Origin of the sequence: Ruegeria sp. HKCCD7221 (assembly GCF_013031225.1) — a bacterium.
Taxonomy (GTDB): Bacteria; Pseudomonadota; Alphaproteobacteria; order Rhodobacterales; family Rhodobacteraceae; genus Ruegeria.
The window spans coordinates 342,132-436,420 of sequence record NZ_WPZE01000003.1 but is presented as its reverse complement, the minus strand read 5'-3'; the positions used below and the strand labels follow the sequence as shown (position 1 = coordinate 436,420).

The 94,289-nt window shown below is 54.7% G+C and carries 75 protein-coding genes and 2 pseudogenes (1 of these 77 only partly in view); 23 read left to right on the top strand and 54 right to left on the bottom strand.

The window, feature by feature from the left end:
• The first annotated feature begins 240 nt into the window (after positions 1-240).
• Positions 241-2,985, top strand: coding sequence for an AsmA family protein (locus GOX73_RS11105; protein WP_171127064.1), 2,745 nt, complete (start codon positions 241-243; stop codon positions 2,983-2,985).
• 10 nt (positions 2,986-2,995) lie between these two features.
• Here GOX73_RS11105 and GOX73_RS11100 read toward each other — a convergent pair whose 3' ends face one another.
• Positions 2,996-3,496, bottom strand: a complete 501-nt coding sequence (locus tag GOX73_RS11100) for a hypothetical protein (RefSeq protein WP_171123293.1) — start codon at positions 3,494-3,496, stop codon at positions 2,996-2,998.
• A 686-nt stretch (positions 3,497-4,182) separates the two neighbouring features.
• Positions 4,183-4,311: an HNH endonuclease gene (locus tag GOX73_RS21045; protein WP_170601827.1), complete on the bottom strand. Its 129-nt coding sequence runs from the start codon at positions 4,309-4,311 to the stop codon at positions 4,183-4,185.
• A 217-nt stretch (positions 4,312-4,528) separates the two neighbouring features.
• On the opposite strand from GOX73_RS21045, the gene GOX73_RS21040 reads away from it, so the two are divergent.
• The 3 genes from GOX73_RS21040 to GOX73_RS11080 all read left to right on the top strand — a co-directional run bounded on the left by GOX73_RS21040 (position 4,529) and on the right by GOX73_RS11080 (position 8,271).
• Complete coding sequence (locus GOX73_RS21040) at positions 4,529-4,981, top strand: PACE efflux transporter (protein ID WP_170601829.1); 453 nt, start codon at positions 4,529-4,531, stop codon at positions 4,979-4,981.
• A gap of 406 nt (positions 4,982-5,387) precedes the next feature.
• Positions 5,388-7,013, top strand: coding sequence for a sensor histidine kinase (locus tag GOX73_RS11085; protein ID WP_171125936.1), 1,626 nt, complete (start codon positions 5,388-5,390; stop codon positions 7,011-7,013).
• Positions 7,006-8,271, top strand: a complete 1,266-nt coding sequence (locus GOX73_RS11080) for a response regulator (RefSeq protein WP_170560081.1) — start codon at positions 7,006-7,008, stop codon at positions 8,269-8,271. Before GOX73_RS11085 ends, GOX73_RS11080 begins: the two co-directional genes overlap by 8 nt.
• Positions 8,272-8,977: 706 nt before the next feature.
• Here the strand turns inward: GOX73_RS11080 and GOX73_RS11075 are convergent.
• From GOX73_RS11075 to GOX73_RS11040, 8 genes are read right to left on the bottom strand one after another with little or no spacing between them, the layout of a single operon-like run.
• Positions 8,978-10,282, bottom strand: a complete 1,305-nt coding sequence (locus tag GOX73_RS11075) for an aminotransferase class III-fold pyridoxal phosphate-dependent enzyme (RefSeq protein WP_234899391.1) — start codon at positions 10,280-10,282, stop codon at positions 8,978-8,980.
• A 52-nt stretch (positions 10,283-10,334) separates the two neighbouring features.
• The gene (locus GOX73_RS11070; protein WP_171125939.1) at positions 10,335-11,897 is read right to left on the bottom strand and encodes a trimethylamine methyltransferase family protein; all 1,563 of its coding nucleotides are present in this window, start codon (positions 11,895-11,897) and stop codon (positions 10,335-10,337) included.
• Positions 11,890-13,122: an aromatic ring-hydroxylating dioxygenase subunit alpha gene (locus GOX73_RS11065; RefSeq protein ID WP_171125941.1), complete on the bottom strand. Its 1,233-nt coding sequence runs from the start codon at positions 13,120-13,122 to the stop codon at positions 11,890-11,892. Before GOX73_RS11065 ends, GOX73_RS11070 begins: the two co-directional genes overlap by 8 nt.
• Positions 13,119-15,182 (bottom strand): FAD-dependent oxidoreductase, encoded by a 2,064-nt coding sequence (locus GOX73_RS11060; RefSeq protein ID WP_171125943.1) that lies wholly within the window; start codon positions 15,180-15,182, stop codon positions 13,119-13,121. Before GOX73_RS11060 ends, GOX73_RS11065 begins: the two co-directional genes overlap by 4 nt.
• 60 nt (positions 15,183-15,242) lie before the next feature.
• Positions 15,243-16,304, bottom strand: coding sequence for an extracellular solute-binding protein (locus GOX73_RS11055; RefSeq protein WP_234899375.1), 1,062 nt, complete (start codon positions 16,302-16,304; stop codon positions 15,243-15,245).
• Between the two features lie 19 nt (positions 16,305-16,323).
• A complete protein-coding gene (locus GOX73_RS11050) occupies positions 16,324-17,421 on the bottom strand; it encodes an ABC transporter ATP-binding protein (protein WP_171125944.1) in 1,098 nt (365 codons plus the stop codon).
• Positions 17,418-18,206 (bottom strand): ABC transporter permease, encoded by a 789-nt coding sequence (locus GOX73_RS11045; protein ID WP_170752062.1) that lies wholly within the window; start codon positions 18,204-18,206, stop codon positions 17,418-17,420. Before GOX73_RS11045 ends, GOX73_RS11050 begins: the two co-directional genes overlap by 4 nt.
• On the bottom strand, positions 18,203-19,072 hold the full coding sequence (locus tag GOX73_RS11040) for an ABC transporter permease (RefSeq protein ID WP_171125946.1): 870 nt from the start codon (positions 19,070-19,072) through the stop codon (positions 18,203-18,205). Before GOX73_RS11040 ends, GOX73_RS11045 begins: the two co-directional genes overlap by 4 nt.
• Positions 19,073-19,160: 88 nt before the next feature.
• Here GOX73_RS11040 and GOX73_RS11035 point away from each other — a divergent pair, with 88 nt between their 5' ends.
• A complete protein-coding gene (locus GOX73_RS11035; protein ID WP_254428729.1) occupies positions 19,161-19,835 on the top strand; it encodes a TetR family transcriptional regulator C-terminal domain-containing protein in 675 nt (224 codons plus the stop codon).
• A 762-nt stretch (positions 19,836-20,597) separates the two neighbouring features.
• Here the strand turns inward: GOX73_RS11035 and GOX73_RS11030 are convergent.
• The 3 genes from GOX73_RS11030 to gntH all read right to left on the bottom strand — a co-directional run bounded on the left by GOX73_RS11030 (position 20,598) and on the right by gntH (position 24,263).
• Entirely contained in the window at positions 20,598-21,257 is a 660-nt protein-coding gene (locus GOX73_RS11030; protein WP_171125948.1) for an HNH endonuclease, read from the bottom strand.
• Entirely contained in the window at positions 21,250-22,707 is a 1,458-nt protein-coding gene (locus GOX73_RS11025) for a hypothetical protein (RefSeq protein ID WP_171134893.1), read from the bottom strand. The genes GOX73_RS11030 and GOX73_RS11025 overlap by 8 nt, the downstream gene beginning before the upstream one ends.
• Before the next feature lie 362 nt (positions 22,708-23,069).
• A complete protein-coding gene (gene gntH / locus GOX73_RS11020) occupies positions 23,070-24,263 on the bottom strand; it encodes a guanitoxin biosynthesis MBL fold metallo-hydrolase GntH (RefSeq protein WP_171125953.1) in 1,194 nt (397 codons plus the stop codon).
• A gap of 124 nt (positions 24,264-24,387) precedes the next feature.
• Here gntH and GOX73_RS11015 point away from each other — a divergent pair, with 124 nt between their 5' ends.
• From GOX73_RS11015 to arcC, 6 genes are all read left to right on the top strand, one after another.
• Positions 24,388-24,957, top strand: a complete 570-nt coding sequence (locus GOX73_RS11015) for a TetR/AcrR family transcriptional regulator (RefSeq protein ID WP_170773681.1) — start codon at positions 24,388-24,390, stop codon at positions 24,955-24,957.
• Positions 24,958-25,284: 327 nt separating this feature from the next.
• A complete protein-coding gene (locus tag GOX73_RS11010) occupies positions 25,285-26,772 on the top strand; it encodes a YfcC family protein (RefSeq protein WP_170654237.1) in 1,488 nt (495 codons plus the stop codon).
• 9 nt (positions 26,773-26,781) lie between these two features.
• Entirely contained in the window at positions 26,782-28,161 is a 1,380-nt protein-coding gene (locus tag GOX73_RS11005) for an amino acid permease (RefSeq protein ID WP_171125955.1), read from the top strand.
• The gene (locus GOX73_RS11000) at positions 28,158-29,384 is read left to right on the top strand and encodes an arginine deiminase (RefSeq protein WP_170654233.1); all 1,227 of its coding nucleotides are present in this window, start codon (positions 28,158-28,160) and stop codon (positions 29,382-29,384) included. Before GOX73_RS11005 ends, GOX73_RS11000 begins: the two co-directional genes overlap by 4 nt.
• Before the next feature lie 56 nt (positions 29,385-29,440).
• Entirely contained in the window at positions 29,441-30,439 is a 999-nt protein-coding gene (gene argF / locus GOX73_RS10995; RefSeq protein WP_170654231.1) for an ornithine carbamoyltransferase, read from the top strand.
• A 3-nt stretch (positions 30,440-30,442) separates the two neighbouring features.
• Positions 30,443-31,381, top strand: coding sequence for a carbamate kinase (arcC, locus tag GOX73_RS10990; protein WP_171125957.1), 939 nt, complete (start codon positions 30,443-30,445; stop codon positions 31,379-31,381).
• Positions 31,382-31,627: 246 nt separating this feature from the next.
• Here arcC and GOX73_RS10985 read toward each other — a convergent pair whose 3' ends face one another.
• Positions 31,628-34,366: a cation-translocating P-type ATPase gene (locus tag GOX73_RS10985; protein ID WP_171134892.1), complete on the bottom strand. Its 2,739-nt coding sequence runs from the start codon at positions 34,364-34,366 to the stop codon at positions 31,628-31,630.
• A 617-nt stretch (positions 34,367-34,983) separates the two neighbouring features.
• Between GOX73_RS10985 and GOX73_RS10980 the strand changes: the two genes are divergently transcribed.
• A complete protein-coding gene (locus GOX73_RS10980; RefSeq protein ID WP_171125961.1) occupies positions 34,984-35,589 on the top strand; it encodes a histidine phosphatase family protein in 606 nt (201 codons plus the stop codon).
• Between the two features lie 146 nt (positions 35,590-35,735).
• On the opposite strand, the gene GOX73_RS10975 is transcribed toward GOX73_RS10980, so the two are convergent.
• The 6 genes from GOX73_RS10975 to ugpB form a co-directional block, all read right to left on the bottom strand.
• The gene (locus tag GOX73_RS10975; RefSeq protein WP_171123589.1) at positions 35,736-36,185 is read right to left on the bottom strand and encodes an NUDIX hydrolase; all 450 of its coding nucleotides are present in this window, start codon (positions 36,183-36,185) and stop codon (positions 35,736-35,738) included.
• 105 nt (positions 36,186-36,290) lie between these two features.
• A complete protein-coding gene (locus tag GOX73_RS10970; protein ID WP_171125963.1) occupies positions 36,291-37,238 on the bottom strand; it encodes a glycerophosphodiester phosphodiesterase family protein in 948 nt (315 codons plus the stop codon).
• Positions 37,238-38,293 carry a sn-glycerol-3-phosphate ABC transporter ATP-binding protein UgpC gene (gene ugpC, locus GOX73_RS10965; RefSeq protein ID WP_171125965.1) on the bottom strand — a complete coding sequence of 352 codons (1,056 nt, stop codon included), beginning with the start codon at positions 38,291-38,293 and terminating at the stop codon, positions 37,238-37,240. The genes GOX73_RS10970 and ugpC overlap by 1 nt, the downstream gene beginning before the upstream one ends.
• A 3-nt stretch (positions 38,294-38,296) precedes the next feature.
• Positions 38,297-39,133, bottom strand: a complete 837-nt coding sequence (gene ugpE / locus GOX73_RS10960; RefSeq protein WP_171123913.1) for a sn-glycerol-3-phosphate ABC transporter permease UgpE — start codon at positions 39,131-39,133, stop codon at positions 38,297-38,299.
• A 20-nt stretch (positions 39,134-39,153) separates the two neighbouring features.
• Positions 39,154-40,035: a sn-glycerol-3-phosphate ABC transporter permease UgpA gene (ugpA, locus tag GOX73_RS10955; protein WP_155150415.1), complete on the bottom strand. Its 882-nt coding sequence runs from the start codon at positions 40,033-40,035 to the stop codon at positions 39,154-39,156.
• A 61-nt stretch (positions 40,036-40,096) separates the two neighbouring features.
• The gene (ugpB, locus tag GOX73_RS10950; RefSeq protein WP_171123596.1) at positions 40,097-41,407 is read right to left on the bottom strand and encodes a sn-glycerol-3-phosphate ABC transporter substrate-binding protein UgpB; all 1,311 of its coding nucleotides are present in this window, start codon (positions 41,405-41,407) and stop codon (positions 40,097-40,099) included.
• Between the two features lie 179 nt (positions 41,408-41,586).
• Between ugpB and GOX73_RS10945 the strand changes: the two genes are divergently transcribed.
• The gene (locus tag GOX73_RS10945; RefSeq protein WP_171123598.1) at positions 41,587-42,501 is read left to right on the top strand and encodes a LysR substrate-binding domain-containing protein; all 915 of its coding nucleotides are present in this window, start codon (positions 41,587-41,589) and stop codon (positions 42,499-42,501) included.
• A 486-nt stretch (positions 42,502-42,987) separates the two neighbouring features.
• Here the strand turns inward: GOX73_RS10945 and GOX73_RS10940 are convergent, their stop codons facing one another.
• The 5 genes from GOX73_RS10940 to GOX73_RS10920 form a co-directional block, all read right to left on the bottom strand.
• Positions 42,988-43,800, bottom strand: coding sequence for a hypothetical protein (locus GOX73_RS10940; protein WP_170668992.1), 813 nt, complete (start codon positions 43,798-43,800; stop codon positions 42,988-42,990).
• Positions 43,801-44,160: 360 nt separating this feature from the next.
• Entirely contained in the window at positions 44,161-45,021 is an 861-nt protein-coding gene (locus GOX73_RS10935) for a hypothetical protein (protein ID WP_171126931.1), read from the bottom strand.
• Between the two features lie 106 nt (positions 45,022-45,127).
• Positions 45,128-46,993, bottom strand: a complete 1,866-nt coding sequence (locus GOX73_RS10930; protein WP_171126930.1) for an acyl-CoA synthetase — start codon at positions 46,991-46,993, stop codon at positions 45,128-45,130.
• Between the two features lie 410 nt (positions 46,994-47,403).
• Positions 47,404-48,366: an ion transporter gene (locus GOX73_RS10925; RefSeq protein WP_171125974.1), complete on the bottom strand. Its 963-nt coding sequence runs from the start codon at positions 48,364-48,366 to the stop codon at positions 47,404-47,406.
• A gap of 4 nt (positions 48,367-48,370) precedes the next feature.
• Complete coding sequence (locus GOX73_RS10920; protein ID WP_254429170.1) at positions 48,371-49,540, bottom strand: low temperature requirement protein A; 1,170 nt, start codon at positions 49,538-49,540, stop codon at positions 48,371-48,373.
• A gap of 716 nt (positions 49,541-50,256) precedes the next feature.
• On the opposite strand from GOX73_RS10920, the gene GOX73_RS21035 reads away from it, so the two are divergent.
• Positions 50,257-50,535: a DUF6538 domain-containing protein gene (locus tag GOX73_RS21035; protein WP_371808590.1), complete on the top strand. Its 279-nt coding sequence runs from the start codon at positions 50,257-50,259 to the stop codon at positions 50,533-50,535.
• Between the two features lie 269 nt (positions 50,536-50,804).
• On the opposite strand, the gene GOX73_RS10915 is transcribed toward GOX73_RS21035, so the two are convergent.
• The 12 genes from GOX73_RS10915 to GOX73_RS10860 form a co-directional block, all read right to left on the bottom strand.
• Positions 50,805-52,586 (bottom strand): thiamine pyrophosphate-binding protein, encoded by a 1,782-nt coding sequence (locus GOX73_RS10915; protein ID WP_171125978.1) that lies wholly within the window; start codon positions 52,584-52,586, stop codon positions 50,805-50,807.
• Complete coding sequence (locus tag GOX73_RS10910) at positions 52,586-53,995, bottom strand: aldehyde dehydrogenase family protein (RefSeq protein WP_171125980.1); 1,410 nt, start codon at positions 53,993-53,995, stop codon at positions 52,586-52,588. Before GOX73_RS10910 ends, GOX73_RS10915 begins: the two co-directional genes overlap by 1 nt.
• On the bottom strand, positions 53,976-54,905 hold the full coding sequence (locus GOX73_RS10905) for a sugar phosphate isomerase/epimerase (protein WP_217351004.1): 930 nt from the start codon (positions 54,903-54,905) through the stop codon (positions 53,976-53,978). Before GOX73_RS10905 ends, GOX73_RS10910 begins: the two co-directional genes overlap by 20 nt.
• A gap of 139 nt (positions 54,906-55,044) precedes the next feature.
• The gene (locus GOX73_RS10900) at positions 55,045-56,235 is read right to left on the bottom strand and encodes a Gfo/Idh/MocA family protein (protein WP_171125982.1); all 1,191 of its coding nucleotides are present in this window, start codon (positions 56,233-56,235) and stop codon (positions 55,045-55,047) included.
• A complete protein-coding gene (locus GOX73_RS10895; RefSeq protein ID WP_171125984.1) occupies positions 56,228-56,902 on the bottom strand; it encodes a hypothetical protein in 675 nt (224 codons plus the stop codon). Before GOX73_RS10895 ends, GOX73_RS10900 begins: the two co-directional genes overlap by 8 nt.
• The gene (locus tag GOX73_RS10890) at positions 56,892-58,082 is read right to left on the bottom strand and encodes a Gfo/Idh/MocA family protein (RefSeq protein ID WP_171125986.1); all 1,191 of its coding nucleotides are present in this window, start codon (positions 58,080-58,082) and stop codon (positions 56,892-56,894) included. Before GOX73_RS10890 ends, GOX73_RS10895 begins: the two co-directional genes overlap by 11 nt.
• On the bottom strand, positions 58,069-58,896 hold the full coding sequence (locus GOX73_RS10885; RefSeq protein WP_170353336.1) for a citryl-CoA lyase: 828 nt from the start codon (positions 58,894-58,896) through the stop codon (positions 58,069-58,071). Before GOX73_RS10885 ends, GOX73_RS10890 begins: the two co-directional genes overlap by 14 nt.
• Positions 58,893-60,818 carry a bifunctional sugar phosphate isomerase/epimerase/4-hydroxyphenylpyruvate dioxygenase family protein gene (locus GOX73_RS10880; protein ID WP_371808589.1) on the bottom strand — a complete coding sequence of 642 codons (1,926 nt, stop codon included), beginning with the start codon at positions 60,816-60,818 and terminating at the stop codon, positions 58,893-58,895. Before GOX73_RS10880 ends, GOX73_RS10885 begins: the two co-directional genes overlap by 4 nt.
• On the bottom strand, positions 60,785-62,080 hold the full coding sequence (locus tag GOX73_RS10875; protein WP_170328647.1) for a TRAP transporter large permease: 1,296 nt from the start codon (positions 62,078-62,080) through the stop codon (positions 60,785-60,787). Before GOX73_RS10875 ends, GOX73_RS10880 begins: the two co-directional genes overlap by 34 nt.
• A complete protein-coding gene (locus GOX73_RS10870; RefSeq protein ID WP_171125991.1) occupies positions 62,077-62,652 on the bottom strand; it encodes a TRAP transporter small permease in 576 nt (191 codons plus the stop codon). The genes GOX73_RS10875 and GOX73_RS10870 overlap by 4 nt, the downstream gene beginning before the upstream one ends.
• 30 nt (positions 62,653-62,682) lie before the next feature.
• Positions 62,683-63,693 (bottom strand): TRAP transporter substrate-binding protein DctP, encoded by a 1,011-nt coding sequence (gene dctP / locus GOX73_RS10865; protein ID WP_170429695.1) that lies wholly within the window; start codon positions 63,691-63,693, stop codon positions 62,683-62,685.
• Between the two features lie 100 nt (positions 63,694-63,793).
• Positions 63,794-64,876, bottom strand: coding sequence for a Gfo/Idh/MocA family protein (locus GOX73_RS10860; RefSeq protein ID WP_171125993.1), 1,083 nt, complete (start codon positions 64,874-64,876; stop codon positions 63,794-63,796).
• A 208-nt stretch (positions 64,877-65,084) separates the two neighbouring features.
• Between GOX73_RS10860 and GOX73_RS10855 the strand changes: the two genes are divergently transcribed.
• Positions 65,085-65,738, top strand: a complete 654-nt coding sequence (locus tag GOX73_RS10855) for a GntR family transcriptional regulator (RefSeq protein WP_171125995.1) — start codon at positions 65,085-65,087, stop codon at positions 65,736-65,738.
• A 264-nt stretch (positions 65,739-66,002) separates the two neighbouring features.
• Positions 66,003-66,950, top strand: coding sequence for a DMT family transporter (locus tag GOX73_RS10850; RefSeq protein WP_254429169.1), 948 nt, complete (start codon positions 66,003-66,005; stop codon positions 66,948-66,950).
• Between the two features lie 707 nt (positions 66,951-67,657).
• On the opposite strand, the gene GOX73_RS10845 is transcribed toward GOX73_RS10850, so the two are convergent.
• The gene (locus GOX73_RS10845) at positions 67,658-69,268 is read right to left on the bottom strand and encodes a hypothetical protein (RefSeq protein WP_171125997.1); all 1,611 of its coding nucleotides are present in this window, start codon (positions 69,266-69,268) and stop codon (positions 67,658-67,660) included.
• 236 nt (positions 69,269-69,504) lie between these two features.
• On the opposite strand from GOX73_RS10845, the pseudogene GOX73_RS10840 reads away from it, so the two are divergent.
• Both GOX73_RS10840 and GOX73_RS10835 read left to right on the top strand, forming a co-directional pair.
• Positions 69,505-70,125: pseudogene (locus GOX73_RS10840) on the top strand (IS3 family transposase); the annotation flags it as partial.
• A 203-nt stretch (positions 70,126-70,328) separates the two neighbouring features.
• Positions 70,329-72,128 carry an LTA synthase family protein gene (locus tag GOX73_RS10835; protein WP_171125999.1) on the top strand — a complete coding sequence of 600 codons (1,800 nt, stop codon included), beginning with the start codon at positions 70,329-70,331 and terminating at the stop codon, positions 72,126-72,128.
• A 1,008-nt stretch (positions 72,129-73,136) separates the two neighbouring features.
• Here GOX73_RS10835 and GOX73_RS10830 read toward each other — a convergent pair.
• Positions 73,137-73,799: pseudogene (locus GOX73_RS10830) on the bottom strand (substrate binding domain-containing protein).
• A gap of 420 nt (positions 73,800-74,219) precedes the next feature.
• Here GOX73_RS10830 and GOX73_RS10820 point away from each other — a divergent pair.
• The gene (locus GOX73_RS10820; protein WP_371808588.1) at positions 74,220-76,211 is read left to right on the top strand and encodes a DEAD/DEAH box helicase; all 1,992 of its coding nucleotides are present in this window, start codon (positions 74,220-74,222) and stop codon (positions 76,209-76,211) included.
• Between the two features lie 191 nt (positions 76,212-76,402).
• Here GOX73_RS10820 and GOX73_RS10815 read toward each other — a convergent pair whose 3' ends face one another.
• The 8 genes from GOX73_RS10815 to GOX73_RS10780 all read right to left on the bottom strand — a co-directional run bounded on the left by GOX73_RS10815 (position 76,403) and on the right by GOX73_RS10780 (position 84,607).
• A complete protein-coding gene (locus GOX73_RS10815) occupies positions 76,403-76,558 on the bottom strand; it encodes an SMP-30/gluconolactonase/LRE family protein (protein ID WP_254429168.1) in 156 nt (51 codons plus the stop codon).
• Positions 76,559-76,921: 363 nt separating this feature from the next.
• Entirely contained in the window at positions 76,922-78,052 is a 1,131-nt protein-coding gene (locus tag GOX73_RS10810; protein ID WP_254429167.1) for a Gfo/Idh/MocA family protein, read from the bottom strand.
• Positions 78,049-79,110: a sugar phosphate isomerase/epimerase gene (locus tag GOX73_RS10805; RefSeq protein ID WP_171126007.1), complete on the bottom strand. Its 1,062-nt coding sequence runs from the start codon at positions 79,108-79,110 to the stop codon at positions 78,049-78,051. Before GOX73_RS10805 ends, GOX73_RS10810 begins: the two co-directional genes overlap by 4 nt.
• A gap of 62 nt (positions 79,111-79,172) precedes the next feature.
• Positions 79,173-80,297, bottom strand: a complete 1,125-nt coding sequence (locus tag GOX73_RS10800) for a substrate-binding domain-containing protein (protein ID WP_171126008.1) — start codon at positions 80,295-80,297, stop codon at positions 79,173-79,175.
• A 32-nt stretch (positions 80,298-80,329) separates the two neighbouring features.
• Positions 80,330-81,283: an ABC transporter permease gene (locus GOX73_RS10795; protein ID WP_171126010.1), complete on the bottom strand. Its 954-nt coding sequence runs from the start codon at positions 81,281-81,283 to the stop codon at positions 80,330-80,332.
• Positions 81,280-82,245 (bottom strand): ABC transporter permease, encoded by a 966-nt coding sequence (locus tag GOX73_RS10790; protein WP_171126012.1) that lies wholly within the window; start codon positions 82,243-82,245, stop codon positions 81,280-81,282. Before GOX73_RS10790 ends, GOX73_RS10795 begins: the two co-directional genes overlap by 4 nt.
• A complete protein-coding gene (locus GOX73_RS10785) occupies positions 82,242-83,762 on the bottom strand; it encodes a sugar ABC transporter ATP-binding protein (RefSeq protein ID WP_171134890.1) in 1,521 nt (506 codons plus the stop codon). The genes GOX73_RS10790 and GOX73_RS10785 overlap by 4 nt, the downstream gene beginning before the upstream one ends.
• Positions 83,759-84,607: a sugar phosphate isomerase/epimerase gene (locus tag GOX73_RS10780; protein ID WP_171126016.1), complete on the bottom strand. Its 849-nt coding sequence runs from the start codon at positions 84,605-84,607 to the stop codon at positions 83,759-83,761. Before GOX73_RS10780 ends, GOX73_RS10785 begins: the two co-directional genes overlap by 4 nt.
• A gap of 109 nt (positions 84,608-84,716) precedes the next feature.
• On the opposite strand from GOX73_RS10780, the gene GOX73_RS10775 reads away from it, so the two are divergent.
• Positions 84,717-85,730 (top strand): LacI family DNA-binding transcriptional regulator, encoded by a 1,014-nt coding sequence (locus GOX73_RS10775; protein WP_171126018.1) that lies wholly within the window; start codon positions 84,717-84,719, stop codon positions 85,728-85,730.
• A 3-nt stretch (positions 85,731-85,733) separates the two neighbouring features.
• On the opposite strand, the gene GOX73_RS10770 is transcribed toward GOX73_RS10775, so the two are convergent.
• The 3 genes from GOX73_RS10770 to GOX73_RS10760 form a co-directional block, all read right to left on the bottom strand.
• On the bottom strand, positions 85,734-85,910 hold the full coding sequence (locus GOX73_RS10770; RefSeq protein ID WP_171126020.1) for a hypothetical protein: 177 nt from the start codon (positions 85,908-85,910) through the stop codon (positions 85,734-85,736).
• A gap of 364 nt (positions 85,911-86,274) precedes the next feature.
• Positions 86,275-87,138, bottom strand: a complete 864-nt coding sequence (locus GOX73_RS10765; RefSeq protein WP_171126022.1) for an adenylate/guanylate cyclase domain-containing protein — start codon at positions 87,136-87,138, stop codon at positions 86,275-86,277.
• A 72-nt stretch (positions 87,139-87,210) separates the two neighbouring features.
• Positions 87,211-87,444 (bottom strand): alpha/beta fold hydrolase, encoded by a 234-nt coding sequence (locus GOX73_RS10760; protein WP_171126025.1) that lies wholly within the window; start codon positions 87,442-87,444, stop codon positions 87,211-87,213.
• Between the two features lie 439 nt (positions 87,445-87,883).
• On the opposite strand from GOX73_RS10760, the gene GOX73_RS10755 reads away from it, so the two are divergent.
• Together GOX73_RS10755 and GOX73_RS10750 are read left to right on the top strand one after the other, a co-directional pair.
• Complete coding sequence (locus GOX73_RS10755; protein WP_171126027.1) at positions 87,884-88,666, top strand: lysophospholipid acyltransferase family protein; 783 nt, start codon at positions 87,884-87,886, stop codon at positions 88,664-88,666.
• Between the two features lie 312 nt (positions 88,667-88,978).
• Complete coding sequence (locus tag GOX73_RS10750; protein WP_171123340.1) at positions 88,979-89,194, top strand: hypothetical protein; 216 nt, start codon at positions 88,979-88,981, stop codon at positions 89,192-89,194.
• Between the two features lie 316 nt (positions 89,195-89,510).
• On the opposite strand, the gene xylA is transcribed toward GOX73_RS10750, so the two are convergent.
• Genes xylA through xylF form a run of 4 tightly spaced genes read right to left on the bottom strand, consistent with a single transcriptional unit; the run spans position 89,511 to position 94,009 of the window.
• Positions 89,511-90,818: a xylose isomerase gene (xylA, locus tag GOX73_RS10745; protein ID WP_171126030.1), complete on the bottom strand. Its 1,308-nt coding sequence runs from the start codon at positions 90,816-90,818 to the stop codon at positions 89,511-89,513.
• Between the two features lie 9 nt (positions 90,819-90,827).
• Complete coding sequence (locus GOX73_RS10740) at positions 90,828-91,631, bottom strand: ATP-binding cassette domain-containing protein (RefSeq protein WP_171134889.1); 804 nt, start codon at positions 91,629-91,631, stop codon at positions 90,828-90,830.
• Positions 91,631-92,929, bottom strand: coding sequence for a sugar ABC transporter permease (locus GOX73_RS10735; RefSeq protein WP_171126035.1), 1,299 nt, complete (start codon positions 92,927-92,929; stop codon positions 91,631-91,633). The genes GOX73_RS10740 and GOX73_RS10735 overlap by 1 nt, the downstream gene beginning before the upstream one ends.
• Positions 92,930-92,989: 60 nt before the next feature.
• Positions 92,990-94,009: a D-xylose ABC transporter substrate-binding protein gene (xylF, locus tag GOX73_RS10730; protein ID WP_171123347.1), complete on the bottom strand. Its 1,020-nt coding sequence runs from the start codon at positions 94,007-94,009 to the stop codon at positions 92,990-92,992.
• A gap of 151 nt (positions 94,010-94,160) precedes the next feature.
• Here xylF and GOX73_RS10725 point away from each other — a divergent pair, with 151 nt between their 5' ends.
• On the top strand, positions 94,161-94,289 hold the 5' end (the start) of the coding sequence (locus GOX73_RS10725) for an ROK family transcriptional regulator (RefSeq protein WP_171126037.1). 1,089 nt of this gene lie beyond the right edge of the window; the window shows 129 of its 1,218 coding nt (coding positions 1-129); it begins with the start codon at positions 94,161-94,163; its stop codon lies beyond the right edge, outside the window.

The following is a 94,289-nucleotide window of genomic DNA, read 5'->3' as shown; positions in this document are numbered from 1 at the left end:
TTAACCTACCCGAGCCCATGCCGGTCCTTTTGACCTATTGGACTGCGTGGGTCGAAGATGGGACCGTTCATTTCCGCGAGGACCCTTACGAGCGAGATGCTCGAATACTTGCGGCTTTGGACCGATGAACACGTCATCCTAAAAGAGATGCGCAATTCTAAGCGTGCTAAATTGCCAGTAGCATTGGTGACTTCTAATTGGCGGAAATTCGAAGCAGTGTGAGCTGCAATAGGGGAGCACATGAGGGTTTGGCTCGTAAGAATAGTTGGGCTTGTTGCATTTCTAGCCTTCGCTGCAATCGCTTTTGTCTGGTTGTTGCTTGCTGCTCCGATGTTCTCGGACATGCGACGTGGCCTTGTAGAAAGAGTACTATCGGAACAAATTGGTCGGCCTCTATTGGTCAACGATGATGTAAGCGTCGTGCTTGGACGCATTAGTCACATTTACGTCGGCGGGGTGGTCATCCCGAGCCAGACAATGCCGGAGTCACCACTTGTAGAATTGAATCTGCTTGAACTGGAGTTGGACATTGCCGCGTTGACCAATGGACGTCTGCATTTTGACAATCTGGTAGTGGAAGGCCTCCAAGCGAATATTCTTACAGCCGCAGACGGCACAACAAGCTGGCGAAAAAACGGGCCAACACCCAAGCCGGTGTCCGAGGAAACTGTATCAGCGGATGATCAAACAGACGTCGCTAGCGCTGATAGGATCAATGAAAGCGACACTGAAGGCAGTGGGATCCTGAACTTTCTGAGCGACAAGAACGTCAGTTTCACGTCTATCGGGTTAAACATCGACGACAAGGTCTCGGGCTTCTCGTTTGTATTTGACCTCCAGTCACTCGCGCTCGCACTAGTCGACAATGGGCAACGAACAAAGGTCTATGGTTCCGGCTCCGTCAACGGTCAGGGTTTCAATATCGATGGCGACTACCCTCGCGCCGCGCCATTTACGACGCGGGCCAGTTTTGGAGAAATGACCGTGAGCTATGATGGCGAACCCTTCACGGAAGACGAAGGTGGTGGCTATCGAGCTGTATTGGAGATGGACACCGGAGAATTCGGTGATTTTCTGGATGTCATTGGATTGGAACGTGTTTTGGAAGGCAATGGCCAGTTGCAAGCTGAACTCGTGTCCCAAGACGCCCTAAAAATCGAAGCGTTTACAACCACCGTAAGCTTGGAGGGAGGGCAGAAACTTGAAGCTGAGGGTTCAATAGATGACCTCTACACCGCTCAGGGCGTCGATCTGCTTTTCAATGCGCGGCTTCATCCCGAAGGACAGCCGCCGCCAGCAGCAAAAAGTATCCAAGAGCTGAAATTCACCGGCTTTGAAATGCATATGGTCGGATCTCTGACGTCCTTCGAATTCGAGAAGCTACTTTTTCAAACAAATGCGTTTGACCAGGGGTTAGACGTAATCGGTCCAGCCTCTATCGAAACCATTCGTCGCATGCCGGACGGCCGGCTCGCCATGCTGGGCATCGCGCTGCAAGCCGGTCCAATTGAAGAGCCTGTCCTGAAAGCCGAGGGGGAAATTCTCGATCTGCTTCAGCTTCAGGACGTAACTTTCGATGGTGAGCTGAACGGGCCCGCCAAGTTGATTTTTCCCAACCTCGATAAAAGCTACGTAGACCAATTCGGCGGTATCGAAGCTGATTTCAACATATCCAATACAGGCGGCCCGGTTTCTCTCAATAGGTTCAATGCTACCAACTATGGCACCGAACTATGGGCGCTCGATCTCGCACTATCTGTCAACGAACTCAAAGGTCTGGCCGGTCTCGATTTCGATGTGGAACTGGATGTCGACGACGGTGCCCAGTTTCTGACCGCGCTCAACCTGCAACCTGTTGAAATCGGAGCACTCGCTATCGATGCTGAAACCTCCAGGCAGGGTGAAGACTTTGATGCCGCAATCCAGTTCGAGGCCGGGTCTTCGCATCTTCGTGCAGCTTTGGATGCACAGTTTCCCGAAGGTGCATCCGTCGTCCGTGGCAACATCACGAGTGAAAAGCTCGACCTCAACGACCTGAAGAACCTGACTGCCGTGTTGGACCAACTGAAAAGCTTGATGGGCGAGGCCTCAAAAGAACCTGACGCCGAAGTTCAGCCCTTGGTTTTGCCGAAGGAGACAGATGTCCAGCCCCTGGTGTTGCCAAAGGAAAAAGGGAAACCTGCCGATCTTCTGGATGTGCAACGCGTGCTAAGAGAAGCTGACGTCGAGGTACAAATCGAATTCAAAGAGATTTTAGGCCAACAACGCGTAACATCTGTTTCCAGCCAAATGTCTGCCAAAGAAGGAACCGTGGATTTCGGACCTCTTCAGATGTCTTATGGCGGCGGAAACTTCAGCCTGCGGGCGGTCATGGACCTGATTGACTCACCTGATTGGCTTTCATTGTCAGGATCGACCTCAGGATGGGAATTTGGTGAAATCCTTGATGAATTGGGAATTGGAATTGATGCCTATGGCCGTTTGAGCGGTGAGTTCAACGTTTCTGGCAATACTGCCTCGGGCAAGGCCTTCATCAACTCGATGCGCGGCAACGCGTCTTTGTCGATGTCGCAGGGCTATATCAGCACCAGCTTATTGGAACTGGCGGGGCTGGGCATTTTCCCCTGGCTGTTTTCAGAGGAGTTCAGAAAAGGCTACACCGACATAACTTGCGTCGTTGCCCCGGTTGATATCCAGGCCGGACAAGTCAGTTCAAATTCCATCGTAATAGAAACAGGATCGGTTCAATTGGTTGCAAGGGGGCAAGTGGATTGGCTGAATGATACGATAGCAATAAGAGCGGAGCCGCGGCGCGTTGGCAAACCCCTATCCCGAAGCGCCTGGCCCTTTGATGTGACTGGCCAGCTTTCGTCGCCAAAGTTCAAGCTTGATGTGGGCGGGTCCAGAAACAAGGCCCCTGAAGGCGCTGATGCTATGCCTGCCGACAGGCAACCCTGTGTGCCAGACATCAATCAATTGCAGTAATCGGACGCACCTAGTTCTTCAGTGGTTCCGGCTGTTCGGCCTGACACGCCAGAACCGCTTCGATTGCTTTTGCAGACCCGCTGAGATCTAGTTCAACCTCAGCCCCGCTTTCACCAATAATCGTGACACTTTGGCGTTTTCCAAACTCGGTCACAAATGCCGGGTTGTCGAAAAAGGCGTAACCACCGGGCACGCCATTCTTAAAGACACCCACCGCTTCGCCTTCAAACTTCGCATCACCAAAATCGAACTGTACGACCCCGGTCGCCCCATCCTCGATTTGAATCCAGGCCGGATTAAAAGCGGCAAAAAAGCCGCCGGCCTGATTGGGTGCTGCGCCGATTTCAACGGTCATATCATTTTCAAAGGGCTTCCATGCGAGACAGCCGTTGCCCTTTTCGGGATCAATCAGGATTGTCCAGTCGCCGGTTTCACCCCACCGCTCCATACCAGCGGCATGAAGTAAGCTTGCAAAAAACAAAGCCAATGTTGTCAGCACATACCTGTACATTTTTAACCCCAGATTAGTTTTGAAGGTTTACCCATCCTACCGATCAAGGAAGATCAATCAAACGATACAGAAGAAGCTTATTCAGGACACAAGTTGTTGGAGCGCAACGGTTGAGCCTGCTTCCTGTTCATAGCCGTATACGCTGCTATTGGAAGGAATGCCCGGTTTGAGCAGTCTTCTGCACTTTGCAAAGTCCGCTTTCTGTGCATTGCTGTCATTGGGACATCGCGCAGCATCAGTCAAAATGGGCTCTAACCAGTCCTTCGCTGCACTCGCCTTGAACGTCCGCTCCACCCCCCAAGCCGCCAGCACCAGCGACCAGTCTTCAGCCCCCGGAATCGATCGTCAGCGGTCGTCTCAGCGCCAGTGGAAGGTTGGTCTAGCGGTCCCGTAGCGGCTCTTTCAGTGCCAGTAAACGGCCTCACTAGCGGTCAGAAATGCCCCGTGCTTACCCTCCAAATGCCCCCGCAACCGCCCCACTTCAGGTCACCGGTTGAAAAAGCCGATAACAATCATCGGTGGGCAAGGATTCCTACCACCCCAGCCAGTCCTTCAGAACATGGAACGACAGCAGGCTCTTGGGTCGCTGATACCCGAGAAATGCCCCAGTTTATGCCCCAGCTGTTTCGGGTGTTACGGGTGTTGAGGGTGGGCCCTCAGAGGTCTTTGAAGGCCCATGCCACGGGTCATAGAAGGTCGCGATCGACGCCATTCGCCCAGAAGTCCCAGTCGTCGCGCTTGTTATCCGCCGCCGACCCCTCAATCAGGTGCTCCGGACGGACGCAGCGCTCGTTATGACAGCGATGGCGAACCACCGTTACCTCATCGATCACCGCCCGGTTAACAATGCGTCAAAAACTGTGAGCCTGTGTAATCGACTTCACTGTCAAGGAATGATCCCTGAGCAATCATCCGAATTGAAGTGGTTAAATTAATACATCCGAGAACAGCGCTCAGTGCCCGCTTCGAAATTATTTAATGGCGAAGCGCTGCTTTTAAAAAAGCGACGAAATAACTGCACGAGCTAGAAGCATGACACTACGGTCTTTTCGAGAACGCGTTATTCAAACTTCAACTTTTGAATTGATCGGCATTGCATTCGTTTCCCCCGTCTATGCTCAATTTACTGGCTCGTCGATGGCGCACGGGTTTACTATAATCGCCATTCTGTCGGTCGCGATTTTGGTTTGGTCTCCGATCTACAACACTTTTTTCGACATAGTGGAAAGGCGTTATACTAGTCGGTTAGCCTGCAAACGCCCGCATCGGCTTCGTTTTATTCATGCCACAATGCATGAGGTGTCAGCGGTATTGATAACCTGCCCTCTGCTTATGTGGATTGGAGGTCATACATTGGCGGGCGCATTGGCCTTCAATGTCGGCTTAACGCTAACCTATTCTGTATACACTTATTTTTTTCACATTGTTTTCGATCACTTGCGTCCGGTGCAAAAAACGACGGTATCCGAGATTCCAGCCGAATGATTCACTTCGACCGGATTTTTACTGTGAGTCTAAATGTTGACCCGGTATTTAACTGATGTCGAAATACTGCCAGCGCTAGAAGAAACGTACTGCGGACTTTCCAGTCGATCGACCAGCGTAGAGCGATTGGCGCACCCGCCGAAAGAAGAGCTGGAGTAGGATACAAAGTGCTCAGCCAGCAACCCGCATTGCTGTCACTAGCAGCAATTGCTGAGCTCTAAATACAGCTAACATCAGGATGCTCGCAATCCTATCGCCGAAGACTGCAAAGTTTCCGCTTGTTGAGCACTTACTGCTGTCGCGTAATTGCTTGTTGCAGGGCGGTAGTCTGAACGCCTTCCCACGCTCGCCACAATATGATCTATCATGCAGCGTCCATTGCCAAAGGATGTTGAAGGGAAGCGTTATGACAGCGATAAGTTTTGCTGATTGGGGAGCTATCGCTGACCGGCCAGACAGCTCTCGCGAAGAAAGGCTTCAACACCGTTTTTTGATCGCTACGGGTCTCGTCATGTCTGGAGGTGGCCTTCTTTGGGGAGCGGTGGCGTCGGGAATGGGTCTGTATCTGCAAAGCCTCGTTCCTTTCGGGTATGTGGTTTTGACAGCGATCAACTTTGGCGCATTGCGGTGCACCAAGAACTTCAAATTCGCACGGGCCTTTCAGATTTTCATCAGCATCCTGTTGCCGTTTGTATTTCAATGGTCGTTGGGAGGTTTGGTGGCTTCTGGTGGCACAATGCTTTGGTCAATGCTCTGTCTCACAGCAGCTCAATCTTTTGGCGGACGCATTATGTCCCGTTTATGGTTGGGTTTTTTCGTTTTATTGGTTTTTGTGTCTCTGATTATTGAGGTCAACAACCCGCCGCCTCTGCACCTTTTCCAGGACGCTGAACTTATAAAGATCCCTTTATACTTGTTCACAATGAACTTTCTTGCAGTATCGCTTGCCATATTCGTGCTTGTTAGCTTTTTCATGCGTCTAAGGAGGCAAATGGGGCAAGCTCTGGAAAGACGAAACACGGCTTTGGCGCAATCGCGGGAGGCTTTGGTTCAAAGCGAAAAAATGGCTGCGGTGGGCGAGTTGGTTGCAGGCGTCGCGCATGAGCTCAACACACCACTAGGAGCAATTCGGGCATCGAATGACAATCTGAGCCGAGCTATCAAAAACATCCTAACGGGTTGGCCCGAACTGAATGATGCAAGTAACAAGCAGGAACTCGCAGGCGTTACGAGCTTGATGAGGGTCATCGAAACAAGTGAAGGCGAGCTGACGACCAGAGAAGAAAGGCAAGTACGAAAGAGCTTGGCGGTCAAATTGGCTGATCTTGGATTTCAGGAAGCAACCCAGAAAAGTTCTGAGTTGGTTGAGATTGGTCTACGCGATATCGACCTTGATCAAGCAAGTGTCTTGCGCAGCAATCGTTGGCCCTTGGTCTTTGCCCAGCTGCGGTCTTTTGCGAGCCTTAATCGGAACTGCAACACAATCAAAATGGCCGCTGAACGGTCATCCAAAATCGTCTTTGCGCTCAAGAATTACGCGCATCCCGGCACCAAGGGCGAGTTCACTAATGGGTCTGTCGCAGAGAACCTAAATACCGTTCTTACGCTTTATCAAAATCTAATCAAACGCGGCGTTCGTGTTGTTACAAGATACGATGTAGACACCGTTATTTCGGCAGATCATGACGCCCTAAACCAAGTATGGACAAACCTTATCCACAACGCGCTGCAGGCCATGGATTATGACGGCACATTGACTTTGGAAGCCCGGATGAATTCCGAAGAGCTCATCGTAAGTGTTGAAGATACCGGGTTTGGAATCTCGCCTGATCGGATCGATAGAATATACGAACCATTCTATACGACCAAAGAGATCGGCGAAGGTACGGGCCTTGGTTTGTCCATCAGCATTGATATTGTACGTCGCCATGGCGGCACGATGACGGTGAACAGCACACCCGGCCAAACAGAGTTTACAGTGCGGATTCCAAGGGTGCAAAAACAAGAGCAGGAAGAATTGACGGATGGATGAATTAGTACGCTTGGGCGAGCACTTGAAGGGCCGCCCTACATTGCTATGCGTCGACGATGAACGGATCGTTCTGACCAGCCTGCAAGAGCAACTGCGAAACTCGTTGCCTCAAGTGACCATTGAAATCGCCGAGTCAGGAGAAGAGGGCCTCGAAGTATTGGAAGATTTGATGACAGACGGCGTTGCTGTACCCGTTGTTGTCTCGGATCAGCTTATGCCTGGTATGCGAGGAGAAGAGTTTCTGGCTAAGGTTCACGAGCGTTCGCCAAGTACTCTCAATATACTTCTCACCGGACAAGCCACAGCGGACGCAGTTGGTGCTGCGGTCAATCAGGCGCGTCTGTATCGGTACATTGGCAAACCCTGGGCAGAAAATGATCTGACCCTGACTGTAAGCGAGGCCATCCGCTCCTGGGCCAGCTCAGTTGCACTCAAACTGAAAGACGAGGAGTTGCGCGACACGCATGAAGCGAGTTTGCGATTTGTGCCACAGGAGTTTCTGAATGTTCTGGGTAAAGATCGACTGATGGACGTGCGCGAAGGATTGTCTGTCGAAAGCTCAATGCAAGTAGTTTTCGCAGACATGCGCTCCTATTCTACGATTGCATCAAGTCTGGGCCCGAAGCCCGCTTTCGATCTCTTGAATGAGTTCGTGAACATCCTTGAACAGGAGTTTCGCGCTACAGGCGGGTTTATTAGCGGCCTCGAAGGAGATGGTGTGCTGGCCCTTTTTTCAAGCAACGCCGACGATGCCGTGCTAGCGAGCATCAATGCTCACAAAAAGCTCATTGAACGCGGCCAAAACGGCAAGAACGAACCACTGTTTGAGATGGGGTCGGCTGTTCACTCTGGTACACTCATTATGGGGACCGTAGGAAACAGCGAACGCTTAAAATGCGATGTCGTCGGTGATCCTGTTAACTTTTGCGCCCGTTTGGAGAGTGCGACGCGAACCCTGGAAACACCCATGCTGATCTCTGACCGTGTCGCGTCAGAGTTGGCTGGAGACATGCAGCTTCGCCGGATTCCTGGTTTGAAGATCAAAGGGCGATCGGAAACGGCAACGGTTTTTGAAGTCTTAGATGCATTGCCCGAAGAATTGACTGCGGCACGCATACGGACGCTCGAAAAATTCAATGAAGCGATGGCGCATTTTGAGAATGGCGATGCCCCAATGGGACGTCTTTGTCTTTCTCAGGTTGCGGAACGTGATCCGAGCGACAAAACGGCACAAAATCTTCGTGGTTTGTTTCAGTAAAGTTTTGCAGCACCTCGCTTGGAAACTTCACTGCTATGAGCGGGCCCTAGCCCCAGCCAGCCAAACCCCCAACCGCCAGCACCAGCGACCAGTCTTCATCCCCCGGAACGACTCGTCAGCGGTCGTCTCAGCGCCACTGGGCGGTTTTAGCGATATCGTCAGCACCCAGTCAGCACACGATAACAGCCTCTCTAGCGGTCAAAATGCCCCGTGCTCATTCCGCTGACGCTCCATTCCGCCCCCGCAACCGCCCCAGTTTCTCGAGCTTCGCCAAAAAGCCGATAACAATCATCGGAGGGCAAGGATTCCTACCACCCCAGCCAGTCCTTCAGAACATGGAACGACAGCAGGCACTTGGGGCTAAACCCTCCGAGAAATGCCCCAGTTTATGCCCCAGTGGTTTCGGGTGTTACGGGTGCCGAAGGTGGGCCCTCAGAGGTCGTTGAAGGCCCATGCCACAGGTCATAGCAGGTCTCGATCGACCCCGTTCGCCCAGAAGTCCCAGTCGTCGCGCTTGTTAACCGTTCGCGCATACTTCGGCATCAAGAAGAAAGAGCTCGTTGTGGACATCGGAGGCTGTGCAACATCTGCTCAGGATCGTGTCAGCGCCTGACCGCGGACGGCCCATTGCGGACATTTAGGACGGAATTCAAATGCTGCGGTGGCATACCGGTCTGCGGACATCCGCAACAGTGGCGCAAGCTCTTCATTGTTCACTGATTCCGCCAAGCCACGTTCGTGTCGCTTCAAGCCCCTTGCGCAAGATAGAAAACATCTGCTCAATTTCACTTTCGCTTATGATAAGGGGCGGTGAAAGAACACACATGTTGATAATAGGTCGAACTAATAACCCACGTTTTTGGCATTCTATATCGATCTGGCCGCCAATCTCGTAGTCGCATCCCAGATCACTCCGGGGATCACCATCGACTGAGCATTGTACGCATCCCATCAACCCCATCCCGCGCACATCGGCAACGATATCAATCTGTCGCAAATGCTGCAGCTGATCCTGAAAAACCGGAGCGACCTTTTGAACGTGTTCGAGAAGTTTTTCCCGCTCTATGATCTCAATGCTCTTCAAACCCGCAGCCGCGCTAACCGGATGACCAGAATAGGTGTAGCCATTTGAGAAGGTCGCATCTTTTCCTCCAACGTCTGCGATCAATCGGTCAGAGATAACCGCGGCACCCATCGGCGCATACCCAGATGTCATTCCTTTGGCACAAGTGATTATGTCAGGCTGAATGCCGAAAACAGCATCTGACGAAAACCAATGGCCCAATCGCCCAAATGCCGTCACCACTTCGTCGGAGATATATAGAACATCATACTTCTTGCAGATGTTTAGGCAGCCTTTGTGGTATCCATTCGGCGGCACGATCACGCCGCCAGATGCCAGAACCGGTTCGGCGATAAAAGCGGCAACGTTTTCGGGGCCAAGAGCTACAATGGCGTTTTCAAGATCGGAAATTTTCTCCTTTAGAAAACTCTCGTCGCTTTGACCAGGTGAACGGTAGAGCGGATTCACGTCGGGCAGGAAATGTGCGAGGTCATCCGCCTTGTCTAGCCAAAGCCTGTCACGCTCTTTTCCACTGACGCTGGCCGCCAGATAAGTGCTTCCGTGATAGGCTTTTTGCCTTGAAATGATCTTCTTTTTCTCGGGCCGACCCAAAAGGTTGTTTCGAAAGTGGACAAAGCGGATGGCCGTATCCACCGCAGTCGAACCGCCGGTGGTAAAAAAGACATTGTTCAAGTCGCCCGGCGCACGTTTGGCGATTTCGCGTGCGAACAGCGCGGCAGTTGAGTTGGCGTTGTTGAAGGGAGAGAAATAGGCGAGGTTTCGAGCCTGCTCAGCCATGGCCTCGGCCATCTCCTCTCGCCCATAACCGATCTGAGTGCACCACATCCCGCCTGGTCCGTCGATCAAGCGTTCGCCTATTTCGTTAACCACATGGATGCCGCTGGCACCTTCGATAAAAGTGCGGTCGCTTTTGCCCAAAGTTGCCATTCCTTCCCACGGGTGCAGGAAATGGTCGTTGTCCCAGTGCTTGGCGTTAGAGTTATCCACGGCGGGCCATGCTTTCTGCGCTCATCACAATTGGGAACTCTTCGCGCACCTGAGCGTCTGAGGCGCCGAAGTAGTTGGGGAAATGGCTGTCGAGAATGGAATTGGCCTTGTCACGGGCGCGGTCCAATAGATCAGTTTTGCCTTCGTTTTCCCATGTATCTGTACGCTCACGATCCATGAGCCGCGGGTAGACAAATTCGGTGTTCATATAGTTCAGCGTGTGAGGGTTACCGAGGAAATGACCTGGGTCGATGGCACACTGGTGGATCACATCTACCGCCATGGTTTCATCCGTGACCTCTATCCCGCGCAACGATCGCAGGATCATACCACCCGCTTCGTCATCGATGACCATACTTTCAAAGCTGCATCCCATCAGGCTACCCATCATACCGCCGAACTCGCACAAACGATTGGCACCGGCATGGGCGGCAAGCGTGAAGGTCAGTGCTTTTTCCAACCCGTATTGCGCGTCGGGTATTTTTGCATCGGTCATGCCTGCGCCAACGGATGTGGGAAGGCCGTAGAAATTGCCCATCTGAATGGCTGCCGCCCCGATGAGAGCCTGTTCACCGCTGCCGCCGGTGAACGATCCGCTACGCAGGTCTGTGATGAAGGGCCAGGCGGCAAAGCAGACCGGACAGCCCGGTGTGATGAGGTTTACAATGGCAACACAGGCCAGCGTTTCGGCCACGGTTTGCACCAGTGTTCCCGCAAGCGTCGCGGGGGCTGTGGCCCCGGCCTGAGGAGGCACGGCCAGATCGACAGTTAGACCAAGTTTGGCAGTATCAATCAGGATTTCCATGTTCTCCTTGCCGATCCGCAAGGGGGAAACCATTGGGCAGCCGCCAAATATGACGCTTGGCTTCTTCATGAAAGCCCCTTCACCACCGTGAGCCAAATCAAACATGCGGATGGCATGCGGGATATGGCTGCGGTCGCGAAAGGTCAGACAGGCAGGCTTTTGGCTGCCTGCGAGCATCGCATATATGGTGTTCATGTCGTGAGCGAAATCATCGGTCACGTCGGTGGCCAAAACTGTGTCGCCCAGCATATGGATGTTGTCCAAGCGGTCCACTAGTCGGGTGAAATCATAAACGTCGCGCAGAACCGATGGACGATAGGACTTGGTCTCGGAATCGAAGGTTGTGACGGCGGTGCCAGAGTTGGCGAAATAGACACTCTCGGCCGAGCAATACATGTCGTCTTTGCCTGCACGCTCACCGCGGGCATAGACATAAAACTCTCTGGCGGCAGCCGCCAGGATGTCTTCCATAAGGGCGCGGGGGAAGCACAGCCTATTGAGGTCATTCAAAACTGCGCCTTTGGGAAGCACCAGATCAAGCAATTCCGGGAAATGGTCGGTAACGCCTGTGTTTTCCACAACGGTTAAGGCCGCTTGATGGATGTTCTCCATATCTGCTTGGGTCAGCGGTTTATAGCGGCCGCCACTTAGGCCTCCACGTACGGCCTCATTGCCCGTGGTAGCCTGTTGAACCTTGATGCGCGCGGCGCGTCCGCCGCCGCCGCGACGGCGTAATTTTGCCTCAGCCATGACCGGACATCCTTTGTTCTGGGTCCGGGCTGATCATGTTGAAATAGAAATCGTAGAAGTCCTGGATCGAGGTTTCCATCTCGCCCAAGGGGCCCGGTTGGAAGTATTGAGAATTTACGCCGGACTGGTTGTGGCGAATGATGCGTTCGTCATCCAAAGATGTGACATGCCAAAGCCAGGTCAGGTCTTCTTTGTCGTAGTCTTCGCCTTCTTCGGCGTCAGCGCGAACCAGCCAGACCACCTGAATGTCGGTTTCCTGTAAGCCTCGTGGAATGAAGCGGTAGCCGACCATGTGATCCGAATAAATCAGGAACCAATTCAACGGACCAATATCAAAGTCTGTTGCGCCACCGTCGAAGCCTTTGAGCGTTCCAAGCAATGGTGCAAGTGCCTCGCCCGATTGGCTGCCGGTTTTGTAGCCTTGGTAAAGCGGATAGCGACGATAGTACCCGCTGGTAAATGGGGTCAGCGCAGCGTCGCCGACAAGAGTCAATTCATTGGGTGACAGCCCGGCTTCTACAGCCCTAGCCTTTAGCGGTTCGACCAAACCAGCCATGTCTTGCGGTGATTTCAAGCTATGGGAGCGAGAATACTCTTTGTGAGCTGGCCCGCAGTGGTAGCATTCAAGGTAGTTCTCAACCGCTAGTTTCCAATTCGCGGGAACAGGAAATGACGCGGTATGCGCTACTTTCAAATCGTTCAGGCCATAGGGTTCGACGAGTGGCTCAAGTTTGCTGAGGACAGGATCAAGTGATGGGGTGTTTGCATCGGCACAGACAAAGATCAGGCCCTTGAAGACACTCACCTGAACGGGAAGAAGCCCAAACTTTGACGGGTCGAATTGTTCCCCCATATTGTGACTTGCACGAAGTTTTCCTGATAGCTCATATGTCCATGCGTGGTAGGGGCAAACAAGAACGCGGGCGTTGCCGGATTGTTCAGTGCAGACGCGAGATCCGCGATGGCGGCAGACATTCAAATGAGCACGAATGTCGCCATCGCGGTCGCGAACAACGATAATGCTCTCCGGGCCATAGTCTAACAGGAAGTAGTCACCGGGGCTTGGGATTTGACTGACGTGACCTGCCCAAAGCCAGTTGCGGTTCCAGACCCGGGCGATGTCATAGTTATAGATGTCTTGGGAGGTATAGAATTCGCGCGGCAGGGCGTGGCCGTACTGGTGCGAGGCTATCAGCGCATCCAACTCAAACGGTCGGCTGTTCATCTCGTTTCCTCCAAATCGATTATCTCGCGGCGAAACCAATCCTGGTCTGCTTCTGCCTTGGGGCGTTCAAAATCACGGGCCGCGCGGTGGCCCGCGAAGACTGCGTCGACGATCAGCCCTGGAGAAGCGGCATCGCCAATAAGTTCGACGGTTTTCAACCTGAGCCCGCGCAAGCTGTCATATAGCGTCGTCTCACGCTGACGTTCAGTGACCAGAATTGTCGAGGCACATGGAATATCCATTTCGCGACCAGTAAAGGCACAACCGATGCGGGCCATGTCACCTTGAACCGCCGTCAGCACCTGATTGCAACGAATGTCGATACCAAGCTCCATCAGACGGGCCTGAATGCGAGGCTGCTCCAAAGTATTGATGGAGTAAGCTGAAACCAAATTCTCCGGCGTGACAAAGACCACCTGGTATCCTGCCGTCGCCAATTTTTCGGCGATCACTCCTGCCAGATAGATATGATCGTCATCATAGATCATGACCGGGCCATCAGGCGGTAGAACACCATTCATTATGTCATCAGGCGTCAGCACATTGGCGCTTTGCTCGATCTGTGGCACATGGCGCTGGGTGTTACGGCCCATGCCGTCGGTTCGCCAACGGCTGCCGGTGGCCACAAAGACGTGTTCGACGCCCAGCTCTGCCACTTGATCGCCATCAAGCCTGCTGTCAGTGAAAAGCTGAACGTTGCCGCGTTGCTTTAAATCATGCAGACGATAGTCGACGACGCGGGACCAAGCTGCGAGGCCGGGAAGTTTGCTTTCCTTCGTAACCCGCCCGCCCAATTCGGCTGACGCTTCGGCCAAGGTCACCTGATATCCTCGCCTTGCCAACTGCATGGCGCATTCAAGACCGGCAGGGCCACCGCCAACAACCAAAATATCCGCGTTGCTCTTTTTCGGCGCGATGATCTCGGGGTGCCAACCGCGTCGCCATTCCTCACCCATCGTAGGGTTTTGAGTGCATCGGATCGGGATACCCAGATTGTCCGACGACACGCAGATATTGCAGCCGATGCATTCGCGGATTTCGTCGATCCTGCCTTCCCCGATCTTTTTTGGTATGAAAGGGTCCGCAATGGATGGCCGCGCGGCACCGATAAGGTCGACAATTCCTTTTTTGACCATCGACAGCATCATGTCGGGGGATGTCAGGCGACCGACACCAACCACAGGTTTTTGGGTGATCTGTTTAACGTGGGACAGAAACGCGTTCTGATATCCGTCCTCTGGCTGAAAACGAGTCGTGGCACTGTCATTGGACCAGTCAGCCACATTCACATCCCATAGGTCAGGAAGATCGGCCAAAAGCTCGACAACGGCGCGGCCTTCTTCTCCTACCTGCATGCCCCCGGCACCCATCATCTCATCAATAGCAAAACGGAACGCCACAGCGCAGCTGTCGCCCACGGCTTCGTGAGTGTCTTCCAGCAGTTCACGTGTCAGACGCACGCGGTTTTCGAGCGACCCACCATATTCATCGCTACGCTGGTTCATATGCGGCAGCATGAAATGTTGCGCCAATGTCATGTTGTGCCCGGCATACACATAAATGATGTCAAATCCGGCATCTTTCGCGCGCAAGGCGGCCTCGCGGTGCCAACGGCGAAATTCCCGAATGTCGGCTTTATCCATAGCCCGCGCCTGCTTGGGGTGTGTAGTGTCGACAGACATTTCGGAAGGTGCAAGAACCGGGGCGCGGGTAAGCAGGTTTTGCGCATGATTGCCGTTATGAACCAGCTGGATAGCCGCCAGCGCACCATGTGCATGCACTGCGTCTGTCATCAGCCGCAACGCGGGCACATCGCGCGCGTCCCATAGCCGCCCTTCGGCGTAAGGAGAAAGGTCAGAAGTCGGGTGAATCTCGGTCTCCTGATTGGAAACCACCGCCCACCCGCCTTCGGCCTTCATTCCACGAACGGCAGCATCCGCCCTTGGTCGGAGGTGCCCCAGCCCGGTGCAATGAGGCACCTGATAGAAGCGGTTCCTGGCAGTGACTGGCCCGATCTGAACCGGTTCCAAGAGCATAGCATATGGGTTCGCGTCTGACATGTTCACGCGTTTTCCTGTGTTTGTGTTCCAGGGCTGGTTGGCCCCGGAGATACTGTTGAATCAGAAGCCGGCTTTGATCCGTTCAAACTCCGCCAGCATTTTTGCCTCAAGCTCGGGGTTCACCGCATCAAAGAACAAACTGCCCTCGAAGAAGCTTTTTGGATCGGAGAAACCATAGGCTTCGATGTTGGCCTGATCGGCAACTTCGAACGCTTTTGCGTTCGAATGCGGGTAGCCCCAGTTGTCGATGATGTACTGACCGCTGGCCGGGTCGGTAAGCGCGTTCAACAGATCATAGACCTGATCGACCGGTGTCGTGGATGATTTCAGATGCACGTAGCCGCACGCCCAGGTCGCGATACCCTTGTCGACGTCTCGCATCATCGCGGCAGGCACCTCATTCCAGATCAGGTTTAGTTCTGACTGGTTCCAGGCCCAACCGAATTCGATCTCGCCGCTGGTCATGGCCTGGTCAAACTGACCTGCGTCGGACCAGTAAAAGCGCATGTTCGGGTGGATCGAGCGCAGGAAGTCAGACGCTTCCTTGAACTGCTCATCGCTCAAGTTGGTGTAGTCGTCAGCATTTCCAGTAGCCAGCGCCGCTAACGCATAAGCAGATGATGCGGCATCCGGGATAGCGATCTTACCGGCATAGGCCGGGTCGGCCAGCAATTGCAGTGAGATATCGTCCCCCGAGATCTTGTCGGTGCGATAGATAAGGCCCGTGTTCCCCCATTCGAACGGCAACATGTAAAGCTGGCCGTCCAGAACGATGGCGTCGACCTCCTTGATCTCGGGCAGCACATCCGCCCAATTGGTCAGCTTGCTTTCGTCCAGCGGCTGAATCAGATCGGCTGCGACCCATTTTCTGACCGCGTCGGAACAAGGATGCGCTAAATCAGCTGTAAATCCGGAGCTTAGCTTGGTAAAGGCTTCTTCCTGGCTACCGAAATAGGAATAGCTCGGTGCTTCATTCCCGTATTTTTCCATGTAGCTGGCAAAGAATCCCGGGTCTTCATATCCCGACCAGTCAAATACCGTCAGATCAGCTCCACCGGCGCTGGCGCTTCCTGTACTTATTGCCGTCGCACATGCGAAGGCCGCAATTCCCTGAAGTTTCAATTTTTTTCCTCCCATTGTCTTATTCTGTGTCAGTGCCAAGATCGATCACGCTGGCGCTTTGGACTCCCAGCCAAACTGCGTCGCCGCGATTGAAATCAACCGTGTGAAAGTAGTTCGGAACCGAGACCGAGATCGGCTTGTCGGTTTCCGCAACCTGAATGTGGTAGTGAATGTTCTCGCCATAGAAGGCGACGTTGCTGACTTTGCCCTGAACAGTTGATGGATAGTCTTCGGGTTTTTCAGAGGTGATTTCCAATTGTTCGGGTCGAATGCCGATGTTCATATCTCGGGCGCTGGTTGCGACGTTGGGGTTTTTTTCAATCTCCATTTGGCCAAAGGCCTTCGCGTCGACTGAAAGCGTATCGCCATTTTCCTCAAGCAACTGGGCAGGCAAAATGTTCATCTCACCGATGAAACTGGCAACCTGCTGATCGCAGGGCCGGGCGTAAAGCGTTGTTGGCGTATCCACCTGCTTTAGCCGCCCATTGAACATCACGCCAATGCGGTCAGACATTGTCATCGCCTCGTATTGGTCGTGTGTGACCATCACAAAGGTGATACCCAGCGATTGCTGCAGATTACGCATTTCAAATTGCATCTGCTCGCGCAGCTTCTTGTCCAAGGCCGACAAGGGCTCATCCAGCAACAATACTTTGGGTCGCATGATCAGCGCACGGGCGAGCGCCACCCTTTGCCGCTGCCCGCCTGACAGCTCACTTGCGCCGCGATCCTCAAGACCGCCCAGCTCGACCATTTCCAAGGCTTCGGCCACACGCTGGTCGATTTCGGCCTTCGGGGCCTTGCCACGTAATCCATAAGCCACGTTGTTTCCAACATTCAGGTGCGGGAAGATGGCGTAGCTCTGAAAAACCATGTTCGTCGGGCGGTTGTTGGCAGGCACACCATCCATATCCTGACCGTCGATCAGTACGGTGCCTTTGGTCGGCTCTTGGAAACCAGCGATCATCCGCAATACCGTGGTTTTGCCGCATCCCGATGGGCCGAGGAGTGAGAAAAACTCGCCTTCCTTGAGATCGAGGTCGATCCCGCTAGCCGCAAGAAAAGTGCCATAGCGTTTCTCGACGCCCCTGAGTTCGATGATGTTTTTTTCTGTCATTGGACCCCTGATGCGGATGAGCGGCGCCGGAAATACTCGGCCAGCACCAAAAGTAGAACCGATGAAAGCAGCAGGATAGAGCCTAAGGCCAAAACGTTTGGAAGCTTGGCGGGGAAACGAATCTGGCTCCAGATGTAGACTGGCAAGGTTGGTTGGTTGCCGGACAGGAAAAAGGCGAGCACGAACTCGTCGAAGCTGACTGTGAAAGTGACCAGCAAACTTGCGACGATACCCGGGGAAACGACCGGAAGCGTCACGCGGCGGAAGGTGTCGAACACGCCGACACCTAGATCGTATGATGCTTCCTCCAGCGACGCATCGAAGTCATCAAACGCAGACTTCAGGATCGAGACGGAAAACGGCAGCGCAAGAAATGTATGACCCAGAACGACGGTCAGCAAAGACGGCTTAAGACCGATAAACAAAAACAGAACCAGCATTGAAGAAGCGACGATAATGCCCGGTATAACCAAAGGCAGCATCACCAGACCTTCGGCAGCACGCTGACCCCGAAAACGGTACCGAACAAAGGCGCGGGCGGCGAACAATCCCATAGCGGTAGAAAGAAGTGCCACGACGGTGCCGACGCCAAGCGAATTCCAAAGGGCCTGGATCAAGGTATCCTGTTCGCCCAGCTTCCGATACCAGTCCAGCGTCCAGCCCTTGATGGGAAAAGCAACGATTGTGCCGCTGTTGAATGAAAACAAGGGCAGAAAAAGGACCGGCAGGTAAAGAAAAACCAAATACAGAAAGGCGTAGGCTGTCAGGGTCGAAGGGCGTCTCATCTTATCCGCCTCCCTAGCCGGGTGGCGGTAATTACAAACACTATAGCGACAAAGCCAACCGATAGCATCGCGATCAGTGAAAGGGTGGCGCCGAGTGGCCAGTTGTTGGCGGCCCCGAACTGCACCTGAATAAGGTTGGCGATCATCTTTCCATCCGACCCGCCAACCAGTGCCGGGGTCACATAGTCACCTACCGTGGGAATAAATATGATCAGACAAGCAGCAATGATCCCCGGGATGGTTAGTGGCAGCGTCACCCGCATGAAGCGTTGAAAAGGGCTGTTACCGAGGTCGGTGGCGGCTTCTAGTAAGCTCGGATCGATCTTCTGCAATGAGACATAGATCGGCAGGATCGCAAATGGCGCCCAAGCATGGGCAAGCGTCAGCACGACTGCAAATTCATTGTAGAGAAGGAAGTCGAGCGGTTCGTCGATCAGACCAAGCATCAGCAGTGCAGAATTCATTACGCCGTTGAACCCCAGGATGAGTTTCCACGCAAATACACGCAGGAGGTAGCTAGACCAGAATGGAATGGTGATGAGCAGAAGCCAGATGGTCTTTTTACGGGCCTTCATCGCGATGAAATAAGCGATGGGATATGCCAGTGCGACAGTAACTGCTGTAACTGCTCCGGCAATCCAGATCGACCTTAGCATTAAGTGTCTAACCAGAGGATCAGCAAACGCGTCGCTATAGTTTTTTAGTGTCCGCGTCTTGTCGAGCGTTACGTAGGTTTGCGTCCAGAACGAATAGGCGATCAGGATCAACAACGGAGCCGCCACCAGAAAGCCCACATAAGCCGTGGCTGGTGCGCTGAGGGTATAGCCCCGGGATGCTTCGCTACGAAAGATTACCCAAACTCCCATCCGGATTTTCACGAGTCACTAATGGACGATCGTCCATTAAATGTTGCGCCAGAACGGTCTTTCGTGTCAATCTTCCTGTGAGAAAGACTTGAGTGATGCTATCAAGGAAATGGAATTATTGAATAAAGTGGAAAACGTTAGAGGAAGAAAACGTGGCTCGAAACGTGATCCAGATGCCAGTAAGCAACTTCTGATCAAGGCGACTCTGGACTCTATCGCGGATATTGGAGTCACCGAGACGACGGTCAGCTGCATCTGCGAGCGTTCTGGTTTGTCACGCGGAATGATCCATTTGCATTTCGGCGGGAAGGACAATTTGCTGACGGCAGCAGCCCAGCATTTCAGTGCCCAATATTATTCCGAGATGGACAAAATGACCGATCTGGGCTCGGATGCATCGCCCGAAGACCGAGTGATGGCTGTGATCGAGGCGGATCTGTCCGAAGCACTGCTCAATCCAAGAAGTACAAAAATCTGGCATGCATTTCGCGGCATCGCGAGCTCACACCCAGGCATTGCCCGCTACAGCAGCACTCAGGATCAAAAACTTGTCGAGACATTGCGGCTTGCGTTTAAGGAGATAGCTCAAAAAAACGAGCGTGACCCAAACTTGGTGGACGATGCCACTGCCGGAACGCTGGCTTTGCTGGAAGGTATGTGGGTCAATTACCTAACAGATATGCAGGGTTTTTCACGACGACGCTCTGTTGATCTTATCAGACGTTTCTTGTGCGGACTTTTCCCCGAAAAATTTAAATTGTGAGATTTCGGGACGCTCAGATTTGAGACAGAAAAACAGCATGTTCTTGGAAAGCCGACTGCTGGTATTGGCGAATTCCCTGGCGTCTAAATGCAACACCCCCGTGCATAGGACGAAATCCAACGCCCGCTTTCCCCCGAAGAAAGGTTTCCATTGCACGTGCAGCGAAAGACCGCTTTCCGCCCTTTTGTTGAAAAACAACGCATTGCTATCGCTGAATGAAAGGCGCTGAACGAAGCGTGAGTGCCTGCTCCGGCTTTTCATGTTTGCCGCCGTGCAGGAAAGATCTTGGCCACTTTACGAAGGTTTTAATTGGTGGCGGCAAGGCGGGATTCGTCTTTTTCGCCGCATGGGCCGCGTAATCGGAGGCGTCCCAGTCCGTCCGTCGCCTGGAGCTTTGAGACAGAAGTCGGCCTGAGTTAAAAGAGGATCGACCTATCTGTTTGGTATAAGAAACCGCCAGACACTCACCCTCTTTGCAACATTGGCCAAGTTACTAAGGCAAATTTCTGTTGTGGATACAATCCGGGATGCAAAAATTCGAACTTGACCCCATGCTCTCTCCATTTTACTTATATAAATGATATATATCAAGGACTTAACATGGCATCCCACCACCCCAGCCAGATCATCAGAACATGGAATGACAGCAGGCGCTTGGGTCACCGATACCCCAGAAATGCCCCAGTTTATGCCCCAGTGGTTTCGGGTGCTACGGGTGTTGAGGGTGGGCCCTCAGAGGTCGTTGAAGGCACATGCCACGGGTTATAGTCGATCGCGACCGACGCCGTTCGCCCAGAAGTCCCGTTCGTCGCGCTTGTTATCCGCCGCCGACCCCTCAATCAGGTGCTCAGGACGGACGCAGCGCTCGTTATGACAGCGATGACGAACCACCGTCGCCTCATCGATCACCGCCCGGTTAACCACGCAGTAAACGAACCGCGCAGAGGCCACTTGGCGGTGCTTGAACCGTGTTTTCGGTCGTCCCTGCGTCGAGGTCACCCAGCACCCGGGCTCATTTCCAACGCGATGCAAGCGAACGGACTTAACTGTTCCTCTTAGGCGCTGATTGTCGACCAACAGATGCAACCCACCTTCGGCGAATTGCCCCAGCCCATTGGGATCGTTCATGACAGCTTGCAAGTCGACAAAGTGGACCAACTGACCGTCGCTCATGGCATTGGTCGTGAATGGTGCAGCATCCGGCAAGGCATCACCATTCTGATCACCGACCTTATTTGCAACCAGATAAGGCATAGGCGTGCGCATGTAGATACGTAGGCCGTCTTCGGAATGCTCGACATGCGAAATTCGAACGTTGAGGTTAAGCAAAAAATGCGCCGAGGCTGACAGCGTCAGTGACAAAAGCACTCCGACAAACAGAGCGCCGAAAGCAAAAACCTTTGGTTTTAAACGCTCATGCATTTGGATCGCGAGCCTCGATTACAGTTAATCCATCCAGCTTCCAATGGCCTGACTCAGGTATGACCTCCGCCAGCACCCGAAACGTAACGGCGCGCATATGGGCGTGCCCCCAATGACCGCCTTGTGCTTTCACTGTCCATTTGGTCAGGGCACTAAATCCTCCCGGCTTGAGGGTCGGGTTAATGCGCTCCAATTTCAGGTCGCTGATATCAGTAACCGTTGCAAGACTGCCTCCTGGCGTTCGGATCGCGAGACCACGTTCAACCTCTGTTGCGATGTCACCCAGAGACGCTTCCGTCACAATATGTGCCAGCTCTGACTTTCTTGCGGCCGGCGAAACTTCCAGAGTCACCGTGCTCAAGTTCTCGACCATTGAGCGCAGTATATCTTCCGCAACCTGTTGCTCAGGGGGCTCGGGCTTATTCCAGGGTAATTCCGGCAAATATCCCGAAAATACAAACGTTGCCGAAGCAGCGGCAACCATAGTCACGCAACTGGTACGCTTTGCGACTTTGCCTCTGGCTAGCAGGAGAAAACAGAGTGAGGCGGCACTGATAATCCCGGCGATCAAAGCCACGGCCGGGTTCTGCCGTTTCTGCTGTTCAACTGGAATCTGAGTAACAGATGCTCTTTGGTATTGGAGTAGGTGGTTCTGCCAGTGAAACTGGGGGTCCGCTGGTGTTACAGCTCCAAAGAACGGCCCGGCGATATCGTTTGAAATGGTCGCAACGCGGGAAATTTCCTCGTCAAACATATCCCATGTGACTGTCACCTGATCGGGAAGTTCTGCCGATGAGAAAGACAGGATGGCGCCGATAAATGCATTGTTCACGGACACTTCCTTTTCAGGCTCGACAACCTGAAAACCCTGCGATGTTAGCTCGAGGAGTTTTGCGGTTGCGTTTGACGGTTGCACTGATTTGCCGTCAATTGTCACCGGGTTACGTGAAGCCAGGAAGGACGCCGCCTCGTTTACGATCAAGGCGCTGCGCTGTGGCGAAAGCATTTGACCCACTTCCGTGGTTTCATCAATCCAAGGCGCTAGTTCACGCAAGCGGATCAGTGTTTCATGACGAACTTCACGAGGTTCGATGTAAAGAAAGGTGGATGTCCCGTCCTGCGCTTTTCGGTTCAGGCTTTCAGCAGAAAAGCGGCTATCCCAAGGATCAGGCCAGTGAATCTTTAACTCTGCTGGCTTTGACAAGAAGCTGAAATCCGTGACCGGAACCTTACGGTCAAAAACCTGCATCCCGATAGTCGCAAGTGGTTCACCATCCCGCGATGGCGGCACTATGGTCAGCTCCTTGGGAACTAAGTCTTGAAACGGAAAGAACACTTCCGCGAATAAAACGCGCGGATCTTTTGGCGGGCTGGGAACAACTTGCCCCGAGAATGGATCGCGCTGACCTGCAAGCGGCGCGGCCCGGTCTATGCGCGTTCGGTATTCCACCTTTCTGATATCAGCCTTTAGGACCCGTTCGTCGCCTGCAACAATCGAAAGCGTCCGGCTTTCGGCTTGCGCATAACCTTGATTGGTATCTTGTTCAGCCTCCGGCTCACCCCCGACGAAATCTGATGACCATCCTATTGGCAACATATCCGCAAAGAACGGAATATCTTCGACATAGATCTCAAGGTCGACGTAGACCCCATCCTCTTTGACATGAAGGACAGCAATATTGGGGGCAACTTCTGAACCGTTTGTCAGAACGACATCCGCCGAAACGGCCTGTGCACCTGAGGCCATCAGGCCCAGCATCAGGAATAGTCGGTACAGGTACTGCCAAATCGGAATTTTGTTCACCCTGAAGGTTAATTATCCGGCATTGGCGGTGGGGTGTAACCCTCCCATTTTCCCGCATTGACTTTGTCAGACGGCTCTTTTTCTTTTGAACGCGGGGCATTGATGTACTCGTCGCTCACAGCGGGTGGCAACGCATAGTCATCAACACTCGCTTCCCGAACAACGATCTGGTCCTTGGTCACGTTGATCACCTGTAGATCTCGTGCGAGCGTCAGAGGCCCATCGTAAGTCGAACGGACGCCTTCCAAAATCGCCTGATAATTTTCTGGTGAAAGAACAGAGTGATATCCGAGGGCCATACGCGGCTCGACCGCAGACATGACTTTGCCAAAGGCCGCAGGTTCGGTATGAACGCGCGTAGCTACATAGGTAGCCTGTTTCATGTCCCACCCGAAATACGGGGCCAAAGCATCAGGTGGAAGAAACGCCTCGTGAGAAGCGATGTCCGCCCCTTTGGCATATTCTACATACCATTTGTTTGGGTAAGTATCTCCGCCAAAGACGTATTTCAGTCCATTCCATTCCAGAGAATAACTTACCGAGCCATCTAAGCTGTGGATCGCAGGCCAAGACCGGATCGTGACGTCGTTCTCCTGATAAACGATCTCGTTTTCCTGCATGTAATCGAATTCAGTGACTTCAAGCTTGGCGCCGTCATCGGGCAGTGCGCCCGTTCGCGTGGCCAAGTCCCAGGCGTAAGCTTTGGACATGCCATCAACATAGGCTTTAGTGCCCAGTTCATCTTCTGATCCGGACGGGCCGAAGATGCGGAGCGGGGTATATCTGCCTGAAAGCCACCCCCCAACGTGGAGGCCCATGAAATCTCCAACGTGGTCAACATGCAAATGGCTGAAGAAGACCTTGTCGATCTTCGCAAAGTCCGGTCGCAGCGAGAACAGGTTTCCCGTTGCGCCAGTTCCTACGTCAAAAAGAAAAACGTCCCCATTCCCAAGTTCCACAAAAAACGAAATCGAGACGGCTGCCTTGGTTTGGTTTGGCATACCCGTCCCCAATGCCGTGATACGCATTTCATCCGTGCCAAGGATTTCAGTGTTGGGAAAGTATGACGCTGGATAAACACCATTTTCTATTGCAGAAGCAGTTCGACCAGTCGGCAGAGCATTTTGCGCTGAAGCGGTGCCAGCCAACGACAAACCCAAAGCCAATAATGCGCCAGTCGTGGAATTCATAATGCTTTTCATTGATCCCCCCATTTCTGCATGGCGTTTCTGAGAGCACGATGTCGTGAACTCCCAGTTGCCCATAGACTCCTCTACGGTATGACCATAGACTACTCTATGTCAAATAATGACTGCTATAATCTGAATGTCAGAAACTGCCACCCGAGCCTCACCCAAAAACGCCGCGACCAAGGAAGACTGGATATTGCTGGCCTACAAAGTCCTCAACGAGGGTGGCGTTTCCGCGATAAAAGTCGTGCCAATGGCAAAGCGACTGAACCTGACAAGCGGTAGCTTTTACTGGCATTTCAAGAACGTCCGAGAGCTTTTGGATGAGGTTCTCAGATATTGGGAGCAGGAACTGACTGACAAAGTGATCGCACAGGCAAAGACATTTGGCGGTCCCCCGGAAGACCGCATTCTTCTTCTTATGAAAAAGGTCATAGAAGAGGACGCCGCCTTGCCGGATCACGCTGTCTCAGTGTGGGCGAACACCGATGAGAAGGTAAAAGAATCGTATCAAAGAACCATCGGCAAACGGTTCCACTTCGCCGCCTGGATGTTTGAACAGGCCGGGTTTTCGAAAGAAGAAGCAAAAGCGCGTGGAAGATTGATGGTGACTTCGCTAATGGGAGACTCTTCGACCGGTCTGAAAACGCAAGGCGATTGGGAAAAGGTTATAGAACGGGAACACGCAATTCTTGTCGGAAAGTAGAAGATAGAACAAGAAAGTTGCCCGGCATTGTAAGCTTGCTCGAAACGGACAGACAATTTTTAATTGCCCTGTAGAAACAGCTCACGCAACAATGCCAGAAGCCGACGTTCAGTCTGTGACCATCAAGGTCCGCTTCGTCCGCACAGCGGCCACTGATGCACTGCGCAGCGAACGACCGCATTGAGCCCATGGCAGACATTGTTCAATGTGTTCGACAACCTCATGTTTTACGAAAGTGACAAGTCACCGCGTTAGTACTAGGTTGAGACATAAATATTCAAATGTTTAACTGCCCAGTTTCTCAGCTTCACCCAGCGCGAGTTTCATATGTCCAAGTTCAAATTTCCTACCGCCTTTACCATTCTGTTCATACTGATTGCCGTCGTGGCCGCCCTTACATGGGTTATTCCGGCCGGTGAGTACGACCGTCAGATGAACGAAGCTCTGGGCAGCGAAGCGCCTGTCCCGGGCACCTACCACGAAGTCGAGCCGAACCCCCAAGGACTTACGGCAGTTATCCTTGCCCCGATTGCAGGTATGTACGATCCCGGTCTTCTGGGAAGTTCATCCAGCGCGGCGATTGATGTCGCTTTGTTTGTTTTAGTCATCGGCGGTTTCCTGATGGTTGTAACCAAGACAGGAGCTATCGACGCCGGCATCGGTTGGTTGCTGCACAGGTTGGCCGGGCGGGAAATCCTGATGATCCCAATCCTGATGGTCGCCTTTGCCTTTGGCGGGACAAGCTATGGCATGGCGGAAGAATCCCTGGCGTTCTACGCTCTGATTATTCCGGTCTTTATTCGGGCAGGGTACGACTCCTTGACCGGGGTCGCGGTGATCATGCTTGGCGCAGGCATTGGGACCCTGGGCTCAACCTTCAACGCATTTGCAACAGTTGTTGCCTCGCAAGGTGCGGGTATTCCGTTCACTAACGGGATCGTTCTTAGGTTCATTATCCTTATTCTTTGTCTTGCTGCAGGCATCGCATTCGTCATGCGATACGCATCACGCGTGAAAGCCGACCCGTCATTGTCCGTGGTGGCCGATCAGGTCGAGGAAAACCGGGCGCATTTCCTAAAGGGTTTGGAAAGCAATGATACGTTCCCCGAGATGACCAAGACGCGTTCGATCATTCTGGTTCTTTTCGGGATTACCTTCGCCATTATGATCTATGGTGTTGTCGCGCTGGGGTGGTGGATGGCGGAAATGTCCGGTCTCTTCCTGGTGATGTCCATCATCGTTTGGTGGGTCGGGAAAACGGATGAAGGGTCTAGAATGGACGAAGGGACTTTTGTGGAAACCTTCGTCGACGGAGCGCGCGATTTGCTGGGCGTTGCCCTGATCATTGGCGTCGCGCGCGGCGTGGTCGTGATTATGGACGCGGGCAAAATCACCGACACAATCCTCGCCGGAGCCGAGGGGTTTGTCTCGGGGCTGAGCGAGTTCGCCTTTATCAACGCGATGTTTGGCATTCAGATCTTGATGTCATTCCTGGTGCCGTCCTCGTCTGGGCTGGCCACGCTTTCGATGCCGATCATGGCGCCACTGGCAGACTTTGCAGGCGTCGGTCGTGACCTTGTGGTTACTGCGTACCAGTCAGCAAACGGATGGGTGAACCTGTTCAACCCGACATTTGCCGTCGTCATGGGTGGGCTAGCCATTGGCCGTGTCTCCTATGACCGGTGGCTACGTTTTGTTTTCCCGCTGCTCGTAATTCTGGCCGTGATCATCTGCGCCGCACTTACCGTTGGGGCCATAACTGATCCGGGGATCGACGGGCCCACAACCGAGACTTCAGACACAACATCGAACTGAGCCGTCGCAATGACCGACCGCTCCGCTCCAGAGACGACTTCGACATCGGGTGCGCTAGGGCTGACGGCCTGTATCGCTTTGGTTGTCGGAAACATGATCGGGTCGGGAGTGTTCCTTCTACCAGCGTCACTTGCACCGTACGGGCCAATCGCAATTGGTGGGTGGATTCTGACTTCGGCAGGGGCGCTTGTTCTCGCGATCATTTTCGGAAGGCTGTCTCGCGTCGTTTCGAAACCCGGTGGCCCCTATGCCTATTCGCAAGAAGCATTCGGAGACTTTGCAGGCTTCATAATTGCCTGGGGGTACTGGATCGCACTTTGGACTGGGAACGCAGCTGTTGCTGTCGCGTTGGTGGGATATCTGGGATTCCTGTTCCCGATTATCATCGAAGTGCCAATGTACGGCCTATCGACCGCGTTGGTTGCAATCTGGACGCTCACCTTGGTTAACATCCGAGGGGTCGAAGGGGCTGGTTTGGTTCAGATCGTGACCACCGTGCTCAAGCTCGCTCCGCTGATATTGATTGGCATATTGGGTATCTTCTGGATCAACACTGAGAACTATGTTCCGGTCAATCAAAGCGGCACCACGGCGTTTACGGCGATTTCCGCCGCGGCTGCTCTGACGCTTTGGGCTTACTTGGGCCTTGAATCTGCAACAGTTCCCTCTGGCGATGTTATCGAGCCGGAAAAGACCATTCCACGCGCCACCGTGATCGGCGTGATTATCGCGGCAAGCGTCTATATCTCGGTAACCGCCGTTTCGATGGGCGTCATTCCTGCCGAGTTGCTCGCTGTTTCCGCCGCACCTCTGGCAGCCGTCGGTGAGGTGATGTTTGGTCCCGTTGGTGGTGTCCTTGTTGCAGTGGGTGCGGTGATTTCGACCTTTGGCACTTTGAACGGCTTTACACTGCTCAGTGGCCAGGTCCCTTACGGTGCTGCCTTGGATCGCGTCTTCCCTGCAGCCTTGGGCCAAAAATCCAAATTTGGAACGCCAGCCAATGCGTTAATCCTGTCAAATGCGCTGGCTTCGGTTCTGATCATCATGAACTATGCGCAAGGGCTGGTCGCCGCATTCAACTTTGTCATTCTGCTCGCCGTTGTCGCCAGCCTGTTGCCTTATGCCATCTGCTCTGTGGCGGAGATTATGATCCGGCTGAAAGGCGGGCAGGTCCTGCACGGCCCGGAATTGGCCAAGGTCGTCGTGCTGGGCGCACTTGGGTTCATTTATTCGGTCTGGGCCTTCATTGGCTCAGGCGCTGAAACCGTTTTGGTTGGCTCGGTCCTGTTGCTTATGGGCGTGCCAATCCATGTCTGGGTCCGCTGGAGTCAGGCCAATGATATTGAAGACATTCAGAAAACCGATAGTTCGAAAGGAGAGTTGCAATGAAGCTCGGTGTTCATTCCGAGATCGGAAAGCTCAACAAGGTGATCGTCTCGCGCCCTTCACTGGCGCATGATCGTCTGACACCACGAAACTGCGAAGAGCTTTTGTTCGATGACGTGATCTGGGTCGAGCAGGCCCGCAAGGACCACGCAGAATTCTGTTCCCTGATGCGGGAACGCGGGGTCGAGGTCTACGATATTCAGGATCTGCTCGCCCAAGCTATCGCAGACGACCCCGCAGCGCGCGCCTTCCTGCTGGACCGTCTGATCACGCCCAACATGGTCGGCTTGGGCTTTTCCGTAGAAATGCGTGCCTGGTTGGACGAGATGGATGCCAAGCTGCTTGCTCGCCATATGCTTGGCGGCATCATCTTTGCAGACCTGCCCAAGGGTATGATCGACGAACAGTTCGGTGATCTGGTTTCTCTGGGCGACTTCATCCTTCCCGCCATCCCCAACGCGCAGTTCCAGCGCGACCCCTCTTGCTGGATTTTCGATGGCGTGACGACGAACCCGATGTTCTGGCCTGCTCGTAAGCCAGAAACCCTGATCATGCGTACGGTGTATCGCCACCATAAGATGTTCAAGGACGCCGAGTTCGAGTTCTGGTGGGGCGATAGCGACGACGATTTCGGCCTCGCTTCGGTTGAGGGTGGCGACGTTCAACCGGTGGGCAACGGCACTGTCTTCATAGGTATGGGCGAGCGCACAACCCGGCAGGCCGTCGCTCAGGTTGCGGAAGCGCTGTTCACGAAGGGCGGCGCCGAACGTGTCGTCGCCTGTGCCATGCCAAAAAGCCGCGCGGCCATGCATCTGGATACCGTCTTCACTTGCCTTGACCATGACAAAGTTACTGCATTCTCGGAAGTTGCGGACCAGATCACCTGCATCTCGATCCGTCCGGGTGACCGTGGAGATTTGGATATCCACGTTGAAAAAGGGCACCTGTTCGACGTCTACAAAGAGGCCCTTGGGCTGAACTCGCTGGAAGTCATCTCGACCGGTGGCAACGAATTCCAGGCCGAGCGCGAACAATGGGATGACGGGAATAACGTCGTCGCCCTCTCGCCCGGCGTGGTCGTCGGCTATGCGCGCAACACGTTTACGAACGGCAAGATGCGCGCAGCTGGTGTCGATGTGATCGAAATCTCAGGCCAGGAACTTGGTCGCGGCCGCGGCGGTGGCCACTGCATGACCTGCCCGATCGACCGCGACCCCGCCTATTGAATTTACCAAGGGCGCGCGCCCTTGCGCCCACTGATTTTTTGTTAGGGAGAGACAAAATGGCATTCAATCTAAAAGGCCGTAGCTATCTGAAAATTGCCGATTTCAGCCAGCGTGAAATGCTGTACCTGCTGGATCTGGCCCGTGACCTGAAACGCGCGAAATATGCCCGCGCCGAACAGCCCTCGCTGACCGGCAAGAACATTTGCCTGATCTTCGAGAAAACGTCGACCCGTACCCGCTGTGCATTTGAAGTGGCCGCCTACGATCAGGGTGCAAACATCACCTATCTCGATCCGTCGGGATCGCAGATCGGGCACAAAGAGTCGATGAAAGACACTGCCCGCGTTTTGGGCCGCATGTTCGACGGGATCGAATTCCGCGGTGCGGGTCAGGACATGGTTGAGACGCTGTCTGAATATGCCGGTGTTCCGGTCTATAACGGCCTGACGGATGACTGGCATCCGACCCAGATGCTTGCCGATATGCAGACCATGATCGAGCACGCCGACAAACCCCGCAAGGACATTGTTTATGCATACTCGGGCGATTGTCGGTCGAACATGGGCAACTCGCTGCTGATGTTGGGCGCGATCATGGGCTGCGACGTGCGGATGATTTCGCCGAAAGAAACCCAGCCCCATGACGATGTGCGCGAATTGGCGATAGAGCGGGCTGAAAAGACCGGCGCACGTGTGACCATCACGGACGATACCTCGGCCGTAGAGGGCGCGGATTTCATTCATACCGATGTCTGGGTGTCGATGGGTGAGCCTAAAGAAGTCTGGGCTGAGCGGATCAAGCTGCTGAGCCCTTATCAGGTCAACATGGATCTGATGAAGAAAACCGGCAATCCAGCCGTCAAGTTCATGCACTGCCTACCCGCCTTCCACAATCTGGAGACCAAGGTCGGTCAGGACATTCACGAACAGTTTGGCATCACCGAGATGGAAGTCACCGAGGAGGTTTTCGAAAGTGATATGAATATCGCGTTCGAGCAAGCCGAAAACCGGATGCACACGATCAAAGCGATCCTCGTCGCGACATTGGGAGCCTGATCCATGGGACGCGTTGTTGTAGCACTTGGCGGCAACGCGCTTCTCAAACGGGGGGAGGCGATGACGGCGGACAATCAGCGCAAGAACGCAAAGATTGCCGCCGAAGCCCTCGCCCCGCTCTGCGAAGCGCACGAAATCGTCATCACTCATGGCAATGGTCCGCAGGTCGGGATGCTGGCCCTGCAAGAGATCATGTATACGGATGTCGAGGAATACCCGCTGGACGTGCTGGTGGGCGAGACGATGGGGATGATTGGCTACATGATCGAGCAGGAGCTTGGGAACATCCTGCCTTTTGAGCATCACATCGCCACCCTCTTGACCATGATCGAGGTCGATCCGAGCGACCCGGCCTTTGACAATCCGACCAAGTTCATCGGGCAGGTTTATTCCGAAGCGGACGCCAAGAAAGAGGCGGCTGACAAGGGCTGGACGGTGAAACCAGATGGCGAGTACTGGCGGCGCGTGGTGCCCTCGCCCCGCCCGAAACGTATCTTTCAGGTCGAACCAATCCGTTGGATCCTGGATAAGGGCGCGACCGTGATCGCTGCTGGCGGAGGCGGCATCCCGACGATGTACCAGGCAGGCGCAGAACGGAAACTGGTCGGGGTCGAAGCCGTAATCGACAAGGATTTCGCCTCGTGCCTACTGGCGCAGAACCTTGGCGCAGATTTCTTTGTCATCGCTACAGATGCAGAAGCCGTGTTCCTGAACTGGGGAACGCCTGACCAAAAAGGTATTCGGTTGATCACCCCCGACGCGTTGGATGAGTACGACTTCCCCGCTGGATCAATGGGTCCCAAGGTGCAGTCCGCACAAGACTTTGTGCGATCCTCGGGCGGTCGGGCCGTTATTTGCGCGCTTGCTGACGTTCCTGCAGCCGTTCGCGGTGAAAAAGGTACGACGGTATCGCTAGAGGCGGGGGAAACACAGTTTCACTAGGCCCGAAGAATAGGCTTTGTTGATTGTAATGCCTTCTATGGGACACCGGGGTCGACACTGCGCGCTGCGCGTCACTAGATCGTGCGTATGGGTTATCAGGCCATAAAATTTAACTTCCTCTGACATCCTTGTGGGCGGAATGCTGGCCAGGCACAATGCAGACCCTCTGCCAAGAAGTTGACAACGAATGGGTGCTTCAGGATGTCCATTCTAGCACCTTCAGTGCCGTTCTAAGCAAAGGTAGCGTCAGAGCCATTTCAGTCCGAACATTTCCTTCAGCGCAGACAACAGAAGCGTGGGCAGTGCGGCGATGAAGAACACTCCGAGCAAATGCGACAGAGGCAGGGAAACTGTTCCAAGCACGAAATGTCCAGCGCCGGTGTAAATGGCGAGAAGAGACAGCAATATGGAAATGCTCACCGCTCCAAGCAAGGTGCGGTTGCCGAGCGGCGACTTGCGGTAGAGCGTGGAGGTCGTTCGGGCGTCGAAAATATGCCAGATCTGGGCAAAGATCAGTGTCATGAACGCTGCTGTCTGGGCGTGTTCCAAGGAGGCGCCTCGTTCGAGAAACTCCTGGAAGACATAAAAGGTCAGCAGGCCGAGCAGCGTTCCCCGGATCAGGATCCGCTCCTTCATTCCGCCGCCGAACAGATTATCGTCGCGCGGGCGCGGTGGGCGCTGCATCAGGTCGGGTTCCGCTTTCTCGAAGCCGAGTGTCAGAGCCGGTAGCCCATCCGATACAAGATTCACCCAGAGGATCATCAGCGGTGTGATCGGCAGGAGCGGGTCTGCTCCCATCAGTAGGAAGGCGAACAGGATCGTTGAGACCTCGGCCACGTTGGCGGTGAGCGCCTGCCGAATGAATTTCAACAGATTGTCGAAGATGCGCCGGCCTTCGCGGACTGCCGTCACGATGGTGGAGAAATTGTCATCGAGCAGCACGAGGGCAGCGCTGTCCTTGGCGACCTGCGTGCCGGTGATGCCCATGGCGACACCAATATCCGCCGCTCGCAGAGCGGGCGCGTCGTTGACGCCATCCCCGGTCATTGCCGCCACCTCGCCATTCTCCTGCATGGCATTGACGATGCGCAGCTTGTGCTCCGGGGTCACCCGGGCAAAGACGGCCGCGTGCTGCACCATCTCTTTCAAATCCTGATCGCTCATCTGGTCGAGCTCGACCCCGGTATGAACCGTCTGCGCGTCGCTGGTGCGAATGCCGATCTGTTCCGCAATCGCTTGGGCGGTCACGGCGTGGTCGCCGGTGATCATCACCGTTCGGATGCCGGCCCCGGTTGCCTCCGAAACGGCGATGGGTACTTCGCTGCGCGGCGGGTCCATGATGCCGTGAATGCCAAGCAGTACGATCCGCTGCTCGGGATCGGCATGGTCCAGATCCTCTTCTGCCACCTCCCGATAAGCCACGGCGAGGGTCCGGAGCGCCTTCTCGCCGAAACTGTCGATCACCGCCTCGATCTCTTCCCGCAAAGCCGGGGAGATCTCAAGCGTTTCCCCGGCCATGCGGACATGGCTCGCCCTTGACAGGATCACATCAGGCGCCCCCTTGGCGCCGAGTACAGTGCGCCCATCCGGCAATCGAGCGAAGACAGACATCATCTTGCGCGTTGAATCGAAGGGGAATTGCTGAAGCGCCTCGACCCGCGCTTCTGTCAACTTCTCGCGGGAAATCCCGACCTTGGCCGCGGCCACGACGAGAGCGCCCTCAGTCGGGTTGCCCTGGATCGCCGGGCGCCCGTCAGCCTCGACCATACGCGCATCGTTGCAATAGGCGGAGACGGCCAGCATCTGCCGAAGATCCGTTTCGGCCTCGATCTCGGCCACGCTGCCGTCTTCGGAACGGAACTCGCCATGCGGATCGAACCCCTCGCCGGTCACTTCCCAGTCCTTGCCACCGGCCCAGCATTGCATCACCTGCATTTGGTTCTGCGTGAGCGTGCCGGTCTTGTCTGAACAGATCACCGAGGTCGCGCCGAGCGTTTCTACAGAGGAAAGCCGTCGCGCCAAGGCGTTGCTGGCAACCATGTTTTGTGATCCCAGCGTCAGAACGATGGTGACTACTGTCGGCAGGCCCTCCGGGATCGCCGCGACCGACAGCGAGATTGCCGTGTTCAGCATCTCAGCCGCATCCATTCCATTGACCACGCCAATGCCGATCACGATGGCGACCACGATCAGGGCCGCCATGATCAGCACCTTGGAAAGGCCCTCGATCTTGAGTTGCAGCGGGGTCTTTGGCTCTTTCGCAGAGGACATGAGGGCAGCGATGTGACCGACCTCGGTCTCCATTCCGATGCCCACGACAATGCCTTCACCAGCGCCGCCAGTGACCTGCGTGCTCATGAAGCCCATATTCAGACGATCGGCCAAAACGACGTCTTCGTCCTCGATCGGATCGGCATGTTTGTCGACCGGTTCGGATTCTCCCGTCAACGCGGCCTCGTCGACCTGCATCCGGCTGGCGGTGACAAAGCGAATGTCGGCGGCCAGAATGTCACCGGCTTTTATTCGCAGAATATCGCCCGGCACGAGATCCGCCGCCGGTACCTCGACGATCTCGCCGCCGCGGCGCACGAAGGCCTGCGGTGCAGACATCTCCCGCAGGGCTGCCAAGGACTGCTCGGCCTTATATTCCTGCCAGAAGGAGATGAAGGCGTTAAAGACGGCGATCGCGAATATCGCAATCGCATCAACCCAATGCCCCGTATAGACCGAGACAAGAGCACCTGCTATCAGGATGATCAGCAGCGGGCTTGCGAATTGCCGCAGGAGCATCTTCCATGGCGGAACTGTTGCAGTCTCTTCCAAGCGGTTTGGACCGTGTGTTGAAAGCCGCTTGGCCACCTCGTCCGGATTCAATCCCGTCTCAGGGTTCACGCCGAGGTTTTCGGCGACCGCTCTACCGTCCAACACCCAAGGTGCGTTCACGTTTCCAAGAACCGATGGGGTTGTCTGTGCGAAACCTGACATTCTCAACTCCGAATGAGCAATTGCGTGAACGGATTAGTCTTGGGGTGCCAGTGCCCATTCTCAGCCAATGAGCCAACCTGCGCAGTTCATTGACGGTTCTCCAATTTGTGATGCGCACGCCTTTATCCAGATACCAGCAGCGACGGAGCTTTGTCATCTGCAAAATCGAGAAAGGTCAGAAAAGCAGATGTCCGCCATTGAATGGAATACGCCCAGCTTAGAGAGACCGCGGTTAGCCGACATTTAGGCTCTTCCTGTCAAGGGCAGCAATGTCCGCGCAGCGATCATTGACGAATTTTTGACCAGCGTCTGCTTTCGCCCAAAGGAGTCATTGAGAGCTGAAAGTTCGGTTTTTCGTGACCGAACGGCCGCTTAGCGGCGCTTAGCCGGCATCCGACAAAAACCGTTGGATGACTGCCTCGAGCCCAATGCGGAACAAGTGCAGCGACAAAGTACTGGACGCGAAGATTGTATGACCACGTTGTTTTACGCCCTAGACTTAATCGCACAAATCCGAAGCTTCTATTGAATTCTGGGGCTTCCGTTTAAACTTGCACTGCGTGGAAAATAAATCAGGTTTTTCGGTTTGCTTCAGTACAGGAAGGCTTCGATACGTTTTGAACCAAAAACTCAACCCTACTATTTTCTTGCTTCGCCATGGTGAAACCGAATGGAATTTTCAAAAACGACGTCAAGGTCGGCAGAATTCGCCCTTGACCAAGCGAGGGGTCGCTCAGGCAGTGGCGAGTGCAAAAAGACTAAGGCACCGCCTATGCAGCCGTCACCCTCTGACGGTATTTTCAAGCCCACTTGGTCGAGCGGCACAGACGGCTTCCATCGTTGTCGAGGAACTTGGCCTCCCCCCGGAAGCCATCGAGTATGAAACCAGTTTGATGGAATGCAGTTTCGGGCGATGGGAAGGCTTGGCGGAATACGAGATCAAAAGACGATTTCCCCAAGAATGGGAGGCGCGTTGCGCTGACCGTTGGAACTGTTCCGCACCGGGCGGAGAGTCTTATGCTGACGTACATGACCGGGTTTCTTCTTGGTATTCCAGCAAGTCTTTTGAGGGGGCTGTCATAGTTGTTGGCCACGGCTTAACCCTGCGCGTCTTTCGAGGGATTTACTTGAACTTGCCTTCAGAAGAGGTTTTTGAATTGAACGAACCTCAAGATGGTTTCATCGAGTTGCGATGCGGACATTCAACCTTCGTTGAAAACTGAGGCTTTGATGTTTGGCGCTCGTCCCAAGAGATCAGATTTCCGCTGGTTTCAAGCCTAGATAGCAATTTCTGAATGAAAGGGTTAGGTCGGTTTTCCAGAGCAAAGTAGCTATCGACCTGAGTCTGGATAAAGTACGCGGTATCGGCTCAAGGTAGCAACTCGCGGATTGATTTGTTCTTTCTAGGATTGCTTTTTAGTTCGAGGAGCAAGTCTTCCAGCTCTGGCTGTTTGAGTGCTTTCGCAGCACCCTTGGGCGAGAACCAATGCCTTTTTCTTTGGTGCCTTTCCTTCCACCGGCGCTTCACCTTATCGACGTAGAGAGGGTAGACCGTGGCTTTCACTTGGACACTGGTTCCGTCGTTAAAAACCTTGGCGTACTCAAACTCACCGATCGGCTTGCGGGAAATTGTACCTTCTACCCCAGCCTCCTCCAACGCTTCAATTTCCGCCGCGCGCCAGTCTTGCTCGCCGTCCATCGGCCAGCCCTTGGGCATGATCCAGCGCCCTGTGTCACGTGACGTTATAAGGAGCACCTTGAGGCGGCCGCCGAACAATTGCAGAGGCAATGCTGCAACTTGTTTTGTACGCTGATCCACTATGGTTCTCGCCCTCCACAGCAGGTTGAAGTGATGATGTGATCGATCCTTTCCGATTGTGACTGGCAGAAACACAAAAAACGTCACGAATTAGCGACGCAGAATTCACCCGTTTTCGATTTGCCATCCCAGGCCTAAATCCGACAGATGCCTTTGAACCCGGCCGGGGTAGTCAGATACGATTGCATCCACGCGCAGGTCGATCATCCTGCTTATATCTTCGTGCTCATTGACCGTCCAAACGGCAACACATAGGCCCAGATCTTTTGCGCGCGCCACATTTTCAGCCGTTGCATCAGCGTAGTACGGGCACCAAAGCGAACCGCCAGCTTGCTTGACCAAATTTGGAATTTCATCGCGACGACCGCGAAGGTCTGGGCAAACCGCTTTCGAGGAATCCTCGCCCACATCGTCCTCGTTTTCCGGAAGCTGCGTAAGGTAAGAAGACGGCATATCCGGAGCCTGTCGCTGGCATTCTTCTAAAAGGTTCCAGTCAAAACTGTGCAAAACCGCGCGCATAAATAGACCTTTGGCGCGAACCTCTTGGAGAACTCGCCCAACAAAGTTCTCTCGATACACTGCATCGTGAGCCAGGTCAGGATCCGACTTCAGTTCAAGCATCAGATAGGCATTGCCGTATTTTGGTTCGGCGACCAAATCGAGCAAATCTATCAGCCTTGGGACACGAACACCGTCCAGTTGCGCCTGATCTGGGAAGCGTTGACCATAGTCAGAATGCCCGTCTAACCGTCCAATATCGAATTGCTGGATTTGGTCGAAAGTCAGAGATGAGACTTTCGGCTCCTCTCCAGAAAGAAACAGGCCATTGGCGTCGCGAAAGCCAGATGCGTGCAGACGATGATTGTGGGTAATAACCGGAACGTCATCAGCCGTCAGAACGACATCGAATTCAAGAAGCGGTACGCCAATGGACAGCGAGAAGTCGAAGCCAATCATGCTGTTTTCAGGCAAAACGCCTCTTGCCCCTCGATGGCCCACGACCCGGATCAGGTTTTCTCCACCACGAAAGGCTTCGACTTGAGGAAACGCCATTAGCCGTCCAGCCTTTCGCCGGTTGATTGGTCAAACAGATGCATGTGTTCTGGGTCGACCGAAAACCGCATGTTCGGATGCCTGCCTTCGATCGGATGGACGCCTGGAAGGCTTATCGTGATCGCTCCGCCGACGCCCGCGAGTTGACCGTGCAACAGAGTGTTGGCCCCTAACGGTTCTGCCATCTGAATCGCTGCTTCCAGCGGACCATTATCATCCAACAGCAGGTGCTCTGGGCGAATCCCCAGATTCAACGCGGTATCAGGACCTGCAGATCGGCCGACTGAAATTTCACCGATCTTGATCGTCCCGTTTTCACGCAAGGCGTCAAACACATTCATCGCAGGGCTGCCAATGAACTGTGCCGCGAACAGAGTTCTGGGCGTTTCGTAAACCTCCAACGGCGTTCCAATCTGCTCGGCAATGCCACCATTCATCACGATCATCCTGTCGGCCATCGTCATGGCCTCGACCTGATCGTGGGTCACATAGAGCGCCGTGATCCCCAGCTTTTCTTGGAGTTCGCGAATTTCCAGACGCATCTGGACCCGCAGCTTGGCATCAAGGTTTGAGAGCGGCTCATCAAACAGGAAAACTGCTGGCTCGCGGACAATAGCCCGACCCATCGCCACCCTCTGACGCTGACCACCTGACAACTGTCTGGGTTTGCGATCCAGCAAGGGTTCCAGCTGCAACAGCTTGGCGGCCTCGGTCACTTTCTGATCAATCTGGACCTTCGGCAACCCGGCGATTTTCAGGCCATATCCCATGTTCTGGCGCACAGACATATGTGGGTAGAGCGCATAGTTCTGGAAGACCATCGCGATGTCACGATCCATCGGCTCTTTGTCGTTGGCTCGTTCCTCTCCAATTCGGATTTCGCCATCAGTCACGGTTTCAAGTCCCGCAACCATCCGCAACAGCGTGGACTTGCCGCAGCCCGAAGGCCCAACGATCACGATGAACTCACCATCAGCAATATCGATATCGATGCCGTGGATGACGTCCGTTGGGCCAAAGCTCTTTTTGACGTTCTCTAGGGTTACTGTTGCCATTTCTTACTTCTCGCTATCGACAAGGCCACGGACAAAGAGCTTTTGCATCGACACCACCACGATGACCGGTGGGATCATTGCCAGAATTGATGTGGCCATGATGACCGGCCATTCGGCCACATCATCGCCGGACGGGAACATCTGTTTGATGCCCATCACAATGGTGTTCATTTCAGGGTCGGTGGTGATAAGCAGCGGCCAAAGGTATTGGTTCCAGCCATAGATGAACAGGATTACGAATAGCGCCGCAATATTGGTCCTGCTCATGGGTACAACGATATCAATGAAGAACCGCATCGGGCGAGCACCGTCGACTCGCGCTGCTTCGGCCAGCTCATCTGGGATGGTCAGAAAGAACTGCCGGAACAGGAACGTCGCCGTAGCCGAAGCGATAAGTGGGAAGATTAATCCGTAATAGCTGTTGAGCATACCGAAGCCGGCAACAACTTCAAAGGTTGGAACGATACGGACCTCTACCGGGAGCATAAGGGTCAGGAAGATCAGCCAAAAAAACGTCGTGCGCCCGGGAAATCGGAAATAGACAATCGCAAAGGCTGACAATAGTGAGATTACGATCTTGCCCACGGCAATACCAATGGCCATCACGAGGCTGTTGAACAACATTGTAGCGACCGGGACATTCACACCGGAAAACAGCGCGGCCTTGTAGTTTTCCCAGAACTGGTCACCCGGCACCAACGGCATAGGCGGTGACACGATCTCTGGCTGAGTGACAGTCGAGGCGACAAATGCCAGCCAGATTGGGAAAAAGACGATCAGCACTCCAAGGATCATCAATGCGTGGGTCAACCAGATCCCCATCCCGCGTTTTTCGACCATTCCGTGTTGTTGGGCCGCCATCAGTAATGCACCCTTTTTTCCACGTATTTGAATTGGATGACGGTCAACAGGCCGACGACGATAAGCAAAATGACCGACTGCGCCGACGATGAGCCAAGATCCTGCCCAACGAACCCGTCCGAGAAGACTTTGTAGACCAGAATAGTCGTCGCTTGCTGCGGCCCGCCTCCGGTGATCGTGTGGATAACGCCAAAGGTTTCAAAGAAGGCGTAGACGACATTCACCACCAGCAGGAAGAATGCAGTCGGAGACAACAGCGGCAGCACGATCGTGAAGAACCGACGCCAGAAGCGCGCGCCGTCGATTGCAGCGGCCTCAATCACGGACCTTGGAACTGACTGCAATGCCGCGAAGAAAAACAGGAAGTTATAGCTGATGCGCCCCCAGGCCGAGGCGACAACAACCAGCCCCATGGCCTCGGTTCCGTTAAGGACATGGTTCCAGTCATAACCGAGTTGGCCGAGGTACCACGAGACGACGCCAACGCGTGTGTTGAACATGAACAGCCAAAGCACGCCTGCGACCGCAGGGGCAACGGCATAGGGCCAGATCAGCAACGTCCGGTAAACGCCCGATCCTTTGATCAAGCGGTCCGCGATGACCGCCAGAAACAACGCCGGTATCATCGAGCACAATGTGACGAGCGTTGAAAACACTGCCGTCGTTACGAAGGAGGCTCGGTAGAATTTATCGCTCAGCAGGAATTCAAAGTTGCCGAGTCCCACGAACTGGGACGACAGCCCAAAGGGGTCAGGTATGAACAGAGATTGCCAAACAGCCTGGCCTGCGGGATAAAAGAAGAAAACGGCGGAAATAATGACCTGAGGGGCAATCAGCGCCAATGGCAAAAGCCAGCCGCGGAAGGTGACGCGTTTTTCCATCCTGATATTCCACCGAAAAAAGAAAATGCGGGCCCTTAACAGGCCCGCATTAAATTAAGACTTATTGATTGGCGGATTCGAACCGGCGCAGCAGTGCGTCACCGCGCTCTTTTGCGCTGTCCATCGCTTCCTGAGCGGTCTTTTCACCGGACCAGACGGCCTCAAGCTCTTCGTCGATGATGCCGCGAATCTGGTCGAACGATCCAAGACGCAGACCTTTCGAGTTTGCGGTTGGTTCCTTCGCAGTCATCTGGATCACCGCGATGTCGGTGCCTGGGTTTTCGTCATAGAAACCTGCAGCACGAGTAGCTTCACCAGCTTCGGACGTGATTGGAAGATAACCGGTATTCTGGTGCCAAGAAGCCTGAACGTCCGACGACGAAAGGAAGCTCAGGAACTCGCCAACGCCTTTGTATTCCTCGGGATCATGGCCTTCCATTACCCAAAGCGATGCGCCGCCGATAATGGTGTTCTGAGGCTCGCTGGTGACGGCCTCCCAATAGGGTAGCGGGCGCACGTCGAACTCGAACTCAGCTTCAGAGCTGATACCGGCATAACCAGCCGAGCTTTCGGTGAACAACGCGCATTCACCAGCCCGGAAATTTGCGCCACCTTCGTTTCTGCGCCCGGTGTAGATGAACTTGCCATCCTTGGCCCAGTCCCCCATTGCTGTCAGGTGTGCGACCTGTGCCGGACCGTTCAGCATCAGCTCGGTATCCAGACCGGCAAAACCGTTGTCCTGCGATGCGAACGGAACGTCGTGATAGGCGGACAGGTTCTCGAGGTGAATCCAGCTTTGCCATGCGGTCACCAGCGGGCAGTCCTCACCGCCAGCCTTCAGCTGTTCAAGCACGTCGCCAACCTTTTCCCAGGTCGATAGATCTGTGTCCGGATCAACACCCGCCGCTTCGAAGGCATCACGATTGACCCACAGAACCGGTGTGGACGAGTTGAAAGGCAGTGAGAGCATTTCTCCGTCCGTTGTAGTATAGTACCCTTTGACAGCGCCAATATATGCGTCAGGATCGAACGGCGCACCGCTTTCAGCCATCACTTCATAGACGGGTTTGATCGCACCTTCGGCCGACATCATCGTTGCAGTGCCCACTTCGAAAACCATTAGAATGTGGGGCTGCTCACCGGCGCGGAAAGCCGCAATTCCTGCGTTCAGAGTTTCTGAGTAATTGCCTTTGTGGCTTTCGACCACGACGAACTCATCCTGGCTGGCGTTGAACTCTTCGACCTGCGCTTTAACAAGCTCACCCAGTCGGCCGGTGAAGGCGTGCCAGAACTGAACTTCAGTTTGCGCCATCGCCGCCACGGGGGACAACGCAGTGGTTACGGCAAGAGCGCCGAGAAAATGCTTATTCATGATTCCTCCCATGCATCAGTTTTGATGCTTCGTTGAATGCCAACTGCAACGCGTAATCAGCACACATGACGATTTCACGACGTTAACGTTACAAATTTATAATTCAAGCATTTAATTTTTGAGAAAAACATAACATTACATTATAAACTGACTAAGAAACAACGAACCAGGTTCAAAGTATGAGTCAAACTTTGAGGATCCGCCAATTGGAAGCGCTCATGGCAGTTTCCACAAATGGGTCGGTCACCGCTGCAGCTACGGATCTTGGGATAAGCCAGCCTGCGGTCAGCCGACTGCTTTCTGATCTGGAAAAATCGCTTGGCTTTCAACTTTTTGATCGCCGTGAAGGTCGCTTAGTTCCTTCGCAGGAGGTGCGTTATCTGCAACCCAGCGTAGAGCGCGTTTTGGAATTGATGAAGCAGATCTCGGACGTTAGCCAAGACATAACCCAACGCAAAGCGGGACACATCCGCATCGCATGTTTGCCCGGGTTCGCCACCAGTCACCTTCCCAACGTCATTGCCACGTTTTTAGAAGATCGGCCAGGTGTAACAATGACGATCGAACCTGACAGACCGGAACGCATTCTCGAGTGGATGATCGGTGAGCAATATGATTTCGGAATCACAGATAACTTTAACGGGCATCCGGCCGTCGAAAGCAGAGACATCGATGTCCGTACAGTTTGCGTGTTTCCTACCGGGCATGAATTGGAAAAACTCTCCGAGGTGACACCCACGGATCTTGCAAACGCCAAGATTATTCACACACGGCGCGACAGCGATTTTTTTGGACAGCTTTCAAAAGCGTTTCAAAACGCCAACGTCAAATTGAATTCCCACATCGAAGTCAGGCAGTTCACGGCGGCTTGTGAATTGGCTGTAAAAGGTGTCGGGATTTCCGTGGTCAGCGAGTTGGACGCCGTCCAATATGCAGACAACGGATTGAGCTACCGACCGTTCAAACCGCTCTTGTCACATACGCTTTCCCTTGTGCGTCCGATTTTGAAGCAACCGTCACTAGTGACGCTTGAGTTCATCGAGCAGTTCCAAGAGAGCCTAGCCCCGTTCAAGGCAGACAAGCGCCATCACTAGTTGTAGGGCGGCAAACGCTAATGTTCGCTGCCAGCAAGCCGTATATTTTCCATCTTCTTAGCTTGAAACCAATTCTTGAGTGTTTGGAATAACCCCCGAGATCGATCTCGCACTAACTGCAAAAAACGTGGAAATACTGAGTAGTTTTGCAGTTGAGCTTGGATAATCTAGCTTCTTATCCCAGAACAGTCTAGCGACCGCTTTGTCCGGGGAGCAGTCGTTCACGCCGAGTGCAGCGTATGACCGCCTTGAGCCCAAACCGGAAGCGGTCCTGCGCTAAAGTTCGCAAGTGCAGCAACGCGAACGCCAAAATGGTTAGCCGTGCCGCAGTGAGAAAAGCAGACGTTCAGCCCAAACGCAGCGAAAATGACTATGCGGATGTCCGAGTTGCGGACAAAGCTGCCGTTTGAATTAGCTCTGGGAAGTCGGCTTGTGTCGCTCAGTTTGGAGCAGTCGCATACTCCAAGGACGCAATTAGGACACGACTTATTTGGTCAATCGCCCAGCTGCAAACACGTCCGGGTCTATCGCCATGAGATGCACGTCATTAGTTGGGGCCATTTCCAATTTCCTGCACAAACCTTCAGAAGGCGCGTTACCTTCACGGATTCCTGTGAAAAAAGCCCCAAGACCATGGAGATCACGCATAGCAAGCATTGAATTTGCGCCCATGATCAGGGCAATCCCCTCGCCCCGCCGCGATTCATCTGTCGCTAGCATACCCCACCAAGCCTGATCAGCATTCCGGTGATCAGGATGAAACTGCGCAACGGCTGCTGTTGCCGCGACGACTTTCCCCTTTCGGTCACGTGCCAACAAACACACGCTCGGGCGTCTCAGCCCGCGGATGAACGCGCCCATCGGAAGCAGGACTCCGCATGCCTGTGTGAGCGTATCCAATTTTGCCAAGTCATCACCTGGCGTTTGCGCATCTACATGCACGAGTTCGAGATCATCGGGTAACTTGCGCGACGCCAAAATCATGGCCGCGGCTTCAAGCGATGCTGCGCCCCCTTGCCAGTCAACGAACTGATCCGTTTTCAGACCGTGCTGTTCAAGCCCTTCACGCCTACGGTCGGCAACTTCGACAGGAGTTCCTTCGGCCATGCAAACGCCCTGTAGTCGAGTCATCGCAATTTGCTTCACCAAATCGATGTCGTTCTCCGCGCTAAGGCCCACCGCGCGGCCATGGCAGGAATAAGTCGGGTCATTCTTGACCAAGGTCCAAATACGGTCCGCTCTGCGTTGCAGGTCCTGTTGTTCTGGCTGGCCAAAAAATTCATTCGAAAAATCTGTCATAACTTATTCGTAGCATCAGCAAGCTTGATGGGAAGAAAAATCCAGCAACGCGTTTTGGCGACCAAATTACAGCGGACAATTGTGTGCAGCACAGCTTTCAGCAGTTTGGGCTCGAAGCGGACTTGCGGCACCGCAGCGGTTCGAACTGCGGACTGCTCCCGAAAGCAGGCATTGCAATCGTCGAGATGACCGGGCGTTTTCTGCGTCTTCGCCCAATGCGCTGACATTCAGATTTCGGAATCTGTCGTTGGGACAATCCTGGCTCGCCAACCGCTCAGAGCCCTAAGCAGCCTCTTTTTGAGACCGTCTCGAATGGTGCTTATGGATCGCCATACGTGAATCTGATGATGCACAAAAAGCCTATTCAGCTACGACTGGTGCGATTTCATCCCGTTCATCGACTCGTCTTCGAACCATCTCAGCAATCAAAATGCCAGCCGGCGCCGATCCCCAAATGCAAATCTGGATCGCGAGGGCTTCGATGTCGCGAAACAGCGGATCGATGACAAAAAGTAGAACACGAAACAACCAGAATGATCCCCACATCGAACCAACAAAGCGCCACATCCAGATACGGTGCTGGGCTGTATCCTGTCGTCTTATTGCCAGTATTCCCATAACAGCGGCGGCATAGACGAAGATAGACATTGAGAAAAAGCCCCATGTCGACAGGGCCCCGCCGTACTCTCCAACAGGACCGTGTTGGGCCGCAAGTATCGCAGCGCAACCAACACCAACTGTCAGTATCCCAAAGCTGATGCGCCCAAGGATCGCGTGGTTCGCCCCCCGACCACCGGGAAAGAACATTTGTACGTGCATCAGCACAAAAACAATGGAATTGCAGACGACATGCCCAAGCAGCAGAGCCGATCTCAGCTCTGGTCCATTCGCAAAACGATCATAAAAGGCAACGCCCCACGCAGGATGGTTTGTGAATGTGTTGCCCCAGACAGAGCAGGAATTGTCTGGGCACGTGGAGACGGCAGCGGCAGTCACCGGATCGCTCAGTCCCAAATTGATCAACACGTCATAGATACCGACAAAGTTAGCTATGGAGGCCGCGGGGCCGTAAATGACGTATCCGGCGTTCAAGTACAGCATCAGCAGAATGCCAAAGAGAAGTATGGGCACGAACTTTCTCTTCATGACCGCATGAACAGCCAGACCCGCCCATATTGCCAGACCGACGAAGACCGATATCACACCCAACGGAACCGCCATTTTGCCCTCCCCGAACAATACGATCGTTTAAGAGGCTCGCACAATGGGCGTCCGCGGCGCAATAAATTTTGCGATCGGAAACTCGCGCAGCGAGGACGAGCGCGTTTTACGATCCTCCCACAATGCGCGTCTCGAACAGGAAATCCTTGAGCTTTTGCTCAACAAGAGGTCCGGACGTCGTGTTTGCATCATTCAGTTTCACCGTCACGCAAAGTCCGCGTGGCCCTCCAGCCTCCACCTGCACATCGGCATCAGACACCTGAAGTTCGTCACGAAGCAGATTTTTCACGACCAGCTTTGCAGCATCGCATCGCAGGCTGGGTTTGAAAATCTTGCCCACGGACGTCAGGGGGATCTCATCAACAATTTCAATGATTTTGGGCCATGCCGGTCTTTCGTCGATGGTCTGCCGAGCATGTTCCATGAGTTCCTCGACCGTAACATCATCCGGTGTGTGGACCTGAACAAAGCACATGGGCAGTTCTCCGGCATAAGGATCAGGCATCCCGACCGCAGCGGCCAACGCGACAGCGGGATGGGTGCTCATCGCGTTTTCGATCATGGCCGGATCTATATTATGACCGCTTCTAATAATGAGGTCTTTCGAACGGCCAGCAACGTACAGGCAGCCATCAGCGTCTTTGTATCCCAAGTCGCCCGAGTTTAGGACACCCTCGTCGAATACCCCAGTGTTGAAGCTCGGCTCGCTGTATCCTGGAGACACGTGGGAGCCTGCAATTGCAATTACACCAATTTCGCCGACCTCGCATTCCTCTCCCAGACGGCCATCGCTTTCCAGCTTCAGAACGTCGACACTTGTGTATGGCAACGCCCAACCCACTGAGCCCGCAGTACCAGAACCACCCAGTGGGTCGATACTGATCAGTCCGGACGCTTCTGTCATGCCAAGAATTTCGAACAAAGTGCAGCCCGTGACCTCCTTGAAGCGTTGCCCGACGGCGGGTGGAAGCAGTGATGCGCCGGTTGCACCCGCCCGCACACCCGAGACGTCATTATCACCAATCGGTGTCTGCAGGATCGCCCCAATCGCGGTTGGAACACCTCCGACAATCGTGACTTTGTGATGTGCGACAAGCCGCCAGAAGCTTTCGACCACCGATGGATTACGCAAACCCGCGGGCGTCATCACAAGCAGCTCTACGCCTGCCATGAAACAGCTGAGCCCGCCCACAATCGTGCCGGCGACGTGGAAAAGCGGGAACGTGGCCGTAAAAACATCATCCGAACGAAAACCACACATAGCTGCGCCCCCGAAAGCTGCAACCAATTGACTGCGATGCGTGTGTGCAACAAGCTTTGGAACGCCCGTTGTACCCCCGGTGTGAAAATAGGCCGCCAGATCAGAACCGCTCCGGGCCTTCCCAAATGCCAGGTGATCCTGTGGTTGGTCAGCCAATGCCTCGGTGAGGTCAGTCACCCCGGCTTCAGCAGGCGTACCCGGGGGAGAAACGCGTACCAGCACGAGGTCCGGGATTTGCTCCCTCAATGCCAAAGCTTTCTGCCAGATGTCGAGTTGTGGGTGTGGGCCAAGAGTAACGAGGATTTTCGCCCCCGACGCTTTGATAAGCTCTGCTATGCTCTCAGGCTGCAAAAGAAAGTTTATGGGCACAGCGTAACCAGCCGTTTCTGCGCCCCAAAGCGTGACGTGTGTTTCAACCAAAGCGGGCAACATATACGCCACGCCCGGTGCCTCCCCTCCAATCTCGGCAAAAAGATTTGCTGCGCGCCGGATCTGCCCAAGTAGCTGGCCGTAGGTGACACGACGAGGCTGCTCATCTGGTGCTCCGGTCATCAACATCGTCAGTGCAACAGCATCGGGATCACGCTCAGCACTGTTTTCAAAGACTTCCAAGATGCTTTGCTCGGGCAACCGTTCGTCGAGCGTCATCTCGGCTTCGAACTCAGCTATGTCGTCGCGCGTCCTGATCGGACGTGTGCCCAGATTAGCCATGGGGTCTCCTTCAACTCTACTAAGGTTGTTTCCGAGCTTTGGCCGAAGAACAGGCTTTTGCAACTCCGATGTACGTGCTGTGATCCACATGCTGATCGAGTAGGCTGCGGAATCCAGCCATTTACGAATTTCCGGTGTGTCCGCATGTGAGACATAGAACTGGAGCGTAGCTAATGTCCGGATTGGATTTCGGTCGATTTGCGTGATTTGGACGTCCGCTTTCTGGGAAATCGCGCTGCATTGCCGCGAGTAATTTTGCGATCTGGTTGGTGAGGGCGCGCGATGTTTGCTGCATCAGCATCCGGCAGCTAAGTCCGCATTGCAGACCTTGGGCGTTATTAACTGAATGTCCGCATTGAGCCCGAAGTGGACGCCCGACCCAAGGCAATTGAGGGTGTTTCTTAGAAAAGTCATTCTTCGTAAACAGGCTTGGTATTTTGGGTCGTCGGTTGGCCACATGTGGGGCAGCGATCGACCTGCGGCACCGTTTCGGCATGCACGCGATTTCGTATGTGGTCAGCAGCGCGGCGCGACAGGCCCAATTGCTTGCGAACCGCGTCAATAACGGCCTCGTCCGCCTCACAGATATCGCCGTCTTCTAGGGCTTTTCGAAATTCACGCTCTAGGCTTGCGCGTCGGCGGTGCAACTGGTCATTTAGACCGCTTGCGATGATCCCTGCAGGCAATGCGGCCATACCTATGCCGATCACCGTGATCGCTGCTCCGAAGACCTTCCCCGCGACCGTGACCGGGGTCACGTCGCCATAGCCAACGGTCGTAAGTGTCGCCATAGCCCACCACATTGCCGCCGGGATTGAGCCGAACGCATCCGGTTGCACCTCATGCTCTGCCAGCCAAGCACCGCTTGCGGCAAATATCAGCATCACCATCAAGATAAAGAAACCGGCGAAAAAAGCGCCAGCCTCTTCTTCAAATACAGCGAGAAGCATGCCGAGCGCAGGCGAGTACCGAGTGAGTTTGAGTAGCCGCAACATACGGAAAGTTCGAAGCAGTCGCAGGTCAACCGGAAAGATCAGGTAAAGCAGCGCAGGCAGCACAGCCAGTAAGTCGATGATCGCGATCGGAGACACAGCCCAGGAGGCGCGCGTTTTATAGCTTGGGTTCTCGGTCGAGACCCAAAGTCTGGCAACGTATTCGACCACGAACACGAACAAGGAAAGGCCTTCGAACAGGTTAAGCGCGAAACCCCAACGAGCATAGATGGAAGCGACCGTCTCAAGGATAACTGCAGCTACGTTCAGCGTGATCAGGGCGATCAAAGCTATTTCCAGCAACCAAGGGCCTGTGGCTGCCCGGTCTGGGCGCTCCAGCCACCAATAGACCCTCTGCCTCAAATAGCTTGAATCTGTCACAGCCTCACCCATCTCGGAACTTCATCCAGGCGCGTGTCAAAGGTATGGCGATCTGTGATAGCAAAGCTGTCCCCCAGATCAGGTTACCAACCAATGAAGGAACATGTGGGACGATATAGAAACAGGCAATTGCCAGAACGATCCCAAACACTCGGATGTCCCAGCGCCCGAAGTCTGAGGCCAGGCGGTGCTCAATGACGTTCTGAAGCACCCAAAGCATGGCTATGTATCCGGCAAGACCAAAACAGCCAATGGCTGCATATTCGGTTGGGTAAGGCTCCCAAAACCCGACCTTGACTTCCGCTGCAAGTGCCACGCCAACCATGACGCCGCACAACATCAGGACCAGGTGCGCAAGCCACCAGATGACTAAGGTCGACACTTTTTTGTCTTTTGGTTTGGCGTTACCGACAAAGTCGAAATAAATCCAACACATCACAAACATTGAAACGCCGCCGATAACGAAGTTGACCAGCACATCAGGTGAAACTTTATAGATGCCCTTCTCTGAGAGAGTGACGACCAGTTTGAAGAAGCCTTCACCCAAAACGATTAGCGTCAGCAGAGCAAACCGCTCTGCCATGTGACCAAGGCGCGGAACGAACCGCTCGAAGCGTAGGACAGTGACGCCTGGGATCATGTACATTGCCTGAGTAGCGACCATCGCGACAGCAAATACCCAATAGGCAAGCGGTGCCGGTAGAAACGCTGTGATGGCGAAGATCACCGCAAAAACCGAAAAGTTCCGAATCTGCGCTGCCGACATCGACTCGCCGAAAGAATTGACCCGCCGGGCGCGATAATAAAGCGCCGCGATCATGGCTCTGTTCGCCGAAAATCCTAAAGCAAAGAAAACCCAGCCCTTGCCGTCGATAGCCGGAATCGCTGCAGCCATAAACATCACCGTACAAATCATCACCGACATAATCAGGCGGTGCCAGAAATCGGTGCTGACATAGATCGAATTGAAGATGCTGAGTTCACCCCAAGCGTACCAGAGCGTGATGAAGACCCCTGCGAACACAAGAAACCCATGAAAATCAAGGTGGTGCGACAGGTAGTTGCCCAATAAGAAGATCGTCACAACATGGATCAGGTCATAGAATAACTCGGCCCAATGGACGTGGTCATGCGCGTGGTCAAGATCTTGATGATGTTGGGGCTTTCGCCACATAGGGTGATCATGCAGGGCCATAAATAGGGAACTCTAGAAGTTGATTGATTGAAGTGGTCGACAGATGGCCACTCCGCTTCGGTAAATTCAAGACCAAGGTTGTCCCGGAGACTAACGCTGTGCAACCCCTGCAATGACATGGCTGAGGTGACCGACCATTGTGTCCGCAGAACGGTCATTCAGCCAACTCTAAACCAACGCCTGCTTTGGGACAAAGAAGTCAAAGCAAGAGGCGTCTGCCCGGCAACTCCTTAAGTGAGGCCCTCTCGGCTCCACCGAGCCTTTATCTGGCAGGGGTTATGCTTGTTCTCGGCGTCCTGATGAGCCCGTGCATGACAGCTTGGGCATAGTGCAATCGTGATGAACGTTTTCTTGCCTGTTGAGATGTCAGAGCAAAGTTCCTCACCGCAGATCTCGAGCAACTCCCCGCGTGAAATTAACTCATTGGTGGTGATTCCACATTGCTGGCACTGCGCCTCTTCAAGGGCGCACCTGACTTCCTCAACCGAGACTATCCGTTGATAGTTGCATTCAGTATCGGCCATTTTCATACCCCGCGAAATCGTTGAAAGCTCAACCCTGTGTACTGACCCTGCTCTGGCCTCACCCAGTATTCGCCCTGGGACATTCACGCTAACGCAGGTGCCGTCCGCAAACCCGCTAACCGACCCGGCAGTCGGTTGCGCAAACCCCGTTACCATGCCGGCCCCTACCTCATGCGCCGCGGACGTATTTTCTATTTCCGAAAACGCCTGCCAAAAAGACTACCAAACCAGGTCCCAAACCAGTTTCTTTGCCTGTCGCTGCGAACCGACCTCCCGCTCGACGCCGTGAAGCGCGCAGCCGCGCTGCTCACCGTCCTCGAGCAGATGGAGAAAACACACGTGGACGCACTGATAAAAGATTCGCTGAACCCCGAGACCGCCAAAGCCGTCTTGACTGAGATGCTACGCTCACCAAGCGTTCCAAGAAGACAGTCAACCTCGCACAGATGACATTACAGTGCACTTACTGATCCAGTGCATGTGCGCTGGATCAGCAAAAATACGATGTTTTTCCGCAGAATTTGGATAGACATGTTCAATGAAGAGGCTCGCCTCAGGTTTTCTTTCTATCTTTCTTTCAGCCAAAGCCAATTGATGTCAGACCGTGACTAACCTTCGGTTTGCCATGGCAACCTTTGCAACACTAAGACGGGTATTTCCTCGAGCACGGATGTGCATTGGCACAAGAAACTGGGCGCGCCTGAACGCGCCCAGTTTCGTCAAGTCGCGACGTGAGATACCTCTTTGTCCGGCGAGTATATGTCCAAGATGTTCCAATGTCCGGTTGTTGGTGTTGGGTTATTGATCATTGGGACATCAAGGACAGTAGGTTTCCCGCTGGCGATTGCCGCTTCCAATGCAGGCAACAACTCGTCAGCAGCGCTGAGTCTGTGCCCTTCCGCGCCGTAGGCTCGCGCTATGTCGGCATAGCCCGGTCCGTTTGTGGGTGCGGCGGCTGATCCGGGGAACGTGGTTCCATAGGTCAGACCGTAATGCGCCTTTTGCAGACCTGCTATGGTTCCGAAGGCATTGTTGTTCATGACCAGCCAGATAATGCCCAAATCGAGTTCGACGGCCGTTGCCAGCATCGACGGGTTTTGGCCGAAACCACCATCGCCAACAAGGCTGATCACCACACGATCAGGTGCCGCCAGTTTCGCGCCGATCGCACCCGGAGGACCGAAACCCATCGTCGCGAACCCACCCGGGGTCAGGATTGAACCCGGCGTCAAAATGTCAAACTGTTGCCCGACACCGTTCTTGTTCCACCCAACGTCAGTGGTGATGATGGCATCCTCGGGCAGTGCCTTGCGGGTATCTGCCAGAATACGCTCGGGCATCATCGGAAAGGCTGCTGAGGTCGCCATTTCCACGTTGTGCGCTTTGAAATCCGTTCGGAAGTCGGCGATCTTCTGTTCCAGAGCGGGGCGTTTGAAACCGTCCGGATACATCTCGCGGGCGACCCGGTTGAGGGCGCGCAAAGCGGCCTTGGCGTCAGCAACGACGCCGATCTCGGTGGGATAGTTCCGACCGATTTCCTGCGGTTCGATGTCGATATGGATGACCTTCGAGCCGGGAATGTTGAACGTGTAGCCGGGATACCAGCTGGAACAATCGGCCTCTTTGAACCGGGTTCCCACCGCAAAGATGTAGTCCGCATTCAAGCAGGACTGGTTGACCAATTCGGTGCCCCAAAACCCGGTCATTCCCAGTACAAGCGGATGGTCGTCTCGCAACGCGCCTTTACCCATCAGGGAATGCGCGACTGGAAGGCCCATATGTTCAACAAATTCTCGCAACTCCTCGCTGGCCTGTGCCAGAAGAATACCACCCCCGACATAAGCGACTGGGTTTTCGGCTTTAGCCAACGCTTCGACAATCTCTCCCGCTGTCTCGTCGTCAACCGACGGTTTCTTGAGCGCGCGCGTGTTGTCGCGGATACGGTCGAAACTGTCCGAGGGGATCACCTCTGAAAAGATGTCCATGGGGACATTGACCAGTACTGGTCCGGGCTGGCCGCTTTCAGCGAGATGAAACGCCTTTTCCAGAATCTCGGCCATCAGGTCGGCGCGATCCACGCGCCAAGCGCGCTTCACGAAGGGTCGGTAAATCTCCCATTGGGCTGCGTCTGCATGCAGGTTCACTTCCTGATGCGGATGTTTACCGTAGTAATGCGTGGGAATGTCACCCGCGATCACGACCATCGGGATACAGTCCAGTGCGGCGTTGGCGACCCCGGTGGCGCAATTGGTCAGCCCCGGGGAGAGATGGGACAGCACCACCGAGGCCTTGCCCGTCACGCGGGCATATGCATCCGCCGCGTGGCTGGCGATTTGTTCGTGTCGTACTGTGACGAAATCGATGGGACTTTCCGCCAGCGCAGCCAGAACCGCAATATTCGTGTGCCCGCACAGGCCGAAAACGTGCTTGACCTCACGGCGTTCGAGAAAGTCAACGATATGTTCGGCAACGGTTTTGCCGTCCAGTTTCGCTCCGTCCATCACGCGACCTCCTGTCCGTAGAACTCACCGAACAGGTCCGGCTCCGAGGGGCGATCCTCAGGGATCGGACGACTGACCCAGGTGTAGTTCATCATGTGTTTCATGGTGACGTTTTCGTTGGTGATGTTGCCGCCCCAAATGCCGCAGCCCAGGCTGCTGGTCATAGGCATGCCATTTGTCCAGGCACCCGCATTGGCCTTGGATTGAGGCTGTCGCACCATCATACGGCTGACCGGGGCCAGACGCGCCAACCGGTCGATGTGATCGTCATTGTGGCTGTAGATGCCGCAGGAATGGCCCTTGCCCCCGGTGTTGTAGATCTGGCTGACCGTTTCCAGCGCATCATCGAACGTTTCGAAGTGATAAAGCGCCATCAGCGTGGTCAGTTTTTCCTTGGAGAACTTGTGCTGCGGCCCGATTTGCCCCTGATTTTCAACCATCAGAAACTTGCGATCTTCGGGGATGCTAAAACCGGCGACCTTGGCCGTTTGCTGCGGCGGACAGGCGATGGTCGGAAATGTACGGTTTCCCTTTTCATCCCACATGGCCGCTTCGAGCATGGCCTTCTCTTCATCCGAACACAGGTAGCCGCCCTCGGCTTGAAGCGCCTTGATCATATCGTCGTAAACTGAGCGCTGGATGATGATGTTGCCGTCGGCCGAGCAGCCCGACCCAAAGTCGGAGGTCTTTGAAATACGGGTATTCTGCGCGGCGATATCCAGATCGGCAGTCTCATCAATGACAATGGATGAATTGCCTGCGCCGACACCATAGGCTGGACGCCCTGAACTGTACGCCGCTTTGACCATGGGTTTGCCGCCCGTTGCCAGAGTCAGGTCACAAATCTCCATGAGGTGCTGTGTTAACGGGATCGATGGTTTGCGGATCGACTGGAATAGGTCTTCGGGGGCACCGGCGGCACGGCAGGCTGCGCGCATGACCTCGACCATCTCAAAGGTGGTATGGGCGGTTCGCGGGTGCGGGCTGAAGATGACCGCATTCCGGGCGTTGGCGGCGGAAACGCCGGTCACCGGTGGTGTCATCGCTGGGTTAGTCATTGGGATCAGGGATGCGATGACGCCAGCAGGTTTGGCATATTTCACCAGACCTTTTTCTTCATCAACCTCGACGATGCCGGTCGAGGGTGTGCGCAAGACATCTCGCAGCACCATGTGAATCTTGAAGCGCTTCGCTGGGCGGCCTTCGCGATCTCCGATACCGCTCTCGTCCACGCCTTGCTGGGCCAGCCGGGTGAAGGTTTTCTCGTTCCCTGCGTACCACGCAATGGCCTGAGACAGGCGGTCCAGCCTGTCCTGATCCCAATCCTCGATCTCGGCCATGGCGGCGCGGGCGCGTGCCAGCATATCTGCCGCCATGTTGCGGTCGTTTTCAGTGAGCTCTTTGCCCATGATGATCCTCTTGGTGTTTTAGAATTGCAGCATCGGGCACACGACGCTGTGACCGCGCCTCGCCAAATGTTCGCTTGGCGTGGCTGAGACAGCGACGCGCGTGTTCTTCATATCCCAACTCGGCAACGCGGCTTTGGTTGGGCAGTTCGATGGAATAGTCGACGGGCGGCATCCGTTCGATGATGCCGGTGAAGTCAATCCAGCCTTCGCCGGGATAGAGCCGCGCATCGCGCGCCAGCTGGATCATGCCCTCGCGCGTATCGGCGATGCCGGGCAGGCAATCAGAGATATGCAGGAAGTGAAACAGGTCCGAGGGGACGTGTAGCAACTCTCCCAGATCAACGCGACTGAGGTGCAGATAAAGCGTATCGACCAGAATACCGCCATTCGGTTGATCAGAGGCGCGGACAATATCCAGGGCCTCATCCAGAGTGCGCAAGCGAGAGAAGCTTGGGAACTCCAGGTCCACTGTTAGCCCGTAGGGCGCCGCCAGTTCGCAGGTTTCAGAATAGACGTCGATCAGGAAGTCACGATCATCGCGGGTATTGGTCCACGCGCTCATGATCATGCGTTTAGCGCCCAATTCCCCACCGATCTCAAGAGAAGGTTCAAAACTGCGCGGATCGACGTCTTCCGTGATGCGCGCAAGTTCGACATCGAGGACTTTCAAGCCAGTGGTAGAGAGAGCAGTTTTGGTGGCATGCACCTGTGCCTTGTCGATTGGAGATTGAGTGAATTCACCGGGCACATGCATCGGAATGAAGCGGGGGCTGACGGCATCGTAACCGGCCCGCGCTGCGATATAGACCAACTCGGGCGGCGTACAGCCAATCAGCGTCAGATGCGCCAAGGAATAGAGAGAGGGGCTTGCGCCAGCCTCTTCGGGTTTCACCATGAACGGCAGCTCCATGTGTCTGCGAATCTCAAATTCATCACACGTAGTAAAAAATATCTGATATTTTTTAAAATATCAACTTTTAATACTGAGCAGGAAATGAAAGCGCCCGGGCAACTGCCCGGGCGTGTTTTTCATTCTTGTTGGCAGAGCCTTAGAGAGTGACCCAGTCACCTCCGGACTGGTTAGAGCGCACGGAGGCTTCAATAAACCGGACGCCATCTGCACCTTGTTCGACACTGGGATAAGTAAGCCAATCATCCGGAACGGTAACGCCATCCCGACGCGCGGCTACGGCCATAGCAAATTCCGTATAGAGGTTGGCCCAGGCTTCGATAATCCCTTCTGGGAAGCCGCGCGCGGTCCGGATTAGACGTTCTGCGCCGGGGCCGATGCCATGCCCGTGACCTCGGCTGATGATACGATCCGGCTCACCGAACCGATTGAACTTCAGCTGTTCCGAATTCTCCAGGTCCCACTCGAGACCTCCTTCGTTCCCGAATATGCGCAACCGCAACCCTCCCCGATTCCCGGGGGCAAGGCGTGTCGCCATCAGGGTCCCCGGAACCTCGTTTTGATAGCGGGTGAACATGAATGCTGTGTCTTCCAAAGGCTTTGGCGCGCCGCAGACATGAAACTCAGCCCGTAGGTCGGTCAAGGGCAGGCCCGAGACAAAACTGGCGAGATGCGCGGCATGGGTGCCGATATCGCCGACACAGCTGGTCGGACCAGAAATCTTTGGGTCCAGCCGCCATTTGACGTGGGGCGCATCTGCCACATCATCGGGCGTCATCCAGTCTTGCATGAACTCGACGTGGATTTGGTTGATTTTACCGATGCCGCCTTCCGCCACGATTTGTTTGGCCTGACGGATTACTGGAAAACATGACATCGCATAGCCGACAGCAAAGATGTGTCCCGTGCGCGCGGTAATCTCCTCAATCCCTTCGGCCTCCGCGACTTCGTTGGTCAGGGGCTTATCGCACAGCACGTCAATGCCCGCCTCCAGAAAGGCTTTGGCCGCTTCGAAATGAACGTGGTTCGGGGTGGTGATCATGACGGCATCTACGCCATCCGGGCGTGCCGCCTCGGCCTTTGCCATCTCGTCGAAGGACGCATAGCACCGGTCGGCCGGCAGGAACCACTCGGCCCCGCGCGCCTTGCTTCGCATGGCGTCAGAACTGAGCGCTCCTGCGACGACCTCCCACCGGTCGGTCATCCGCGCGGCCGTTGCCTGCGTGACAGAGATACGTCCGCCGCCAACAACACCCAGCCGCAAACGGCGAGACAATCGGGGGAAAGGTCCGTCAAAGTTCAGGTCTTCGGAAAAAAGTCTCTCAGCCATTCTGAATCTCCATTTCCGGGACCCGTACGCCTTCCGGCAGCATTTCCACCGCCATGAAAATGCTGGGGGTAATCGTCTCGTACTGATGCCAGGGATAGTTGCCTTCGGCGTCATACATCGGTTTGTGCGTCGTGCCGGGGGCCATGAATTCTTCGAGGTAAAGGGATTCAACATCCCGCTCACGGCATTGCTGCATTTTCCCAAAGCCTACGATTTGTGTATGCACTTCGCGAAACCCCGGTACCGGGCAGAACGGATGATCCTTGTGCAATCCGACATTCAGCGGCACCGAGCCGGAATGGTACATGGTCAGCCCAACGTTACCCACAAAGACCTTTGGCGACATGTAGTGGCTGACACCGCGTAAACGCTCCTCTTGGCGAACATCAAAAGCAGATGGCCATGTATCTTTCACCCATGCGAACAACTCGTTGTCATCGGCATGGGCGTCGAAATCGTGGACAATGACTGTACGTTCCACGCCGCTAAGCGTGCTGTCTTGCACGATCACAGAGGAAAGCGGTGCAATGGTCTGATCCTCGACAGAGAGATTTCGCCCCCCAAGGTTAAGGACGATGGCGCGACCCTCGATAGAAATTCTGCGCTCGTCAGTTATGTGCTGGACGCGAAAGAATGGCTGAGCAAAGTCGAGTGTCTCAATCGGCATGAACCAATTCCTTCCTCTCATCGTTAAGGAAATCGACCGGCAAAGGCTCCGGAGCCGCGCAACGGCTTTCTATCGTCTGATAGGCGCCAAATTTTGGTGCCCGTTCGATCGCGTCCATGACCTCGAAAACGTGGTAGGCGAGCGCTCCACTTGCGCGGGGTTGGCGTCCTTCTTGCGCCGCCAGGGCCAGATCCAAAAGGCCGAGCCCGCGGCTGTCTTCATTGAATCCATGTTTGTTTTCGACCACTTGCCAGTCCTCGCGACCTGTTGGACGGGGCTGATGAGACCAGCGCGAGGTGTCCCGCGTTTTCAGCCAAACATCCCCTTGAAAGATATTGGCACCATGAACCGGGTCTGGGTCTGGGATGCTGATGGTGCCTTTTTCACCGTAGATCTCGAACCGCGGCGTTTCGCTGTCCCAGACGTCGAAGCTCATGGTCATCGACCCTATAGCTCCGGAGGAGAACTGCAGCAGGCTAAGGGAGTGCGTGTCGACCTCGACGTCCATCCATTCGCCGTTGCGAGGGCCGTTTTCGATCATCCTTTTGTCGAAAGTGCATCGCGCCATTCCGGCGACCCGGTCAACCGGACCAAGGCAGCAAACCATGGCGGTCAGGTAATATGGCCCAAGGTCCAGCAAGGGCCCGCCACCGGCCTGGTAGTAGAAATCCGGGTTGGGATGGTGGCGTTCCGTCCCGTGGGTACCGACATGGGCAAAAACCCCTGTCGGTTTGCCAATGGCACCCTCATCGATCAAGCGCCGAACGGTTTGCCAACGACCGCCCAGAAATGTGTCGGGTGCGCAACCGACTAGTAGCTCCTTTTCAGAGGCCATGTGCAGAATCGTCTTACCATCCGTTCGATCCATAACCAGCGGCTTCTCGGAATAGACGTGCTTGCCCGCCTCCAACGCACGCAGGCTGATTTCGGCATGCGCCGCCGGAATTGTCAGATTCAGAACGCAGTCAATCGTCGGATCGTCAAACACCCCATCTGGCGCACAGGCCTTGGCGATACCGTATTGATCTGCCTTGGTGCGGCTTTCCGAAGGGTCAAGGCTTGCGCAAGCCACGACCTCAACGTTTGAGAATTTGGATAGTGTTTTTAGATAAATATCGCTGATACGACCACAGCCGATAAGGCCGACCCGGAAGGATTTCGATGTCTCACGTGTCATCATTCCTGTCTTCGTAGAGGGGTAAGTAATTAGGGGGCATCGGCCCTTTGTTGCGGCCACCCTGGTTCATCTGTTCCCAAGCGTGGGCGAGTATTCCGACCGAGCGGGACAGGCAGAACAGCCCTCGCGACAAGGGCGCAGGAAAGCCAAGTTCGCAGAAGATCACAGCTGTCGCGCCGTCAATATTCATGGCAATTGGCCGACCGCCTCGTTGACGACCGAGTTCGGCTTGAACCTCTTCTCCGATATCGGCAAACCGGCCAGAAACTGTGCCTTCTGCCGCCGCATCTCGAACAAGTTGCATCAATCGGGGTGCGCGTGGATCGACAGGTTTGTGAAACCTGTGACCAAAGCCCGAGACGATCTTGCCATAGGTCTCGCGCCAGCTGTCCAGACCGTCCTTCACTGCGTCATTCAACGATGCTCCGCAATCCATGCGAGCTGCGATATCATAGTACAGCTCTGCACACTGCTCTCCTGCCCCGCCGTGCACGTCGCCCAGCATGTTCACCGCAGTCGCCATCGCGTTATTGAGACCTACCCCGCAGGTGGCGGCCATACGCGCAGCCGCGATTGAGGGAGCCTGTGGGCCGTGATCCACGCCTGCGACCAAAGCGGCTTCGAACAGGCGCGCTTGCGCGTCGCTGGGTAGATCGCCCCGCACCATAAGCCAGATCATCTGCGGGAAAGATACGTTTCCGATCAGGTCCTCTATGGCGTTGCCACGAAAAGAGATCTGTCCGGGTTTCATGTCGATGATGGAGGTACGCCACCATTGGCGAACGGCGCGCTCATCGTCTGTCGTCTGCGCGGTCATTGCGTCTGCACCTCTTTCACCGGCTGGGTTTTGCTTTGCGCAGCAAGGCGAATGGGTGCATTGCGCGCGCCATAACCGGCATAGCCCATACGGCGTTCAACAATTTCGAAGAAGAAGCCGTTAAAGATGGGGCGGCTGTATATCTGAAAATACTCAGCACCCGCCGCCCGATCGTAGAGAATGTTCCCCCTGCGCAATTGGGCGACCAAATCGTCATCCAATCCGAATGTCGCTTGCAGATCAGCGTAGTAGTTCTCCGGGATGGACAGGCTGGGAAAGCCAGACTTGAGCAACTGGGCTGAAGTTTCAAAAACATCATCCGACTGGAAGGCAATGTGCTGAACACCAGCCCCAAAGCCATCTTCAAGGAATGACGCCGCCAGTGTTCGACGCCCAACTGCCCCATTCAGGTTTAAGCGCACTTCGCCTTCGGGACTTTCGATAGCCTGGCTTTGCACGACACCAGACGGGTCGGCGACGTTCACGATAGGGGATTTTGCCATCTCGAAAGTCGAAATGTAGTAGAGCAGCCAGCTTTGCATCTCATCGTGACGCATCGTCTGGGCCAGATGGTCGATACGACGCAGACCGGCAGGTTGGGTGGATTTGGTTTTAGCAACCGGCTCGAACTCAATGTCCCATACCCGATGGAGATCGGATTTCTCATCGATGAAATGAACGACGTTGCCACCAACGCCCCGAATGGCCGGGATATCCAGTTCCCCTGTTCCCACCGGTTGTGAGAAATTCGGCGCGCCCAACGCGGTCGCCCGCTGAACCGTCTGATCCGCATCTTTGACACGCAACCCCATGTCACAAACGGAGGGGCCGTGACCCAGGAACGCCGAATGGGCAAATCCTTCCTTTTCGGTATTCACAACGATGTTTATCGCGCCCTGCCGCCACAGCTCGACGGACTTGGATACGTGCTTTCGCTCCATTCGAAAACACATTGCTGACAACATATCTGCCAGCTGCGCGCCGCTTGTTTCGTCGGCTGTAAATTCGACGAATTCGAAGCCTGACGCATAGACGCGTTCCGGCAGGTCCGGGATGCCGAAATCGGTTCCCGGCTCGGTCCGGGATACCTCATCCAGGAGGTTCACCAGCGACCTGTAGCTGTCTCGGGCCAGTGTTCGGCCACCGGGTTGAGGAGCTGCTTCGTTGACGCGTGCAACCGACCAAGGCCCTTTGTATCCGGCGCGGGACAACACGCGAACGAAGCCCGCAAGGTTCAGCGACCCAAGCCCTGGCAGAAGCCCAAAGTGCCGCTTGAGCCGACGTATATCCATCTCAAGCCGGGGTGCATCGGACAGTTGCACATGGAACAGCCGCTCTCCGGGAATGTCCCGAAGGCGGGCTGGTTTGGATCCGTCGGCAAGCGAGAAGAAGGAATTCAAAGCCAACCCCAGATTAGGGCTGTCGACAGCATCAACGACGCCTAACGCCTGTTCATCCGAGTGAATAAGATCCGACCATGGCAAGCTCATGTAGGCCAGACGCATCCCCATTTCTTTTGCGATTTGGGCCGCCTGGCCAAGGTCTGCTACTACCTGTTCTTCGGTCGCAGCGGCACCGGCCTCGAAAGCGGACCCGATTAGAAGCAATTCCGTTCCCAGCTCGCTCATCAGGTCGAGTTTGCGCTTCAGTCGATCAAAGGCGCGCTCACGTCCGGCTTCGGGCTGGCCTTCAAGATTATGGAAGGGTTGTAACAGGCATATCTTCAGGCCGAGGTCCGATGCAATCTTGCGGACTTGCGATGGCGGTCCGTCAAAAGCGGTCAAATCCGGTTCGTGTAATTCGACACCCCCGAATCCCGCGTCAGCGATAGCACTCAGCTTTTCAGCCAGATCACCGGGGATCGACGTTGTCGAAACCGACAGGCACATTATCCCTGATATCCAAACATACGCGGCAACCACAGGACCAGATCCGGCATCAGCATCATTATCACCAAGGCGAAGATGAGAACCGCGAGGAAGGCCCAGATTTCGGAGATGATTTCGCGCAGCGGAATGTCCGTCACGGCATTGATCACAAAGAGTAGAATGCCATAGGGCGGCGTGATCAAACCGATCATTGAGTTCACGACGACCAGCACTCCGAAATGCACCAGATCAATCCCGAGCGCTTCGCAGGTTGGAATGAACAGGGGCACGATCACCAGGATGATCGTTGTTGCGTCTAACACGCATCCCAGCGCGAGGATCAGCAGGTTTACGAGGATCAGGAATACAATCGGGCTAACATCCGAACCCTCCAGCAGTGCCGAGATCGACTGTGGAATCTGTTCCTGAATGACGATGAAGTTCAGAATGAACGCGCCACCAATGACCACCCCGACGGCGGCGGAGGAACGCGCGCTGTCGACGAACACTTGATAAAGGCCACGGAAGGTCAGCGCGCGGTAGAACAACGCTGCCAGTAGCAGAGCGTAGAATGCAGCAACTGCGGCGGCTTCGGTCGGAGTGGTGACGCCGCCATATATACCGTACAGCAGGATTGCGGGCATCAGCAGTGCCGGAAACGCGTTGGCGGTTTTAGCCGGCAATTCGCGCAGAGGAACAGGTTCTTCCAATGCAAAGTTCCGCTTTCCGGCCAGATAATAGTTCATCGCCATGAGGACGACGCCCATGATCAGGCCCGGAAGAATACCGGCCAGGAACAGCGACCCGATAGAGGCCTTGGAAACGAGCGCGTACAAAACCATCGGGATCGAGGGCGGAATGATCGGGCCAATCGTCGCCGACGCCGCCGTGATCGCGGCTGCGTAACCTCGGCTGTAGCGGCCATCCTTGGTCATCATCTCAATGATGATTTTACCGATCCCCGCGGCATCCGCGACGGCCGAGCCGGACATACCCGAAAAGATCAGAGACGCTACCACGTTGACGTGCCCGAGACCGCCCTTGAACCGACCAACAGCGGCGACGCAGAAGTTCAGCAGACGGTCCGTGATCGAGCCCGCGTTCATGATATTGGCGGCGACGATGAACAAAGGCACGGCAAGCAGGATCGTGCTTTTGTAGAAGCCCTGCAGGATCTTCTCGCCTGCGAGTGCTACGTCCAGCCCGGCCGTGCCCAGATACACCAATGAGGCCAAAAGGATGGAATATCCGATAGGTGTCCCGATGCCTGCCAAAAGAAAGAGAGCGAGCAGGCAGGAAAGAAGTTCAAAACTCATTTCTTAACTTCCTCGTCCCCTTCGACGTCGACACGGGGATGATCGTCAACGACGTTGTACCCAACGACCAGCTCCAACTCTGTCTTTGGTGGGCCATTGCGCATGACGTCGAAGAATAGCCACGCATAGCGCGCTGCGACGACCAGCATGAATACCGCGTAAATCGAGAATACTGTGCGCAAAGGTATCTTCTCGCCGGAAAACGGATTGCGGACCGTCGATGTCTTGCGGATCTTCATCCAATCGATGTAGTCCCACGTCGGAAGGAAGCTGTAGAGCATACCGACCACGATCGCTGCGGCCGCCAGCATCGCAAAGACCTGCCGCACGCGCATCGGCACGGAAAGGTAGATGATGTCGAACTTCACGTGATCCCGTTCTCGCACTATGAAAGCGCAACTGAAGAAGATCACCCAGACCCACAGAATGCCGATAAGTTCAAGCGTCCATCCGGCGGGGGTAAAGAAGTACCGCAGAAGTATTTGTAGAAGGAAGATCAGGAAGATTGCCGCCAGCATCCCGCCGGCAATCGCTTCGGTCAGTCGGGAGAACCCCTTTATAAAGGCTTTCATTGTGGTTCTCCCTCCATTGTCTTACTGGGCTCAGTTGCCCAGAGCGTTGATCTGATCCAGAACGCCTTCGGGCCATGAGCCAGCGAACTCGCTGTCCAGATACATAGACTGTACCTGATCGCGGAACGCTGCCAGATCGGGTTCGTAGATCTCCATGCCCTGCTCTTTCAGGAAACTGACAAGATCCTCTTCTTTCTGAAGCTGCTTCTGACGGCCCGACTCAGCGGCTGCGTCCGCAGCTTCCTGAACCTTGGCTTGCTGTTCCGGCGTCAACCCGTCCCAAACTTCTTTGCCAATGGCGATGTAGTTCAAGTCGACCAAGTGCGATGTCAGGATGATCTGATTGGTCACTTCGTAAAACTTGGCATCAACCACGGTCGGCAATGGGTTGTCCTGACCGTCAACGGCACCGGTCGACAGAGCTGTGTAAACCTCTGAGAACGCCATTGGTGTCGGGGCGGCACCCAACGCTTTGCCAAGGAACTGCCACGCATCTGTGCCCGGCATCCGCAGGTTCACACCCTCCAGATCAGCCGGGGTGCTGACGGTCAGTTCATCCTTGGGTTGGCGCAGGTTCACCTGACGACGGCCCAGATACATGACCGACAGCAGTTTGACGCCCAGCTCTTCTTCGGCTTTTTGCTTGAAGGCATCCATCAAGGGATCGTTGAAGACAGCCACCTGATGCGCGGCGTCCTGGTGGACATAGCCTGCGGTAAAGATCGAAAACTCGGGGAAGAACTGTGCCAGTTCCTGCGCCGAGGTGATCGACATTTCCAGGTTACCCCGGCTGATGGCGTCCAACTCGGTGCCTTGGGCGAAGATGGTTCCATTATAACTGGGTTCGTAGCTTGCGAAATCAGCGACCATGGGTGCGAAAACCTCGGCCATAGCGACCGAGCGCTGATCGGTCTCCGACCCTGATGTTGCGAGGCGAAGTTGGACTTTGTCTTCCGCCAGCGCACCACTTGTTGCGCTAAACAGAACACCGGTTGCGACCAGGGCTGATACAGCAGCCCGGCGGGTAAGTTTGGTAATCACTTTGCTCCTCCCTGAGACATCATGATGCTTCTTTTTTGCGATTCAGAGTTTTGACCTATTTTGGACATTTTGCAAGATTTTTTACAAAATATCTGATATTTTAGACTGCCGTCATACCTACCACTGGTGTTTTTTGTAAGTTTTTGATCCTGACCGTATCACCTGTTCTGCAGGAATTCTGAATAGCTTCAATAACTTGAAGCGTTCTGAAGCCTTCCCATCCAGACACAATCGGTTCTGCTTCGTGTCGAGCTACCTCAACAAAGTGCCTAAGCTGATTGACAAGAGGGTCAGACGCCCCCTTCTTCAGCGCGGTCGATGAGATTGGCGTCCACCAGTCCCTTTGCTCACTCTGGTAACTCCACAGGCGGAGATCGGGAACGGACAACGAACCATGAGAGCCACCTATCATGTAGCTACTCTCAGTGGTTGAAGGATAGATTGGATATTCCTGAGACGTCATCTCCCAGCTCCATGGAGCAACGATGCTGTCGGACACACTTATGGTCCCAATCGCCCCACTTTCGAACGTCAACAGAGCACCGGCAACATCTTCGTTGTCATAACCCCGCTGCGATGCAGCCGACTGAGCCTGTACGGTCACGACTTCTCCGGCCAGGTACCGCAGCAGATCGACGTCGTGGACCAGATTGACCGAGATGGGCCCTGCACCTGGTTTCTTTCGCCAGGGCGCAGCATCAAAATACTCGTCTGGCTTATAGAACCAGCAATTCGCATGGACAGCGCGCACATCTCCAATCTTCCCATCGGCTATGGCTTCCTTAGCCGACCGGATCAGAGGATTGTGTCGACGATGATGTCCGACCATCAGTGGCACATTGGCCTTCTCCGCTGCTTGAACAAGCTCAAGTGCAGCGGTGGCTTCTACGGCGATCGGTTTTTCGACAAGAACGGGACAACCATTTCGAACACACGTGAGGCCTTGTTCGACATGAAGCGTGGTAGGGGTCGCAAGAACAGCTCCGTCCGGCGCCTGGTCTGCAAACATTTCCTCAAGGGTCGCGTAACATGCGACTCCGTGCTCAACGGCGTAAGCACGACCGTCATCGCTGGGGTCGACCACCGCGACGAGATCAACATGGCGCAACGCTCGGATAGCGTCCGCGTGGCGGCGTCCAACAAGACCAATGCCGACAATGGCAATGCGAAAATTCTTAGACACTTTGCTTCCTTCCGGAGGGTCTGGAAAATCCCGAAACCGATGATTGCGATCGGGCTGCTTTGCCCAACTTGGCCACGACCGTATTGGGGTTTTCGCGATTCCGCAATAATGTATGATATTTTTACTTATACCATACATCAGTTTGGATTGCTGATGTCTCTGAAAAATGCTAATTGAACGAGGAAACTGATAATATCGGGTGAAACGCATGGCGAAACAGCCGTCTACGATAGGTGCAAGCACCTATCAGCGCATCAAGCGGGACATCATCTTCGGGGAGCTGCAGCCCGGCTCCAAACTGAAGCTGGACGCCTTGAAGGAACGCTACTCGGCAAGCCTTTCGACACTTCGTGAAACGCTGAACAGGCTCGCCAGCGACGGATTTGTCGAAGCTCCCGAGCAACGGGGTTTCCTGGTCACACCAGTATCACGAGAAGACCTGACCGAGATATCAGAGCTGCGAGTCCTGTTGGAATGCCACGCGTTGGAATTGTCCATTGCGAATGGCGACACGGATTGGGAAGGCAACCTCGTTGCCGCACACCACAAACTGCACCTGATGGAACAGCAGCTTCTCAAGGGCGACGAGTCCGAGAAAGAAACCTGGAAACGATATGATTGGGAGTTTCACCAAGCGATAATCGCGGCCTGCAACTCCAAAAACCTTCTGTCTCTGCACTCCATCATCTACGACAAGTACTTGCGGTATCAGATGCTTGTGCTGACTTATCGCGGCGAAGAGGCGGTCAAGGAGCACAAGGGCATGTTCGATGCCGCGCTGGCCAGAGACGCCGACACGGCGAAGAAACTGTTAGAGGATCACATCCGAAACGGCCTCACCCACACGTTGGAGGCTATGTAAGGCGGCATGCTGATTGCGTACTTCGACGTCTTCAGGTCGACTTGGCAGTGAAAATCTCAAAATTCTAAATCTAAATCGAGAAGTTTGTGAACGGCCCTTAGCTGCCCTTTGGCCCGGCCACCTGATGCGGCTGTGCGGCCCTTCAGAGGAGACATTCGCCACGATCGCTACATCCAATTCAACCCGAACTCGTGGATTGCGGGACTTTTGCCTGTCGTCGTATTGAGAACAAACAAGCATTTGGCGACATCTCTAAATGAAACGATGACCTCTGCCGAACCCATACCTCAATCTCCGGATCGCACCCTTGTTGGCGTTGCGCTGATGCTGGGGTTTTGCCTAACCGCTCCTTTGCTGGATGTGTCTGCGAAACTCGCGTCGACCAGTGTGCCGGTTGGGCAGATTATGGCTGCTCGGTTTGTGGTGCAATGTGTGCTAATGGCGCCTTTTATCTGGATAATGGGACTGTCGTTGCGCGTGGCGAAAGATCAGGTGATGGTGATGGTTTTCCGCTCATTGCTGCTGGTGTTCGCAACATTTTGCTTCATTGCCGCGATCCGGGTGATGCCCCTTGCCGATGCGCTGGCAATCGTGTTCGTTGCCCCTTTCATCGTCTTGTTGGTCGGCAAGTTCTATCTTGGAGAAACCGTTGGCCCGCGTCGCGTTGGCGCGGCGCTTGTGGGGTTTGTCGGGGTGTTGTTCGTCATCCAGCCAAGTTTCGCAGCTTTCGGCGCGGTTGCCATTATTCCGCTTGGCACGGCAGTTGCCTTCGCTTTCTACATTCTTTTGACCCGGGGGTTGTCGCGTCGGGTGCACCCTGTGACCCTGCAATTCCACACCGGCCTGATCGCCAGCCTGTTTTGCATTCCAGCTCTAATTGTTGCGCAAGGTTCCGGCTCTGATTTGTTTGATCCCGTTTGGCCGACAGACATCGCGTTGTTGTGGCTTTTGGGCGCTGGCTTTTTCGCGACGGTGAGCCACATGATGATGACCTATGCGCTGTCTTTTGCACCTTCCGTCACGCTGGCACCGCTGCAGTATTTTGAGCTGCCGGTCGCAACTTTGTTCGGCTATCTTGTCTTCAATGATTTCCCGAACACGCTTAGCCTGCTTGGCATTGCGATAATCATCAGTGCAGGGCTGTATATGATACATCGCGAAAGGGTGGCGGCCAGACAGCTGGTCACCGTACGTGCCGTACCTCCAATCTAAGGCTACTCGCTCGGTCCGTTCCGGACATACAAAGTGCAAACGCAAAGTCAAAAGCAGAAAAGTAAGGCACAATATTGGACTTAAACCAATTTCCGAACACTACCCATTGACTTCATTTCATTTATTTTGTTAATTTTCAACATGTTGAAAAAAATCCTACCACCCAGCCAGTTCATCAAGACATGGGAAAACAGCAAGTACTTGGGTCAGTGATACCCGAGAAATGCCCCGGTTGTTTCGGGGCTCTGACGCCCTCTGATTTCTCCTCTAGCAGGGGTTCCATGGGGGTGGGGAATAGGTATAAGTAATGAATAGAAACCGGAGGATAGAGAGTCCCGAGTATCCTCGTTCCTGATAATAATACATTGAGGGAGGAGGAGGTTATGGGGGAGATAAAGGACCCGTGGCACTCGCGGCCAATCGACGTTCACCGCTGGTCGGATCACCCAGAGGTTGCTGACTTGGTCGACCGCATCTGGGACGACTATCTGCCGAGTGATAAGACCTCCGGACCGAAGCCGAAGACCGCGTTCAGGCATCAACTCCGGGTGTTGGTTCTAGATCTGTATGTTGCTTGGCTGGAAGATCCGGAACTATCGATCGGCGTCTCTATGTGTCCATCGTCAGTGATTTTGGGACAGATGGCCGCCAGATCCTCTCTTAGCTCTGAGAGCCCTCTGTCCCAAAATCACTGACGACGGACACGGTTAGCAAAAGTTCTGGCGAGTGTTTTTGGAGATATGCATTTTGAAGAACTTGGACGTCCGGCATAGTTCAAACTCGTCTTCAAGTTTGGCCATCGCATCGCTCGAAAACACATTGGCTCTGTAAGGGTCCATGGATTCCAACACGATGTCTACATCATCCAAATCCAGAAAGTTAGCGGATCCTTCACGGTCCCAAGGCCAAACAGGATAGCTGACGACAGGTGGCGCTTCCAATGCGAGTGTGAAGTCATACCCTCCACCGGTGGACACGATACGTTTGGATTGAACGTCCGGCACAGATTGAAGCAATTGAATGCCGTCTGCAAAAATAACATAGGAATCAGCCCCGCGCTCTGGATCGCCATTCTTTCTTCGAGCGGCCAAAGCTTCTGATGCATTTGAAAGTCTTTCCTCCCGCGTATCCCCGGTTTTTTCTCCCGGCGAAAAATATGGCATCACATACATAGAGACAGGACCTTTCTCGATCAGGGAATAATCCTTCAGTTCAGAAGAAATCCGGACGTAATTTATCGAAGCGACCGCGCCTTGCGCAATGATCAGCGCTGCGAGAACCAAGGCCACTAGGTCCGACGAAGCGGAAGTGTCTGCGCTGCTCGCGCGAATACGCTCCGACAAAAGCAGCAACACCACAACCAATATCGGCAGCAGTTTCAAGTAGGCATAACCATTCATAAAGAGGCTGGCGGCCAAATATCCGAGGGTGCATGTGGATAGTGCAAATATGAAATTTGACGTTCCAGTGGGGTCGTTGCGATAGAGCGTTAAACACTTTGACGCGCAAACAAGAAGTATTGGGGACGCCGCAAGAACAATGTAAATCCCGTGCAGGATGCGGCCCTGTATCCCCCCCGCAGCACTTCTAATATCATTAGAAAATAGCAATTCAGTTGACTCGACCGTTCGGGTCAATGCGGGATCAAAGAGAAATATTGCTGATACAAATCCCAGAACAGTATAGAAAGAAATCTTCCTACCTCTGTTCACCCATACAGCCGGAAAATAGAACAGCGAAAACAGCAAGAAAGGTGTTTTCATAATTATAAGAAAAAATAAAACGCCGCCACAGAAAAGGCTGACCAAAAATTCAAGAATTTTCGTTAATTTTGAAGTTTTTGTTGCAAAAACAGTCAGAAACATCATCAAACAGATCGCGATGTGGTTATACGCAAAGCTGTGGCTGATTGTATCTATAAAGCCATCTTCGATGCAATTAACACCGAGAATAATAGCGGCTGAACAAGTGAGAAGAATAATGGCGTTATCTATTGAGACGCGTCCAAGCAGTACAGTTGATCCAAAAATAAATGCAAAAAGGAACAGCAATACGTATGTGTAATCAATCGCTTTTAAAGTCGGCCCAAAAGAATTAAATGCCAAAACAATGAAAGAAGTGAAACCTCCACCATAATGATGAGGATAGTCAAGAACCGGGTGCAGCCCGTTGAACCCACGCCAGCCAAGATTTCCATAAAACAGTGTGTCAACAATGAAGCCATCGTCCAACAAGACCGGTACAGCGATTCTGGATAAGATAAAACCACAACAAATCAGCACGCCAACGCCAATTGTCAGAATGTTCAATTTAGTCATGCACTATACCAAAAGATGAAAATACCAGGAGATGAAATCGAGCTGAAGGTGCTCAGTAAAATGTATTCGCAGCGCAATTTGATAAACAAGTTTGATCCTATAAGATGACCGTTGGTTTTTTAAGCAGTGTAGCGACCATGCCATATTTCTGCGTTTGAATTATCTCTTCTTGAAATCACGGGACAACGGAATGACAGCCACTGCGCGACGCACAAGCAATATTCAGCAGAGGGTCTGTCAACGACGGGCGGATTGAACGGCTTTGGCGACGAGAGGGGCTGAAAGTGCCAGTGAAACAACCGAAGAAAGGACGGCTCTGGCTGAACGATGGGTCGTGTGTTCGCCTGAGGCCGGAGTATTGCAACCACGTGTGGTCCTATGACTTCGTCCATTGCCGAACCGATGATGGCAAAGCCTTCCGGACGCTGAACATCCTTGATGAGTACAGCCGTGAATGTTTGGCTATCAGGGTCAAGCGGAAGCTGAACTCGACCGATGTAATCGACGTCCTGACAGACCTGTTCATACTACGCGGCGTGCCGAGTTTTATACGTTCTGACAATGGGCCGAAATTTGTCGCCCAGGTTGTCCGAGATTGGATCGCCGTCGTTGGCGCCAAGACGGCTTACATCGAACCTGGCAGCCCGTGGGAGAACGGATATTGCGAAAGCTTCAACGGGAGAATGAGGGATGAACTGCTCAACGGCGATATCTTCTACAGCTTGCGCGAGGCTCAAATTCTTATCGAACAATGGAGAAAACACTACAACACAAAACGACCCCACAGTGCACTGGGCTATCGCCCGCCAGCGCCCGAAACCATCGTCCCGATGGATCACAGGCCAATGATGCCCTAACAATCAAATTGGACCAGTCAGATGAGGCTGCTCAACGGCAAGTATCGCCGAGCGAGGAGCATTTCAATTGGAAATGCCAACTTTCAGCTTCAACAACACGGAAATATTAGGCACTTCAAGCTTACAACTATTCCGCAAACAAGTTAATTGTGTCTATTGATATGTGACTTGTTCCAGCTGTCGCATCTATAGAATACTTACCTATGCAACCAGTGAAAACATTATTTGAAAACGGTGTCTGCAAGTACGTGAAACACGGCTTATTGTTCATTTTAAGTTTTTGGCCACGTGTTGTAACTCTGTTTTTCGCATTGCTGGTTCTGAACCTATTGCATCGAGCTATTGCCATTTCGCGATACTATCAGTCTTCGGTTAAGCCGGTTTACATGCCTGAGAACACGATCGAAGGTATCAGGATACTCTGGGTCGCACACAGCGAAAGCATTTTAACCGGGCTTAGAGAAGACGCGCTATTTTCATTTGCCGCCGCTGTTGCACTTGCTCTTCTACCTGTAGGCAACTGGCTGCGTGTTGTCGCAATAGTGCTGCTGTCCTTTTTTTTAACGGCCAATCTGGAACATATCCTCTATAACTTTACACATATCAATATTGGTACCATTCATAACGCGCTTGACGTAACATTTGTCAAAGGACAGCTGTCAGAAAGTCTGTTTAGGGCACTAGTAGTATTGTTGGTTGGTACCTTAGCGACTGCCAGATTATTGACTATTCCCGTCTTTCGCCGCCTTGGCCTCTGTCTTGCCGCACCCGTCCTGATGATGGCGTTTTGGCTCCCGGACAATTTCAGCTTTACGCAACCGGCTTGGATGCAAAGCCATCCTCTTATGCCGAGCTTATCGAAAGGCGATGTCCCGACCAGCCCACGCAGCTTTGCCCAAAGTGCCTTTGAAACTGTTAATCCACCCGTTCCAAAACAAGGTGGCTACAATGTGCTGCTCGTTTACATGGAAGGCCTGTCTCAGATTAGTATCCAGCATGGAAACATGTCGACATTGCGGGCATTGGCCGAAGAGAACATTTCCTTTACGCGGTATCTGGGCAACCAGATTGTAACAGCTAACGGCCTTTATACTTCGTTAACGGGCGACTTCCCCTATTTTGCTTCTAAAGAACTGAAATGGGACGAACTCGAGTCAAACAACGAACTTGTGCTTGGTGCCTTGCCTGCCCTGTTCCGCAACTCCGGGTACCATACCGCTTTTCTGCAAAGCGCCCCGTTGGGCTTTATGAACAAGGGCAAGGTTCTACCAATATTGGGATTCGACGTGACCCTGGGCCGAACGGCTTGGGACCACTACTATTCGAAAGACGGTTGGGGCATCGACGATCGGGCGCTTTTCGAACACGTTCTTGATTATGTCATTGCACGTCCGCCCGATCAGCCATGGTTTGTTTCTGTGTTAACCACGGGGACACACAGCCCTTATAATATTCCGGCCGAATTTATGCCCAATGCGTCGTCAGATCGTTATCGTGCGCTTGCCTATCTGGACCTTGCAATCGCAGACTTGATGAACGGGTTGCAGGCAAAAGGCTTGTTGGACAAGACAGTAGTAATATTTACTTCAGACGAATCCCGAGAAAATGCTTTGAATAGTCCACCAAAGGACCAACTTATCCTGAACTGGTTGCCTTTGGTTGTTCGGCACCCCTCGCAACGGCGAGAAATTCTGGATTTCTTTGTCAGTTCACACCGTTTTCCAGAGATCATATCCACTCTAATCGAGGAACCCTCTGCAGATGGGCTATCTAGCCTGAACTCTGTAAAGGTCCCCAAAATCATGGGCAACGCTTACGCAGACAGGTTATTTTGGTTTGAAGAAGAAACGGAGATGCTGCTCTCATGCAATACTCGAAGTTTTATATGCGCAGAATTTTCGGAAGTGGCTGATCCCATGACGATGACGAACACCTTGCCGGATAGAATAGCCTACTATCCCAATCTCGAAGTATTGCTATCGCAAGAGGAATCCTCTGATTGATGTGATTTATTGAACTTCAAATTCAGAGCGTGATAAATTCAATTTGTCCCAAAACAACTCCGCCCCAAACTGTCAGCACCAGCGACCAGCCGTCTGCGGTCTTATCAGCGCCAGTGGATGGTTATCTAGCGGTCTGAAATGCCCCGTGCTCACTCGTCCTTTGTCCTCGTTCCGCCACCGCTTCGCTCCGCAAAACGCCCCCGAAACCGCCCCAGTTTCTCGAGCTTCGGTAAAAAGCCGATAACAATCATCGGTGGGCAAGGATTCCTACCACCCCAGCCAGTTCATTCCTACATGGAACGACTGCAGGTGCTTGGGGCTAAACGCTAATTGCTGGCGTTCGCTCGCATCCGGTATTGCATGAATGTTCGAATATCACTCGAGTTCGTGCGATTCGGCGGCGAAGATCAAATCACGCTTTGACTGTGCTGCCCCTTCGCTCTTGTATTGGTTTTGCCGTGCTTCAGGCCGTGATTTCGTTGAAACCGATGTAGGGAGCGGGAGAAGTCCACGATACGCCTTGTTACGAGTTCGAATGAAAATCATCACCGTAGAACTCGATTAGCAGAGTCCCAGAGGCTATGCAGAGATCATAGGGGGCACCAGCAAGTTCTTTCCCTGCCTCTAGACTGAGGAGGGAGACCTTAAGACTTCGGAAGTCTACTTCGACGATTGTACCCGAAAAACGGAGGAAGATCTGGCCGCTCGTGCTCAGGTTTTTTTGACGCTGGAGCCTATTGGCAACGGCCGGCCGATTATGTCGTCAACCGAAGACCACCCTCGTAGACATAACCCTCGGCGGCGCCTAGCGGGTTGCCGGCGGAGTTCCGCTTTGTTTTCTTTTTACAGAAAGCCGCCATTTGCTACGCTAGGCATGAATGACTGCCCTGCGGACAAAGTTGCCATTCGACAAATTCCATTGAAAGTCCGCTGTCAAAAAAAGTACCAAAGCCAAGGAATTCGTTCAGGCAGCGAAATTTATGCGCCGTCACGGGAACACTTGCTACTCTATTCTGCCAAGAAATCAATCATTGCACGGGTCTTAGCCGGCAAATTTGAGCGGCTTGCATAGATGACATGCACTCCGGCGGGTGGCGAGCTGTACTCTTCCGGGATCGGAACTAAAAAGCCTCTCGAATTCTCCTTTTGGCAAGAAAGTTCTGGTAGGCGCTTAATGCCGCGACCCGCCAGCGCAAATGCTTTCTCGGCTTGCGCGTCATTGCAGCGAACCTTGGGAGCGATTGGAACATTAATCGTTTCAGAATTTTGCCCGGGATATGTCCAGCTCTGCGAAGTTCCATGTGCTGTGAAATCTATCAAATCGTGGTTGGTCAGATCACTGGGATGGATCGGCAGCCCCTTGCGCTCCAAGTAAGACGGTGCGGCGACAGTAAGACGTCTGGCCTTGAACAACTAGCGGGTGATGAAGTCCGACGGTCGCAATGCTCCGATCCGCACCAATAGATCAATGCCTTCGGAAATCATGACGGCGCGTCGCTCGGAGACGTCGATGTTCAAAGTGACATTTGGATAGCGCTCAAGAAATTCGGGAAACCAGTGGTTCAGGCATCCATGGGCGAAGACGACTGGAACGCTCATGCGCAATTCGCCGTAAGGTCTGTCCCCGATGGCATGAAGTCGGCCTTCGATCGGGCGGGTTTTTTCTATCATCCTGCGGGCGTTTTCAAAATACGTCTGGCCAGGTTCCGTCAGGCTAATCTTTTGGGTTGTCCGATTCAGCAAACGGGCGCCCAGTCAGGTTTAAAGGCGCGCAAGGCACGTGCACGGCTAATGCCCCACCTTGAAGGAAAACACTACCCATGAAGCCTTTGTTCAAGTGCGTGCTAACGGCAAACGTACGATTTCGAATTTGGTTTAATCAAAATTCTTACAGCGGCCATCGGTTGAGCGGGTAAAAAAGTCCATTTCCTGTGATTGACACATTCTCTTTCAAACGCAGTTTACGGACTATACATCCGCACCAAATACCACTATCGCCAGGTCTTTCCCCGCATTTGGTGACCCATGCAAGATTTCTCTGACCTTCCGCAAACCTTATCCATAGCACTTTCCCAAAAAGGCTACAGCGGCTTGACGCCTGTACAAAAGGCTGTGTCAGACGAAGCGCTGGCGGGAAAAGATCTGCTTGTCTCTGCGCAAACCGGGTCTGGCAAAACCGTAGGCTTCGGGCTGGCGATGGCGAAAGAGCTTCTCGACAAGCACGGTCGGTTGGACCGACCAGCCGTGCCGCTGGCCATGGTCATTGCACCCACGCGCGAACTGGCCTTGCAAGTCCGGCGAGAGTTCGACTGGCTGTTTGCCGAGGCCGGAATAGTCACTGCGTCAGCCGTCGGTGGCACGGATGCCCGTACAGAGCGCCGGACGATTGAGCGCGGCGCGCATGTCGTGATCGGCACACCCGGACGGCTGCGTGATCATATCTCACGTGGCGTCATCGATCTGAGCGATTTGCGGACTGTCGTTCTCGACGAAGCCGACGAGATGTTGGACATGGGGTTCGCCGAAGACCTTCAATACATCCTTGACCAAACGCCTGAAAACCGCCGCACCTTGATGTTCTCGGCCACTGTTCCGCGAGGAATCGCCAAGCTTGCCCAGACTTACCAGAAGGAAGACGCGCAGCGGATCAAGGTTGGAAACGCAGAAGCACAGCATTCGGACATTACCTATAGCGCCTTGAACGTAGCCCCGTCAGATATCGAAAAAGCAATCATCAATTTGCTGTGCTATCACGACGCACAAACCGCGATCGTGTTTGCAAATACCCGATCCATGGTTGCGCGTCTGACCGCAAAATTCTCCAATCGGGGTTTTTCTGTCGTCTCACTGTCAGGGGAACTTAGCCAGACAGAGCGCACCAATGCACTGCAAGCCCTGCGTGACAGGCGCGCGCAGGTCTGCGTTGCGACAGACGTGGCCGCCCGTGGCATTGATCTTCCAGGGTTGGAGTTGGTGATCCATGCAGATCTCCCGTCGAATGCGGAAACTTTACTGCATCGCTCGGGGCGCACGGGCCGCGCCGGGCGCAAAGGAATGTCCATCTTGATCGTACCAGGACGGCACCGCTCGAAGGCGCAACGATTGCTGAAAACGGCCAAGTTGGAGGCCGAATGGGGCGTTCCTCCCTCAGCGGATGAGGTGCTCGCTCGGGAAGAGGTGCGCATCATTTCCAATCCTGCCTTAGATGAGCTGCCAAGCGTCGAGGAAACGGCTTTTGCAGAACGGCTGCTTAAGGGAAGGACACCAGAGCAGGTCGCGGCAGCCTATTTGCGCCTCTACCGAGAGCGCCACTCAGCGCCGGAGATTCTGGGAACGGTGTCAGAGACTAAAAAAAGCAAATCTGAAACGCGCGCGGCGTTTGGGCCAAGCACTTGGTTCTCACTTTCCTTGGGGCGCAAACAGCGTGCAGAGCCGCGTTGGTTGTTGCCAATGCTGTGCCGCAATGCGGGTCTCTCCAAAGACGCCATCGGCGCAATCCGCGTTCAATACCAAGAGACTTTTGTCGAGATTGCCAATGATGCAGTGCCTGCAATGAAAAAAGAATTGGGTGCCGAGCTCACCATAGAGCAAGGTGCGACGCTGACTGAGCTGGCGGGCACACCAGATTTCGATGCCTCGCCTAAGGGGCCGCCTGCGGCACCACATTCATCAGACGACGCTGTCATGAACAAAAGGCCTCGTTCAGGCAAACCGTCAAATGCTGCGCGCACCTCCAAACGCTCAGAGCAAAATGCCCAGATTGCGTCCGAACGCCCAAAGGACAGAAGAAAGCCCGCGGCAAGCACATCGGATAGGCAAGCTAGAGAAGACAAACCAAAGCAGGCAAATGCTTTGCGCTCGCAGCGGACAAGCGAGATCGGAACGGCAAAATCACAGCCCACCGCGAAGGGAAAGAAGGGGCAAAAACGTGACAAGAACGCCTCTGACTCATCTAAATCTCTGAGAGCACGAAAAGCGCTTCACAAGGCTAAAAACAAAGGTTCCAACGCATCTCGTTCAAAACACAGAAACGACAAGGGCGGAGAAGCAAGACCCTTCCGCAAGCCTTCAAAGAGAAGCTGAGCGTTCAGACACCTGTCGGTAGGTGTTGGGAAAAGATATCGAATGTGTCTCTTCGCACAGGCAAACCACAATAGTATGCCCATGCGGCACGTCCACGTCTTTTGGCAGCAATTTAAGGTAAAAATTGAATCCAATGCGACCCCAACTGGCTTTCTGGAGATCACCGATATCGCCGGTATGCGGTTATTTATCTAGAGCCCATCTGGCAAGAGGCGCTCAACCTGCGCGCCGCCGGGTACCGCGATCCAAACCCCGCCTTCGGTATCGACGCTTGCACCGTCAGGAATGCCGTCTTCGTCCTTGTCGAATGCAAAGAGCTCGGACTTTGCCGGGCTGAGTGGTCTCAACACTGCACCCGGTGACTTCGCCAGTAGGCCAGTGGCGCCATCACATTACCTCAGGCAGCAGCGTCGGTTTCGAGCCCGACCTGTCAGGGCACCGTGAACTGACGGTCGAGGCCCAACCCGCACCGCTGAACTTTCCGGGAATGCTTGACGCGAGGCCAGACGCTTAGCTTACGCTATGATGATTTCGACACTCTGCATCGAATTTCACATCAGAACCATCGTTGGCTCCTGTGCGTCCAAGGCCGCTCAATACTGAACCAATTCGCAATTCTTCCCTAGATCGATTGCCACGTACAATGCCTTGAGCTAGCTACAAGACGATTACGGGAATTTCTGCCCTTATCGGCAAGCTGGCGCAAATTTTCAGGAATCCAGAACATTCGAAGGAAAACGGTACCAGCAAGAATCTTTCTTTGAAGACTCCAGCGCGCCGGAAATAAACGCCATGCCCAGTAACCCGCTTTGCAGGTCGGGCAGCAAGTCGACGCTTTGGTCTCCTCTTATCAAAGCGGCGGCCTGGGCATAAAGCGTTGCAAAACCTTCCAGATAGCCTTCAGGGTGGCCGCCCGGCACGCGCGTGACTGCGTTGGCGGCATCAGAGGCTCCGGCACCGCCGCGTGTCAGGGTTTGAGTGGGCTGTCCAAAGCGGGTGAAGTGCATATGGTTTGGATGTTCCTGCGACCATTCCAGCCCACCGCGATCACCGTAGACCCTCAGGCGCAAGCCGTTTTCGTTGCCGACGGCAACTTGACTGGCCCATAGCATTCCCCGCGCGCCGCTGGCATAGCGCAGCAGAATATGGGCGTTGTCATCCACCTGCCGGTCCGGAACCATGCTGGACAGGTCTGCTGCCAGATGCGAGGGGACCTCACCCGTTACGAAATGGGCCAGATTGAAGGCATGGGTGCCGATATCCCCGATGGCCCCTGCCCCGGATCGCGCGGGATCGGTGCGCCAGTCGGCCTGTTTGTTGTCAGACGCGGCGGGTTCCGTCAGCCAGTCCTGCGCGTACTCCACTTGCACCAGCCGCAGTTTGCCCAGATCGCCCGTCTGCACCATCTCTCGCGCCTGACGGATCATCGGATAACCGGTGTAATTGTGGGTCAGGATGAAATGCGCAGACGACGCTTCGGCTGCAGTTTTGATCCGTGCGGCATCCTCAGCCGTGGCCGCCAATGGTTTGTCGCAAATGACGTGAATCCCGGCCTCAAGAAACGCGATGGTCGGGTCCGCGTGCATGTGGTTGGGCGTTACGATGGCCACCGCGTCGATGCCGTCGTCACGGGCAGCTTCGGCCTGCGCCATCTGGCGGAAATCAGAATAAGACCGTTCGATGCCCAACTCCTGCGCCGAGGTTTCCGCACGCTGCGGGTCGGATGACAGTGCCCCCGCCACCAGGTCCCATTGTCCATCCAGTCGGGCGGCGATGCGGTGGACGCCACCAATAAAGGCACCCTGCCCGCCCCCGACCATACCCAGTTTCAACGTTTTCATTGGCGCAACCCCAACATGGATCGGATCATGGCCTGATCGACCTCGCCCCCTGCGAAATCGTCAAAGGCCTTGTCCGTGGTTTCGATGATGTGGCGCGCGATGAAAGGCGCGCCCTCGACGGCCCCCTGTTCGGGGGATTTCAGGCAGCATTCCCATTCCAGCACCGCCCAACTGTCATAGCCGTACTGCGTCAGTTTCGAAAAAATCGCGCTGAAATCCACCTGTCCGTCGCCAAGTGAGCGGAAGCGGCCGGCCCGATTGGTCCAGCCCTGATAGCCAGAATAGACACCTTGCCGCCCAGTCGGGTTGAACTCGGCATCCTTGACGTGAAAGGCGCAGATGCGCTCGTGATAGAGGTCGATGAATTCCAGATAATCCATCTGCTGCAGCAGGAAATGCGAGGGATCATAGTTGATCTGGCAGGCCTCGTGCCCGTCTACGGCGTCGAGGAACATCTCGAAGGTGGCACCATCAAACACGTCCTCCCCGGGGTGGATTTCAAAGCCAATGGCAACGCCCTGATCGGTATAGGCATCGAAGATCGGACGCCAGCGGCGGGCAAGCTCGGCAAAAGCTTCCTCAATCAGACCCTGCGGGCGTTGCGGCCACGGATAAAGATAGGGGAAGGCCAGCGATCCGGTAAAGCTGACGGTCGTATCCAGCCCCATGCGCCGTGCAGCGACGGCGGCTTTCTTGACCTGGTCCACAGCCCAGTCCTGCCGCGCCCGAGGGTTTCCATGCACGGTCTCGGGCGCGAAGGCGTCAAAGGACTGATCGTAAGCGGGATGAACGGCGACCAATTGGCCTTGAAGGTGGGTCGACAGTTCACTGACCTCAACGCCCGCATCGCGGCAGGTGCCCAGCACGTCGTCGCAATAGGTCTGGCTGTCTGCGGCCTTGTCCAGATCGAACAGCCGCCCGTCAAATGTCGGGATCTGAACTGCCTTGTACCCAAGACCAGCCGCCCATTCCGCCATCGACCCAAGCGAATTGAACGGAGCAACATCATCCGCAAACTGCGCCAGAAATAACCCCGGTCCTTTGATCGTACCCGGCATATCAGCCTCCCATGAAAATCCTGTGTGTCAGGCCCCGACCGGGGCCTGACGAGTTAAGGCGATTACTTGCCGCCCCAGCGTTCCGGATAGCCCGGCATGCCTTCGCAGCCACAGGCCGCATAGTGCAGCGGAGGCATGGATGCGTTTACGAAATCACCCAGGTTGTCATTGGTGATCGCCGGTTGCGGCAGGTTCCATTCTGGTCCGGGGATCGCCTCACCATCCAAAATTTTCAAAGCTGCCAGAATGGGCGTGCGCCACTGATAGGTCGGGTAGGTCGGCGCGATGGTGTTCATGCCAATCTCCTGCCATTTCTGCAAAAAGTCCTGCTGGTCCTCGCCAGTGACGATCGGCACGTCCAGACCCATATCCTCGAACGCTTCGATCGCCGCGACCGAGGTTGCGCCCGCGTCCATCCAGACCGCGCCCAACTGGTTGCCGCGCTGGATATAGTCCTCGACAATCGCCTTAGTCTTGGCGCGGTCGCCATCAGTGAACTCGGCACCGACGATGTTCAGACCGGCTTCTTCCAGAATGCGCTTGGCGGCAGAGTAGCGGGTTTCCAGAACGTCCACGCCGGGCAGGATGCGTAGCATCAATACGTCCGAGCCTTCGGGCGCATTGGCGGCGATGAATTCACCGGACTGGATGCCAAAGCCATAGCCGCCGACTGGCTTGATGAACGTGACCGGGCAATCGGTATTCACGCCACGGTCAAACACGATCACTGGCAGTTGCTCGCAGGCTTTTTCAACAGCAGGGGTCAAAGCAGCCGTTGTGTTGGGGGACACGATCAGCGCGTCACAGGTGCCACCGGCCAGCAGGTCCTCGATATCGGCGATCTGTTTATCGTCCGAGCCTTCGGCATCGGTTACAACGAACTCCGCGATGTTGTCATGTTGTTCGACCTCGGCCTGCATGGTGTTCCAACCAACCACGCGCCAAGGGTTGTTCACGCCTGCGTTCGAGAAACAGATCGTGTGCGGGCCATCTTTCTTGTAGCCCGAAGTATCCGCCATCACGTCGCCATAGTACTGCAGCCAAGGGGTTGTCGCATCGCCATTGGCTGCCGCGCCCAGCATGTCTTTTTGTTTTGCGAATTCGACCGGGTCGTCGAAGTTCTGCGCTTGGGCGGGCAAAGCCAACGCCAGCGTTGTCAGGGCTGTTGCCGTGAATTTGTTGATCATTCTTGTTTCCTCCTCTGAATTGTTTGGGGCGCCTATCCCCCGGATCGGCGTCGTCGGTATCCGGCGATCACAACCGCCGAGATCAAAATCAGCCCTTGCACCACGTCACGGATGGGTTTGGGAAAGCCCAAAATGTTGAGCAGCGTGAACATCGCCTGCAACACCAGCGCGCCTGCGATGGTTGCCCCCACGGTGCCGCGCCCGCCGAGCAACTGCGCCCCGCCAATGACGGCAGCGGTGATGGCCTGCAATTCCAGCCCGACCCCCACATCGGTGGACACGCCCGCGAACCCGCCCAGCAATATTCCAGCGAGTACAGCCGAGACCGAAGACATGACAAAGGCGACAATTCGGGTTTCCGTGAGTGGGACTCCGGCTAACAATGCGGCCTTTGGGTTGTCGCCCATGGCGATCAGCCGCTTGCCATAGTTGGTGCGGTGCATCAGCCACCACATCGCGACGCAGACCACGACCATCACGATCACCGCAACGGGCAGGATTTTGATCAGCGGCAAGTCCTTAATCAGATAACGGCCGAAGAACCGGAAATTTTCGGGCAGGTATCCGCGCGGCGCTCCGCCCGACCATGTTAGGGCAATCCCGCTGAGGGTGATCATCATCCCCAGCGTAGCAATGATCGACGGCACCTTGAGCCACGACACCACCAGCGCGTTCACCGCGCCGACGATCACACCAACCCCCAGCATGGCCAGGATAACCCACCACGTCGCGCTGGCATCCCCGTCCAGCAGGATCGAGCTTCCGATCACCGTCAGCGTCACCAATGCCCCCGCCGACAGGTCGAACCCGCCCGAGTTGATGACGTAAAGCTGCCCCACCGCCAAAATCGCAATTGGCGCGGCCCGTTTCAGGAAATTCATGTACCCGGCCGGTTGCAGGAAGTACGGCGAAAGGATCGCGATCGCCACGAATAGCAGAGCCAGAACCAGAAAGACCGGGTTGATCTGTTTCAGTCGGGCCATCATGCCTCGATCCTCCGGCTGCGCACGGCGTAGACGGCGACCGCGGCCACGATTATGACCCCGCGCAGGATTTGTTTGGCAAAGGCATCAACGCCCGCAATGTTGAAGATCGAGTCGATCAGAGAAAAGATCATCACGCCCATCAGCGTGCCCCAAACCCCGCCGCGACCGCCGGACAGAGCCGTTCCGCCAATCACCACCACAGCGATGGATTCCAGATCATAAACCCCGTCCCGACCGATCCACGGCGCGCCCGAGCGTAAGCGGCTTGCCAGATACAGCCCCGCGATAGTGGCGCAGACCGAACAGATCACATGCGCCATGATAACGACGCGCGTCGTCCGCATCCCCGCAAGCTTGGATGCGTCTGGGTTGCCGCCGACCGAATAGATATTGGAGCCTGCGCGGGTAAAGCGCAGAAAAACCCACGCGGCCACGGTCAGCGCGATCAGGAAAATCAGACTGATCGAGATGCCGCCAACCTGCCCATAGGCAAAGACCTGAAACTCTTCCGGAACCTCTCCGGCAAAGTTGTTGAAGGTCGCGCTCAGCAGCCCTTGCAGGATCAGCGCCATGCCCAACGTGGCGATCAGCGGATTGACCTCAAACTGGGTGATCACTAGACCGTTGATCAGGCCGACCACAACGCCCACGGCCAACACCGCCGCAATTGCAGGCAGCATCATGGATGGATCACCCGACATGATAGAGGACGCAAGCACCGCCGAAACCGAGATCAGGTTAGCCACGCTAAGGTCGATCGAGGCGATCAGGATGGCAAAGGTCTGCCCAATCGCTGTGATCCCCAACGCGATGGAGCGCCCCAGCAGGCCCAGAAGATTCTCAGCAGTCAGATATTGGGTCTGCCCGGTTGCAATCGCGACAGAGACATAGACCGCGATAGCCGCCAAAAGCAGCAGGAATGGGGCCAGCGCGGCAAGATTTTTAGGTCTTGGGATATTCATGAGGCTTCCAATTCCAGATGCGCCTCTGTCGCGGCGTGCATGACTTCGGTTTCGCTGGCGCCATGTCCGAACTCGGCCACGATATTGCCGTCGCTCATAACCAGCACCCGGTCCGAGATGCCCAACACCTCGGGCAGGTCGGATGAGATCGCCATGACTGCCGCCCCCTGTTGCGCCAGTTTGCGCATCTGGGCGTAGATCCCCGCCTTGGTGTTGACGTCGATGCCTCGGGTTGGTTCGACAAAGATCAAAACCTTAGGGGCCAAGGACAGCCAGCGCGCAACGATGGCCTTTTGTTGATTGCCACCGGACAGAGACTGAATCTCGACCTCGTAATTTGCAGCGCGCAGATCGAACGCATCAAAAAGCGCGTCCATCTGATCGAGCGTTGTGATCGGCGTTTTATCCGGCGCGCCCAAGGTGCCGGAAAAGGCCCGGGCCGAAATCATGCCGTTGTCACGGACCGATTGCATCAGCATCAACCCCTCGGCCTTGCGGTCGCCGGGCAGCATCGCAATCCCGGCCTTGGCGGCGCTGCGCGGGCTGGTAAGAGAGACAGATTTCCCATCGACTGTCACGGTGCCGGTTTCAAACGGCTCTGCCCCGAACAAAGCCAGCGCCAGCGCTGTGCGACCTGCCCCCTGAACGCCTGCAAACCCGGTGATCTGGCCTGCGCGCAGCTCAAGATCAATGTCGAACAACCGGTCATTACCGCCACCACGCACTGTCAGAACCGCATCGCCGATTTCTTCCGGTGTCGCAGGTTCGGGATAGAAGTGCCCAATATCGCGCCCGACCATGGCTTCGACGATCCGGCCGGTTTCGGGCACATGGTCAAAGGCAGCAGCGACTTTGCCATCCTTGATCACTGTGACACGGTCCGCCAGACGACGGATTTCGCGCATACGGTGGGTAATGTAGACAATCGAGCGGCCCTGACCGCGCAGATCATCAACCAGTTGGAATAGCAGATCACACTCGGTATCGTTGAGGGCCGCAGTCGGCTCGTCCATGACGATCACTTGCGCATTCAGCGACAAAGCCTTGGCAATCTCGACCATTTGCTGTTGCGCGACATCCAGATCGCTAACCAAAGTTTCCGGGCCGAAACGATGACGGTCGCCAAACAGCGCCAGCACGTCCTGCGTTTCGCGCCGCATCTTCTCGGTATCCAGCAGGCCCCAACTGCGTGTGGGTTCACGTCCCAGAAAGATATTCTGGGCAACCGTTCGGTCGGGCAGCAGCGAGAATTCCTGATAAATCACGCTGACGCCTTGCGCGAGCGATTCAAGCGGGTGCTGGAACCGGACCTTCTGACCGCGCAGGAAAATATCGCCCTCTTCAGCCTGATAGACGCCCGACAGCACCTTCATCAAAGTGGACTTGCCCGCGCCATTTTCGCCGACCAGAGCGTGAACCTCGCCCGCACGGGCGGAAAAACTGACCCCGTCCAGTGCCTTGATGCCGGGAAACACCTTGGTGATCCCCTTCATCTCAAAGATGATATCGCCGCTCATGCCTGCGCCCACCCATTGCGAATGAACATGGCACTGTCGCGAAACAACTGCGGATGATCCTCGAACATCGGCCGCCAGATCCGGGTGGCTGCAGCAAGTTCAGGGACGCCTGCGCCAAAGGCCTCCATCACCACCCATCCGTCAAATCCGGTCTTCTTGACAGCAGAGAACACCGCACCAAAGTCGATCTGTCCCGTGCCGGGCGTGCCCCGGTCGTTTTCCGAGGCATGCAGAACGTTGATATGACCGGACAGGGAGGCAATCGCCTGTGCCTGATCCTTTTCCTCAATATGCGCATGGAAGGTGTCGTACATGATCCCAAAAGCCGGGTGGCCGACCAGCTCACAATACTGCGCGGCCTGTTCGGCAGTATTCAGGAAATGGGTTTCGAACCGGTTCAAAGGCTCCAAAGCCAGCAGCATGCCGCGCTTGGCCGCTTTGCCTGCCATGTCGCGATGGGCTTCTGCGCCGCGCTGCCATTCGTCAGCCGTCGGGCCGCTGCCGGTAAAGTGTCCGATGGGCGCATGAAAAGGCCCGCCGATCGTTTGCGCGCCAAGTGCTGTCGCACAATCCAGTATCCAATTCAGATGCGCGACACCTCTGGCCCGAACCAGAGGATCTGGGCTGGTTGGATCTGCTTTGGGGTCAGGAACAATCGCGGTGCAGGTCCTCTCAAGCCCGAGTGCATCGAGTTGAGCGCCCAGCCAGGCGTAGTGGTCTGGCTGCCCTTCCAAGACGGGAATTTCGACACCGTCATACCCGGCCTCAGCAGCAAGCTGACAGAAATCCAGTTGCGCTTCGCCGATCAGCCCGCCAACGCATAGAAGATTAACTCCCAGCTTCATTTCCCCTCCCAAGGCCAAAAAAGCATCTTTGCCGCGAATCTATGTAATCGTTTTCATGATGAATGTAAACCATTACATTTTTTGTTTCACGCTGCTATAAGCTTTCAACATGACAAGAAGTTCGACCAAAAGGCCCACAGTTCGGGATGTTGCCAGAGTTGCCGGTGTCTCAACCGCAACGGTCAGCCGGGCATTGCAATCTCCTGATATCGTGTCCAAAAAAACTCGGGATGCGGTTTTTGCGGCAGTCTCCGAGACAGGATACAGCGTCAATACAGCAGCACAGATGCTGCGGCGCAACCGGTCGGGTACGGTTTTGGTTATCCTTCCGGATATTGCCAACCCATTCTTTTCCAAGATCCTGTCGGGCATTGAAGCGGTCGCGACTCGCGCCACTCTGACGATCCTGATCGGCAACACCAATGGGGACGACGCGCGCTATGAAAATATCCTCGAAAACCTGCGCAACGGGCGCGCGGACGGGGCCTTGATTCTGAACGGAACTGCCCCCCCTGACGGAATGCTGCCCGAGGGCACTCCGATCGTGTCAATCTCGGAACGTCCAGAGGGCGCAGGCTACGCGCATGTCGGGACCGACAACCAGAAGGCCGCGTTTGATGCCACGCAATATCTGCTTGCCCAGGGGCATCAGAGGATCGCGCATGTCACCGGACCTGAAGGCAATGCGCTGACCAAAGACCGGCGGGCCGGATATATTCAGGCGATGACGGAAACCGGCCTAACGGATCAAATCTGCACCATTCCCGGCGGCTTCACTTACGGCGATGGAGAGCGGGCAGCGGATCACCTGTTCGCGCAGCATCCAGATACCACCGCTGCGTTCTGCGCAAATGACGAATCCGCGATGGGCGTCATCCGGGGCCTACAGAAACATGGATACTCGGTCCCCGGCGAAATTTCCGTCATGGGTTTCGACGACGTGCCGTTTTCACGGATTTTTCAGCCTGAACTGACGACGGTGCATCAGGCGCGGAATCTCATCGGGCAACGTGCGATGGAGATCCTTCTGGACCTACTCGAAGACAATACAGCACCTGCAGAATTGATGTACTTGGACCACACCATCGTGACACGAAACAGCGTTGCCAGACCGCGCTCATAAGGGTCAAGAGTGGCCGAGGGCCAAACCCTCTTTGAGTGTTTTCCGCCCCATCCGTCGCCTCCTGTATTCGCCAGCGAGGAAGATACGCGCCCATCCGAACACGGCAATGCTGATGAATTCGGTGCCATTGTCCGAGATGATGGTTTTGGGCGCGTCCTGCTGACCAATCAGTCGGTCCAATTCCCTCGTGACCCGCAAGCCAGATAGCAATTTGCCGCCAACCAGCACCAGGTTCTCTCTCCCGCGGCCATCCACCAGAGTCACGATAAGGAAGCGACGGCTGTCAATCTGCGCATCAGATCCGAATTCGAGGCCTCAGAGCTCGTTAGCTCTATCCAGCGCGACCACCGGCCTTATGGTAACCAGAACCCGATGGAGTATAAGAAATGAACAGAAACGGGAAAATAGAGAGACCCCAGTGTCTACGTTCCTGATCCATTATAATAGACAACGAAGAAGGTTTGGGGCGGAGACAGAGGACCCAATGCACTCGCGGCTGATCACACGCGACCTTATGAGCGACTGATTTTCAACCCCAGAGAGATCACGCGATGGCGTACAACACCCATTCACCCTGAATTCCCTTGAAACGGTGGGTCCCAACTTGCTCAAACTCCAGACCCGAACCAGCCGTCAGTTCTCGAACAATGGATGACACGCGGCACGAACCTCCGGGCGTTACATCTAGGATTCGGGCGGCCATGTTGACCGCGATGCCTGAAACATCCTGACCGCGAAGCTCGCATTCTCCGATGTGAATACCAGCGCGCAGAGTAAGCCCCAATTTTGACATTTCGGATTGAAGCTCACGCGCGCAACAGACGGCTCGGCTCGGCCCAGAGAATGTGGCCAAAACACCGTCGCCCATTGTCTTCACGAGGTTGCCTCCATGACGGGCGATAATTCGAGCCGCTGTGGTGTCATGGGCATCAATTAACTCTCTCCAGCGGGCATCCCCCATTTCCTCCGCAGCTTTGGTCGATCCTACAATGTCGGTCATCACAATCGTTGCCAGGATACGGTCGCCAAACTCAGCGCTTTCCGGGGCGCCTACGAACTTTGCAATCTCGTCTGCAACTTCATCTACGTCGCCGACCCATGGCAGGTGATCTTCACGCTCAAGTATCTTCAGGCTTCCATACGGAAGGGTGTCGGAAATGTACTCTGCCTCGTCGAGCGAGACTGTACGGTCGCCGCGCGAATGGAGCACCAGCGCAGGGACATGCACGGCGGATAGGATTGGCCGAATATCGAGTTCATAATTTAATCGGGTGATGTTTACCGCAGTTCCAGGGCTGCCAGACTGGACCAATAGCCGACTCATAAACGCTTGTTCGGCGGGATCTTCCCAGACGCTTGGGGCACGCTCGGACAGAAACTCGGCAGTATCGCCCCAGTTCTGTTGCATATTCTCAAGAAACTTTTCGAAATCGCCCCGCCGCACCCCGAAGGGCCAGTCAGGTTTCCAAGCGCGGCATGCCTAGGAACCGACGAGAACGACATTGCTGACCCTTTCTGGATAGCTGGCAGCGAACATTGTCGTCATGTTGCCGCCTTCGCTAACACCAAATATTGATGCTTTTTCCGAGCCCGTCGCGTCCAGGACAGCACGTATGTCATCGGTGCGCTCTTCCAGCGTTGGGGCACCCACCTCGCGATCGGACATCCCAGTTCCGCGCTTGTCGAACAAGATAAGTCTGCTACGCCCAGCCAATTTTGAAAGGAAACGGTTGTACCCAGGGTGTTCCCAAACAACATCTATGTTGTGAAGCTACCCGGATGCATAAACTAAATCCACGGGACCATCACCTACGACCTGGTAGGCTACCGCGACGTTACCGGCAGATGTGAACTTAGTCTGTGGTTTATCCATCTCCTGCGCCCCAAGACGTTCATTTGTTGAAAATGGACCAATGCCGTTTCTGCGACAAGTGCCGGGTGTTTAACGACCGATTGCAATGGCTGGTTTCAGGCTTAAGCCAGCCATTGCAATCGTCAAAGTCAGACTTTCTGTTGATGTACCCTGGCCATTGCCGCATAGAGGCGGGGTGCAGGGTGCTTGTCGGGCCGTGCGCCCAGAGGGCAGGCAGCAAATGCCAGACGTAGAAACCTCTTGAACCTCTCCCGGCAGTCATCACACCGGACGGGAACCTATGTCACTCCAGCCTCAAAAGGAAAGGTCTGCACTAGCGGCCATTGACCCGGCTCGCCTGCGGGTCATAAAACGCGCCGCGTTGTTCCTGCTGGGTCCATTCTATTTCCTGTACATCGCCTTTGTGCCCTTGCTTTGCGGTAAACGACAAGGTTTTCGCGGCTGGTACTGGCCGCTGGTCAAACGTGCCTGTTCGCGGCTTCTGTGGCTGCTGAGTATCCGAACAGAGATGACACAAGCGGATAGGGCCGCACTGGCCGCCGACACCAACAGCATCATCGTGATCAACCACCGCAGCCATCTGGATGGGTTCGCTTTGATGGACGTCATGCCCGACGCCAAGTGGATCACCTTCGCCGCCAAAAAGGAGCTGTGCGATGCGGTTCTGCTAAGCCGTGGATTCAAGGGCGCAGGGCTGGTAGAGATTGACCGGAAAAGTGGCGCGGTGGCGCTTGAGACGCTTACCGAGGCCGTCCGAGCTATGCCTGAACGCCGCTCTGTCGTGTTGTTCCCAGAGGGCACGCGCACCAGTTCCGAAAGCCTCGGCACGTTCAAAGCCGGAGCTGTCATAGTCGCGCGCGCCACCGGTCGCACGATACGGCCCATTGTAATTCATGCATCCGACGCGCTTATGCCGCGCGACAAACACTTGCCCAAAAGCGGGACGATCCGGGTCGAGGTACTGCCGTCATTCACCTGCGATCACTCCGTTTCAGTGGACGAAGACGTGGATCGCCTTAGAAACGAAATGGTGACCGTTTTCGACGCAGGGTTAAGTAAGTAGGTCTGTGATCCTTCGCTGCCCCGGCATTTCCAACAGCCTGACTAAGGTCCGCCTTGGGCACGCATCGATTTCGCGCTGCATTAGGCTTGACCGACAGCTCCACCCCAACCCACCGGCACCTGTGGCGACCCGTGTCGCCAACTGTGCCCCCGCTAGCAAGTTGGTGGCGCGGGTTTAACTTTTTCAGTCAGCTAATCGCCAGAACTCCAATAAAATGACTTAAATTCACAATTCAATTCAGGTGTCTACCCCTACCTGAGGGGCAAGTCATACACCCCATCTATGATTTGCCCTCCAAAAGGAGTTGACGCCATGACCGAGGCTGATCGGCAGCAGATTTTGAACGAAGTGCGCAATGACCTCATGCAATGCCAGCTCAAGATGCGTCGCATTGCAGAGGCAGATATGCGCCATCATTCAGCCAAACGCGGGTCGATCAAAACCCGTGACCGGGTCGGTGTGGTTCGTCTAGCTTACGCTAACGAATTGAAGCTTTTGGCTCGGCAAATCGGCAGCATGAAAATCTGATGAACCTGAATGCACAGTCGTGAAATTTGGAGCCTGTATCAGTCGACCTCGTGCTCAATCTCGAAATGCACCTGAAACGGCCACAGTTTCTCTGGCTAGCGGGAAAGTCTCTTGGGACTTATCGGGCGTTAAGAGTTGAGCAGCAAGTTACGCAAGCCACTCGCATCATCAAACTAAGCGCACGAGGCCGGAAATTGGTCCTTCCCGGCCGGAATGTTCTGATGGGAACCGCTTATTCATGAACGAAAGCAACGAACGACTTAGGCCGTTCTGATCCATGTTCTTTTGACGTTGCCCCGGTTGCTGTTTTTCTTGGCTACACAAACCTGTTCACATAATTTTCCAGAATTTCCTGACGCCCGGATCGCGGTTCAGGGTTGGTATTCTCCCGCAGAACACGAGCGGAAATTTCTTCCAGACTGCTGTCCAACATGGACGCCGCTTCTGGTGTACTCCAACCGGAATACCGTTCTGACAACGCGTCCTCCAAACCGCCGTCATCAATCATGGCCGCCGCAGCTTTCAAGCCTCGGGCACAGATGTCCATTCCACCAACATGGGCTGCGACAAGATCTTCTGCGTCAATGGATTGGCGCCGTACCTTTGCGTCAAAGTTTGTGCCCCCGGTCGTAAAACCACCGGCCTTCAGAATGTAATAATAAGCCAAGGCAACCTCTGGCGTGTTATTCGGGAACTGGTCCGTGTCCCACCCGGACTGGTAATCGTTTCGATTCATGTCGATCGAACCAAGCATCCCTTCGGCAGCAGCGACCGCAATTTCATGCTCGAAACTGTGCCCGGCCAGGATCGCATGCCCCTGCTCGAGGTTCAATTTGACCTCGCCCTCCAAACCGTACTTCCTGAGAAATCCGATACACGTCGCCGCGTCGTAGTCGTACTGGTGTTTGGACGGCTCCTGCGGTTTGGGCTCCACGAGAATAGTGCCCTTGAACCCAATCTTGTGCTTGTACTCAACGACCATGTTCAAAAACCGGCCCATATGGTCCAACTCGGCCTTCAAATCCGTGTTCAAAAGGGTTTCATAGCCTTCCCGGCCACCCCAAAGAACATAGTTTTCACCGCCCAGCTTGTGGGTCGCATCCATGCACGATTTCACCGTTGCTGCGGCAAATGCAAACACTTCAGGATCAGGGTTTGTGCTGGCACCAGCCATCCAACGGCGGTGGCTGAACATATTGGCCGTACCCCAAAGCAGCTTGGTGCCAGACGCCTGCATTTTTTCGCCAATGTAATCGGTGATTTCCTCAAGGGTTCTCAGATTATCGGCAAAATTGCCCTGCTCTGGCCGAATATCAGCATCGTGCCAGCAAAAGAATGGCTGGCCCAGAAGATCAAACAGTTCAAAAGCAATGTCCGCCTTTAGGCGCGCGCGACCCATGTCATCTTGTGGATACCACGGGCGTTCGAATGTAGGCCCGCCAAAGGGGTCGCCCCCCTCCCATGCGAATGAGTGCCACCACGCCACAGCAAACCGCAGATGGTCTTCCATCCGCTTGCCCATGATAATTTCGTCCGGGTTGTAGTGCCGGAACGCCAATGGGTTCTTGCTGTCTGCGCCTTCAAACTGGATCTGCTCAATCCCATCAAAAAATCCACTTGGCATGTCTGCCCCCTATTCTGCTTTTTGTGCTGGCTGCTTGCCCAGAATGATCATTGACAAAAGGTCGTCATCCGTGACGTCCGCAATATCGACCGTCCCAACCAGTTTGCCGTTCTTCATGACCGAGGCGCGGTCACACAGCTCCATAACGGCATGCACGTCGTGGTCGATCAAGAATATGCCGATGCCCTGCGCCTTTAGCTGGTGGATCAGATCAGCCACCATCTGAGTTTCATGCGGCCCAAGCGCTGCTGTCGGCTCATCCATGATCAGAATGCGCGCGTTGAAATTGACGGCTCGCGCGATCGCCACAGATTGTCTTTGACCACCCGACAACGCAGAGACAGGATCATTGAACTTCTGAAAATTCGGGTTGAGTTGTGCCATGATCTTGCGGCATTCGGCCTCCATGGCTGCGTCGTTGACCAAACCAAAAGGCGTCGTCATCTCGCGCCCTAGGAACAGGTTCGATGTCGCGTCCAGATTGTCGGCCAAGGCGAGCGTCTGATAGATGGTCTCGATGTTATTTGCGCGCGCATCGCGAGGGTTAGCGATCTCGACCGGCTTGCCATCAATCAAAATCTCGCCGTGATCCATTTGATAAGCGCCCGACAGGACCTTGATCAGCGTGGACTTACCGGCCCCGTTATGCCCCAGCAGCCCCACGACTTCACCCGGATAAAGATCGACCGACACATGGTCGACGGCTTTGATTCCACCGAAGGAGATCGAAATATCGCGCATCTCGACCAATGGCGCTTCGCCAGAGCCGCGTCCAGACTTCACAGAGGTTTCATGCGTATCCTGAGCTTGCATCACTTGGTCCCCAATCGCTTGCGGTAGATGATGTCAATATAGACGGCCAACACCAGAACGCTGCCGACGACAATGTTCTGGAACGGCGCGTCAACGCCAACCATTGCCATGCCCGATTGCAGCGCCTGCATGATCAATGCGCCAAGGATCGCACCATAAATGGTGCCGATGCCACCAGACAACGCGGTCCCACCAATAACAGCGGCCGCGATGACCCGTAGTTCGTCCAGCGTTCCGATATCGTTCGAGTGGTTTGCAAGGCGCGCCGAGGCGACCACAGCAGAAACGGCGCACAAAAAGCCCATCAGCGCAAAAATCTTAACGGTCAGCAGTCGCGTATTGATGCCGGAAAGCTCTGCCGCATCCGGGTTTCCACCGGTGGCAAAGATATAACGTCCAAAACGGGTTTTCCGCGCTACGATTGTCAGGGTTACCGCGACGATGATCAGGATGAGGACAGAAATTGGTATGCCGTACCCGACGACCAGCCCCTCCGGCATAGTTTCGCCGCGTGCTTCGAACATACGTTGCAGCCGACGTGTCGGAATGGCGTAGCTGTTTACGATGTAGACGTACCCAAGTATGGCGAGTGCGATGATCACGGCCAGAGTGGCCTCGGCCCAAACAGGTTTGACGGGGAAGCCATGTGACGCTTTTGCACGTCGACCGCTCCACAAAGCCCAAATGGCGACCGCCGTAGCGAACAAACCAAATAGCCAGCTTGTTGTGGTACCGAGCGTTCCGTTGGTTCCGCCGAACATCAGGAATGTACTGTCCAGCGGACCAATCGTTTGGCCGCTGGTCAGATACCACGCCACGTTTCTCCAAACCAGGAAGCCACCAAGCGTGACAATGAATGCTGGTATCGTCAGATAACCGACCATCCAGCCATGAAACGCACCAATCAGCGTGCCCACTAACAGCCCGACGACAATGGTGATCGCCCAGGTTGCAGGATTGTTCAAACCCATCCCAAGTACCTGCGGCAACAGTTCGGTTTGCGTCATTGCCATCACTGCCGACGTTGTCGCCAGCAATGCTCCGACCGACAAATCTATGTGCCGCGTGACGATTATGAACACCATCCCACACGCCATAATGGCAACCGAAACCGTCTGGATGGACAGGTTGAACAGGTTCCGAGGCGTTAGGAACCGGCCATCCGTAAAGATGTTGAACCCGATGCACAGGATGACAAACGCGCCGATCATTCCCAAAAGCCGCATGTCCAGTTCCAACTGCTGGAACAGGCTGGGTTTCGCTTTTTCAGGTACCGGCTGAGACGAAGTTTCGGTCATTTCCGATCTTTCATATTCAGCAATGGTCCCTGGCCCCGAAAGGGCCAGGGACTTTGAAGCTTAGTTACAAGGGGCCGGTCCGTTTTCAACGCCCTGGCACAAATCTTCCAACGGGATCCATCCGGCATCCACAACAACGGAAAGATTGTCCTTGGTAATCGGAACAGGCGCAAGGAAGACCGAACTCATCTCGGTGCCACCCGGTGATGTCCAACTAATCGCACCTTCGACGTCAGCGGGGCTTGTACCGCCCGTCAAAGCCACGGCGATTTCGCCAGCGGCCTTGCCGAGCTCACGGGCGTCTTTCCATACGGAAACAGTCTGAGTACCCAGCGCGACACGGTTCAGCGCCGCGTGATCACCATCCTGACCAGAGACCGGAATGCCTTCCATACCCTGCGCTGTCAAAGCAGCGACAACGCCGCCTGCGGTGCCGTCATTCGACGCAACCACTGCATCCACGTTGTTCTCATTTGCAGTCAGGATTTGTTCCATGTTCCGCTGCGCATTCGCGGGCAGCCAGCCGTCGGTGTAGGCTTCTCCAACGATTACGATGTCACCGCTGTCGACTGCCGCGCCGATAATCTCTTGCTGTCCGCCCCGCAGGAAGTCAGCGTTCGGATCCGTAGGAGAGCCTTTGATCATCACGTAGTTGCCCTTGGGCATTGCCTCAAAAACAGCGCGGGCCTGCATTCTGCCGACTTCTACATTGTCAAAGGTCAGATAAAACGCACGGTCGTCTTCGATCAGGCGATCGTAAGCGATGACCGGAATGCCTTCGTCTGCCGCAGCCTGAACAGCCGGCCCGATTGCCTGCGCGTCCTGCGCCAAAATGATAAGCGCGTCTACACCTTGGGCGATCAGGCTTTCAATGTCCGAAAGCTGCTTTGCGGAAGACGATTGCGCGTCTGCCGAAATATACTCGGCGCCTCCTGCTTCAAGCGCAGACTTGATGGCTGCTTCATCCGTTTTCCAACGCTCTTCTTGAAAGTTCGACCAGCTTACGCCGACCACTGGCTCTGCGAATGCGGTCGAAGCCAACAAAGTGGCCACAGCCGAAAAGCTGAGAATTCGTTTCATGATTTCCTCCCATTTGCGGAGCCATCGCATTTCGATTCGCGGCTCTCACGAATTTTATTACCATATTTATTTCAGTCGGTAAAATATTTAGTCTATTAGAAGCGGTGAAATCCAAATAGATTGGGGACAAGACCAGATTCGCGAGGCCAAGATGCTGAAAAGCAAAGCTTCTCAAAATGCCGCAGACCAGCGGAACATTACCCGCCTGCGGGTGCTGGAACATATCCGGACCAGAGGCTCGATTTCACGGATAGATATCGCCAGCGCATTGCAGACCAGC

Bases quoted from the DNA above. Each gene is read 5' to 3' on its own strand.
- GOX73_RS10915 (WP_171125978.1), bottom strand. From the start codon at position 52,586: ATGGACGGAGCGAAACTGGACGGCAAAACCGTTGCCGAACATATCGTT.
- GOX73_RS10935 (WP_171126931.1), bottom strand. From the start codon at position 45,021: ATGGCGGTTCCGTTGGGTGTGATATCGGTCTTCGTCGGTCTGGCAATA.
- GOX73_RS10740 (WP_171134889.1), bottom strand. From the start codon at position 91,631: ATGCAAGCTCAGGATACGCATGAAACCTCTGTGAAGTCTGGACGCGGC.
- GOX73_RS10885 (WP_170353336.1), bottom strand. From the start codon at position 58,896: ATGACCGCGCAGACGACAGACGATGAGCGCGCCGTTCGCCAATGGTGG.
- GOX73_RS11100 (WP_171123293.1), bottom strand. From the start codon at position 3,496: ATGTACAGGTATGTGCTGACAACATTGGCTTTGTTTTTTGCAAGCTTA.
- GOX73_RS21035 (WP_371808590.1), top strand. From the start codon at position 50,257: ATGCGCCGCGGACGTATTTTCTATTTCCGAAAACGCCTGCCAAAAAGA.
- GOX73_RS10970 (WP_171125963.1), bottom strand. From the start codon at position 37,238: ATGGCGTTTCCTCAAGTCGAAGCCTTTCGTGGTGGAGAAAACCTGATC.
- ugpE (WP_171123913.1), bottom strand. From the start codon at position 39,133: ATGGTCGAAAAACGCGGGATGGGGATCTGGTTGACCCACGCATTGATG.
- GOX73_RS10755 (WP_171126027.1), top strand. From the start codon at position 87,884: ATGTCACTCCAGCCTCAAAAGGAAAGGTCTGCACTAGCGGCCATTGAC.
- GOX73_RS11060 (WP_171125943.1), bottom strand. From the start codon at position 15,182: ATGTCAGACGCGAACCCATATGCTATGCTCTTGGAACCGGTTCAGATC.
- GOX73_RS11070 (WP_171125939.1), bottom strand. From the start codon at position 11,897: ATGGCTGAGGCAAAATTACGCCGTCGCGGCGGCGGCGGACGCGCCGCG.
- GOX73_RS10790 (WP_171126012.1), bottom strand. From the start codon at position 82,245: ATGAATATCCCAAGACCTAAAAATCTTGCCGCGCTGGCCCCATTCCTG.
- GOX73_RS10910 (WP_171125980.1), bottom strand. From the start codon at position 53,995: ATGGGCAAAGAGCTCACTGAAAACGACCGCAACATGGCGGCAGATATG.
- xylF (WP_171123347.1), bottom strand. From the start codon at position 94,009: ATGAAACGAATTCTCAGCTTTTCGGCTGTGGCCACTTTGTTGGCTTCG.
- GOX73_RS10940 (WP_170668992.1), bottom strand. From the start codon at position 43,800: ATGACAGATTTTTCGAATGAATTTTTTGGCCAGCCAGAACAACAGGAC.
- GOX73_RS10810 (WP_254429167.1), bottom strand. From the start codon at position 78,052: ATGAAAACGTTGAAACTGGGTATGGTCGGGGGCGGGCAGGGTGCCTTT.
- GOX73_RS11085 (WP_171125936.1), top strand. From the start codon at position 5,388: ATGACAGCGATAAGTTTTGCTGATTGGGGAGCTATCGCTGACCGGCCA.
- GOX73_RS10805 (WP_171126007.1), bottom strand. From the start codon at position 79,110: ATGCCGGGTACGATCAAAGGACCGGGGTTATTTCTGGCGCAGTTTGCG.
- GOX73_RS11045 (WP_170752062.1), bottom strand. From the start codon at position 18,206: ATGAGACGCCCTTCGACCCTGACAGCCTACGCCTTTCTGTATTTGGTT.
- argF (WP_170654231.1), top strand. From the start codon at position 29,441: ATGGCATTCAATCTAAAAGGCCGTAGCTATCTGAAAATTGCCGATTTC.
- GOX73_RS10895 (WP_171125984.1), bottom strand. From the start codon at position 56,902: ATGCCGATTGAGACACTCGACTTTGCTCAGCCATTCTTTCGCGTCCAG.
- GOX73_RS11000 (WP_170654233.1), top strand. From the start codon at position 28,158: ATGAAGCTCGGTGTTCATTCCGAGATCGGAAAGCTCAACAAGGTGATC.
- GOX73_RS11005 (WP_171125955.1), top strand. From the start codon at position 26,782: ATGACCGACCGCTCCGCTCCAGAGACGACTTCGACATCGGGTGCGCTA.
- GOX73_RS10905 (WP_217351004.1), bottom strand. From the start codon at position 54,905: ATGGAGCTGCCGTTCATGGTGAAACCCGAAGAGGCTGGCGCAAGCCCC.
- GOX73_RS11080 (WP_170560081.1), top strand. From the start codon at position 7,006: ATGGATGAATTAGTACGCTTGGGCGAGCACTTGAAGGGCCGCCCTACA.
- GOX73_RS10835 (WP_171125999.1), top strand. From the start codon at position 70,329: ATGCAACCAGTGAAAACATTATTTGAAAACGGTGTCTGCAAGTACGTG.
- GOX73_RS10870 (WP_171125991.1), bottom strand. From the start codon at position 62,652: ATGAAAGCCTTTATAAAGGGGTTCTCCCGACTGACCGAAGCGATTGCC.
- GOX73_RS10785 (WP_171134890.1), bottom strand. From the start codon at position 83,762: ATGAGCGGCGATATCATCTTTGAGATGAAGGGGATCACCAAGGTGTTT.
- ugpA (WP_155150415.1), bottom strand. From the start codon at position 40,035: ATGGAAAAACGCGTCACCTTCCGCGGCTGGCTTTTGCCATTGGCGCTG.
- GOX73_RS11040 (WP_171125946.1), bottom strand. From the start codon at position 19,072: ATGGGAGTTTGGGTAATCTTTCGTAGCGAAGCATCCCGGGGCTATACC.
- GOX73_RS11105 (WP_171127064.1), top strand. From the start codon at position 241: ATGAGGGTTTGGCTCGTAAGAATAGTTGGGCTTGTTGCATTTCTAGCC.
- GOX73_RS10875 (WP_170328647.1), bottom strand. From the start codon at position 62,080: ATGAGTTTTGAACTTCTTTCCTGCCTGCTCGCTCTCTTTCTTTTGGCA.
- GOX73_RS11050 (WP_171125944.1), bottom strand. From the start codon at position 17,421: ATGACAGAAAAAAACATCATCGAACTCAGGGGCGTCGAGAAACGCTAT.
- GOX73_RS10780 (WP_171126016.1), bottom strand. From the start codon at position 84,607: ATGAAGCTGGGAGTTAATCTTCTATGCGTTGGCGGGCTGATCGGCGAA.
- GOX73_RS10985 (WP_171134892.1), bottom strand. From the start codon at position 34,366: ATGTCAGGTTTCGCACAGACAACCCCATCGGTTCTTGGAAACGTGAAC.
- GOX73_RS11030 (WP_171125948.1), bottom strand. From the start codon at position 21,257: ATGCATGAGCGTTTAAAACCAAAGGTTTTTGCTTTCGGCGCTCTGTTT.
- ugpC (WP_171125965.1), bottom strand. From the start codon at position 38,293: ATGGCAACAGTAACCCTAGAGAACGTCAAAAAGAGCTTTGGCCCAACG.
- GOX73_RS10800 (WP_171126008.1), bottom strand. From the start codon at position 80,297: ATGATCAACAAATTCACGGCAACAGCCCTGACAACGCTGGCGTTGGCT.
- GOX73_RS11010 (WP_170654237.1), top strand. From the start codon at position 25,285: ATGTCCAAGTTCAAATTTCCTACCGCCTTTACCATTCTGTTCATACTG.
- GOX73_RS10890 (WP_171125986.1), bottom strand. From the start codon at position 58,082: ATGATGACACGTGAGACATCGAAATCCTTCCGGGTCGGCCTTATCGGC.
- GOX73_RS10900 (WP_171125982.1), bottom strand. From the start codon at position 56,235: ATGGCTGAGAGACTTTTTTCCGAAGACCTGAACTTTGACGGACCTTTC.
- GOX73_RS11075 (WP_234899391.1), bottom strand. From the start codon at position 10,282: ATGGCAACTTTGGGCAAAAGCGACCGCACTTTTATCGAAGGTGCCAGC.
- GOX73_RS10775 (WP_171126018.1), top strand. From the start codon at position 84,717: ATGACAAGAAGTTCGACCAAAAGGCCCACAGTTCGGGATGTTGCCAGA.
- GOX73_RS10750 (WP_171123340.1), top strand. From the start codon at position 88,979: ATGACCGAGGCTGATCGGCAGCAGATTTTGAACGAAGTGCGCAATGAC.
- GOX73_RS10845 (WP_171125997.1), bottom strand. From the start codon at position 69,268: ATGACTAAATTGAACATTCTGACAATTGGCGTTGGCGTGCTGATTTGT.
- GOX73_RS11015 (WP_170773681.1), top strand. From the start codon at position 24,388: ATGTCAGAAACTGCCACCCGAGCCTCACCCAAAAACGCCGCGACCAAG.
- GOX73_RS10920 (WP_254429170.1), bottom strand. From the start codon at position 49,540: ATGTGGCGAAAGCCCCAACATCATCAAGATCTTGACCACGCGCATGAC.
- GOX73_RS10945 (WP_171123598.1), top strand. From the start codon at position 41,587: ATGAGTCAAACTTTGAGGATCCGCCAATTGGAAGCGCTCATGGCAGTT.
- xylA (WP_171126030.1), bottom strand. From the start codon at position 90,818: ATGCCAAGTGGATTTTTTGATGGGATTGAGCAGATCCAGTTTGAAGGC.
- ugpB (WP_171123596.1), bottom strand. From the start codon at position 41,407: ATGAATAAGCATTTTCTCGGCGCTCTTGCCGTAACCACTGCGTTGTCC.
- GOX73_RS10850 (WP_254429169.1), top strand. From the start codon at position 66,003: ATGACCTCTGCCGAACCCATACCTCAATCTCCGGATCGCACCCTTGTT.
- GOX73_RS11065 (WP_171125941.1), bottom strand. From the start codon at position 13,122: ATGAACAGCCGACCGTTTGAGTTGGATGCGCTGATAGCCTCGCACCAG.
- GOX73_RS10765 (WP_171126022.1), bottom strand. From the start codon at position 87,138: ATGCAACAGAACTGGGGCGATACTGCCGAGTTTCTGTCCGAGCGTGCC.
- gntH (WP_171125953.1), bottom strand. From the start codon at position 24,263: ATGAAAAGCATTATGAATTCCACGACTGGCGCATTATTGGCTTTGGGT.
- arcC (WP_171125957.1), top strand. From the start codon at position 30,443: ATGGGACGCGTTGTTGTAGCACTTGGCGGCAACGCGCTTCTCAAACGG.
- GOX73_RS10795 (WP_171126010.1), bottom strand. From the start codon at position 81,283: ATGATGGCCCGACTGAAACAGATCAACCCGGTCTTTCTGGTTCTGGCT.
- GOX73_RS10930 (WP_171126930.1), bottom strand. From the start codon at position 46,993: ATGGCTAATCTGGGCACACGTCCGATCAGGACGCGCGACGACATAGCT.
- GOX73_RS21040 (WP_170601829.1), top strand. From the start codon at position 4,529: ATGACACTACGGTCTTTTCGAGAACGCGTTATTCAAACTTCAACTTTT.
- GOX73_RS10855 (WP_171125995.1), top strand. From the start codon at position 65,085: ATGGCGAAACAGCCGTCTACGATAGGTGCAAGCACCTATCAGCGCATC.
- GOX73_RS10735 (WP_171126035.1), bottom strand. From the start codon at position 92,929: ATGACCGAAACTTCGTCTCAGCCGGTACCTGAAAAAGCGAAACCCAGC.